Below are 115343 nucleotides of genomic sequence, written 5' to 3'. Positions count from 1 at the left end.
ATTTCCTGTTTCGTTGGTATCGATGTTTCGAAGGCGACCCTGGACGTGGGGTTCTGGCCTGAACTTTCCAAGCCATTCCAGCTGAGGAATGACCCTGAGGGGATTGCCCAGCTGATTGCCTGCTTGAACGAGCTTGAGGTCGAGCGGATCGTGCTCGAGGCTACGGGGGGCTATGAGAAAGCGGTTTTCAAGGCGTTACGCATCGCTGATTTGGATGTCGTTCGCGTCAACCCCAAACGCTCTCATGACTATGCCCAAGCAATTGGTCAACTGGCCAAAACCGACAGGATCGATGCCTTGATGCTGGCCAAGTTCGCCCAGCATCTTGCATCTCCCTCAAAGATCGAGCCCAGTCAGGCACGTGATGAGCTGAGCGAGCTGGTCAAGCTACGGGATCAGATCGTTGAGCATCGCGACGATGACAGGCGTCGAATCAAGCAAGCGACTTCCCCTGTAGCAATCACCTTCTTCACTGAGCACATTGCGTCTCTCAACGCTCAGATCAAGGCATTGGATAAACACCTTGCGCAGGCCTCAAAGGCGCTGAACAGCGAGAAAGCCAAGCACTTGGCATCAGTCAAAGGCGTAGGCCTGATTACGACTGCCAAGCTGATGGCCTATTTGCCCGAACTGGGCACGCTGAGCGGACGGAAGATCACCGCCCTGGTGGGGCTGGCGCCCTATAACAAGGACAGTGGGAGCAAGAGCGGCCCACGCAAGATCGAGGGCGGGCGCTACAAAGTTCGTGGCGTTATCTACATGGCGGCTTGGGTGATGATCAGGCACGTCCCTGAGTTCAAGACCCGGTATGACGCACTGGTAGCGCGTGGTAAGCGCCCCAAAGTAGCCGTGGTGGCTTGCATGCGCGTGTTGCTGGTGCGGCTGAATGCCATGCTGAGGGACGGTACGCCATGGAAGGACCATAAAACCCAGGCGCCCGCAGCCTGATCTCTCGGGGGTATTGCCGATAGCGGGGCTTCGCCAGCGACTCCATCTGCAGGGTGTCGCTGGCGAAGCTATGTCTGAAAGGATCGTTCTAAAAAAATCCCCTCAAGACAGTTGCTCCCACAAAGAAATGTGCAATTCCTGTGGGAGCCGGCTTGCCGGCGATGGGTCGCAGAGCGGCCCCATTCAATCTCGCCAGGCCTTGCGCAGGCGCATCAAAGCCTGCGCAATCTCCCCTTCTGGCACTGCCGCGAATCCCAGTACCAGCCCTGTCCTCGCATCCGCAGGCTCCGCGCTGTCCTCCAGCCAGTAGCTGCTCAGCGGAGTGACCTCCACCCCCACCGCCTCCGCCCGCGCAACCAGCTCCTGCTCCCGCGCCAAGTTATCCACAGCTACCTTCACATGCAGCCCTGCTGCGACGTCCGGCATTGCCCCCAGCCCCGGTACCTCCACCGGCCAACCGGCCTTCAGCACATTCCTGCGGGCCAACGCCGCCCGGCGCATACGGCGGATATGTCGCTGGAAATGCCCTTGGGCCATGAACTGCGCCATGACACATTGCGTGCCGACTTCCGAGTGACGCACCGCCAGCGCCTTGGCCTGGCTGAATGCCCGCACCAGGCGCCTGGGCAGCACCAGGTAACCCAGCCGCAAAGCCGGAAAGGCGATCTTGCCGAACGTTCCCACGTACAACACCCGGCCCTGCCGATCCAGTGCCGCCAGCGGCGCCAAAGGCGCACCGCTGTAGCGGTACTCGCCATCGTAATCGTCCTCGACGACCCAGCCGTCCTGGCGCTCGGCCCAGGCCAGCAACGCCAGGCGCCGGGCCAGGCTCATGGTCACACCGGTAGGGTACTGGTGAGCCGGGGTCACGTAAGCCAGCCTGCAATCCGGCAGCTCGGCCAGGCGCGCACAGTCCATGCCCTCTTCATCTACCGGCACGCCCCTGACCCTTGCCCCCGCCAGGGCGAAGGCGTGCCCGGCAGCGCGGTAGCCCGGGTTTTCCACAGCCACCCCGTCACCAGGCTGCAACAGCAACTGTGCACAAAGGCTGATCGCCTGCTGCGCACCACTGGTGATCACAATTTGTTCAGCACTGCAGGAAAGCCCTCGCGACCGACGCAGATAGGTGGCGATCAATTCACGCAACGGCAGCTCCCCTGCCGAGTCGCCATAACCGAGCTGCGCCGGATCGGGATTTCGCCAGAAACCCGCTTGCAGCTTGGCCCAGACCTCGAAAGGAAACAGGTCAAACGCTGGCAGACCAACCCTGAAAGCCCTCGGCGCGTCGCCTTTGGGCGGCGGCAAATGGTGCTTTTCCAGACGCAGCAATGGCTCACTACGCCCTGCGAAACTGGATAAATCCTCAGTATCAGGCGCTTCAAATGTGGATAAATCTGTTGATAACCCCCGGGATAACCCTGTGGACAGTTGTGTGGATAGTTTTCCCAGGCGGCTTACATAGGTGCCATCGCCTACCCGGCTTTCGATGAAGCCCTCGGCATACAACTGGTCATAGGCACGCACCACGCTGTTGCGCGACAACGCCAGCACCGCCGCGAGGTCACGGGTGGCAGGCAGCCGTGCTCCGCCTTCCAGGCGCCCATCCAGCACGCGCGCGCGCAAGGCCTGGTAGAGCTGCTGGCTGAGCCCGCGACGGCGATCCAGGACAATCCCGGCAGGATCGAAAGGCAACGCGTAGGTACGTTCGCTCATGGCATTGGACCTATGAAAACAGTCATGAATGGCTCTTACACCGAACCATTAGCCTGCCTAGGATGAAGCCACAGCACAAGGAACACCGGCATGTACAACAGCAAACCGCATCAGGAACATGACCTTGGCCGCCTGCACCAGCACATGCTGCACACCCGCCTGGCAACGCTGGTTAGCCACGGTGAACACGGGCTGCTGGCCACCCACCTGCCGGTGCTGGTCGCCACCGGCGAGGGCGAATTCGGCACGGTCTACGGCCACCTCGCCCGGGCCAACCAGCAATGGCAGGACCTGGCACAAGGCGCTGAAGCCTTGCTGGTATTCCCCGGCGCCGACGCTTATGTCAGCCCCGGCTACTACCCGAGCAAGGCCGACAACCCCAAGGTGGTGCCCACCTGGAACTATATGGCGGTGCATGCCTGGGGCCCGGTGGAGGTGATCCACGAGCCAACACAATTGCTGGACATCGTCAGCCGCCTGACCGACCGCCATGAGCAAGGCCGCGCAGCACCGTGGAACGTCGCCGATGCTCCGGCTGACTACCTTGACGGCATGCTCCGCGCCATCGTCGGTATCCGCCTGCCGATCACCCGCCTGCAGGGCGCACGCAAGCTCAGTCAGAACCGTTCGGCGCAAGATATCGCCGGGGTCCGCGAAGGCCTGGCTGCCAGCGCCGACCCTGTGGATAACCAACTCGCCGCGCACATGCGCGACTTCTGAAGGAAAGGCCCATGACCAGCATCACCCTGCGCCCGGTGGGCGCCAACGACCACGCTGCCTGGCTGCCCTTGTGGCAGGCCTATCTGCGCTTCTACCAGACCGAACTGCCCGGCGCCGTCAACTCCAGCACCTGGCAACGCCTGCTCGATGCAGACGAGCCGACCCACTCGACGTTGGCCTGGGTCGACGGCAAGGCAGTGGGGATGGTCAACTTCATCTACCATCGTTCCAACTGGAGCATCGAGAACTCCTGCTACTTGCAGGACCTCTACGTGGACAGTGAAGTGCGTGGCTTGGGCATCGGTCGGCAGCTCATCGAGCATGTCTACGCCACGGCCAAGGCCGCCGGCTGCATCAAGGTGCACTGGCTGACCCACGAGACCAACGCCACCGCCATCAGCTTGTACGAGCAGGTCGCCGAGCGCCCGGGCTTCATCCAATTCCGCAAAGCACTGTAGGCCGCACATGAACGACGCATTGAACTGGAAACCCGCCGGTACGCCCAAGGCCGAGCCCATCGAAGGCCGTTTCATCCGTTTGGAGAAGCTTGACCCAGCGCGCCATGGCAACGACCTTTGGGAAGTACTGCAAGGTCCGGGCTCGGACCCAGCGCTATGGGACTACCTGCCCTACGGCCCGTTTGCTGAGCGCGCCAGCTTCGACCGCTGGCTGGAAGGCAACGCCGCCAGCCGCGACCCGCTGTTCTACAGTGTGATCGACCGCGCCAACGGCCAGGTTCAGGGCATCCTCAGCTACATGTCGATCGTCCCCGAACAGGGCCGCTTCGAGATTGGCCACATCGCCTTCGGCGCCGCCATGCAACGCACACCCAAGGGCACCGAGGCGGTTTACCTTTTGAGCAAGCTGGGCTTCGAGCTGGGCAATCGCCGGCTGGAATGGAAGTGCAACGACGCCAATGCCCGCTCCAAGCGCGCGGCCGAGCGCTTCGGTTTTGTGTTCGAGGGCGTGTTCCGCAACCACATGGTGGTCAAGGACCGCAACCGGGATACGACCTGGTATTCGATTACCGACGCCGAATGGCCGGCGGTGGCGGCGGGGTTCGAGCGCTGGTTGAGCGTGGATAACCAACAACCTGAAGGTCAGATGAGGACGCTGGAGGCCTGTCGCCTGGGCTGATCTCATCGCGGGGCAGGCTCCCACGGTAATGCGTGGGAGCAGACTTGTCCCACAAGGCCATCATCTGATCTGACGTCGACGCGTGACCACGCCCATCTGCAGACCGAACGGCTTGAATACCGCATTCAGCGATTTGAGCGTAGGGTTGCCCTCCCCCTGCTCGATCTGGATCAATGTGCGGACCGAAATCTTGCACATCCGCGCAAACTGGGTCTGCTGCATCTTCGCCACTTCCGTACGCAGCCGCCTGACCGCTGCGCCAAGCTCCAGGCTGCCGTCGGCGATGCCTTCACGCACACCGTCGATCAACAACCCGCGAGCATCAATGGATACCGTCATGCCAACCCCCACTCGGCTATCCGCCGCTCAAGCTTGCCCAGCGCAATAGCCGGGTGATTCATGACCCGGCTTGCCAATCCCAGTTCGCTCAGGATATCGGGCAATGCCAGCAACTGGCGGGCATCCTCGCGCAAACGCTGGTACGCCTGCTCCGGGTCAATGAACGGAGCCAGGGCGTTGCACACCGACAACCAGTCGATTTCACCAGCCCGCTCGCTCGTCGCTGGCCATTTGGTTGTCCGTGTTACCCCCTCCTGATCCATCACCATCGGCGCAAGGTCATAGATTGGCGCCATACGCACCGCATCGCGGGTGCGGATGATGGCAGTATTGCGTCCATGGTTGTCGGCGTTGCCCAGGATCTTGTTGATCAGGTCTCGGCGCAGATAATCCGTAATCAGCCCAGGCACCTGTTCCGACTGCCCGGCCTCACGCCATAGCGCGACAAGGGTATCGATCACCTCCAGGTGGCCCATGCGGCTGCCGGGCTCGGTTATACCGCACAGCGAGTAGACCGACTCCACAGCAAGGCGCTGCACTCCCTCTGCGGACACCTGACGATCGAAGCGCTCCATCCAGAGGCTGGGCTTGCGGCCCTCCTCCAACGCCATGTGTTCACTGGCTACCGTATCAATACCTAAACGCTGCAAGGCTTTGTAGTAGAGGTGCTCGGCTCGCAGAATCTCCTGGTCATCGACCAGTGCCTGGTTTCTGGCGAACTTGATGAACCAGTGACGGCGGGCGTGCTCGTCGGCAAGCACGGCATCCGGGTACAACTGCCCGCTTTCGTCCTCTGTCATCAACAGCTTCGGCGCTTCACCGCCAGCACCGGTCGCACCGCCAATGGCCGCTCCCTGCTCATAGGCGTACTCGAGAAAGCGCTGATCCCGGGAAACGACATCCTCGCGGGTAAAACCGATGGGGTTTGCCAGATCCAGTTGCTCGAAGGACTCCTTGATACGCAGGTTACCAATCGGCGCAGGGGTGGAGCGCGCAAGCAGAAACAGGTCTTCTCCCATGCCAGCCGGCCTCTCGCGGCCAATATGCTTGAGCAGGAAGCGTTTGGCGGCACCGGCAGGGGCGATGTCGTAAAGGAATGCAGGGGCGTGGGGCAGGCGATGGCTGCCAAAATCCACCGGCAGCCTTGCACTCGCCGCTTGGCAGAATAGGCTGTCATAGCCATCTGGATTCGCCCTGACGTAGTCGGACAGGTAGCCAAACTCGCAAGGGCTGGCGAGGCTGTGCTCCGGCTGTGCGAAGGTCATTGCCAGGGCGTCCTGCCACTTGCCGTAGACATGGAGCTGGAGCGTAAGTCTGTGCATGGGCCGCCTGTGATTGACTGCATGTGAACGGGTCAACCATTCATTCGATATGCAGCTTAGTGCAGATTTTTACAGAAACTCAATAAATAATCTGCATTAAAATGCATAAACTATAAAGCCACACATCTCATTCTGCAAAATAGTGCAGATTGAATGACAAAAAAAGGGGAGCATCCGCTCCCCAGAGGTTAACCGCTTTTAGATGAAGGCTTGTGTCAGCCTTCAATCTCGATCAGGATTTCGCCCGGGGTCACCCGGTCGCCCTTGGCCACGTGGATGGCCACGACCTTGCCGGCGATCGCCGCCTGCACTTCGGTCTCCATCTTCATCGCCTCGGTGATCAGCACCGCCTGGCCGGCCTTGACCACGTCGCCTTCCTTGACCAGCACATCGACGATGTTGCCCGGCATGCTGGTGCTGACGTGGCCCGGCGCGCTGGCCTGCTTGCGCTTGCTGCCGCCACCGCCGACGAATTCGTTGAGCGGCTCGAACACCACTTCTTCCGGCATGCCGTCGATGGACAGGTAGAAGTGGCGCTTGCCTTCGGCCTTCACGCCGACACCGGTGATGTCGACGCGGTAGGTTTCACCGTGGACATCGATGACGAACTCGGTCGGCACGCCTTCACCGCCCACCGCCCCCACCGCGCCGGCTTCCGGAATCGGCAGCAAGGCTTCTGGCTTGAGGGTTCCGGCTTCACGCTCCTCGAGGAACTTGCGGCCGATGTCGGGGAACATGGCGAAGGTCAGCACGTCTTCCTCGGAGTGAGCGAGGCTGCCGATGTCGGCGCGCAGCTTGGCCATCTCCGGCTTGAGCAGGTCGGCCGGGCGCACGTCGATCACGTCCTCGCTGCCGATCGCCTGACGGCGCAATTGCTCGTTGACCACACCGGGGGCTTTGCCGTAGCCGCCTTGCAGGTACAGCTTCACTTCATTGGTGATGGTCTTGTAGCGCTCGCCGGCCAGCACGTTGAAGAAAGCCTGGGTGCCAACGATCTGCGAGGTCGGGGTCACCAGCGGCGGGAAGCCAAGGTCTTCGCGCACCCGCGGGATCTCCGCCAGCACCTCGTTCATGCGGTTGAGCGCGCCCTGCTCCTTGAGCTGGTTGGCCAGGTTGGAAATCATCCCGCCCGGTACCTGGTTGACCTGCACGCGAGTGTCCACGGCGGTGAACTCGCTTTCGAACTGGTGGTACTTCTTGCGCACGGCGTAGAAGTACAGGCCGATCTCCTGCAGCAGCTCGAGGTCGAGGCCGGTGTCGAACTCGCTGCCCTTGAGCGCGGCGACCATCGACTCGGTGCCCGGGTGGCTGGTGCCCCAGGCGAAGCTGGAGATCGCGGTGTCGATATGGTCGACGCCGTTCTCGACGGCCTTGAGCTGGCACATCGCGGCCAGGCCAGCGGTGTCGTGGGAGTGGATGAACACCGGCAATGACTGCTCGGCTTTAAGTGCCTTGACCAACTCGCCGGTGGCGAACGGGGTCAACAGGCCAGCCATGTCCTTGATCGCCACCGAGTCGCAACCCATGGCTTCCATCTGCTTGGCCTGCTGCACGAAGGCATCGACGGTATGCACCGGGCTGGTGGTGTAGGCGATGGTGCCCTGGGCGTGCTTGCCAGCGGCTTTCACCGCCTCGATGGCCACGCGCAAGTTACGCACGTCATTCATGGCGTCGAAGATGCGGAACACGTCGATGCCATTGACCGCAGCCTTGGCCACGAAGGCCTTGACCACGTCGTCACTGTAATGGCGGTAGCCCAGCAGGTTCTGCCCACGCAGGAGCATCTGCAGACGGGTGTTGGGCAGCGCGGCACGCAGCTTGCGCAGGCGCTCCCACGGGTCTTCCTTGAGGAAGCGCACGCAGGCGTCGAAGGTGGCGCCGCCCCAGACTTCCAGCGACCAGTAGCCGACCTTGTCGAGCTTGTCGCAGATCGGCAGCATGTCTTCGGTGCGCATGCGGGTGGCCAGCAGGGACTGGTGGGCGTCACGCAGGATCGTGTCGGTAACAAAGATTTTCTTGGACATTATTCGGTTCCTCACAGGCCTGCGTGGGCGGCGATGGCGGCGGCGATGGCCAGGGCCAGCTCTTCGGGTTTGCGCTTGATCGAGTAGTTGGTCAGTTCAGGGTGGCTTTCGACGAAGCTGGTGTTGAACTGGCCGCTACGGAATTCCGGGTTGCGCAGGATTTCCTGGTAGTACGCGGCAGTGGTCTTGACCCCCTGCAGGCGCATGTCGTCCAGGGCCCGCAGGCCGCGGTCCATGGCTTCTTCCCAGGTCAACGCCCAGACCACCAGTTTCAGGCACATGGAGTCGTAGAACGGGGGAATGGTGTAGCCGGTGTAGATCGCCGTGTCGGTACGCACACCCGGGCCGCCCGGGGCGTAGTAGCGGGTGATCTTGCCGAAGCTGGGCAGGAAGTTGTTCTTCGGGTCCTCGGCGTTGATGCGAAACTGCAAGGCAAAGCCGCGGTGCTGGATATCTTCCTGCTTGATAGACAGCGGCAGGCCGGAGGCGATGCGGATCTGCTCGCGAACGATGTCGATGCCGGTGATTTCCTCGGTGATGGTGTGTTCCACCTGCACCCGGGTGTTCATCTCCATGAAGTACACCTCGCCATCAGCGAGCAGGAACTCCACGGTACCGGCGTTCTCGTAGTCCACCGCCTTCGCCGCGCGCACGGCCAGATCGCCGATGTAGGCACGCTGCTCAGGGGTCAGTTGCGGGCTCGGGGCGATCTCGATGAGTTTCTGGTTGCGGCGCTGGATTGAGCAGTCGCGCTCGAACAGGTGCACCACGTTGCCGAAGCTGTCACCGAGAATCTGCGCCTCGATGTGCTTGGGGTTGACGATGCACTTTTCCAGGAACACTTCCGCCGAGCCGAAGGCCTTGGTGGCCTCGGAAATCACTCGGGGGAAGTTCTGTTCCAGTTCCTCGCGGCTGTTGCAGCGGCGAATCCCGCGCCCGCCGCCACCGGAGGTGGCCTTGAGCATCACCGGGTAACCGATGCGATCGCCTTCCTGCAAGGCTTCATGAATATCGGCGACGTTGCCTTCGGTGCCGGGGGTGACCGGCACGCCGGCCGCGATCATGGTGCGGCGCGCTTCGGTCTTGTCACCCATGCGGCGAATGACATCGGCGGCCGGGCCGATGAACTTGATCCCGCGTTCAGCGCAGATCTCCGCCAGTTCGGCGTTTTCCGACAGGAAACCGTAGCCGGGATGCAAGGCATCGCAGCCGGTCTCGACAGCAAGGTTCACCAGCTTGCGCGGGTTCAGGTAGCCGGCCAGGGGCTCGGCACCGATGCTGTAGGCCTCGTCGGCGCGCTTGACGTGCAAGGCGTGGCGGTCGGCGTCGGAGTAGATCGCCACGGAGCGAATGCCCATCTCGGCGCAGGCACGCACGATCCGTACTGCAATCTCACCCCGGTTGGCGATCAGGATTTTTGTTATCACTGGAGTCTTCCCAAAGCCGTAGGAACAGACGATCCGGTTCTACCGGTCGGCGCGTGACCAGACGTCGCTGGCCAGTCGCATATTCACCCTAGCGCTGACGGTCGATAAACAAAAATCAATATTTGTTAGAGGCAGCATAAGCAAAAGCTTATAGTTGGGTAACAAGTTTTTGCCGGAGCACCGCAAAAAATGCGCAAGTCATTGATGCGTATGACTTTACGTCAGTTGCAGATCTTCAACGAAGTGTGTGATTTGCGCTCCTACAGCCGGGCGGCCGAGGAGATGGCGCTGACGCAACCCGCCGTTAGTCTACAGATCCGCCAGCTCGAGGAGCTGGTTGGCCAGCCGCTGTTCGAGTATGTCGGCAAGAAGCTCTACCTGACCGAGGCCGCCGAAGCGCTGCAACGCGCCAGCCGGGATATCTTCGGGCGTCTGGAGAACCTCGACATGCAGCTGTCGGACATGCAGGGCTCACTGCAGGGCCAGCTGAAACTGGCGATCGAATCCAGCGCCAAGTACTTCGTGCCACACCTGTTCGCCGCCTTCAAGCAGCGCCACCCGGAGGTCAACCTCACCTTGACGGTGGTCAACCGTGCCCAGGCGATCAGGCGCCTGTCGGACAACCGCGACGACCTGGTCATCATGTCCATGGTGCCCCAGGACATGGGCCTCGAGTTCCTGCCGTTCCTGAACAACCCGATCGTCGCCGTGGCACCGCCGCAACACCCGTTGTGCAAGCCGGACAGCCTGCGCCTGCAGGATCTCGAGCCGCACACCTTGCTGGTCCGTGAACAGGGTTCGGGCACCCGCAAGGCCTGCGAGGAGTTTTTCAAGGACAAGCGCGTGCATTTCACCCAGACCCTCGAGGTGGCCTCCACCGATGCCCAGCGCGAATGTGTGGTGGCCGGGCTGGGCATTGCCCTGCTGACCCGCCATGCGGTCAACATGGAACTGGCCACCGGCGTGCTCAGGGAGTTACCAGTGGAAGAGCTGCCGTTGTACCGCAGCTGGTGCCTGGTGCAATCCCGGAGCAAGCGGCAATCGCCGGTGGCCCTGGCGTTCCAAGCATTCATTCGCAGCGAACGCGCAATGATCAGCGGGCTTGTTGAGCGTTTCTCGGGGAAGTTGCCGCCGATACCTGCCACACCGTGAGGTCCTGCAGGTCAGGGTAGTCGGCCAGTTCGCGCAGCAACTGGCGCTGGTCGCAATAGCATTCGATCGCGCGGCGGTACTCCATGCGGCGCTGATCCTTTTCCTGCTGCTTGCGAGCCTTGGCGTTGGGTTGGTACACACCGTCGTGATCACGTGCCATTGCCTGTCTCCCAGAAAGGATGCGGGGAGTTTCAGACTGGCTTCGGTGGTTTACGGTTTGGCGGTGGTTTGGTGACGAAATGATGAAATCTGCATGGGCGCGGGCCTGCCCGCCCCAATGAGAGCACTGCCTCGAATCAGTCGTCGGTCGCCTTGATCGACTTGGGCGACAGGCGCAGGCTGCGCAAGCTGCGTTTCACGCTCTTCAGGTGGTTGACCAGGCTCGGCCCGCGGGCCATGGCCACGCCCATGGCCAGCACGTCGATCACCACCAGGTGGGCGATGCGCGAGGTCAGCGGCGTGTAGATCTCGGTGTCCTCGTGCACGTCGATGGCCAGGTTGACCGTCGACAGCTCGGCCAGCGGTGTCTGGCTCGGGCACAGGGTGATCAGGTTGGCACCGCTCTCGCGCACCAGGTTGGCGGTGATCAGCAGGTCCTTCGAGCGCCCCGACTGGGAAATGCACACCGCCACATCGCCCGGCTTGAGCGTGACAGCCGACATTGCCTGCATGTGCGGATCGGAATAGGCCGCCGCGCTGAGCAGCAGGCGGAAGAACTTGTGCTGCGCATCCGCCGCGACCGCGCCCGAGGCACCAAAACCATAGAACTCCACGCGCTGGGCCTGGGCCATGGCCGTCACCGCCTGCTGCAAGGCTTGCGGGTCGAGGTGCTCGCGCACTTCCATCAAGGTATGCAGGGTGGTGTCGAAGATCTTCAGGCTGTAGTCGGCGACCGAGTCGTCTTCATGGATGGCGAACTGACCGAAGCTGGCGCCGGCAGCCAGGCTTTGCGCCAGCTTGAGCTTGAGATCCTGGAAGCCCGAGCAACCGATCGCCCGGCAGAAGCGCACGATGGTCGGTTCGCTGATCCCCACGCTGTGCGCCAGGTCGGCCATCGAGCTGTGCATGACGGCAGCCGGATCGAGCAGCACATGGTCGGCCACTTTGAGTTCCGATTTGCGCAGCAGGTGCCGCGATTGGTCGATATGTTGCAACAGATTCACGGGCTGGACTCGGTTATGATCGGCGTGCCGGGATGTAGCTTTCTTGTAGTTATACTACATGCTTGCCAACCCGCCCAGCTAATCGAACGTGGAGAGTGGTGGTTTGACGATTCCTTGCGACATCCTGGTCTTCGGCGGCACGGGCGACCTGGCCCTGCACAAACTGCTCCCGGCGCTCTACCACCTGTATCGCGAAGCCCGCCTGCACACGGCCGTGCGGATTATCGCCCTGGCCCGACGCAACCTGCCGCGCACCGACTACGTCAAGCTCGCCGAGCGCCATTGCCGGGCGCAGGTCGCCCGCCAGGACTTCGACGAAGACGTCTGGCAGCGCTTTTCGGCGCGGCTCGACTACTTCCCCATGGACGCGGCGCAGAGCGCCGACTTCGGCCGCCTGGCCCGCTACCTGGGTGAGCCCGGCGGCCTGACGCGGATCTTCTACCTGGCCACCGCGCCCAAGCTGTTCGTGCCGATTGCCACTCACCTGCGCATCGCCGGCCTGGCCGACAGCGAAGCGCGCATCGTGCTGGAAAAGCCCATCGGCCACTCGCTGGAGTCGGCCACCGCGATCAACGAAGCGATCGGCGCGGTGTTCGACGAATCCCAGGTCTTTCGCATCGACCACTACCTGGGCAAGGAAACCGTGCAGAACCTCATGGCCCTGCGCTTTGCCAACGCCTTGCTCGAGCCGGTATGGCGCAACGGCCAGGTCGACCATGTGCAGATCAGCGTCTGTGAAACCCTCGGTGTGGAAAACCGTGGCGCCTACTACGACCGTGCCGGCGCCACCCGCGACATGCTGCAGAACCACCTGCTGCAACTGCTCTGCCTGGTGGCCATGGAGCCCCCCTCGGAGTTCGAGGCCGAGGCGGTACGCGACGAGAAGGTGAAGATCCTCCGCGCCCTCAAGCCCATCACCGGCCAGGACGTACAGGACAAGACCGTGCGCGGTCAGTACGGCGCCGGCAAGATCGGCGGCCAGGAAGTGCCGGCCTACTATTTCGAGAAGGACGTGGACAACGACAGCGACACCGAAACCTTCGTCGCGGTCCAGGCGCACATCGACAACTGGCGCTGGGCCGGCGTGCCGTTCTACCTGCGTACCGGCAAGCGCATGGCGCGGCGCTCCTCGCAGATCGTCATCCAGTTCAAACCCGTGCCGCATGAGCTGTTCAGCGGCGGCCAGGTCAACCAGCTGCTGATCCAGCTACAACCGGACGAGCACATCAGCCTGCGCATGATGACCAAGAGCCCAGGCAAGGGCATGCGCCTGGCGCCGGTCGAGCTGGACCTCAACCTGGCCCAGGCCTTCGCCCAGACCCGCCGCTGGGAGGCCTACGAACGGCTGTTGCTGGATGTACTCGAAGGCGATTCGACGCTGTTCATGCGCCGCGACGAGGTCGAAGCCGCCTGGGCCTGGATCGACCCGATCCTGCAGGGCTGGGAGGAGCATTTCCAGGCGCCGCGCCCTTACCCCGCCGGCAGCAATGGCCCGGAACAGGCCAACAGCCTGCTGGCGCGCCTGGGCCAGGCCTGGCACGCCTAGCCCAGGTCGGCGGTCGAACGCCCCAGCAGCGCCTTGAACGACGCGGCATCGACCGGCCGGCTGATCAGGTAGCCCTGCACCTCGTCACAGCCGTGCTCGCGCAGGAACTGCAGCTGCTCACGGGTTTCCACCCCTTCGGCCACCACCTTCAATTGCAGGCTCTGGGCCATGGCAATGATCGCCCGGGTGATGGCCGCGTCCTGCGTGCCTTCGAGCAGGCCGCGGATAAACGCCTGGTCGATCTTCACGTAGTCGACCGGGAAACGCTTGAGGTAGCTCAGTGACGAATAACCGGTACCAAAATCGTCGATGGCCAGCTTCACCCCCAGCGCATGTAGCTGCTCGAAGGTGGCGATGATGTGCTCGACACTGTCCAGCAACTGGCTTTCGGTCAGTTCCAGCTCCAGTAGGTGCGGCGCCAGGCCGGATTCCTGCAGTACCTGACGCACCAGGCTGACCAGCTTGCCCTGGCGCAACTGGTACACCGACAGGTTGACCGAAACACGCACTTCCAGGCCCTGGCGCAGCCACTCGCAGGCTTGCCAGCAGGCCTGGCGCAGCACGAACTCGCCCATGGGCGCGATCAACCCGGTTTCCTCCGCCAGACCGATGAACTCGCTGGGTGGCACCATGCCCCATTGCGGGTGCTGCCAGCGTACCAGGGCCTCCGCGGCGTGCAGCTGGCCGGTGCGCAGGCACAGCTTGGGCTGGTAGTAGACCAGCAGTTGGCCTTCGTCGATGGCCTTGCGCAACTGGTTCTCCAGTTGCAGGCGCTCCAAGGTGCTGGCACGCAGGCTCTCGGTATAGAACTGGAAGCTGTCGCCGCCCAGATGCTTGGCATGCTGCTTGGCCATGTCGGCTTGGCTGACCAGGGCATTGAGATCCAGGCTGGCGTCGGACAGCAAGCTGATGCCCACCGAGGCGCTGATCACCACCTCGTGCCCGCCCACACGCTGGGGCACGCGCAGTTTGTCCAGCAGCCGGGTGGTGACACGCACCAGGCTGGATAAGTTGGTATAGCCGTCGAACAGCACCGCGAACTCGTCGCCAGACAGGCGCGCCACGGTGTCGGCCTCGGGCACCGCGTTGGCCAGGCGCTGGGCCATCTTCTTGAGCAACTGGTCGGCCAGTTCATGGCCCAGGCTCTCGTTGAGCAGCTTGAAGCGGTCCAGGTCGACGTGCAGCAGCGCCAGGCTGCGGCCATTCAGGCGCATGCGCTGCGCCGCCTCGTGCAGGCGCAGGCGGAACAACGCACGGTTGGCCAGGCCGGTGAGGTCGTCGTAGTGCGCCAGATAGCGCAGGCGCTCCTCCGATTCACGGCGCGCCGACAGGTCGGTGAAGAAGCCGACGATATTGACGATGCGCCCCCGCACATCGCTCACGCTGTTGAGCTGCAACCATTGGGGGTAGAGTTCGCCGCTCTTGCGCGCCTCGACCAACTCGCCCTGCCAACGGCCCTGCTGGTCCAGCGCCTGATCAATGGCCTGGCTGTGGCGCCGGGCGTCACGGCTGCAGGGCAGCTCCAGGGCGTTGCGGCCTATCAGCTCGGCGCGGCCGTAGCCGGTGACATCGCAGAAGGCCTGGTTGACCGCCAGCAGCTGGAAGTCGGCATCGAGAATGGCGATGCCCTCGCTGGCTGCCTCGAACACCGTCGCGGCCAGACGTTGCTGCTCCTCCTGCTCCTTCTGTACGGTGATATCACGACGGGTGCCCAGCATGCGCAGGACCTTGCCCTGGGCATCGGATTCCACCGCCCGCCCACGGTCCTCGATCCAGCACCAGTGGCCCTGGGCATGGCGCACCCGGTACTCGACCCGGTAGTCCTCGGTGCGCCCCTTGAGGTGTTCGACCAGCGTGCGCCGCAGCAGCGGCAGGTCATCGGGGTGCAGCCGCGGCTTGAGGTCGGCGCGCACCGAACGGACCTGCTCGGCGTCGAGGCCGAACAGGGCATGCAGTTGCGTGTGATGGACCTCGTCAGTCTCCAGGTTCCAATCCCACAGCCCCAGCTCGCTGGCCTGCAGGGCCAGGGCCAGGCGCTGCTCGCTCTTGCTCAGGGCCTGGTTGGCCAGGTCCAGTTCATGGCTGCGCTCGGCCACGCGCTGTTCAAGGCCGGCATGGGCCTGGCGCAGGTCGTCCTCGGCCTGGCGGCGCTGGGCGATTTCGGCGCTGAGCTTGCGGTTCAGCCCCTCGCTGTGGCGCTGGGCGCACTGCAGATGTTCGATCAGGGCCTGATTCTGGAAGCGACGCAGCAAGCCACGCTCAATCAGGCGATTGACCTGCCAGGCCACCACCATCAGCGCCACCAGCAGGATCAGCCCCAGGCCACCCCCAGCCACGCTGGTGCCCGGCGTCATAGACGAAGAGAAACGCGATGGGCGGCAGCAGGCACGGCACCGCGAAGCTGAGGAACGCCGGCAGGCTGACCGCGTAGGCGACACTGGCCGACAACGCCGCCGCCCCGAGCAAGCCGAACACCCAGGCCTGCTGCACGAAGTTGTCCGCCGGCGCCAGGGCTATCACCGCACTGGCCAAGGTCAGGCCGCTGAACGCAGAACCGAGCAGGAACATCCGCCGCCAGACTGGTTTGGCCTGACGAACCGGTGTCGCCGATTCGAAGGCCGCCACCTGGATCACCCTCAGCACCACCAGTGCCAGCAGCCAGGCCATCCACACGCCAACCAGCAGATAGCGCCCAGGGCCCCACAGCAGCCAGGCGCTGAGCAGGCCGTTGAGCAGCATGAACAACGTGGGCAGCAGAGAGCCCTGGTAAAGCAGGCGAGTACGCTCGATCGACAGTTGGGTGGCGAATTGCCTGCGAACGCTCCGTGTCGTCTCCGGCGATGCTCCGATCGCCATGCAATCCTGGGTCATATGGCTGGATTCTTTTGAGTTCTTGTTATGGCTGACCACAAATGTGCAGGGAGAATACACAAGCGTCGCGTCAGACCAAACTGCTCTACGTCATGATTTGGAAAATGTCTTGTCCGTCCAGGTCTGACCGCTCAACCACGGGGCGCTGCCAGCAGCGCCGATGAACGGTAGATGGCCTGTGCGGTGATTTGCAGCGCGGGCGTTTGCCCCTGCCTGCGCGCGGCCATAGAATGCCCGCATGCATAATGACGACCTCTCCCTCCTGCTGAACTCCCTCAACGACGCCCAGCGCCAGGCCGTGGCGGCCTCCGTCGGGCGCCAACTGGTGCTGGCCGGCGCCGGCTCGGGCAAGACCCGCGTGCTGGTGCACCGTATCGCCTGGCTGATCCAGGTCGAACAGGCTTCGCCGCACTCGATCCTGTCGGTGACGTTCACCAACAAGGCCGCGGCGGAAATGCGCCAGCGTATCGAGCAACTGCTGGGCATCAATCCGGCCGGCATGTGGGTCGGCACGTTCCACGGCCTGGCCCACCGGCTGTTGCGGGCGCACTGGCAGGAGGCAGGGCTGGCGCAGAACTTCCAGATCCTCGACAGCGACGACCAGCAGCGCCTGGTCAAGCGGGTGATCCGCGAAATGGGCCTGGACGAGCAGAAATGGCCCGCGCGCCAGGTGCAGTGGTTCATCAACGGCCAGAAGGACGAGGGCCTGCGCCCGCGGCATATCCAGGCCAGCGGCGACCTGTTCCTGGCCACCATGCGCGACATCTATGTCGCCTATGAACAGGCTTGCGACCGCGCCGGGGTCATCGATTTCTCCGAACTGCTGCTGCGCGCCCTCGACCTGTGGCGCGACCAACCGGACCTGCTCAAGCATTACCAGCGCCGCTTCCGCCACCTGCTGGTGGACGAGTTCCAGGACACCAACGCCGTGCAGTACGCCTGGCTGCGCCTGCTGGCCTCCGGTGGCGACAGCCTGATGGCGGTGGGTGACGACGATCAGTCGATCTACGGCTGGCGTGGCGCCAAGATCGAGAACATCCACCAATACACCGCCGACTTCCCCGACGCCGAGTTGATCCGCCTGGAGCAGAACTACCGTTCCACCGGCGGCATCCTCAAGGCGGCCAACGCCCTGATCGCCAACAATAGCGGACGCCTGGGCAAGGAACTGTGGACCGACATGGGCGAGGGCGAACCCCTAACGCTCTACGCTGCGTACAACGAGCACGACGAAGCGCGCTACGTGGTAGAGACCATCGAAAGTCTCATCAAGCAGGGCAACGCTCGCGACGAGATCGCCATCCTCTACCGTTCCAACGCCCAGTCGCGGGTGCTGGAAGAGGCCCTGCTGCGCGAACGCATCCCCTACCGCATCTATGGCGGCCAGCGCTTCTTCGAGCGCGCCGAGATCAAGAACGCCATGGCCTACCTGCGTCTGCTCGAGGGCCGCGGCAACGACGCGGCGCTGGAGCGGGTGATCAACGTGCCGCCACGCGGCATCGGCGAGAAGACCGTCGAGGCCATCCGCGAACACGCCCGCCACAGCCAGCTGTCGATGTGGGACGCCATGTGCCAGCTGCTGGCTGCCAAGGCCCTCAAGGGCCGCGCCGCCAGTGCGCTGGGTGCCTTCATCGAGCTGCTCGAGAACCTCGCCGCCAAGGTGCTGGACATGCCACTGCACCTGATGACCCAGACCGTCATCGAACAGTCCGGCCTGATCATCTACCACCAGGAAGAAAAGGGCGAGAAAGGCCAGGCCCGGGTGGAAAACCTTGAGGAACTGGTCAGCGCGGCGCGCAACTTCGAGACCAGCGACGACGACGCCGACCTGTCGCCACTGTCGGCGTTCCTCGGTCATGCCTCGCTGGAGGCCGGGGACACCCAGGCCGACGAGCACGAGGACAGCATCCAGCTGATGACCCTGCACAGCGCCAAAGGCCTGGAGTTCCCCTACGTGTTCCTGGTGGGCATGGAGGAAGGCCTGTTCCCGCACAAGATGAGCCTCGAAGAACCCGGCCGCCTCGAAGAAGAACGGCGCCTGGCCTATGTGGGCATCACCCGGGCCATGCGCCAGCTGTTCATGACCTACGCCGAAACCCGTCGCCTGTACGGCAGCGAAACCTACAACAAGGTGTCGCGTTTCGTCCGGGAGATTCCGGCCGGGCTGGTGCAGGAAGTGCGCCTGTCGAATACCGTCAGCCGCCCGTTCGGCGGCGCCAAGACGCCCGCGAGCAGCCTGTTCGCCAACGCCAGCATCCCGCAGACCGCCTTCAGCCTTGGCCAGCGGGTGCAGCATGCGGTGTTCGGCGAAGGCGTGATCCTCAACTTCGAGGGCTCCGGTGCCCAGGCGCGGGTGCAGGTGAACTTCTCCGAAGGCAGCAAATGGCTGATGCTTGGATACGCCAAGCTGGAAGCCATCTGAGCCCAATCGCGGGGCGTGCCCCGCGATGACCTTTCAGACAACGCCCGTCCGCATTCCCGACTATCAGGCAAAAGCTCGAAACATGTTGTCGCTGGCTATGTCTGCCGGTTCATGTGCACCATGACGCGCGTGCAATCCACACAAACGGGAATCCCCAACTTATGCAACGTTTTCTTAGCATCGCTCTGGCGCTCTGCGTCGGCCTGACGCTGAGCCTCGACGCCAACGCCAAGCGCTTCGGTGGCGGCAAGAGCTCGGGCTCCGCGCCTATCCACCAGACCCGCCAGGCAACCCCGACCACCCCTGCCGCCGCCCCAACCGCGCCAGGCCGCGCACCCGCTGCCGCCAGCGGCGCCTCGCGCTGGCTCGGTCCACTGGCCGGCCTCGCCGCCGGTGGCCTGCTGGCCTCCATGTTCATGGGCGACGGCTTCGATGGCATGCAGATCCTCGACTTCCTGATCATGGGCCTGATCGCCTTCCTGGTCTTCCGCTTCATCGCCGCGCGACGCCGCCAGCAGCAGCCGCAACACGCTGCCGCCGGCCATGCCCCGTACCAGCGTGAAGCCCAGCCGCAGGCCGCCCCGCAGTCGATCTTCGGCGGTGCCGCCGCACCGGTTGCCGCGCCTGCAATCAACGCCCCGGCCTGGTTCAACGAAGCCAGCTTCCTGGCCGCCGCCCGTTCGCACTTCCAGTCGCTGCAGCAGCACTGGGACGCCAACGAGATGGACAAGATCGCCGAGTTCGTCACCCCGCAGATGCTCGAGTTCCTCAAGCGTGAGCGCGCGGAACAAGGTGAAGGCTTCCAGTCCACCTACATCGACGACCTCGATGTGCAACTGGACGGCGTAGACGACCGCGCCGACCAGACCGACGCCACCCTTACCTTCCGTGGCGTGTCGAAGACTTCGCGCTTCGACCAGGGCGAAGCGTTCAGCGAAAGCTGGCACATGGTTCGCGCCCAGGGCGAAAACCAGCCTTGGCTGCTGGCCGGTATCCGCCAAAACGGTTAACCGTCGCACGTTGCAGAAAAAACCCCGGGCCTGTCCCGGGGTTTTTGCTTTTGCCAGAGCGGCCTACTAGGGTATAACGCGCAGCGTTGTCATAAGGTCAGAGGATGTGAACCGTGGAAGAAGTGATCGAACAACTCCGTGAAGCCAACGAGCCGGTACCGGTGCCGCTGGAACTGCCGGACGAGGATCAGCTGGTCGAAATCGAGGAAGAGCTGTTCATCAATATCCCCTTCGTGTTCAAGGAATACCTGCTGACCGTCAGTGACGTGGTGTACGGCAGCCTCGAGCCGGTGACCGTGACCGACCCGCAATCCCACACCTACCTGCCGGAGGTGGCGGCCAATGCCTGGGACGCCGGCGTGCCCCGCGACCTCATCCCGATCTGCCAGGACGGAGACGATTTCTACTGCGTTGAAGAGGACGGCACCGTGGTGCTGTGGTCCGGTGAAGAGGAAATCGTCACCGAGGAAAGCTGGGAATCGGTCTGGCACTGGGCGCGGGATGTCTGGCTGGAAAGCTGAATGAGAAATACCCGCACAAAGTGATGGCTTATAGCTACCAATCACTCGTAGAATCGCCAGGCTCTCTGCGCCTGGCGACACTGCTACCGCTCCATCCCCTCGGACGACGGTGAAATCTTGCGCAGAAAGCGTTAACCGGCTCCCTCAGTGCGAATGATCGCGGCTGTTCTCCAACGTCTCCAGCAACGCCACCTGCATTCGCGTATGCACACGGATCAGCCAGCGCCACAGCAGCGCCACCACCACCGCCGCCACTACCGCGATGATCAGCAGCAGTTCGCTGGTCGGCAGAATGCTCGCCGACAAGGCTGACAGCAGCAGGAAGATCACCAGCAGTGACAACAACGGTATCACCTCGGCAATTACCCGCCGTACACGCTGGGTATGCCGCCCCGCCATCTCGGGTTTGACCCCCATCTCCGCCAGCAGCATCGACAGCGCCTTGAGCTTGCGATAGGCGGCGATCAGGAACGGCAGCGACAGCAGCAACGCCGCGCCCCAGATCAGTGCCTTCTGCTGACCGGCATCCGAGACCCATTCGCTCAACCAGGCGCCGATACGCCCGGCAAAGTAGCCGCCACTGAAGAAGATCGCGATCACCAGCGCCAGGTTAACCCCCACCTGCAACAAGATGCGCCGGATCATCGCCGCCAGCATGGCCCCCTCGCCTTGGGGCTGGATACTGCGCAACCACTCGCCGTACAGTGAAAGCACCCGTGCCAGACGGCTTGGTATTACCTTGCCCAGCTTGATCGACAACGGGTCGGCAGCGCGAATCAGGTAGGGTGTGAGCAAGGTGGTGATGGCCGAGACGGCCACCGCGACCGGGTAGAGGAAGTCGCTGGTGACCTGCAGGGTCATGCCCAGGGCGGCGATGATGAAGGAGAATTCACCGATCTGCGAAAGCCCCATCCCCACACGCAGTGAAGTGCGCCCATCATTGCCGGCAATGAAGGCCCCCATGCCGCAGGAGAGCATCTTGCCCAGCACCACCGCCAGGGTGATGACCACGATCGGCCAGGCGTACTCGAGCAGGATCGATGGGTCGATCATCAGGCCGATGGCCACGAAGAAGATGGCACTGAACAAGTCGCGCACCGGCTCGATCAGGCGCTCGATCTTCAGCAGCTCACGGGACTCGGCCATGATCGCGCCGATCAGGAAGGCACCCAGCACCATGCTGTACTCGAGCTTGACCACCAGCAGGCAGAAGCCGAAACACAGGCCCAGCACGGTAATCAGCAGCATCTCGTTGCTTTCGAACTTCGCCACGTAGGCCAACAACCGCGGCACCAGCAGGATGCCGATGACCAGCGCGACGATCATGAACAGCGACAACTTGCCCACGGTCGAGAACACCTCGCCAGAGCTCACCGTGCCACTGACGGCTATGCCCGACAGCAGCGCGATGATACCGATGCCGAGAATGTCCTCGACGATCAGCACGCCGAAGATCAGTTGGGCAAAGCGCTCGTTCTTCATTTTCAGGTCGTTGAGCGCCTTGACGATGATGGTGGTCGAGGAAATCGCCAGGATCGCCCCGAGGAACAGCGAATCCATGGTGTTCCAGCCAAACCAGCGACCTATCTCGAAACCGATCCAGATCATCAGGACGATTTCCAGGAAGGCGGCGATGAACGCCGTGGCGCCGACCTTGAACAGCTTGCGCAGGCTGAACTCCAGGCCCAGGCAGAACATCAGGAAGATCACCCCCAGTTCGGCCAGGGTCTTGATCGTGTCTTCGTCGTGGATCAGCCCGAACGGCGGCGTGTGTGGACCGATGATGAAGCCGGCGACGATGTAGCCCAGCACCACAGGCTGCTTGAAGCGATGAAAGAGAATGGTGACCACCCCGGCAACCAGCATGATCACCGCCAGATCCTGGATGAAGCTGATGGCATGCATGGCGTGTTACTCCTTGTTTTCGATGCTGGGGCTAACCGCTCCTCTACCGGTAAGACCCTGGGCGCGGAGCGGGCACATACTGTTGTGATTGACGCAAAAGCCCACGTTGCATGGGCGTCGTCAGGTTAACATCGCGCCTTGCCGCAAATTGCCAATGCAATATGCAGAAACAGATCGGCAGATTCGACACCGCCGATGGCAATATTGGCGTGACGATGGAGCGTCAGCCGACGTCCCGTACCAGGATGGGAAACCTCAAAGAGGGGAAACAGAAGTGTCTGCAGATACCCGCCCCGATACCGTGCAAATTCACCGTGAGCTCTCTATGGAACCTGGAAACGCCCAGCTGACCATGACCGTCCTGATGACACCGGACATGGCCAATTTCTCTGGCAACGTACACGGCGGCACCCTGCTCAAGTACCTCGACGAAGTCGCCTATGCCTGCGCCAGCCGCTATGCCGGCACCTATGTGGTGACCCTGTCGGTGGACCAGGTGATCTTCCGCGAGCCGGTGCACGTCGGCGAGCTGGTGACCTTCCTGGCCTCGGTCAACTACACCGGCAACACCTCGATGGAGGTGGGCATCAAGGTTGTCACCGAGAATATCCGCGAGCGCTCGGTGCGCCACTCCAACAGTTGCTTCTTCACCATGGTCGCGGTGGACGACGACCGTCGTCCGGTGAAGGTGCCACCGCGCCAGCCGCAGAGCAGCGAGGAGAAGCGCCGCTTCCTGCAAGGCCAGCAGCGCCGCCAGATCCGCCAGGAGCTGGAGCAGCGCTACCAGAACCTCAAGACCGACGCGATCTAGTACATCAAGCGCTGCGCCTCGAAGCGCACCCGTGGATGGGCGATGCGATCCTGGGCCCGCACCAGTTGCAGTTCGTAGCTGGCGCAGGCCTGGGTTTCCAGCAGCACCTCATGCACGGCGGCGGCGGTGAACTCGAAGGCGTGCAGCCAGTTGTCGCCAAGCAGCACCCGGGCCAGGAACAAACCTGACGTCAGGTCGCCCACCCCTACCGGCTGACGCGGGAACGCCAGCAACGGCCGACGCAGGTGCCAGCTGGCTTCACGGGTCACCAGGAGCATCTCGAAGGCATCGTCCGCGCGCTGTGGATAATTCAGGTGCTTGACCAGCACAACCTGCGGCCCACGCTCCAGCAACCCGCGCGCCATGCCCACGCAATCCTCCAGCGACTGCGCGCGACGGCCACAGAAACTGTCCAGCTCGAGCTGGTTGGGGCACAGGATATCGGCCTTGGCCACGGCCTGCTCGAGCAGGAACTCACTGACCTCGGCCGGCACGATGCAACCTTTCTCGGCATGGCCCATGACCGGATCGCACAGGTACAAGGCCCTGGGATTGACCGCCTTGATCCGCTCGACGCCAGCCAGGATCGCCCGCCCCTGCTCGGCACTGCCCAGGTAACCCGACAGCACCGCATCGCAGTGGCCCAATTCGCCGATATTGGAAATGCCTTCCACCAACGCAGGAATTTGCGCTGGCGCAAGCACTTCCCCCGCCCACTGGCCATACTGAGTGTGGTTGGAGAACTGCACCGTGTTGAGTGGCCAGACGTTGACCCCGACCCGCTGCATGGGAAACACCGCGGCGCTGTTGCCGGCGTGTCCAAAGACCACGTGGGACTGAATGGCGAGCAGGTGCGGTGTACGTTTCATGCAGGACGATTCCGAAACTGTGTGAAGAAATGTGCGGCCCGCAGTATGAACCCGATTGCCATCTGTACGACAGGCCAGAGACGCAGTTAAGCTGGATCGACCTGTCTGGAGCTTACGCAAATGCTGACCCTGGAAAACCTTTTCGTCCTGATGCTGGTGGCGACCGCAGGCGCCTGGCTGTGGCACAACCACGGGCTGCGCGAGAAGGCCCTGGCGCGGGTCAAGCAGCATTGCGCCAAGCTCGACCTGGAACTGCTCGACGACGCCGTGGCACTCAAGCGCATCGCCTTCGTGCGCGACGCCAATGGCCGAAAGCGCCTGGCGCGCATCTACAACTTCGAGTTCACCGTTACCGGCGAACAACGCCACCCCGGCACCGTCACCCAGTTCGGTGCCCACACCATGCAGATCGAACTCGCCCCCTACCCGTTCGAGATAAATACCCCACCACGTACCGACAACGTCATCGAAATGCAGCAGTGGCGCCAGGAACATAACCGCTGGCGCAATTGATCACTCCGCCAGGTAACACTTGCCGATGGCCGCCTGGAGCATCTGCAAGGGTTGTGGCTGATCGAATATCAGCTCGATGCGCGAGTCCCTGCGCCATTCGCTGGGGCGCCATTCCAGCGCCCCACGTTCCAGGCCATTGAACGACTGCCACCCCGCCGCGCTGTGGATAACCCCCTTCGCCCGGCGCCATGGCCATTGCTCAAGAACGCCACATAGCGCCATTTCATCCACGACCTGCCCCGGATGCCAGCGCCAACCTACGCTCCAGCCCTCCTCCGCCAACCGGGACTGACAGATCGGTTGCCGCGGATCCACCCACAAGGAGGGCCGTGGGACGGGGCTGTTATCCACAGACAGGCTGGAAAGGTCGAGTGAACCCGCTGGCGCCGCGGACGATACAGGCAAACCGGCGAGCGCTAGCGCGCCATGATCCGTCCACAACGCCGGGACTTCAGGCAATGATGCAGTTATCAACAGGCGGGTGGCAGCATCCACGGCACTCGCCTTGTTGAACAGCAGCAACCCCGCCTTCGCCAATGCCATGCTCTGTGCCTCGGGCAAGTCAGCGCCCCGGGAAAGGGCGGCGGCATCCAGCACCATCAACAGTGGCTGGACCGACAGTACACCGGTCCAAGGCGCCCGCCCCAGCTGCTCCAGCAATTCGAGGGGGTGACCGAGGCCGGACGGCTCGATGAACAGGCGATCCGGGCGCGCCTTGCGCAGCAGGCGGCCGAGCCCCACCTGGAACGGTGCGCCATTGACGCAGCACAGGCAGCCTCCCGCCACCTCTCCGATGGCGATGCCCGCCTCATCACGGCTGAGCAAGGCGGCATCCAGGCCGATCTGGCCAAATTCGTTGACCAGCACGGCCCAACGCTCACCAATCGGTCGTTGGTCCAGCAAGTGACGGATCAGGCTGGTCTTGCCGGCACCTAGCGGGCCGGCGATCACATGGGTGGGGATGTTCTGCAACATGGCTCGGTATCGCAAGGGCTTGATGGCAGTCTATACCGGGGCGTCCGGCAATTCATGCCAACCAGTCCAGGCTCAACAGCAAGCGACGTTCCCCGGCGGGGGTCTGCGGGGACCGGTGGATCAAGCCCGCGCCCTCGTTACCAAGCCACTTTTCGCCCTTGAGCAGGGCTACCTCTCCCGCCACCAATCGCCGCACGTTATCCACAGGCGGTGGCGCCAGCTGCAACCGGGCACGGTCGATGGCACCCTCTGGCAGCCATTCGCTACCTGCGCCAGCGTAGGTACTGAGCAGGCGCAATGGCACATGGTCCACATGCATGCGCGGGCACATCGCCCCCTCAAGCACCCGCAGCCGCACCCCCAGGCGTCGAGCGCCCAGCAGGCAGGTATAGGCCGCCACCAGCCAGGCCACATCGGCGACGAAACCATCGTAGCCATGCAGATCGACGGTTTCTCTGAGCAGCCCGGGCAACGCTGGCGGCAGGCGTTCATCCACCTCGATCACGCGCTCATCGGCCAATGGCTGGCCCAGGCTCAGCACCAGGTTGGCGAAGTCTTCGACCTGGGCCGGCAGGCGGCGCTGCCAGACCGCGAGGTTGACCCCATCCTGGAGAATCTCCGTCATCACCTGGGGTGACTCAGCGAAAACCTGGCGGATATCCACAGTCATGCCGCGGCGTCCTCATGCCACTCACCAAACGGGTCCGGCAGGCGCAGCCAGCCCATCGGTCCCAACTCCATCTCCTCGTCATCGAGCAGGCAGGCTTCCAGCTCTGTGGATAACCGAGCAAAGTCGATGTTCTGCCCGATGAACACCAGTTCCTGGCGGCAGTCACCCGCTTGCGCGGACCACTGCTTGAGGATCGCCGCAGTATTCTCTTCATCCTGCGGCCATTGCTCGCGCGGCACGAAACGCCACCAGCGACCTGCCAGGCCATGGCGCATCATGCCGCCAGCCTGCGACCAGCTACCGGCCTCCTGGAACTTGCTGGCCAGCCAGAAGAACCCTTTGGAGCGCAGCAAGCGGCCGTTGCTCCAGGGCTTGTGGATAAAGTCGAAGAAACGCTGCGGATGGAATGGCCGGCGCGCCTGCCAGGTGGTCGCGGCGATACCATACTCCTCGGTTTCCGGCACATGTTCGCCGCGCAGCTCCTGCAGCCAGCCCGGCGCCTGCGCGGCCTGGTCGAAATCGAACAGGCCGGTATCGAGGATGCGCGCCAGCGGCACCTGGCCCATCACCATTGGCACGATCTGCGCCCGCGCATTGAGGCTGCGCAGGATGGCGGTCAATTCTTCGCGCTCATGCTGGCTGATCAGGTCGATCTTGCTCAGCAGCAACACGTCAGCGAATTCGACCTGCTCGATCAGCAAGTCACTGATCGAGCGTTCGTCACCTTCGCCCAAGGTCTCGCCCCGACTGGCCAAGCTGTCGGCTGCCTGATAATCGCTAAGGAAGTTCAGCCCATCGACAACAGTGACCATGGTGTCGAGGCGCGCCATGTCGGAGAGACTGCGGCCCTGCTCATCGCGAAAGGTGAACGTCTCGGCGACCGGCAGCGGCTCGGAAATACCCGTGGACTCGATCAGCAGGTAGTCGAAGCGACCCTCGCCCGCCAACCGGGCCACCTCCTCCAGCAGGTCTTCACGCAGTGTGCAGCAGATGCAGCCGTTGCTCATCTCAACCAGCTTTTCCTCAGCGCGGTTGAGGCTGACATTGCGTTGCACCTCACTGGCATCGATGTTGATTTCACTCATGTCGTTGACGATCACGGCCACGCGCAAGTTGTCACGGTTGCGCAGGACATGGTTGAGCAACGTGCTCTTGCCGGCACCCAGGAAGCCGGACAGCACGGTGACAGGAAGACGGTTGGGCATGACGAACCTCATCGGGCAGGCGCATTCGAAACGATGCATTGCATAATGTTATATTATAACAATACAATTTCGCCAAGCCGTATCGCCGAACGGTTGTCTGGAGAGCGTCATGAAACTACCTGGCGTCATCGCCCTGCTGCTGCTCGTCCATCCAGAGCAGCTCTTTGCCATGCCCACCACCGACCTTGCACGGTGCACCCGCAGCGCAACCCTGCTGGCCTGCCAGGACAGCAAGGGCAACTACTACAGCGTGCGAACCGAAGGCAGCACCTTTTACCTGCGTGGGTATGAAGTTGCGAGCAAGCGGCTGTGGGCACAGACCAACAGCCGCCATGGCGCATTGACGTTTTTCACCGGCCTGGCCAGCGACGGCGAGGCTTGGGTGGGTTACAGCCGGCGTATTGGGTGGACCACGCAGAATCGTGTTTCCAGCTCCAGCGGCCAACGCTTCAACCTGCATTGCAGCCTCATCGGCGGTTGCCGGTGACTATCAACCGTTCAGGATTTCTTCCATGACCAGCCTCTCCCTTCCCGATGTCGCCGCCCAGAGCAACCAACAGGCACTGCCGCTGGACTGGGTGGGCATGAGTGGCATCGCCGTCGCGCTGCAACTCGACGGGCGCACCGTCACCGCTTTCGCCGATGCCGGAGTGAGCCTCGACGATGGTGCCTCACGCGGCATCCACATGTCCCGACTGTACCTGGCATTGGAAGCGCTGGAGCAGCAAGCCCTGTCAACTCCACTACTACGCCAGATACTGCGGGCCTTTCTGCTAAGCCACACCGGCCTGTCCAACAACGCTTATCTACGGCTGACGTTTGATCATTTGCTCAAGCGGCCGGCATTGATCAGCCCGTTGGCTGGCTGGAAGCGCTACCCGGTGACCGTGGATGCCAAGCTGGAATATGAAATGTTCCACGTGGAACTATCAGTGAATGTGCCCTACTCGTCGACGTGCCCATGCTCGGCAGCACTTGCAAGGCAGCTGATCCAGGCGCAGTTCGACAGGGACTTTGCCCATCGGCCATTGGATAGGCGCGGCATTCGCCAATGGCTGGGCAGCAGTGACGGGATCGTCGCGACGCCCCATAGCCAACGGAGCCTGGCCAGGCTTCAGGTACGCCTTGCAGGGGAAGCGCTGAACCTGACAGGGCTGATCGACGCGGCGGAAGCTGCGCTGGGCACTGCAGTGCAGACCGCCGTGAAGCGCGCAGACGAACAGGCATTTGCCCTGGCCAATGGTCAGAACCTGATGTTCTGCGAAGATGCTGCCCGGCGCCTGCACCTGGCATTGGCGCAGATAGAGGAGGTGGCGGGGTTCAGCGTGCGCGTGGAACACGCAGAGAGCCTGCATGCCCACGACGCGGTCGCGGTTACTCAACATCGGTGGTAAGCGCTACTTCAACTGCGTGGCTTCACTGTTCCACAGTCGTTACCCAGCCAGACCGCCCGGGTATCCATGCTGCCCTGTTGCTGAACGCTGGACGCATTGAATGTGCCGTTGACCTTGGTAACAAACTCACGGTCGCTGAGGAAGGTGGCTTGGCCGTTGCCCTGGGCTTTCGGGCAGCTGAACTGGAACTTCCAGACATTGCCATTGCGCTCGGTGATCTTCTGCGTACAGCCCGATTGCGGGTCCTGCAGCGGAATGTCGTTGGTCTTGACCTGCTCGGGTGTCAGGCACGAACGCACACCCTTGCCGCCCACGGTGATGCCCTGCTTGGCCAGGGCACCTTCCATCATCGCCCGTTGCTCGGGCGGCAGGTTCTTCAACTGGCCGAGCATGAACTCCATGTCTGGCAACGGCTTGCCATCGACCTGCATGTTGCTGGTGGTCAACTCCCACAAGCCGGGTTGCAACATCTGCGCGTGAACCAGCGGGCTGCCCAACCCCAGTACCAGGGCGAGCAGTGGCAGACGAATCTTCATGGATGAAAGCTCCTCGAAATACCGGCTCTGGCCGGACTGAGCCTTTAGACGCCGAATTCGCCTGCGGGTTGCAGTGGCCCCCTCGAACGTGGTCTGTTAGCAGCAGTGCTCTCGGCAAGCAGGATGCGTATGGATTACCACAGCCCCTACTTTTTCGGTTACGTGCTCGGTCTGATTCACCTGCTCGGCCTGGCCGCCGCGCTCCATGCGGTGTTCACCGTACGCACCGCCCAAGGTGCGATTGCCTGGGCCATGTCGCTGCTGTTCATCCCCTACCTCACCCTCATCCCCTACCTGGTATTCGGCGCCCGCTCCTTCTATGCGTATATCCAGGCGCGGCGACAGGCCAACCAGGAAATGCATGTGGCCATGGCCAACCTGAACTGGCGCCCATGGGTGGAGGAAGCACTGACCGCCCGGGAGTCGGGCGGCTATGCCGCCCTGCGCGCCATGCCCAGGCTCGGGCGCATGCCATGCCTGGCCAACAACGAAGTGAAACTGCTGATTGATGGCGCGGCCACGTTCGAGGCGATCTTTTCCGCCATCCGCATGGCGCGGGACACCGTGCTGGTGCAGTTCTTCATCATCCACGACGATGCCCTGGGCAAGGAGCTGCAGCAGCTATTGCTGCGCAAGGCCGCCGAAGGTGTACGGGTGTTCGTGCTCTACGACCGCGTCGGCAGCCACGCGCTGCCGGGCAGCTATAGCCAGGTGCTGCGTGACGGTGGCGTGCAGATCGAAGCGTTCGCCACACGGCGCGGCTGGTTCAACCGTTTCCAGGTCAACTTTCGCAACCATCGCAAGATCGTGGTGGTCGATGGCCTGCAAGGTTTTCTCGGCGGCCACAACGTGGGCGACGAATACCTCGGAGCGCACCCCAAACTTTCGCCCTGGCGCGATACCCACGTGCAGATCAGCGGCCCGGTGCTGGCCTGCCTGCAGGAGTCCTTCGCCGAGGACTGGTACTGGGCCACGCGCCAGCTCCCGCCGCTGATCCTGCCTGATGCCTACCCCGAGGATGGCGTGCTGTGCCAGGCACTGGCCAGCGGCCCGGCCGACCCCCAGGAAACCTGCGCGCTGTTCTTCCTAGAGGCGATTCACTCGGCAAGCAGCCGGGTATGGATCACCAGCCCCTACTTCATTCCCGACGAAGCCATCTTCGCCGCCCTGCGCCTGGCGGTACTGAGGGGCGTCGATGTGCGCATCCTGATTCCCTCACGCCCCGACCACCGCATCGTCTACGCCGCCTCCAGCCTGTTCGCCTTCGAAGCGGTGCGCGCCGGGGTGCGCATGTTCCGCTATCAACCGGGCTTCCTGCACCAGAAGGTGGTGCTGGTGGACGATGAGGTCAGTGCCATCGGTAGCGCCAACCTCGACAACCGGTCGTTCCGGCTGAATTTCGAGATCACCTTGCTCACGGTGGATCGCGCCTTTGCCGATCAGGTCGAGCACATGCTGGTGAATGATTTCGAGCAGGCCAGGGAGATCACCGCTGAAGACAGCCGCGACACCCATCGTCTGCAGCAGTTGGGGATGCGCATCGCACGCCTGATTTCACCGATCCTGTAGCGCACAGCGGCGTGCCGGACAAGCACGCCGCTGTACAGGTCAGCGATACAGGTCCTCACGGGTCCATGGCAGATCGTGGTGACCGTCGGCGTACGGCTTCACCGCGAGAATCTGATGGAGGTTGATCCAGCCCTTGGTGAAGGCATAGGCACAACCGGCCAGGTACAGGCGCCAGATACGCAAGGTCTTCTCCGGCACCAGCGCGGCGGCGCGATGCAGCTGGTTCTCGAGGTTCTCGCTCCAGTGGTTGAGGGTCTTGGCGTAGTGCAGCCGCAGGCTCTCGATGTCGACCACCTCCAGGCCCGCTTCGCAAATCCGTGCAGTGATCATCGAGATATGCGGCAGCTCGCCATGGGGGAACACATAACGATCAATGAAGTCGCCCGCGCCGCGACCGACGGGGCGGCCATCGACATGCTTGGCCGTGATGCCATGGTTCATCACCAGGCCACCTTCGCGCACCGCACCGAACAGCCGCTTGCAGTACAGCTCGAGATTGGCGTGGCCGACATGCTCGAACATGCCGACGCTGACCACCTTGTCGAAGCGGCCATCCTGGGGCAGGTCGCGGTAGTCGAGGATCTGCAGGTCGACCTTGTCAGCCAGGCCCTCCTCCTTCACCCGCTGGCGGCCCAGCTTCAGCTGCTCCTTGCTCAGGGTGATGCCGAACACCTTGGCGCCGTACTCGCGAGCGGCGAATCGCGCCAGCCCGCCCCAGCCACAACCGACATCCAGCAGGTAATCGCCAGCCTGCAGGCGCAGCTTGCGGCACAAGTGGTCGAACTTGTCCTGCTGAGCCGGGGCCAGGGCATTGTCCGGCTCCTTGAAATAGGCACAGGAATAGACCATGTCCGGATCGAGCCACAATTGGTAGAACTCGTTGGACAGGTCGTAGTGATAGGAAATCGCTTCGGCATCGGTGGCCTTGTCATGAGCAGTGCGTGCCGGCACGGCCTCATCTTCATCCTGAAGCAAGGCATCGCTGAGTTCGTCGCAAACCCGGATGACTTCGCCTATATCGCCTTCCAGCTCCAGCTTGCCCTCGACGAAGGCCGATCCCAGCTCATTGAGGTTGGGATGGGTGAGCTGGGTAATGAGCTGGGGTTCCTTGACCACGATGGTGACTTGCGGGCTCGGCCCCAGATCGAACTGGTTGCCGTCCCACAGCTTGACGCGCAAAGGTAAGTGCAAGCTCTGCAACGCAGGTGGAAGTTGCGCAAGCATTCATGACCCTCCCTTTCGTTGATACGGGACGCCACGCCTTAATGTGTCGGACGTCACCGCATCAGGGTAGTTCATTCGTACGAAGTTTCCGGTAATCACGACCATAGTCTAGAACTATCTGGCGCAGCCTATTCAGCAGATTGTATACAATCCTGCCCGCTCAGATTAACCTTGTGCCCTCTTCGCTTCCTCACACTCTCGGAGTAACGAAACCCATGAAATCCTATGACGTGGTGATCATCGGCGGCGGCCCCGGCGGCTACAACGCAGCGATCCGCGCGGGCCAGCTGGGCCTGAGCGTGGCCTGTGTCGAGGGTCGCTCGACCTTGGGCGGCACCTGCCTGAACGTCGGTTGCATGCCTTCCAAGGCATTGCTGCACGCTTCCGAGTTGTATGAGGCAGCCAGTGGCGATGAGTTCGCCCATCTGGGGATCGAGGTCAAGCCGACCCTCAACCTGGGCCAGATGATGAAGCAGAAAGATGAAAGCGTGACGGGCCTGACCAAGGGCATCGAATACCTGTTCCGCAAGAACAAGGTTGACTGGATCAAGGGCTGGGGCCGCCTGGACGGGGTTGGCAAGGTGATCGTCAAGGCCGAGGACGGCAGCGAAACCACCCTGCAGGCCAAGGACATCGTCATCGCCACCGGCTCGGAACCCACGCCGCTGCCTGGCGTGACCATCGACAACCAGCGCATCATCGACTCCACCGGCGCCCTGTCGCTGCCCCAGGTGCCCAAGCACCTGATCGTCATCGGCGCCGGGGTGATCGGCCTGGAGCTGGGTTCGGTATGGCGTCGCCTGGGTGCCGAAGTGACGGTGATCGAATACCTGGACCGCATCTGCCCTGGCACCGACGAAGAAACCGCCAAGACCCTGCAGAAAGCCTTGGCCAAGCAAGGCATGGCCTTCAAGTTGGGCAGCAAGGTGACCCAGGCCACTGCCGCGGCCGACGGCGTCACACTGACCCTGGAACCCGCTGCCGGTGGTACCGCCGAAACCCTGCAGGCCGACTACGTGCTGGTAGCTATCGGCCGCCGTCCTTATACCCAAGGCCTGAATCTGGAAAGCGCCGGGCTGGAAACCGACAAGCGCGGCATGCTCGCCAACGACCATCACCGCAGCGCGGTGCCTGGCATCTGGGTGATCGGCGACGTCACCTCCGGACCGATGCTGGCACACAAGGCCGAGGACGAAGCGGTGTCGTGCATCGAGCGCATCGCTGGCAAGGCCCATGAGGTCAACTACAACCTCATCCCAGGTGTCATCTACACCCGCCCGGAACTGGCCAGCGTCGGCAAGACCGAAGAGCAGCTCAAAGCCGAAGGGCGGGCCTACAAGGTCGGCAAGTTCCCCTTCACCGCCAACAGCCGCGCCAAGATCAACCATGAGACCGAGGGCTTCGCCAAAGTCATCGCCGATGCCGAGACCGATGAGGTGCTGGGCGTACACCTGGTCGGCCCAAGCGTGAGCGAGATGATCGGCGAGTTCTGCGTGGCTATGGAGTTCTCGGCCTCGGCCGAGGACATCGCCCTCACCTGCCACCCGCACCCGACCCGCTCCGAGGCCCTGCGCCAGGCGGCGATGAATGTGGAAGGGATGGCGATGCAGATCTGACTTCTGGGGGCCGCTTTGCGGCCCCTGCACCCGTCAACCGTGCGCCAACTGTTTATCCACACCTGCGCGGAACCGCGAAGCCAGGAACGGTGTGATGTCCAACGGCAGCGGCTCATTGTGGACAACCTTGTCCAGCAACACGCCAGTAATCGCCGACGTCAGAATCCCGGTACGGAAATGTCCACAGGCGTTGAAATACCCTTGGACATTATCCACAGGCCCGAGAATCGGCAGCTCGTCCGGTGACCCAGGCCGCAAGCCAGCCCAGGTGCGCTTGAGGTTCACCTGCGCCAGCTGTGGCACACAGCGGATCGCTCCCTGCACCAACCCGTTGATCTCCGGGAAGGTATTGGTGACATCGAAGCCCTTCTCCTCGGTGGTACTGCCGATCAGGATCTCGCCGTTGTCCTTCTGCGCCATGTAGCAATCGCTGGTGGTGATGCAGCCATCGAGCAGCTTGGGTAGACGCTCGGTCAGTACGATCTGGCCTTTCACCGGTTTGACCGGAATACTCTCCCCAGTCGCCCACTCGCTCAATTCCGCCGCCCAGGCGCCAGCGGCATTGATCAATGTGCCGCAATGGAACTCGCCAGCCTCGGCGGTGCGCACGCCCTTGATCCGGGTGCCTTCATGCAGCACGCCGGTGATGTTCACGTTCGGGTACAGGTCGACGCCGTTCTGCCGCGCCGCCTCCATGAACGCATCACCCAGGCGGAACGGGCTGACCTGGTGATCGCAGAGAAACTCCAGCGCGCCATTGGCCTTGAGCGTTACCGCCGGCTCCGAAGCGCGCAGCGCGTCGCGGTCGAGCCAGCGAACCTGGTCGGCCAGGTGCGGGATCTGCTTGACGATATGTTCGGCGTACAGCTGGTCTTCTTCATCCTGGATGATGTACTTGAGCCCGGTGCGCTCGAACTTGAAGTCCATGCCGTGGCGTCCGATCAGCTCCTGGTGCAGCTGTGGATAAATAGCGTTGGACTGCAAGGCGAAGTCGAAGAAGCATTCCGGCAGGATGTGCGGCGTGCTCGAATCGACCACCACCGCCGCGCCGTTGGCCTCGCGCTTGCTGCGCGAGGACATCATGCGAAAGAAGATCACCCCGCAACCCAGCCCCACTGATTCGCCGATGGCCCACAGGCCGCCGGCCGAAGCGCGGGTAGCGTTGCCCGGGCGCTTGCAGTCGATCAAGGCGATCTTCAGGTTCTTGCGCTTGGACAGCTGGTAGGCGCAGGACGCGCCGATCACCCCGCCACCAGCGATGATGATGTCGTAGTGCTTGTTCATGCTCAGGCCTCCGTGCCGAGTTGTTCGAATGCGGAAAACGGGATCGGGTCCACCGGGAAGCGCGGGCGCAACCAACCCACGTCCTTGCGTCCGGTGGCGCTGCGCAGGCGGTCGCTGCAGTAACCGACGCACATGCGCCCCTGGCAGTCGCCCATGCTCACTCGTGTGCGCATCTTCAGGCTGGCCATGTCTTGCACGCCCTGCTCCAGGGCCAGATCGATCTGCTCGCGAGTCACGTGTTCGCAACGGCAGATCACCGTATCGGCCTGGGGCAGTTCGACTTGCGCTGCGCCGCGGGCGGTGTAGCGCTCCACCCCGGAACGGAAGCGCTTGATCGCCGCCAGCTTGCCCAGGTAGCGCTCACGGCACTCGATCGCCTGCTCGGCGTCGAGCTTGCCCATCTGCTGGAGCATCGAAACCGCGGCGATGCGCCCGGTCAACATGGCCGCCTCGCCGCCGCGGATCCCGGCCATGTCGCCCGCCAGGTGAATGTTCGGCTGGCTGCTTTGCTGCCACACGTTGCATTCGGCGCGCAGGTAGCCGTCCTCGCTGAAGCCATGGGCCAGGCCCAGTTGCTGGCTGAGCTGGGTACGTGGGATGAAGCCATAGCCCACAGCCAGGGTGCGCACCTGCTCGCGCTGGACACGGCTCATGTCCGGTTGCCAGTCCTGGGTATAGGGTGCGACCTCGACTTCCTGCAGCTCGCCCTCCCCCGTGGCGCCCACCACGCCCCAGCCGTAATGCATGGGGATGCCGTTGAGCTTCATGTAGGCGAGCATGCTCAAGCCGTCGAGGAACAGCTGCGGCTTGTTCATCAACGCCAGGCTTTCCTTGGCGATGCGGTTGAACGAGCAGGCCTCGTACACGCCCGCCACCTTGGCACCGGCAGCGTGCAGCTGGCACGCGACCAGCGGCAGCAAGGGCCCAGTACCGGCAATCAGGGTGCTGCCCAGCGGCTTGACCACACCGCTCTTGATCTGCAATTGCAAGCCACCGAGCAGGATCACGCCCGGCAAGGTCCAGCCGGGGAACGGCACGTTGCGCTCATGGCAACCGGCGGCCAGCAGCAGGTGGGAATAGTCGATCTCGTGCAGGCGCTCATCGCTATCGAGCACCATCAGCCGCTGGTCGTCACCGCCCACCACGCGATGGTTCAGGCGCAGGTCGATGCGCTCGGCGCAGGCGGCAAAATCTTCGTGCAGGCGGGTCAGGGCCTTGGTGTAGCGCGGGCCCAGGTAGCCCAGGTCGACGCCAGCGCGCAACGGGCCACGATAGACCACGCCACCGGGGCGCGAGGCCTCATCGAACAGCAGGCAATCCACGCCATGTTCGGCCAGCTCGATGGCCGCCCCCATGCCGGCCGAGCCGCCACCGACGATCACAGGACGAAGGCTCATGGGCGAACCTCCTCTTGCACTCGGTTGACTTCAGTCTCGATGCTCATCCCCGGCTTGACCACAGTCTGACAAGCCCGACGCTTGGGTCGGCCGTCGATCTGCACCAGACAGCAGTGGCAGACCCCCATGCCGCAATAGGCACCGCTGAGCTGGCCATGATCGTTGCGCGCAACCTGGCGCAGCCCGACGGCATTCAAGACGCTCAGTACGGTTTCACCGGGTGCGGCAACCACCGGGGTACCGTTTAGATGAATCGTCAGGTCGGCGCCCGACAGTGGCTGAATATCGAGTTTCCTTTCCAGCATCAGCGTTTACCTCGTCGTCCTTGTTTAGGCAGGATCGTGAAGGTAAGGCAGATTCCGTCCGGAAAAGATGACCTATGCCATGACAACCACACAGCCAGGCACACACTCGATGAAAGGCGAATCAAGCAAGTGGCCGATACGTTCCAGATTGGAACGTATCGGCCCTGCCGGGTCACTCGGCGGTCATTACCGCGCTGATCTTACCGCTTCTATAGGCATCGAAGATCTGGGCAAGGCTGGATCTGGCTTCGCCTTTGGCGGTGAAGATTCCGCCACAACCACGGTTCGCCTCTGCGTAGCTGGGATCGTCCATCAGTACCAGGTGCGCCTTCTTGAGGTTCCAGAAGGGCACGCCGGCAAAAAGGTGGTGCGTAAGGTGATAGTTGTCGCCATGCATGCCAATGAACACGCGCTCGATGAGGCTGGGGAAGCGATTGCGGGTCAACTTCACTTCATCCTTGTATACCCCGAACATACCGAAGTGCTCGGATATCTCGGAAAGCCAGCCGATCACCTGAAACGCGGTGAAGTACGGCACAAGCCAGAACAGCAGGTAACCCCAGGGCCCCACCGAGTACCAGAACAGGGCCAGGATCACCAGGTGCACGGCCAGCAGTTTGAGGCCCTGCATGGGCTTAGCCACGACATCACCAGCGCGGTTTTTCACCAGGTAGACGAAATAATGCGAGGTGTTGGTCAGCGTGATGCTCTTGAGCAGGTGGCGCAGGAGAAAGTCGAGCCGATCACTCGCGGCATACAGACCGGAGTCGATGTAGTACCTGTGGTCGGGATCGGCGTGCTGGTCCCCCAGGTGATGATGATGCAGTTGCACGTGGGAGCGGCGATACGCTTCGTAGTTCTGGAAGATCGGGTAGGCAAGCAAGTATTCGCCGATCAGCCGGCAGAGCACTTTGTGGCTCATCAAGGTCATGTGCGCCGCTTCGTGCAACAACGAAGCGAGCGCGCGCTGACGTGAGCCGATCATCAGTACGGTCAGCGGATAGAAATACGGGCTTTGCAGGCTCAGGTACACCGCGAGCGCGATGACGGCCACATCCAGAGAAAAGCCAAGCGCCCAGTGCCAGTTGTCCTTCTCGTATAAAGGACGCAAGCGCTCCTTGATTTCAGCGGACGGTTTGAATCGGTTCACATCGTTCATCGAAAGTCCCTGTTCGTTAAGTCGAGGCGATGGAAGGCCCTTGCTCCTGGCGCCAGCCGATGCCGAGGCGCAGATAGGGCCCAGTTGCAGGTGACAGCCATCGAGGGCGGTGTCACTCACGCCACAGTCGTTACTGGTGAATGTTTCGCAGCAAGTGCACGAACTGTTCGGCCTGTGAAACGGTGCTGGCGGATCCCAGCGAAACACGCACAAAACGCGGGCTCCCACGGTCACTCATGAAGTACGGCGTGTGAGCGGCATAACCTGCCCAACAGTTGATGCCATTGAAGCGAAGCCTGCTGACCACCTCAGGTGCAGGAACCCCTGCATGGAAAAACGACACGATCCCTCGCTGACGCGCCCCAGGAGCGATCAGGCGCAGCTGCGCATTGCCCTCGAGCGCCTGCACCAGGAACCGGTAAGCCGCGCAATCATCGACATAGCCCCCCGCCAGCCGCTCCAGCACAGCGATGTTCAACCCGATAAACGCGGCGCTGTTGCGTTCTGCATACTCGAAGCAGCGCGCATCGCGCTGATCCAGGCTTACACCATTGGCAACGCTGAAGGTCGCCCGATGCAGATCGGTGAACCTCGGCTTTGCAACGGCCCGAAACGCCTCGGACAAGTAAGCGAATCCGGTGCCTCTGGGGCCACAGAGAAACTTGCGCCCGGCAGCTGTCAGCACATCGCAGCCGATGGCCTGGACATCGATCGGCAACATCCCCAGCGACTGGCAGGCATCGACGAAAAAGACGCAAGGGTGGCCCCGCAGCAGCCTCCCGACCGCCTCCACATCATTGACGATGCCGCAGCAAGACGGCACGTGGACGATCGAGACGAGCTTGACGTCATCGCGCAGATGCTCGGCCAGCCAGGCCAGATCGAGGTCGCCGTTTTCCAGCAAGGGGATGACATCGACCGCCACCCCATGGCGCTGGCGCAAGTGCTCGAGAGCGATGAGATTGCCCGCATACTCGTAGGGCGTTACCAGGACACGGTCACCGACGTGCCAATCCAGTGCGTCGAGCGCCGTCACCCAGGCCTTCGTCGCGCTGTCGAACAGCGCGATGTCGCCGGGCTGCGCCCCGATGAGGCGGGCGATGTTGTGGTAGAGCTCATTGTCCAACACTTGCGCGCAGGCCAGCTCGGCCTCGTAACCACCTTGATCCCGTTCGCGTTGCAGAAACCCCTGCATTGCCTCCAACGCGTGCGCCGACAATAGCCCCGCGCCGGCGGTATTAAAGTGAATCATGCGCACCCTCCTTGGCCTTGCAACCCATGTAGTAGAAACCCGTCGCCAGTACCACACACAGGCACAGCACATAGAACATGACCTGTGGCTGGTACAGCGAAAGCGCCAGCCCGCAGAGCACCGGCCCCAGCGCAGCCCCCAGGTTCGACAGGTTTTGCGCGCCGTAGTAGATGCCGCGCAGATGCGCAGGAGCGATGTAGTCGATGAACAGGTATTCGGTGGGGATGATGATGATTTCGCCAACCGTGAACACGATCATCGCGATCACCCAAACCGGCACTTGCTCGGCGACGCTGAAGCCGACCAATCCCACCAGGAAAAACAGCATTCCCAGGCATAGCATGCGAAAAAGATTGCCCTGGTTGATCCGCGAGCCCACCAGGTACTGCAAGCCAATGACCACGCAGGCATTGGTGGTGACCAGGTAGTTGATGACCTGATAGGTGTGCTCCGGGCTGCTGGTGACCAGCAGGTATTGGGACAGGTAGGCGGAGAACTGGCCGAACACGATCACGCTGAGCAGGCCACCCAGGGTGAAGCACACCAGGCGATAGTCTTTGAAGAGATACCCGAGCACCTTGAAGAACCCCTGCTCGGCCGGGGCGCTGGCAACGGGTGTGGATAACTTTTCGCCCAGCAAGGCATACGCCAGCACGAACACCGCTCCCACCAGTCCGGCAGCCGCGAAAGGTATCCCAGGGCTTACCTTGGCAAGCATGACCCCAAGGAATGGCCCGGCGGCAAAGCCGATATTGGTGAGTGTGTACTTGACCGAGAACACCGCGCCTCTTCGCTGCGCGACCACCAGTGTGCCGATGCAGGCTTTGACAGCGATATCGATGACTGCATAGGCGAGGTTCACCACCACGATCGCCAGGAAGAACACGCCGAGCATGGCGGTATGAAAGGCAGCGCCAAACGCCAGGGCGAACAGACTTCCGGCCACCAGGAGAATCCGATAACTGGAAAACCGGTCGACCAGGAAACCACCGTACAGGCTGAGAAGGGAGCTCGCCATCAACGCCCCCCCCAGCGCCAACCCGACATCAGCCACCCCCAGGCCGAAGCGCTCCGCGCAATAGACCACCAGATAAGGCAGGGTCATTGCCCGCGCCAGGGTGAGGATGAAAGTGGCCGACAGCAGCAGCATCACAGGCGGGGTGTACAGCCTGCCCTCGGCCAGCGTCAGCTCGGCAGCGCCCTGCTTCATGCCAGCATGCCCTGATAGATGGCCGGTTCGGCCTCTCGCAACAGCTGGATGCTGTCCTGAATCGAAGAACGGTCCTTGTCCAGGATGAATACATGCCCTGGAGAGTTCTCCAGCGAATTCGTCTCGCTGAGCACGCCCTCATGCTGGATCTTGATGCTGTGCAACCCAGGGATGTGCTTCCACACCGAAATATCTGGGCGCTGCCTGATGGTTCCGCTGGCACGGGCAATGAGGAAGACACAGCTGGAGTGGAAGTACAGTTTCTTCCTGGGTTGGGCCCGGTACTCCAGGAAGCCTTGTGGATTGATCAGCGACTCCACCCAGAGATTGAGCTGGTTGTGCCCCAGGGCCCGGGTATAGGCCGACAGGTCGATCCCCCCTGGCATCCGGGCGGCAGTCTCGAGCAAAACCGGCTCGTCGTTGACGATCATCAGTTCGCTGTGCCCGACCCCTTGCTGGATACCCAAGGCATCCAGTACCGAGAAGACATACTCGGACAACCGGCGGTACACGTCCTGATTGTCGACCGGGCACATCAGTTGGTTGTAGTCATGCACGGGCGCGGCACCGATGCGGGTGCGGTACACGCGAATGATCTCACTGACGAAATGCTGGCCGTCCACGCTGACCGTGTTGACGCAGTATTCGATATCGACGTCCCTACCCTTGTCCGACTTCAGTTCGGAGAAAAAATCGGAGTTGTCCAGATACTGCTGCACCAAAACCTGTTCGTTTTGCGCCAGGAAAATGTTGCGACTGGACTTGATGGTCGCGAAGGCGTGAGCCACCTCGGCAGAATCGGTACAGATGTGGATGTTGTCGGAACCCGCACTGTTGATGGGTTTCAATACAACGGGGAAGAGATCCTGCTGTTCGATCCATGCCTGGATCTCGGCCAACTCCGCCGAACGGAAATGCTTGATGGAACGCACCCCCGCCCCCTTGAGGGCTTCGTGCATTTCATACTTGTTTCTCCAGCGGATCGCGTGCGCGGGATCGTTGTGCCGCGCGACATTGAAATGCGCCGCCAGATGAGCCGCCAGCTCGACGCCGAACTCGCACCCTGCGAGGACGAACTGCACCTTGTACTGGCTCAGCGCTTCATCGAGCGTGGCGTCGGTCTGGTAATGCAGATCGGCGATGAAGTCCGTTGCCCGGAACCACGACTCGTAGAACGCGTTGACGTTGTCGGTCGAACGCACATGAATGCACTCGTAGCCGCGTGAAATGAATGCCGGGGCGATCAGGCTGCCGATGGAATAGGCATCCACCACCAGCACCACGTTCTTCTTGTAGATCATTTCACGGCCTCCTTGGCATGGGCGAGTTCACCTACCTGGGTCTTGATCAGCTCTGCTGCCTTGATGATCTGTGCCCGATCGATATTGATGTGGGGAACCAGGCGTATTTCCTTGTCGTTGTAGGGGAGTGCCCCCACGCCACGATCCTTGAGCAGCTCGGCAAACCGCATCGGCGTGACCCCAAGGCGGGAAATGTCGAGGGTGACCATGTTGGTCCCTTTGTAACCCGAGCGCGCTTCTTCAACTTCGGCGAACTGGGCATGCAACAGCGCCGCGTGCTCGTGGTCCTCGGCCAGGCGCTCGATGTTGTTGCGCATGGCATAAAGGCCTGCCGCAGCCATCATTCCACTCTGGTGTTGGTCGCCGCCGAACCACTTGCGGTACTTCTTGGCTTGCTGGATAAGCTCACGCGACCCCATCATGATCGATCCGACTGGAGCACCGAGGCCTTTGGAAAGGCACATGGACAGCAGGTCGGCATTGTCGGTGTACGACGTCACATCGATACCGGTAGCAATTGACGCATGCAGGATGCGCGCGCCATCCAGGTAGCGGTACGCGCCGATACGCTGGGCATAGGCAAACACCTGGTTCATCTGCTCGAGCGGAAAGATGCCGCCGCCTTTGCAACCCAGGGTGTTTTCCACCACAACGACACGAGGCGTCGCATAGTTCTGGCTCCAACGGCATTTGGAGGCATGGAGTCGCTCCAGGTCCGCTACATCGAACAAGCCATCGTCATGCTGGGTCAGGGAAAAGTTCACCCCAGAGAAGGCCGAAGTCGAAGCGGATTCATAGAAGTTAATGTGATAGGACGCATCCAGGAAGATCTCGTCGCCCGGCCGCGTCATGGCCTTGATCGCCAATTGATTGCTCAACGTGCCACCGGTGGTAAACAGCGCGGCTTCCTTCTGGAAGTAGTCCGCACAATATCGTTCCAGCGCGCTGACACTGGGGTCTTCACCAAAGCAATCATCACCGACCTCGGCCTCGTAGATTGCCTTGCGCATACCCTCTGTGGGCTTTGTTACAGTATCGCTTCTGAGGTCAATGAACATGTCTACTCCCTGATATTGCCATGTGAAAGGCATGCCTTTTAGTTCACACGGAGCACCGCGTGAAACTTTCACGTTTATTGTCAAAACATTGCCGCTCAAGCGCGAAGCAACGAAGGGAAACCAACGTTAGCTGAAACTTAGGCAGGTCAACGGATATATAAATCGCTGGGCGGTTTAGTAATCGGCGCCAAATACAACGCGGGAAGGGTCGCTAAAATCGGCCAGCGCCCCCAGGATCTCGATTGGCGACTCCGCCAGGCGGTGCAAGAAGTGCAGGTACCAACTACCGCCGTACACCGCATAGATACGGCAAGGCACTCCGGTCTCCCTGGCCCGGCGTAGCACTGCCGGTTGCACACCATGCAGCATCTCCAGTTCCAGGTTCGCGGCATGCCGTGGCTCAGCCAGAATCCGCGGAATCAGCGCCGGATCCTGAGTGGCGCAACTGACGGGCACACCCGCGTCCAGCACCCTGCGCAGCAGGTGCAGGTAGCGTTCATCCAGCGCGTCGCCACGTGGCAGTGCCACTTCCAATGGTTCGTTGTAAACGCCCTTGACCAACCTGATCTTGCGTCCGTAACCAAGGACCTTCGGCAGGTCGTCGAGGGTGCGGTGCAAGTAGGCCTGCAGGGTCACGCCAACGTTTGCGTGGGCAGGCGCCAATTCGCCATACACCTCAAGGATGCTGTCCACCGCCGAGGCGTGTTCCATGCTGATCATGACCGGCAGATCATGTTCCGCCGCAGCGGCAATGATGGTGGAGGCATTCTTGTAGGCCATCTCCTGGGAGACCGCCAGGCCAACGGCACTGAGGTCGAAGCTCAGTTGGGGCTTGAGCCCCGCTTCGGCAAATGGCTGGATCGATGCAAGGTATTCATCGACGAAACGCTGTACCACCGCCGGGTCGGCATTCTCCTCGCCCACGTACTCGACGCTCAGCGCATAGCCCTTGCCGTTGAGCAGTTGCAATTTGGGCAGCAGGGCTTCCCGGTTCGCCGCAAGAAAATAGCGTTGCGCGGCAGGCTCGAACAACTTGAAGAACAAGGCGTCCTCACTGAACGCCTCCCTGCACGCTTTGTTCATGGCCAGTTTCTTCAGGGCGGCGGCAGCCAGGGTAGACATTTCCTGGGAAACCATCAGTCTCTCTCCTTGAGCAGGGCAACGGCGTACGTCTCTTGTACGGCCACTCGACAATAGGCAACAACGGCTGAATCGATCAGCTGCAAAATCCTAAGCAGCCACTGTTTACATTGTCCAGCATCGAAGCCGGGTGCAGTCGCCAGGTAGACCGTACAAACAGATGTTTACCGTTTTGCTACGGCGCACTGACCGACTATCAAATAACGACGTCACCCTGTGGCCAACTGAATGTGCATAAGGGAGAGCGTACTGGAAAAGGCCATCACATCGCCATCTACTAAAAATAAATAAAAACTCAACAGATCAGTTAGTTGAACAAAAACTTGCGTGCGGTAGCAGCGCTACCACTTAGTTCGGCAGGGGGCACCACAACGATAAATTTATCGAATGGAGGGTCGTTTTATAAGTGGTATTGATAACACCCAGTTGATGAGGGTGATGGATAACCATTCAAATGAGGGGTAGTTAACTGCTGGGTTTTGTCCAGAACGCCTTGTCTTTTATCGCGAGTGGCGATAAGACATCAAAGCAAAAAGACCACTTAGAAAAACTGAATCCAGTGTTATCAGGTTAATCGACCTGTTTGGTCCAATTGTAAAGGCCATGACGCAGCGCTTTTTGCTTCAGGTCACAAGGATTCTATTCAATAAAAAGCCCCTGCACATTAACGTCGCAGGGGCTGAGCAGCGTTGAACAGAGCATTTAACCTGTCGCGTTTCGCGCTCTGCAGTCTCTCCCAGGGCAAACGGGGCGTCAGAACGCCCAATCCAGGGTCAGGCCGACCCCGTGGCTCTTGTCGCGACTACCCAGCAGTCCGTTGTAGTCCAGGTTGACCCGGGCCTGGCGACTCAGGGCAATCCCTACCCGTGCACCGACCACTGCCGCATCACGATCCAGTGACAGAGCCTGAACCTTGTAAGTATCGCCCTGGCCCGCGAACGCCAGGTGCTGGTCGGCCCCGGTAGAACTCAGGTTGTGCTGCCAGCCCAGAGTGGCGGCAAGCTCAACCGCCTGGCCGCTGGACAACTGCAATTGCTTGCCGGCCCGCATGCCCAAGGTCGAGAGCCAGGCATCGCGGTTATCCTGCCCCCCCTTGAGCGCGGCAGCGCCGCCATGCTCCCTGAAGCTGTCGCTGGCGATATGCACGTAGGCCAGATTGGCGAACGGCTCCAGCGCCACGCTCGGCAGTTCGACCTTCCAGGCCGCCTCGCCGAACACCTGGGTGCTCTGGGCATCACGCTTGCTCTTCTGGCGATCGCTGACCTCGTTGTACTGCAGTTCGCGCTTGGTCTCGATACGGTGCCAGCTGTGGCTGGCGCCCACGCTCAGGCGCAGCTGCTCCAGTTCCTTGCCGGCATAGGCACCCAGGTGATAGCTGTCAACGCTGGCCGAGGAATGACGGCCATCGCCCATGCTCAGCGAGCTGTCGCTGTAGCCGGTGAAGACGCCGACACGGGTGTCCTCGCTCATCTGCCCGTCGATCCCCAGCAGCATGCCGCCAATCGAACTGCTATAGCGCGCATGTCCGGAATCACCGTCGGCCTTGCCCCAGGCGCCGAGGGCCTTGACCCACAGGCCGTTGTCCTGGCCTTCCACACCCTGTAGCCGGGTACGCTCGCCCATGGCGTCGCGCAACTGGCGACTGTCGTTGAGCAACAGGTTACCCACCGCCGGGTGGATTTCCCCGGACAGCTGATCGAATGCCTGCTGGGCACTGCCGGCATCGCCCGACAACAGCAGGCTCTCGTAGACCGGGTTGCCCGCGCCGAGCCGATCGGCCGCCGCGGCCACCGAACGCTGGTTGGCGGTCAGGCCGACACTGGCGAACGACGTGGCATTACGCTCTACCGCCAGCCGCACCCCAGTGCCGGTATACGCCAAGCCCCCACCGAGGAACAACGCGTTGGACTGCACCTGGGCGAAACTGCCTTGCACGCCGCCTGCGGCATCGAGGATGTCGAACTGCCGCCCCACCAGGCTGGTGGCCTGCTGGGACTGCAGCGAAACGCCTGGGTTCTGCAGGTCCAGGGCCAGGTTCGCGCCACCCACAGCTATCTGGCCATCGCTGACCAGGCGGTCGCTGCCGGTGCTGTCCACCTCCACCGCATAGGTCGAGCCCGGCTGGAAGGTCACGTCGGAAGCCACGCGCAAGGTACCGATGGAGTTACCGGGCGCCACCACGCCGCCGCGGTTGACCACCAGCGCACCGATCCTGCCATTGCCGCCCAGCACGCCGCCGTCGTTGACCGTCACGGTCGACTGCAGCGAACCATTGACCGCCAGCCGTCCCTGGTTGACCAGCGTCGGCCCGGCGTAGGTGTTGTTACCGCTGAGCACCAGGGTGCCGATGCCCTGCTTGGTCAGGCCGCCATGCCCGGAGATGTCGTTGCTCCACAGGTCCAGCACGCAACTCAGGTCGGTGCAGCGCCTTTCAGTAGGCCTGCCGGCATCCACCAGGGCGCCGACACCCGGCAAGTCAGCGACGAACTGGGTTGGGCCGTAGCCGCCAGCGATACGCAACTCCTCGGGAATGTCCTGCTCGGTAACCAGCATGCCGGGGCCGCGGATCCCCTTGTCCAGGTTGATCATGCCCCAGCCATACAAGGAATCGATACCGGGCGCGCCCATGTCGGTTGCGGTGGTGCGCAGCACGCTGGCGATCTGCGCGCCGCTCATATAGGGGAAACGCTCCATCAGTACCGCCGCTGCGCCAGCAGCATGGGGTGCGGCCATGGAGGTACCGTTCTTGTTGGCGTAACCCTGGGTCAGGTCCTCCAGGCTAGTACCGCCAATCACCGCGCTGTAGATCCGGGTGCCGGGGGCCGATACGCAGAAGCTTGCGGTATAGCCGCAGCGCGAAGAGAAGGTGCTGATCACGTATGGGTTGGCGCTGCTGGTGTCGGGGTTCTGCTGCAACGCCGCCACGGTCATCCAGTTGGGAGCGATCTCCGGTACGAAATAGCCCAACCCGGCAATCGCATCGGGATTGTTCAGGTTGTAGTCGTTGCCGGCGGCGAAGATGGTCAGCACCCCGCTACGGGCGGCGGCGATGGCGCCGTCATAGGCGCCGCCAGGCAAGGTGCCCAGAAGCGGCTGGATCTGCGCGAACTGCGCCCGGGCATCATCCACCGTGAAATGCGGGAAGTCCGGATTACGCCCGCCCTTGGCGAAGCGATCGGTGATGCCGATGCCCCAGCTGTTGTTGATGATCCGCGCGCCGCTGGCCACCAGGCTGTCCCAGCCGGCCTTGTACACCGCGCCATCGTTGCCCAGGACAATGCCATCCTCGGGGCCGGGGTCGCCGTTGTCGGCGCTGATGATCTGCGCATTGAAGGCCACGCCATGCATCTCCACGCCATCACGGTTGCCGGCGGCGATCCCGCCGACGTGGGTGCCATGGGAGCCGAGCTTGCCATCCGAACCTACCGACGGGCTGCCGTCGTAGCGGAAGGCATCACCGGCCTTTACCGGGATGTAGGGGTCGGTGTACTGGCGGATGCCGCTGGTGACCAGGGTCACGATCTTGTCCTTGCCGGCGAACTCGGGGTGCGGGGCATACACCGGCTGGTCGAAGATTCCCAGCTTCACCCCCTTACCGCTGTAGCCGGCGGCATAGGCGCTGTCGGCATGGATCGCCCCCAGCCCCCAGTCGGCCTTGAATTCGCTGCTGCGCCAGCTGCTGGCGTCGCCCAGCCGGCCACTCTCCACATAGGGCGCGGCCTGGGCCGTGCCCATCAATGCCGCCCAGCCCACCAATACCCGCCCCAGTGGTGCCAGGGCCCAGCCCTGCCCAAGTGCGCTGTCATCCTGTCTGACTCGCTTCACTACGACCTTCCTTAGTTGTATGGATTGAATACCGCGTTGGTCGAACTCCGTATTGCAACAACTGGCGCCACGACGCCTCAGAAACGCCATTGCAGGTTGAGCCCCGCGCCATGCTGTTGTTCACGACTGGCCAGGCGCCCCTGGTAGTCCAGGCTCAGGTCCAGGTCGCGGGTCAGTCCCACCCGTGCCTGGAGCCCGACCAGCGCGGCATCGCGCAAGGCCGGCGACGTCTCCACCCGGAACGGCAGGTCACTGCCGGCAAAGGCCAGGTGCTCGCGGTCCTGGGTTCCACTCAGCCGGTGCTGCCAGCCCAGGCTCGCCGCCAGCTGCAGGTCCTGCTGCGGGCCCACTTGCCATTGCTGGCGCCCACGCAGGCCCAAGGTGCTTAACCAGGCATCACGCTGCTCGTCGCCCGCCTGCAACGCTGCGGCATCGCCTTTCTCATGGAAGCCATCACGGTCCAGGTGCTGGTAGGTCAGGTTGGCGAACGGCTCCAGCTGCACCGCCGGCATCGCCAGGCGATAGGCCGCCTCGGCAAACAGCTGCTGGCTGCGGGCATCGATCCGCGCGCGCTGGCGGCCGGACACCTCGGCATAGGCCAGGTCGCGGCGAACCTCGGCACGGTGCCAGCTGTAGCTACCGCCTAGGCTCAAGCGCAGCTGGTCGACGTCGTGGCGGACATAGGCGCCCAAGTGGTAGCTGTCGACCGTGGCCCGGGAGTGGCTGCCGCCCATGCCCAGGGAGCTGTCGCTGTAGCCGGCGGCCAGCCCGGCGCGGGTCTGCTCGTCGAAGTCCCGGTCCAGGCCCAGCAGCATGCCGCCCAGGGAGCTGGTATAGGACTCGCTGCCCTGCACGCCCTCGATGCGCCCCCAACTGCCCAGGCCTTTGAGCCAGAGCTGGGTCGAGCCTGTCTCGCGCGCCGTCGTGCCAGGCGCATTGGCAGGCGGTGCGGCGCCTTGCACACGCTCGCCCAAGGCGTCACGCAACACCGAGCCCTGGCTGAGCAGCATCGAGTCCAGCGCCGGGTAGATCTCTCCGGCGAGCTGGCGCAGGCCGTCCCGGGCCTGGTCCGCCGAGGTCGAGAACAGCAGGCTTTCATACACCGGATGGCCCGGCCCCAGGCGCTCCACGGCGGCGCCACTGGCGAGCTGGTTGGGCGTGGCAGCGACGCTGTCGAACGTCGCGGCGCTGCGCGTCACGTCCAACTGCACGCCGTTGGCGGAATAGTCGAGCACGGTCCCAAGGAACAGGTAGCCGGGCTGGACCTGGGCAAAGCGTCCATCGACGCCGCCTGCTGCCTGCAGGATGTCGAACTGGCGCCCCACCAGGCTGGTGACCGGGCCACCGGCCAGCAGGTTCGGCCGAGCCTGGGGCACCAGATTGAGATTGGCGCCAGCGACGCTGGCCTGACCATCCACCACGAGTCGATCACTGGCCGTGGGCGACAGCTCCACCTGATAGGTCGAACCCGGCTGCAAGTCCAGGTTGCCGGCGACATTCAAGGTACCTATGGAGTTACCCGGGGCCACCACGCCCCCAGCGTTGGCAATCAGGGCACCGACCCGGCCATTGCCGCCCACTGTACCGCCAGCATTGACCGTCACCGCTGATTGCAGGCTGCCGTTAACCGCCAGCAACCCGCCATCGACGCGGGTCGGGCCGCGGTAGCTGCTGTCACCCGTGAGCACCAACCAGCCGGCCCCGGACTTGACCAGGCTGCCTTGGTAAACCCGCTGCGCAGCCGCTGCGTCACGGGCCATGCCCAGGGCATAGTCACTGCGGTCCTGCTGGCTGGCGCCCGCTGCCAGGCCATGCTCCCAGCCGCGATCCTTGAGGGTCTGCTGCCAGGCCTGACGTTCCGCGACGTCCTCGGCCTGACGCTGCACCAGCGCCTGGTCGGAGATGCCGTTGCTCCAGCTATCGCCCTGCCCACGCTCCAGGTTGACGTTGAACTCCCCCAACAACTGCCCTGGGCCGTGCAAGGCCCGCCCCAGGTCCGGGACGCCCCAGCCCACCCGCTCGCTGGGCGCCTGGGTCGGCGAGCCATCGAGCTGGCGCGAAGTGGTCAGCAGCACTTGCAGGGCCTGCTGGTTGTTCAGATAGGGATAACGCTCCATGACCACAGCCAAAGCCCCGGTAGCATGGGGCGCGGCCATCGAAGTACCGTTGTAGGTGGCATAGCCGCCACCGGGCACGGTACTGCTGATTGCCGCCCCCGGAGTCGCCAGGCACCAGTACTTCGCGATGCCGCACTGGTTGTATTTCTGCTGGTTGTTCTTGTCCAGGCCCGATACCGCCAGCCAGTGGCCTTCCAGTTCCGGCTGGAAGTACGGCAGCGCCGAGCGCACGCTGGCATTGGCATAGCCGCTGTTGCCGGCGCTGAACACATTGATCACACCCCGACGCGCCACATCGCCAGCGGCATCGAGCCAGGTGGCCTGCTGGAAATGCTGGGCGTAGGCCGCGCGCAGGTCGCCGAGGGTCTGGTAGCTGACATCCTTGGGCTGGCTGCCCCAGCTGTTGTTGATGGCCCGAGCCCCGGCATCCACCAGGGCGTCGTAGACCGCCTTGAAATACCGCGGATCGGGATCGGTGCCGAACAGGAACTTGTCATTCTTGTTGGTGTTGCCCACGTATACCTGGGCATTGAAGGCCACGCCGTGCATGCCCACGCCATCACGGGCCGCGCCCATGGTGCCGGTGACATGGGTACCATGGCTGTCGTTGGCGCCATTGAGCACCCCGGACACACTGAACGGGGTACCGTCCAGGTACTGACCGGTGGCAGTGACCGCGTGGAAACGCCCGGGGCTGGCTTCGGGATGGGCGGGATCGAATCCAGAGTCCAGGGCGCCGATGCTGACCCCGGCACCGGTGAACCCGGCGGCATAGGCCTGGCTCGCCTGCATGCGCTCCAGGCCCCAGTCCTGCAGGTATTCGACCGAGCGCCAGCTGGCGGGGTCGCCCAGGCGGCCAGTGTCCTGATAGGCCGCCGCAGCCGACAGTGGCAGGCCGCTGGCAAACGCCAGGCACAGCGTGCCCGTCAGCGTCTTGAGCTGATCACATCTCACATCCATGTCGATGACTTCTCTTGTTCTTGTTGTCGGATCGCCCATCCTGGGTCGACCAGTGTGTTACTGCATCGCTAGGCCGCAAGGCACGGCTTCATCGAGCAGCAGAAGGATATGACGTTTCTCGATTACGCGATGCGCCAGCACTGCATATCTAATATGCGTTTTTACCTTCTCGAACAGGTTGCCGGGGAGACTTTGAGAGGAAGGAAGACAGCATAAAGGGAAGGCGCCTGTGTGGCGCCCTCCCTTTGCAACAGCAGTAGCGTTACTCCACCGTCACCGACTTGGCCAGGTTGCGCGGCTGGTCTACGTCGGTGCCCTTGAGCACGGCGACGTAGTACGACAACAGTTGCAGCGGGATGGTGTAGAGGATCGGCGCCAGCGCATCGTTGATGTGCGGCACGTTGATCACGTGGGTGCCTTCGCCATTGCTCATGCCGGCGTTCTCGTCGGCAAATACCACCAGCTCACCGCCACGGGCGCGGACTTCCTGCAGGTTCGACTTGAGCTTTTCCAGCAGCTCGTTGTTAGGAGCCACGGTCACCACGGGCATATCGTTGTCCACCAACGCCAGAGGACCATGCTTGAGCTCACCAGCCGGATAGGCTTCGGCGTGGATATAGGAAATTTCCTTGAGCTTGAGCGCACCTTCCATGGCCACCGGGTACTGGGCACCGCGGCCAAGGAACAGGGTGTGGTGCTTGTCGGCGAACAGCTCGGCGATCTTCTCGACCACGCCATCCATCGCCAGCGCTTCGCTCAGGCGTGCCGGCAGGCGGCGCAGCTCGTCCACCAACTCGGCTTCGACACCGGCCTCGAGGGTACCGCGCACCTGGCCGAGGGCCAGGGTCAGCAGCATCAGCGAGACCAGCTGGGTGGTGAAGGCCTTGGTCGAGGCAACGCCGATCTCCGGCCCGGCCAGGGTCAGCAGGGTCAGGTCGGATTCACGCACCAGCGAGCTGATGCCCTTGTTGCAGATGGCCAGGCTGCCGAGGAAACCCAGCTCCTTGGCATAGCGTAAGGCAGCCAAAGTGTCGGCGGTCTCGCCGGATTGCGAGATGGAGACAAACAGCGTGTCCGGCTGCACCACCACCTTGCGATAGCGGAACTCACTGGCAACTTCCACCTGGCAAGGGATGCCGGCGAGGCTTTCGAGCCAGTAACGGGCGACCATGCCGGCGTGGTAGCTGGTACCGCAGGCGACGATCTGCACATTGCGCACTTTGCCGAACAGCTCGGCGGCCTGTGGACCGAAGGCCTGCACCATCACGTGGTCATTGCCCAGGCGACCTTCCAGCGTGCGCTGCACCACGCCGGGTTGCTCGTGAATCTCCTTGAGCATGAAATGGCGATAGTTGCCCTTCTCGGCGGCTTCCGCGCCTTCGTGGTACTGCACCGTCTCACGCTGGACCGGCTGACCGGCCAGATCCCAGATCTGCACCTGATTGCGGCGAATCTCGGCGATATCGCCCTCTTCCAGGTACATGAAACGGTCGGTGACCTGGCGCAGGGCCAGTTGATCCGAGGCCAGGAAGTTTTCACCGAGGCCCAGGCCGATCACCAGGGGGCTGCCGCTGCGGGCAGCCACCAGACGGTCTGGCTGGCTGGCGCTGATCACAGCCAGGCCATAGGCGCCATGCAGACGCTTGACCGCTGCCTTGAGCGCCTCGGTGAGGTCGGGGATGGTCTTGAGCAGGTGGTGGATGAGGTGCACGATCACCTCGGTGTCGGTCTGCGAAACAAAGGCGTAGCCCAGGCCCTTGAGCTCTTCACGCAGTTCCTCGTGATTTTCGATGATGCCGTTGTGCACCACCGCCACTTCATGGCCAGAGAAGTGCGGGTGGGCATTGTGCTCGGTCGGCGCGCCATGTGTGGCCCAACGGGTATGGGCGATGCCCAGCTGGCCGGCCAGCGGGTCGGCGGCAACCGCGCCTTCCAGTTCGCTGACCTTGCCGATGCGGCGGCGACGCTCGAGCGCGCCTTGCTGGGTCAGGACGGCCAGGCCGGCGCTGTCGTAACCACGGTACTCAAGACGCTTGAGGCCTTCGATGAGGATGGCTGTGATATTGCGCTCAGCAACGGCACCGACGATTCCACACATAAGATGTTGCTCCTAGCTGATAGCGGCGCAGATAAGGGTGATGCCGCGGGCTTGAATCCGGTCGCGTGCCTCGGTGGGCAGGCGATCATCAGTAATCAGGGTGTTCACGCTGCCCCAGGGCAGCTCGAGGTTGGGGATCTTGCGACCGACCTTATCCGACTCGACCATGACGATGACCTCGCGGGCCACTTCGGCCATGACCCGGCTCAATCCCAGCAGTTCGTTGAAGGTGGTTGTGCCACGTTCCAGGTCGATGCCGTCGGCACCGATGAACAGCTGGTCGAAGTCGTATGAGCGTAGTACCTGCTCGGCCACCTGGCCCTGGAAGGACTCCGAGTGCGGGTCCCAGGTACCACCAGTCATCAGCAGCACAGGTTCATGCTCTTGTTCGCTGATAGCCCGGGCCACATTGAGCGAGTTGGTCATCACCACCAGGCCTGGCTGGCGCCCGAGCTGCGGGATCATCGCCGCCGTGGTACTGCCGCTGTCGATGATGATGCGCGCATGTTCACGGATGCGTTCCACCGCCGCACGAGCGATGGCCTGCTTGTAGAGGGACACCGGCTGAACCGTGTCGCCCAGCAGCTCCTGAGGCATCGTCACCGCGCCGCCATAGCGGCGCAGCAGCAGGCCGTTGGCCTCCAAGGCGTGCAGATCCTTGCGGATGGTCACTTCGGAGGTTTCGAAACGCTTGGCCAAAGCGTCGACACTGACCTCGCCCTGCTCGTTGAGCAAGGCCAGGATGTTGTGGCGACGTTGGGGAGTATTTCGTTTCGACATTTCGGTTAAGTTTCGATTCGAAAGATAAGTGTTGCAATCAAAACCTAAGTCAAACGATTCGTCAAGTCAGCAGGACCGGAAAATAAAAAGGCCGACTTATTCACATAAGTCGGCCTGTGCAAAACGCGCTGTGGATAACTCAGCTCTTCCTGATTTTCTCCGGCCGCTTCCAGCCTTCGATATTGCGCTGGCGTGCACGTGCCACGCCCAACTGTCCGGCTTCAACCGTCTGGGTGATGGTCGAGCCCGCTGCGGTAGTGGCCCCGGCCTGGATTTCCACAGGGGCCACCAGCGAGTTGTTGGAGCCGATGAACACGTCCTCACCCATCACCGTGCGGAACTTGTTGGCACCGTCATAGTTGCAGGTGATGGTGCCAGCGCCGATGTTGGTGCGGGCGCCGATCTCGGCGTCGCCCAGGTAGGTCAGGTGGCCGGCCTTGGCGCCCTCGCCCAGGTGCGCATTCTTCAGCTCGACGAAGTTACCCACATGTGCCTTGGCCTCCAGCACGCTGCCTGGGCGCAAGCGGGCGAACGGGCCGGCATCGCTGCCCTCGCCCATCACCGCGCCTTCGATATGACTGTTGGCCTTGATGATCACGCCTTTGCGCAGTGTGCTGTCCTTGATCACGCAGTTCGGGCCGATCTGCACGTCGTCCTCGATGACTACCTTGCCTTCGAGAATGACGTTGATATCGATAAGTACATCCCGGCCGACGGTCACCTCACCGCGCACATCGAAGCGCGCCGGATCGCGCAGGGTGACGCCCTGGGCCATCAGGCGACGGCCTTCGCGCAGCTGGTAGTGACGCTCGAGTTCCGAAAGCTGGCGGCGGTCGTTGGCGCCTTGCACTTCCATCGGGTCGTGGGGCTGCTCGGTGGCGACCACCAAGCCATCGTCCACGGCCATGGCAATCACGTCGGTGAGGTAGTACTCGCCCTGGGCATTGTTGTTGGACAGGCGTCCCATCCAGTCGGCCAAGCGCGCGGCCGGCATGGCGAGGATACCGGTGTTGCCTTCCTTGATCGCCTTCTGCGCTTCGCTGGCGTCCTTGTGCTCGACGATCGCCGCCACCTTGCCCGCGGCGTCACGCACAATGCGGCCATAGCCGGTCGGGTCCTGCAGGGTCACCGTGAGCAGCCCGAGCTGTTGCTCGCTGACTTTGGCCAGCAGGCGCTGCAAGGTTTCCACCTCGATCAGCGGCACATCGCCGTAGAGCACCAGCACGGTGTCGGCAGTGATCGCCGGCAGCGCCTGGGCCACCGCATGGCCGGTGCCCAATTGCTTGTCCTGCAGGACGAAATTCAGATCGTCCGCTGCAAGGCGTTCGCGCACCAACTCCGCGCCATGGCCGATAACCACGTGAATACCCTTGGGCTGCAACTGGCGTGCGCTGTGGATAACGTGACCGAGCATGGAGTTGCCGGCGACCGGGTGCAGTACCTTGGGCAGCGCGGAGCGCATGCGGGTGCCTTGGCCTGCGGCGAGAATGACGATATCAAGGGACATTGACTGGCTACCAATCCTAAGCGGTCAGGGACGTGACCAAAGGGGAAATTCAGAAAAGAAAAAGGGTAGCCGAGGCTACCCTTTAACTCAATCGCATTGGAAGTGACCGGCCAAGGCCAGGTTACTTGCCCTTGCGCAATTGCTGGACAGTACGCAGCTGAGCTGCAGCTTCGGCCAGACGTGCGGCAGCAGCACCGTAGTCGAAGTCCGAGCTTTTCGCGTTCAGCGCGTTCTCAGCAGCCTTGAGGGCTTCCTGAGCCTGAGCTTCGTCCAGGTCGGCAGCGCGCTGCACGGTGTCGGCAAGAACCTTGACCATGTTCGGCTGCACTTCGAGGAAGCCACCGGAGATGTAGAACACCTCACGATCGCCACCTTGCTTGGTCAGCGTGATCGGACCAGGCTTGAGATTGGTGATCAGCGGCGCGTGGCCTGGAGCGATACCCAGATCGCCCAGGTTGCCGTGCGCTACTACCATCTCGACCAGGCCGGAGAAGATCTCTCCTTCCGCGCTGACGATATCGCAATGGACTGTCATAGCCATCTGCTTGCCTCAACCTGATTAGCGCCCCTTGCGGGGCGCCGGGATTACAGTTTCTTGGCTTTCTCGATCGCTTCGTCGATGCTGCCGACCATGTAGAACGCTTGTTCTGGCAGGTGGTCGTAGTCACCTTTGAGGATGCCGCTGAAGCCAGCGATGGTGTCCTTGAGCGAAACGTACTTGCCTGGCGAGCCGGTGAAGACTTCGGCCACGAAGAACGGCTGCGACAGGAAGCGCTGGATCTTACGAGCGCGGGCAACCAGTTGCTTGTCGGCTTCGGACAGTTCGTCCATACCCAGGATCGCGATGATGTCCTTCAGCTCTTTGTAGCGCTGCAGAACATACTGAACGCCACGAGCGGTGTCGTAGTGCTCGGTGCCGATCACGTTCGGGTCCAGCTGGCGCGAAGTCGAGTCCAGTGGGTCGACCGCTGGGTAGATACCCAGGGAAGCGATGTCACGGGACAGAACGACGGTGGCGTCCAAGTGGGCGAAGGTGGTCGCTGGCGACGGGTCGGTCAGGTCGTCCGCAGGTACGTATACGGCCTGGACGGAGGTGATCGAACCTTCCTTGGTCGAAGTGATACGCTCTTGCAGAACGCCCATCTCTTCGGCCAGGGTCGGCTGGTAACCTACTGCCGAAGGCATACGGCCCAGCAGTGCGGATACTTCGGTACCGGCCAGGGTGTAACGATAGATGTTGTCGACGAACAGCAGAACGTCGTTACCTTCGTCACGGAACTTCTCAGCCATGGTCAGGCCGGTCAGCGCTACGCGCAGACGGTTTCCTGGTGGCTCGTTCATCTGACCGTAGACCAGCGCTACCTTGTCGAGAACGTTGGAGTCCTTCATCTCGTGGTAGAAGTCGTTACCCTCACGAGTACGCTCACCCACACCAGCGAACACGGAGTAACCGCTGTGTTCCATGGCGATGTTACGGATCAGTTCCATCATGTTCACGGTCTTGCCGACGCCGGCACCACCGAACAGACCAACCTTACCACCCTTGGCGAACGGGCAGACCAGGTCGATAACCTTGATGCCGGTTTCCAGCAGGTCGTTGCCGCCTGCCTGGTCAGCGAACGAAGGCGCTGGCTGGTGGATACCGCGACGCTCTTCTTCGCCGATCGGGCCGGCTTCGTCGATCGGGTTGCCCAGGACGTCCATGATACGGCCCAGGGTTGCCTTGCCGACAGGTACCGAGATGGCAGCCTTGGTGTCGACGACATCCAGACCGCGCTTCAGACCTTCGGTCGAGCCCATCGCAATGGTACGAACCACGCCGTCGCCCAGCTGCTGCTGAACTTCCAGGGTGGTTTCCGCGCCTTGTACTTTCAGCGCGTTGTAAACACTCGGCACGGCATCACGTGGGAATTCCACGTCGATGACGGCGCCGATGATTTGCACGATACGTCCGCTACTCATAGCTGGATCCTCTGAATTTTTGAACCGTTAAACCGCGGCAGCGCCGCCGACGATTTCCGAGATCTCCTGGGTGATCGCAGCCTGACGCGCCTTGTTGTAGATCAACTGAAGCTCTTTGATCAAATCACCGGCGTTGTCTGTGGCGTTCTTCATGGCGATCATCCGGGCCGCTTGTTCAGCAGCGTTGTTCTCGACCACCGCCTGGTACACCTGCGACTCCACGTAACGCACCATCAAGCCGTCCAGCAGCTCTTTTGCGTCGGGTTCGTACAGGTAGTCCCAGTGGTGCTTGAGTTCCTGATCCGGGGTTGCCACCAACGGTACCAACTGCTCGACCGTCGGTTTTTGGGTCATGGTGTTGATGAACTTGTTCGAAACCACCGAGAGGCGATCGATACGGCCGTCGAGGTAGGCGTCCAGCATCACTTTGACGGAGCCGATCAGATCGTTGATCGATGGCTCTTCGCCCAGGTGGCTGATCGCGGCTACGACGTTGCCGCCAAAGATGCGGAAGAAAGTCGCACCCTTGCTGCCGATCACGCACAGGTCGATTTCAACGCCCTGTTCGCGGTTTTCGCTCATGTCCTTGACCAGGGCCTTGAACAGGTTGGTGTTCAAGCCACCGCACAGACCACGGTCACTGCTCACCACGATATAACCAGCGCGCTTTACAGGGCGCTCGATCATGAACGGGTGGCGGTATTCCGGGTTGGCGTTGGCCAGATGACCGATCACCTGGCGGATACGCTCCGCGTAAGGACGGCTAGCAGCCATGCGCATTTGTGCCTTGCGCATCTTGCTGACCGCCACTTTCTCCATGGCGCTGGTAATTTTTTGCGTGCTTTTGATGCTCGCAATCTTACTGCGAATCTCTTTTGCGCCTGCCATGTATCACCTATCAGGTTAGCAAGCGGGGGCCGGAGCCCCCGCTGCGGCTTACCAGGTCTGGGTGGCCTTGAACTTCTCGATACCGGCTTTCATGCCAGCGTCGATTTCGTCGTTGAAGTCACCCTTCACGTTGATCTTGGCCATCAGTTCGGCGTGATCACGGTTGAAGTAGGCAATCAGAGCTTGCTCGAAGCTGCCAACCTTGGAGACTTCTACGTCGGTCAGGAAACCACGCTCAGCGGCGTACAGCGACAGGGCCATGTCGGCGATCGACATTGGCGCGTACTGCTTCTGCTTCATCAGCTCGGTAACGCGCTGACCATGCTCCAGCTGCTTGCGGGTAGCCTCGTCCAGGTCCGAAGCGAACTGGGCGAACGCCGCCAGTTCACGGTACTGGGCCAGGGCGGTACGGATACCACCGGACAGCTTCTTGATGATCTTGGTCTGGGCGGCACCACCAACACGGGATACCGACACACCGGCGTTAACGGCAGGACGGATGCCTGCGTTGAACATGGCCGATTCCAGGAAGATCTGACCGTCGGTGATCGAGATCACGTTGGTCGGAACGAACGCGGAAACGTCGCCAGCCTGGGTTTCGATGATCGGCAGAGCGGTCAGCGAGCCAGTCTTGCCAGTGACGGCACCGTTGGTGAACTTCTCGACGTACTCTTCGGAAACGCGCGATGCACGCTCCAGCAGACGGGAGTGGAGATAGAACACGTCGCCTGGGTACGCTTCACGTCCTGGTGGACGGCGCAGCAGCAGGGAGATCTGACGGTAGGCAACGGCCTGCTTGGACAGGTCATCGTAAACGATCAGGGCGTCTTCACCGCGGTCACGGAAGAACTCGCCCATGGTGCAGCCGGCATAAGGCGCCAGGAACTGCAGTGCGGCGGATTCCGAAGCACTGGCAACGACCACGATGGTGTTGGCCAGGGCGCCGGCTTCTTCCAGCTTGCGAACGATGTTGGCAACGGTGGAACGCTTCTGGCCGACTGCAACATAAACGCAGAAAATACCGGAGTCTTTCTGGTTGATGATGGCGTCGATGGCCATGGCGGTCTTGCCGATCTGACGGTCACCGATGATCAGCTCACGCTGGCCACGGCCAACAGGGATCATGGCGTCGACGGACTTATAGCCAGTCTGTACAGGCTGGTCTACCGACTTACGCCAGATCACGCCTGGAGCTACTTTCTCGACCGCGTCGGTCTGGGTGTTGCCCAGAGGACCTTTGCCGTCGATCGGGTTACCCAGTGCGTCGACGACGCGACCCAGCAGTTCCTTACCAACCGGAACTTCCAGGATGCGGCCGGTGCACTTGGCGCTCATGCCTTCGGCGAGGGTGTCATAGGCACCCAGGATCACTGCACCTACGGAGTCTTGCTCCAGGTTCAGGGCCATGCCGAATACGCTGCCAGGGAACTCGATCATTTCGCCGTACATGACGTCGGCCAGACCGTGGATCCGCACGATGCCGTCGGAAACCGAAACGACGGTACCTTCGTTACGGGCTTGGGAGCCGACATCGAGGTTGTCGATGCGGCCCTTGATGATTTCACTAATTTCGGAAGGATTGAGTTGCTGCATTGCTCTGCTGCCCCTTCAAACTCAAGATTTCAAGGCTTCGGCCAGTTTCGCGATTTTCCCGCGAACCGAACCGTCGATTACCAGGTCGCCAGCGCGGATGACGACGCCGCCGATCAGGCTGGCATCCTCCGACGCGTGCAGGCGCACTTCCTGGCCTAACCGTGCACTGAGAACCTTGGCGAGTTTGTCTTGCTGTTCTTGGTTCAACGCAAAAGCACTGGTGACTTCCACGTCCACGGATTTCTCTTGCTCGGCCTTGTACAGGTCGAACAGAGTCGAAATCTCCGGCAGAAGCAGGAGACGTTCGTTTTCCGCGGCAACATGAATGAAATTCTGTGCCTTGGCGTCAAACTTGTCACCGCACACTTCAATGAATGCGGCGGCCTTTTCTGCGCTAGTCAGTTGCGGGGCCTTGAGCAGGCGCTGCATGGTGTCGTCTTGCGACACCGCAGCAGCCAGGCCGAGCATGGCTGACCAATTGGCCAGTTGCTGATGGGCCTGGGCATGCTCGAAGGCAGCCTTAGCGTAAGGTCGGGCCAACGTGGTCAGTTCTGCCATGATCGCCCTCGCTTAAATTTCAGCGGCCAGTTTGTTAACCAGCTCCGCATGCGCGTTTTGATCGATTGTGGCGCCAAGGATCTTTTCAGCACCGCCAACAGCCAGGGCACCCACTTGGGCACGCAGGGCGTCTTTGACGCTGTTCAGTTCCTGTTCGATCTCGGCTTGAGCCTGAGCCTTCACACGGTCAGCTTCGACGCGGGCCTGTTCACGGGCTTCCTCGACAAGCTGAGCAGCGCGTTTCTTGCTTTGCTCAATGATTTCGGCTGCCTGTGCCTTCGCTTCACGCAGTTGCTGACCCACTTTCTCTTGGGCCAGCTCCAGGTCGCGAGCAGCGCGATTGGCAGCGTCCAGGCCGTCAGCAATCTTCTTCTGGCGCTCTTGCAGAGCAGTGATGACCGGAGGCCATACGTACTTCATGCAGAAGAGCACAAAAATCAGGAAAGCAACGGATTGGCCAATCAGGGTTGCATTAATGTTCACGCCAACACCTCGCTCGGTCTTTGTTCATCACAGCCTTTCACTCGTTGGAAACGAGTGATTAGCCGGCGATCTGACCAACGAAGGGGTTTGCGAAGGTGAAGAACAGAGCGATACCAACACCGATCATGGTGACGGCGTCGAGCAGACCGGCAACGATGAACATCTTGACCTGCAGCATTGGAACCATTTCTGGCTGGCGAGCAGCGCCTTCCAGGAACTTGCCGCCCAGCAGGCCGAAACCAATGGCGGTACCCAGAGCACCCAGGCCGATCAGCAGAGCAACAGCGATAGCGGTCAGACCAACTACAGTTTCCATCTTTCCTCCCGACTTTTACGTCGTATTGGTTAGGTTTTTAGTTTGAAGCGGTAAAACAAATCGTTTGATACAGCATGCCCTTGCGGACTTTTTAAGCCCTCCCCCCAGACGGGCGGGGAAGGCTATCAGACACGCCAGGCGGTCTTAATGGTTATCTTCGTGAGCCATCGACAGGTAGACGATGGTCAGCATCATGAAGATGAAAGCTTGCAGGGTGATGATCAGGATGTGGAACACCGCCCACGCCCACTGCAGCACCACACCCAGGCCGCTGAGCCAGAGGATGCCGGCGCCGAACATCACCGCGATCAGGATGAACACCAGCTCGCCGGCGTACATGTTGCCGAACAGACGCAGTGCCAACGAAATCGGCTTGGCGATCAGGGTGACGAACTCGAGCAGGAAGTTCACCGGGATCAGCAGGATCTGCACGAAGATGTTCTTGCTACCGAACGGGTGCAGGGTGAGCTCGCCGATGAAGCCGCCGATGCCCTTGACCTTGATGCTGTAGAAGATGATCAGCGCGAACACGCTCAGGGCCATGCCCAGGGTGGCGTTCGGGTCGGTGGTCGACACCGCGCGGAACGGAATGTGCGGATCACCGGAGATCAGGATGGCCAGCTGAGGAATCCAGTCGACCGGTACCAGGTCGATGGCGTTCATCAGGAATACCCAGACGAAGATGGTCAGCGCCAGCGGGGCGATCACCGGGCTGCGGCCGTGGAAGGAATCCTTCACGCTGCCGTGGACGAAGTCCACCAGCACTTCGACGAAGTTCTGCAGGGCGCCAGGCTGGCCGGAAGTGGCCTTTTTAGCCGCCATGCGGAAGATGAACAGGAAGATCAGACCCAGCGCAACGGACCAACCCAGGGTGTCCAGGTGGAACGCCCAGAAGCCCATTGCCTTGGCTTCTGCAGCCGAATGGGCCAAGCCCCAGCTGCCGTCTGGTAGTTGACCGTAGGTCAGGTTCTGCAAGTGGTGCTGGATATAGCCCGAAGCGGTTTCTGCTGCCATGGTTGCCTCAAACGCCCTAAGGTCTCGAAAGTCTTTTATTCATCAGCAGGGGCGCGAACCAGCTGACCAAAAGGGTCAGCACGAAGACGCCGAATACTGCCAACGGCGCCAATGGCTTCACTCCTGCGAAGGTCAGTGCAAACAGCACTGCCGTCAAAATCATCTTGCCTGCCTCGCCCGCGTAAAACGACTTGACGATGGCCTGCGCCGCCCGGGCTCCGCTGAAGCGAAAAGCCTTCCAGGCGAAATACACATTGGGCAACCAGGCAATCAAACCTCCGCAAAGGCCTGAATATCCACTGACCGCCCCTTTCCACTGCCACAACACCAGCGTTGCCAGCAGCAGTACGACAAATTGAGCCAGCAGTACCGGAAAAACCGCCCAGCGATGGAAAGGCAGGCGGTTTGGCGTGCGGATTTCCATCACAACTGCTCCTCGAATGTCGACCGCCTCGTCAACAATGACTTGGCATAATTTGTGCCGACAAAATGCGCGCAGAGTATAGGGGTGGATTAACCCCTATTCAACTCTTGGGTAGTGATTTCCGACTGCGCGCTACAACAGGAATTGTTTCAGCGGATGTGAGCAAGCACGCCTTGCAACTCGTCAAGGGAGTTGTAGCGAATAACCAACTGGCCTTTGCCCTTGTTGCCATGGCGAATTTGTACCGCCGAGCCCAGGCGCTCTGCCAGACGCTGTTCAAGACGCGTGATATCCGGATCAGGTTTGCTCGCCTCGACCGGCTCAGGTTTGCCACTGAGCCACTGACGCACCAGTGCCTCGGTCTGGCGCACGGTGAGGCCGCGTGCGACAACATGACGCGCCCCTTCTTCCTGCCGATCTTCCTCGAGGCCGAGCAAGGCGCGGGCGTGGCCCATCTCCAGGTCGCCATGGGCGAGCATGGTCTTGATCGCCTCGGGCAACGAGATCAGACGCAACAGATTGGCCACGGTGACCCGCGACTTGCCGACGGCATCGGCCACCTGCTGCTGCGTCAGTTCGAATTCCTGCTGCAGGCGCTGCAGGGCGAGCGCCTCTTCCAGCGGGTTGAGGTCCTCGCGCTGGATGTTCTCGATCAGCGCCATGGCGATGGCGGCTTCGTCGGGTACCTCGCGGACCATGGCCGGCACGGTATCCAGGCCAGCCTGCTGGGTGGCGCGCCAGCGGCGCTCACCGGCGATGATCTCGTAGCGGTTGTCACCGATCGGGCGAACCACGATCGGTTGCATGACGCCATGGGTGCGGATCGAGTGCGCCAGTTCTTCCAGCGCCTCGGGATCCATGTCGCGACGCGGCTGGTACTTGCCGCGCTGGATCAGCTCGACCGGCAGGTGTTGCAGTTCCTTCTGGTCGATCTTGACAGCCTGCGCTTCGAGCGCGCTGACGGAAGGACCACTGAGCAGTGCATCCAACCCACGTCCGAGACCGCGTTTCTTGATGGCCATGCGGATTCCTTAAGTTGTTTGTGCAATGCGTGAGGGACGACGCTGCCGACGGACCAGTTCCCCGGCCAGCGCCAGATAGGCGAGCGCGCCACGGGATTGCTTGTCGTAGGCCAGTGCCGGCATGCCGAAGCTCGGCGCCTCCGCCAGGCGGATGTTGCGCGGGATCACCGTATCGTACAGCTGCTCGCCAAAATGCTCCTTGAGCTGCGCCGAAACATCGTTGTTCAGGCTCAGACGCGGGTCGTACATGGTCCGCAGCAGGCCTTCGATCTTCAGCTCCGGGTTCAACCGGGCGGCGATGCGCTTGATGTTATCCACAAGGTCGCTCAACCCTTCCAGCGCGTAATACTCGCACTGCATGGGGATGATCACGCCATCGGAGGCGACCAGCGCATTGAGCGTCAGCATCGACAGCGACGGCGGGCAGTCGATGAGGATGTAGTCGTAGTTCTCGCGGATCGGCGCCAACGCGTTGCGCAGACGGCTCTCCTTCATCTGCATTTCCAGCAGCACCACTTCGGCGGCGGTCAGGTCGCGGTTGGCCGGCAACAGCTGGTAACCACCGTGTTCGGAGTAGTGCATGGCCTGGGCCAGGTCGCATTCCCCGATCAGCAGGTCGTACACCGAATGCTCGAGCTCGTGCTTATCCACACCGCTGCCCATGGTGGCGTTGCCCTGTGGATCGAGGTCGATCAGCAGCACGCGACGCTTGGTCGCGGCCAGCGATGCGGCGAGATTGATGCAGGTGGTGGTCTTGCCCACACCACCCTTCTGGTTCGCGATTGCGAATACCTTAGCCATTGTTGCTCGTGTTCCCAGTCATGCCTTGCGGCGCAGTATCAGCAGATGGCGCTGGCCCTGGCAACCTGGAACGGTCAGGGCCTGCTCGCTTTCCACTGTGAAGTCTGCGGGCAATGCTACCAGTTCATCGGCAGGATGCAGCCCCTTCATTGCAAGCCATTGCGTGCGGCTGTCACCCAGGTGGCGGGTCCAGTTGGTGAAATTCTCCATGCTGCTGAAGGCCCGGGAGACGATCCCGCAGAACGGCTGCTCGGGCTGGACCTCTTCCACCCGGCTGTGGATAACCGTGAGGTTGTCCAGTTTCAGCTCCATCTTCACCTGGGTGAGGAAGCGCGTCTTCTTGCCGTTGCTGTCGAGCACCGTCACCTGCTTGTGCGGATGCAGGATGGCCAGCGGTATGCCCGGCATGCCGCCGCCGCTGCCGACATCCAGCCAACGCTGGGTGTCGTTGTGGATAAACGGCATGACGCTGAGGCTGTCGAGCAAGTGACGCGAGACCATCTCGTCGGGGTCGCGCACGGCCGTCAGGTTGTAGGCCTTGTTCCATTTGATCAACAGGGCCAGGTAGCCCAGCAGCAGTTCGTGCTGCTGCGCGGTCAGCTCGACACCAAGCTGACGCGCACCTGTGGACAACTCTTCGGCATGTTGCGGGGTGACCGGGGAACTCAAGCGCTTTGCTCCAATTCGCGGCCTGCGCCGCGTTTTTTCAAGTGAATCAACAACAGGGAAATCGCCGCCGGGGTGACGCCGGGAATACGCGAAGCCTGGCCCAGGGTCTCTGGCCGGGTGTCGCCGAGCTTGCCCTGGATCTCCTTGGACAGCCCGGAGATGGTCGTGTAGTCGATATCCACAGGCAGACGCGTGTCCTCACTGGCGCGCAGGCGGGCAATCTCTTCCTGCTGACGGTCGATGTAGCCGGCGTACTTGGTCCTGATCTCGACCTGCTCGGCGACCTGTGGATCGATGTTCTCGCCGCCGGTTGCCTCGATCAGGCCAGCGTAGTCGATTTCAGGGCGGGCAAGCAGGTTGAGCAGGCTGTACTCATGCGCCAATGGCGTGCCGAACTTATCCACAATGGCCTGGCCTTGCGGCGTGTTCGGGCGCACCCAGGTACTTTTCAGGCGTTGTTCTTCTCGCTCGATGCCTTCGCGTTTGGCGCTGAAGGCCGCCCAGCGCTCATCGTCGATCAAGCCGAGTTCACGGCCCTTCTCGGTCAGGCGCAGGTCGGCGTTGTCTTCGCGCAGGATCAGCCGGTATTCGGCTCGCGAAGTGAACATGCGGTACGGCTCTTGGGTGCCGAGGGTGATCAGGTCGTCGACCAGCACGCCGATGTACGCCTCGTCGCGACGCGGGCACCAGCTTTCACGGCCCTGGGCGCGCAGCGCGGCGTTGGTCCCGGCCAGCAGGCCTTGGGCACCGGCTTCTTCGTAGCCGGTGGTGCCGTTGATCTGGCCTGCGAAGAACAGGCCGCCGATGACCTTGGTCTCGAGGCTGTACTTCAGGTCGCGTGGATCGAAGTAGTCGTACTCGATGGCATAGCCCGGGCGCACGATGTGGGCGTTCTCCATGCCGCGGATCGAGCGGACGATCTCGAGCTGCACGTCGAACGGCAACGACGTGGAAATACCGTTGGGGTACAGCTCATGGGTGGTCAGGCCTTCCGGCTCGATGAACACCTGGTGGCTTTCCTTGTCGGCGAAGCGATGGATCTTGTCCTCGATCGACGGGCAATAACGCGGGCCGATACCTTCGATCACCCCCGAGTACATCGGCGAACGGTCGAGGTTCGAGGCAATGATCTCGTGGGTGCGGGCGTTGGTGTGGGTAATCCAGCAGCTCACCTGACGCGGATGCATGTCGGCGTTGCCCATGAACGACATTACCGGGATCGGCGTATCGCCCGGTTGCTCGGTCATCACCGAGAAGTCCACCGAACGGCCATCGATGCGCGGCGGTGTACCGGTTTTCAGCCGGCCGACACGCAGCGGCAATTCACGCATGCGGTTGGCCAGGGCATTGGCGGGCGGATCGCCTGCGCGGCCACCGGAATAGTTCTGCAAACCGATGTGGATAAGTCCGCCGAGGAAAGTCCCGCTGGTCAGTACCACGGAGTCGGCGAAGAACCGCAGGCCCATTTGCGTGACCACGCCCTTGACCTGGTCCTGCTCGACGATCAGGTCATCGCACGACTGCTGGAATATCCACAGGTTCGGCTGGTTTTCCAGAATTTCACGTACCACGGCCTTGTAAATGGCGCGGTCCGCCTGTGCGCGGGTGGCGCGTACCGCCGGGCCCTTGCGGTTGTTCAGAACGCGGAACTGGATGCCGCTCTTGTCGGTGGCCAGCGCCATCGCGCCGCCGAGCGCATCGATTTCCTTGACCAGGTGGCTCTTGCCAATGCCACCGATGGCCGGGTTGCAGCTCATGTGACCGAGGGTTTCCACGTTATGGGTCAGCAGCAGGGTTTTCACACCCATGCGTGCGGACGCAAGCGCAGCCTCGGTACCGGCATGGCCGCCGCCGATGACGATCACTTCAAAACGGGAAGGGAAATCCACCACGCACCTCGTGCCTGTTTTTGCGAATAGAGAAGGTAAGCCGACAAGTATAGGGACTTCCCGCCCTTCAAAGAAACCTTCTGAGCAAAATTTGACCAGGCTGTGGATGAGTGGCACGTAAAAGAAAACAAAGAGGAAAAATTTAAAAAAGCTTTGTTTTTATGTTTATGTTTAGGCACCAACCTATCTGTGCATAAGTCTCTGCAGCCCATACATATCAATGTGTACAGAGAATCAAAACCCTGTGTCGAAGTGGCCCTGGGGGCTCTGGATACCGCTGTTTAACCTGTGGATGAATCATGCTGTTACCCACAGGCAGGTTTGTCCTCAGAAAAAAAGCCTGGTTATCAACGGAGCTGAGGTCGAGTTTTCCACAGAGCTTATCCAGGTTGCGGGGCGCTGTTGATGAAATTTTTTCCGCGGCGCGTGTCGTCCTTGGTTGCTGGTCTGCTTGCAATGACCCGACCAACACGAATCGCGGGCAAAAAAAAAGGTTCTTCACGGATTGCCGGGAAAGTCATACTTGATCTTCATGAAAAAGAATTCGCTGTCCCGGTAGCCGTAAGCCATCCGCTTGATCACCTTGATCCGGTTGTTTATGCCTTCCAACTGCCCGGTGTGCATGGGCCATCGCACCCTGCTCAGGATGCCGCGCCAGTATCCCTTCAGCCGTCTAGCAAACTGCTTCAGCGCCGGTATTTCGCTTTCAGCAGCCAAGCGCAGCCACTGTTTCCAGGCTGATCGCCACCCCCAAGCGGTGGTAGGCGACCACAGGGCTTTGAGCTCTGCCTTCATCAAGTAAACTGTCATCAGCGATTGGTTGGCCGCCAGCAGATCCTGCAGATGTACCTGCTGATCTTCTCGCTTGAGGTTCTCTGGATTGCGCAGCAGCAGCCACCGCGCTTGCTTGATCACCTTGCGCGCGGGTTTGTCCTGGCGCAGGCGGTTGGCCTCATCGACCCGTACCCGGTCAATCACCTCTCGCCCATACTTGGCGACCACATGAAACAGGTCATAGACAACGCGTGCCCTAGGGCAATGTTGGCGCACCTCCAAGTCAAATGCGGTGTTCATGTCCATTGCCACTGCTTCGATCCGTGCACAGCCCTCCGGCCCCAGCTCCTCGAAAAAGGGCCTGACAGCGGCTCGGCTACGCCCTTCGCCAATCCACAGCACCCGGCGAGTGTCGGCATCCAACACCACGCTGGCGTAGCGATGCCCTTTGAACAGAGCGAACTCATCCATCACCAAGCGTCTGGGCTGGGCCCTCGGCAGCTTCTCCAGTGCGGCCTGTAGCGCCCGCCGCTCCAGCAAACGCACGCTGTCCCAATGCAAACCAAACAGCTCCGCGACGTGCAAGGTGGGCAGTCTTTGGCAAGCCTGGATCACGGCTTCGGACAAACGCCTGGTCATCCGCGAATAGCGGTCAAGCCAGCGGACTGACTCCATTCGCTTGCCACATGCGCTACACCCAACGCGTCGCAGCTCGACATTCAATCGCACCGCCCGGCCAAGAATGGGCAGGTCACGGATTGAGCGCTGACAGTATTCGTGGATGGCGGTGCTGGGCTGATGACAGCCGCTGCAGGTGGGGAATCTGGTGGGCTGCGGAATCAGGTCGATCAACAGGTCGTTGCCGTCATGCCGGATCGCGGTGACAGAAAAGCCCTCCCAAAAGGGCAGAAACGTATTAATATCGTGCACAAGAACGCCGGTTTGTAGATGTGTTTGCTCGCACGAACATCATCCATCAAACCGGCGTTCTTGTTTCTGTCTTTCCCGGGATTCCGTGAAGAACCAAAAAAAAGCCGCTCCAGAGAGCGGCTTTGTTGCGAATCGAACCCTATGGGATCACTTGCCAATGCAGAAGCTGGAGAAAATCCGGCCCAGCAGGTCATCCGAGCTGAATGCTCCGGTAATTTCACCCAGCACTTGCTGTGCCTGGCGCAGATCCTCTGCCAGCAGCTCACCGGCACCGGCGAGGGTCAGCTGCGCACGGCCATGCTCGAGGTGCGCACTGGCCTGGCGTAGCGCCTCCAGGTGCCGGCGACGAGCGCTGAAGCTGCTTTCGGCGGTTTGTTCATAGCCCATGCAAGCCTTGAGATGCTCACGCAGCAGGTCCAGGCCCATGTCGTTGTCCCGGGCGCTGAGGGTGATGGTGACGTGCCCATCGTCGCTTTGCTCCAGGCCCACGACTTCACCACTGAGATCCGCCTTGTTGCGAATGAGAGTGACCTTGGCCACGTCGGGGCGCTGATCGAGAAACTCTGGCCACAAGGCAAACGGATCAGTGGCTTCCGGTGCCGTCGAATCGACTACCAGGAGCACACGGTCGGCCTCGGCGATGGCCTTGAGCGCCCGTTCCACACCGATCTTTTCCACATGGTCATCGGTGTCGCGCAGGCCCGCGGTGTCGACCACATGCAGCGGCATGCCATCGATGTGGATATGTTCGCGGAGGATATCCCGGGTAGTGCCGGCGATATCGGTGACAATTGCCGCTTCACGCCCGGCCAACTGGTTGAGCAGGCTCGACTTGCCGGCGTTCGGCCGGCCTGCGATGACCACGGTCATGCCATCGCGAAGCAATGCGCCTTGCCCCGCTTCGCGCTGAACTGTGGATAACGTGTCACGCACCTCATCGAGCATGCGCAGCACATGGCCATCGGCAAGAAAGTCGATCTCTTCCTCTGGGAAGTCGATGGCGGCTTCGACATAGATGCGCAGGGCGATCAGAGCTTCGGTGAGGCCATGCACACGCTTGGAGAATGCCCCCTGCAGGGAACGCAAGGCATTGCGCGCAGCCTGCGTGGAGCTGGCTTCGATCAGGTCGGCGATTGCCTCGGCCTGGGCCAGGTCGAGCTTGTCGTTGAGGAACGCTCGCTCGCTGAATTCCCCTGGACGTGCCAGCCGGCAACCGAGCTGCAGGCAACGTTGCAGCAGCATGTCCATGACTACCGGGCCGCCGTGGCCTTGCAGCTCCAGCACATCTTCGCCGGTGAACGAGTTCGGCCCGGGGAAGAACAGCGCGATCCCTTCATCCAGCACCAGGCCATCGTCATCGCGGAACGGGCCGTAATGGGCATGCCGCGGGTTCAGCGTATTGCGTCCGGTAATGACTTGCCCGGCCTGGCGGGCCAGCGGGCCGGACAATCTGACGATGCCTACCCCGCCACGGCCCTGGGCGGTGGCGATGGCGGCAATGGTTTCACGCACTGTGTTCATGCTCGAACCTCTACAACGAATACGACAGATAGCAAAAACGCCCCAGGGGGGCGTTTTTGTTCACAGGCTAGCGTAGCAGCCCGTCAAGCGGCTGCGTTCTTGGTCGCAGCCTCGATACGACGAGTGATGTACCACTGCTGTCCGATCGACAGGCAGTTGTTCACAACCCAGTACAGCACCAGACCAGCCGGGAACCACAGGAAGAAGAAGGTGAAGATGATCGGCATCATTTTCATTACCTTCGCCTGCATAGGATCGGGCGGGGTCGGGTTCAGGCGCTGCTGGATGAACATGGTGGCACCCATGATGATCGGCAGGATGAAGAACGGATCCTTGATCGACAGGTCGGTGATCCACAGCATCCACGGGGCTTGGCGCATCTCGACGCTTTCCAGCAGCACCCAGTACAGGGCCAGGAACACCGGCATCTGCACCAGGATCGGCAGGCAGCCGCCCAGCGGGTTGATCTTCTCTTTCTTGTACAGCTCCATCATCGCCTGGGACATCTTCTGGCGATCATCACCGAAGCGTTCCTTGAGCTGGGCCAGTTTTGGCGCCACGGCACGCATGCGCGCCATCGAGCGGTAGCTGGCGGCCGACAGCGGGAAGAACAGGCCCTTGATCAACATGGTCAGGACGATGATCGACCAGCCCCAGTTGCCCAGCAGGCTGTGGATATGTTGCAGCAGCCAGAAGATCGGCTGTGCGATGAACCACAGGAAGCCGTAGTCGACGGTCAGTTCCAGGCCTGGGGACAACTCCTTGAGCTTGGACTGGATCTTCGGGCCGGCATACAGCATGGCGCTGGTTTCGACCTTGCCGCCGGCAGGGACGTTAAGCGCCGGGCCGGTATAGCCGATGATGTAGTTGCCTTGACTGTCCTTGCGGGTCTGGACGGCGTTGTTGTCCGAGTGGGTCGGGATCCAGGCTGTCACGAAGTAGTGCTGCAGCCAGGCTACCCAGCCGCCAGTCACATTTTCTTTCAAACTACCCTTGTCGATGTCTTTCATCGACACTTTCTTGTACGGCTCGGAAGCTGTCCACAGGGCCGCGCCGAGGTAGGTGGCGGTACCGGTGGCGGTGCTCGACGACGGATCGGAGCTGGCGTCACGCTTGAGCTGGGCAAACATGTTGCCGGTCCAGGCCTGAGCACTCTGGTTGTCGATCAGGTAGCTGACGGTCAGGTCATACTCACCGCGCTTGAAGCTGAAGCGCTTGATGTAGTTGACGCCGTTCTCGCTGAACTTCAGATCGACCGACAGTTGGTCCTGGCCGTCGGCCAGCTGGAAGCTCTTCTGCTCTGCGGCGTACAGCGGTCGACCAGTGGCGCGGGCGTCCGGACCGTTGGCGCCGGTCAGGCCACTCTGGGCCAGATACACACGTTCGCCACCGTTGTCGAACAGCTGGAACGGAATATCTGGATGATCCTGGCGACGTGGGTACTTAGGCAGGGTCAGTTGGACGATGTCACCACCGACCGGGTCGATAGCCAGGTCCAGGACGTCGGTCTTGATCCGGATCAGGTCCTTGCTGAGCGCCACTGGCGCCAGTTCGGCTGGGCTGGATTCAGCATTGGCGCTCGGCACATCGGCGCTTGCACCGGAGTTGCCGGCCGGCACGGTGTCCGGCAGGGCCGGGGCAGCATTGCTGGCAGCAGCATTCTGAGTCGGCAGGGCAGCCTGGCCGTAGTCCTGGTTCCATTTGAGGACCATGACATAGGACACGATTGCCAGGGCGACGATCAGGATCGTGCGTTTAATATCCATGATTACTCGGCTATCGAAGAAGTTCGGGAGGAAGGAGCTGGTGGAACGGGATCGAAACCGCCGTCGTTCCACGGATGACAACGCCCCAGGCGACGAACGGCCAGCCACCCACCACGCAAGAGGCCATGGTTTTCAATGGCTTCATAGGCGTAACAGGAACAGCTGGGATAGAAACGACAGTGACTGGCCATCAGTGGACTGATGGCGTAACGGTAAAACTGGATCGGAACGAGGGCCAGTTTACGCATCGTGACTGTCTACCCCTGCGGAATTGGCGACCGCTGGAGAGGGCCGACTGCGGACCAGTCGCTTCCAGAGCTTGCCAAAGTGTTGGTGCAATTCTGGGTTTTCCACTTCGCCCAACCCCTTGCGCGCGACGATCACGATGTCCAGGCCAGCCAACAGCTGCTGGTTCAGGCGAAACGAATCGCGCATCAGGCGTTTCAGGCGATTGCGTTGAACGGCGAGCTTGACGCTCTTCTTGCCGATCACCAGGCCTAGGCGCGGATGATCGAGGCCGTTCTCGCGGGCAAGGATAAGCAGGTTTTTCCCTGGAACCTTGCCGGTTGGGGAGTCGAAGACCGCTTTGAAATGCCGGGGTGTAAGCAGTCGCTTTTCCCGACTGAAGTCCTGACTCACCACCTGTGCCGAAAAATCAAATTGCCAGACGCTTACGGCCTTTGGCACGGCGACGCGACAGAACGGCACGGCCGTTCTTGGTAGCCATACGGGCACGGAAACCGTGGGTGCGGGCGCGCTTGATGGTGCTTGGTTGGAAAGTACGTTTCATGGCGTGTTACCTGGGTTGGTCGACAACGGGCCGGAAGGGCCCCCTTTTTAAGAGATCGGCGATTCTAGAGAAAGCAAGGCAATAGGTCAATTTCCAACCAGCCATTCCTTATGGAAGGTCGAATCAGGGTAGATCGAATCTCCCTCGAACGATGGCCGTTTGCCCGCGTGGACAAAACGCAGGCAAACAGAAAAAACAAAGAGGCATATAAAAAGCTTTTTTGAAGAACTTATAGATCTTAGCTGGGCAATCTTCTGTGGATAAGTGCCTCAAGGTCACGTTTTACGAGCTGTACAGAGATCCACAACCTTGTCGGTAAAGGGTGCTCTGGCTGTGCGGGCCATGAGGACAACCTGTGGAGTGAATGGGTGTTTATCCACAGAGGTTTTATCCACAGACCTCAACCCTGGGTTGTGCATAGCCCACAGGTGCGCTTATCCACAGGGCTTATCAACACTGCTTGCGTGATGTAAGCGTCAGTTTTTGGCGGTTTTACCGTGATCGCGATCGCCACCACGTGTGGATAACTGGTCGCCTGCCCGGTACAATGGCGGTTTGTTTTGCCTCATCCGGCTTTCAACTCAGGGGATATCCGTGTCAGTGGAACTTTGGCAGCAGTGCGTGGAGCTTCTGCGCGATGAACTGCCTGCCCAGCAATTCAACACCTGGATCCGTCCGCTACAGGTCGAAGCCGAAGGCGACGAGTTGCGCGTCTATGCGCCCAACCGCTTCGTGCTTGATTGGGTCAACGAGAAGTACCTTGGCCGCCTGCTCGAACTGCTGGGTGAACAGGGCAGCGGCATTGCTCCCGCGCTTTCCTTGTTGATAGGCAGCCGTCGCAGTTCCGCAGCGCGTGCTGCCCCCAACGCACCTGTCAGCGCCGCCGTTGCCGCAACCCTTGCGCAGCAGACGCAGGTGCAGCCTTCGGTGGCTGCGGTTCAGCATGCGAACACTCCAGCGGTCGAGCCAACTCAGGCCGCCGAGGTCGAAGAGCCCTTGAGCCGCGACAGCTTCGACAGCATGAGCGACACCAGCACGGCCCCGAAGGCCAACGGGCGTACCGAGCAGCGCACGGTGCAGGTCGAAGGTGCCTTGAAGCACACCAGCTACCTGAACCGTACCTTCACCTTCGAGACCTTCGTCGAGGGTAAATCCAACCAGCTGGCCCGCGCCGCGGCCTGGCAGGTCGCCGACAACCCCAAGCATGGTTACAACCCGCTCTTCCTTTATGGGGGCGTGGGCCTGGGTAAGACCCACTTGATGCACGCTGTGGGTAACCACCTGCTCAAAAAGAATCCGAATGCCAAGGTGGTCTACCTGCATTCCGAGCGCTTCGTGGCCGACATGGTCAAGGCGCTGCAACTGAACGCGATCAATGAGTTCAAGCGTTTCTACCGCTCGGTCGATGCGCTGTTGATCGATGACATTCAGTTCTTCGCCCGCAAGGAGCGCTCGCAGGAAGAGTTTTTCCACACCTTCAACGCCCTGCTCGAAGGTGGCCAGCAGGTGATCCTCACCAGTGACCGCTACCCGAAGGAAATCGAAGGCCTGGAAGAGCGCCTGAAGTCGCGTTTCGGCTGGGGGCTGACGGTCGCCGTCGAGCCACCGGAGCTGGAAACCCGTGTGGCCATCCTTATGAAGAAGGCCGACCAAGCCAAGGTCGAGTTGCCGCACGATGCCGCCTTCTTCATCGCCCAGCGTATCCGCTCCAATGTGCGTGAACTGGAAGGCGCCCTGAAACGGGTGATTGCCCACTCGCACTTCATGGGCCGCGACATCACCATCGAGCTGATCCGCGAGTCGCTCAAGGACTTGTTGGCGCTGCAGGACAAGCTGGTCAGTGTGGATAACATCCAGCGCACGGTGGCCGAGTACTACAAGATCAAGATCTCCGATCTGTTGTCCAAGCGTCGCTCGCGCTCGGTGGCGCGGCCACGGCAGGTAGCGATGGCGTTGTCGAAAGAGTTGACCAACCACAGTCTGCCGGAGATCGGCGACATGTTCGGCGGTCGTGACCACACCACCGTGTTGCACGCTTGCCGCAAGATCAATGAATTGAAGGAATCCGACGCGGACATCCGCGAGGACTACAAGAACCTGCTGCGTACGCTGACGACCTGATGACCGTCTGCGCAGCTATTTGAAGGCAAGGGACTAGACCATGCATTTCACCATTCAACGCGAAGCCCTGTTGAAACCCCTGCAACTGGTCGCAGGCGTCGTCGAGCGCCGCCAGACCTTGCCGGTTCTGTCCAACGTCCTGCTGGTCGTGCAAGGCCAGCAGCTGTCGTTGACCGGTACCGACCTGGAAGTCGAACTGGTTGGCCGCGTACAGCTGGAAGAACCGGCTGAACCGGGCGAGATCACCGTCCCGGCGCGCAAGCTGATGGACATCTGCAAGAGCCTGCCCAGTGATGTGCTGATCGACATCAAGGTCGACGAGCAGAAGTTGCTGGTCAAGGCCGGTCGCAGCCGTTTCACACTTTCCACTTTGCCGGCCAATGACTTCCCGACCGTGGAAGAAGGTCCAGGCTCGCTGACCTGCCAGCTTGAGCAGAGCAAACTGCGCCGCCTGATCGAACGCACCAGCTTCGCCATGGCCCAGCAGGACGTGCGCTACTACCTCAACGGCATGCTGCTGGAAGTATCCCCCGGCACCTTGCGTGCCGTGGCCACCGATGGCCATCGCCTGGCGCTGTGCGCCATGCAGGCACCGATCGACCAAGCTGATCGTCATCAGGTCATCGTGCCGCGCAAAGGTATCCTGGAGCTGGCGCGCCTGCTGACAGACCCGGAAGGCATGGTCAGCATCGTTCTGGGCCAGCATCACATTCGTGCCACCACCGGTGAATTCACTTTCACCTCCAAGCTGGTGGACGGCAAGTTCCCGGACTACGAGCGCGTTCTGCCTAAAGGTGGCGACAAGCTGGTGATCGGCGACCGTCAGGCACTGCGCGAAGCGTTCAGCCGCACCGCGATCCTGTCCAACGAGAAGTACCGCGGCATTCGCCTGCAACTGGCCGCTGGCCAACTGAAAATCCAGGCCAACAACCCGGAACAGGAAGAAGCGGAAGAAGAGATCAGCGTCGACTACAACGGCAGCTCGTTGGAGATCGGTTTCAACGTCAGCTACCTGCTGGACGTGCTGGGTGTGATGACTACAGAGCAGGTGCGCCTGATTCTGTCGGACTCCAACAGCAGCGCCTTGTTGCAGGAAGCCGGCAATGACGACTCGTCCTACGTTGTCATGCCGATGCGTCTGTAACCCGTAGCAGGCGACATGTCCCTTCGACGTCTCTCGGTCACCGCGGTGCGCAACCTGCACCCGGTGACCCTCTCACCCTCCCCTCGCATCAACATCCTTTACGGCGCCAACGGCAGCGGCAAGACCAGCGTGCTCGAAGCTGTGCACCTGCTCGGTCTTGCGCGCTCGTTCCGCAGCACCCGGTTAAACCCGGTGATCCAGTACGATCAGCCGACCTGCACGGTGTTCGGCCAGGTCGAATTGGCTGAGGGCGGTATGAGCAACCTTGGTGTGTCGCGGGAGCGCCAGGGGGATTTCACCATTCGCATCGATGGACAGAACGCGCGCAGCGCCGCGCAACTGGCAGAGATGCTGCCATTACAGTTGATCAACCCGGACAGTTTCCGGCTGCTCGAAGGTGCGCCCAAAGTGCGCCGGCAGTTCCTCGATTGGGGCGTGTTCCACGTGGAACCCCGCTTCATGGCTACCTGGCAGCGCCTGCAGAAGGCCCTGCGGCAGCGGAACTCATGGCTCCGGCATGGTACACTGGACGCCGTTTCGCAAGCCGCCTGGGATCGAGAGTTATGTCTCGCCAGTGCGGAGATAGATGAATACCGTCGCAACTATATCAAGGCCTTGAAGCCTGTCTTCGAGCAGACCCTGAGCGAACTGGTCGAACTGGACGGGCTGGCCCTGAGCTACTACCGAGGCTGGGACAAGGACCGGGAACTCAATGAAGTTCTCGCGGCCTCCCTGCTTCGCGATCAGCAGATGGGCCACACCCAGGCCGGGCCACAGCGTGCTGATCTGCGCCTTCGATTGGGCGCGAACAATGCGGCCGACATTCTTTCGCGTGGGCAGCAGAAGTTGGTGGTCTGCGCCCTGCGCATTGCACAGGGGCACCTGGTCAGCCAGGTTCGTCGCGGTCAGTGTATTTATCTGGTGGATGACTTGCCGTCCGAGCTGGACGAGCAGCACCGCCGCGCCCTGTGCCGCTTGCTTGAAGAATTGAACTGCCAGGTGTTCATCACCTGTGTAGACCACGAATTTCTGAGGGAAGGCTGGCAGACGGAAACGCCAGTTGCCTTGTTCCACGTGGAACAAGGCCGTATCACCCAGACCCACGACCATCGGGAGTGAAGGCATGAGCGAAAATCAAACGTACGACTCCTCCAGCATTAAAGTGCTGAAAGGGCTGGATGCCGTACGCAAACGTCCCGGCATGTACATTGGCGACACCGATGACGGCAGCGGCCTGCACCACATGGTGTTCGAGGTGGTCGACAACTCGATCGACGAAGCCCTGGCCGGGCATTGCGATGACATTACCGTCATCATTCATCCGGACGAATCCATCAGCGTTCGTGACAACGGCCGTGGTATTCCGGTCGATGTGCATAAAGAAGAAGGCGTTTCGGCAGCAGAGGTCATCATGACCGTGCTGCACGCCGGCGGTAAGTTCGATGATAACTCCTACAAGGTGTCCGGCGGTCTGCACGGTGTAGGTGTCTCGGTAGTGAATGCTTTGTCGGAGCAGCTGGTGCTCACCGTTCGTCGTAGCGGTAAGATCTGGGAACAGACCTACGTCCATGGCGTGCCCCAAGCGCCTATGGCGGTGGTGGGTGACAGCGAAACCACCGGTACCCACATTCACTTCAAACCTTCGGCTGAAACTTTCAAGAACATCCACTTCAGCTGGGACATCCTCGCCAAGCGTATCCGAGAGCTGTCGTTCCTGAACTCCGGCGTCGGTATCCTGTTGAAGGATGAGCGCAGCGGCAAGGAGGAGTTCTTCAAGTACGAGGGTGGCCTGCGTGCTTTCGTTGAGTACCTGAATACCAACAAGACTCCGGTCAACTCCCAGGTCTTCCACTTCAACGTCCAGCGTGAAGATGGCGTGGGTGTTGAAATTGCCCTGCAGTGGAACGACAGCTTCAACGAAAACCTGCTGTGCTTCACCAACAACATTCCCCAGCGCGATGGTGGTACCCACCTGGTCGGCTTCCGCTCCTCGCTTACCCGTAGCCTGAACAGCTATATCGAGCAGGAAGGCCTGGCGAAAAAGAACAAGGTTGCCACCACCGGTGACGACGCTCGCGAAGGCTTGACCGCGATCATTTCGGTCAAGGTGCCGGATCCGAAGTTCAGCTCGCAGACCAAGGACAAGCTGGTTTCCTCGGAGGTGAAGACCGCCGTGGAACAGGAGATGAACAAGTACTTCGCCGACTTCCTGTTGGAAAACCCCAACGAGGCCAAGGCCGTGGTCGGCAAGATGATCGATGCCGCACGTGCCCGTGAAGCGGCGCGTAAAGCACGCGAGATGACTCGTCGTAAAGGTGCATTGGATATCGCTGGTCTGCCGGGCAAACTGGCCGACTGCCAGGAGAAAGACCCTGCCCTTTCCGAACTGTACCTGGTGGAGGGTGACTCCGCGGGTGGTTCGGCCAAGCAAGGCCGCAACCGTCGCACCCAGGCGATCCTGCCGCTGAAGGGTAAGATCCTCAACGTCGAGAAGGCACGCTTCGACAAGATGATCTCCTCGCAGGAGGTTGGCACGCTGATCACCGCACTGGGCTGTGGCATCGGGCGCGAAGAGTACAACATCGACAAGCTGCGCTATCACAACATCATCATCATGACCGATGCTGACGTCGACGGTTCGCACATCCGTACCCTGCTGCTGACCTTCTTCTTCCGTCAACTGCCGGAGCTGGTCGAGCGTGGCTACATCTACATCGCTCAGCCACCGCTGTACAAGGTGAAGAAAGGCAAGCAGGAGCAGTACATCAAGGACGATGAGGCCATGGAAGAATACATGACCCAATCGGCCCTGGAAGATGCCAGCCTGCACCTGGATGAAGCAGCGCCTGCGGTCTCTGGTGTTCAGCTACAAGGACTGGTCAACGAGTTCCGCGGTGTGATGAAAACGCTGAAGCGTCTGTCGCGCCTGTATCCGGAAGAGCTGACCGAGAACTTCATCTACCTGCCAAAAGTTACCGTCGAGCAATTGGCTGACAAGGCGCAGATGGATGATTGGCTCAAGGCGTTCCAGCAGCGCCTGGACAACAGCCAGCGTTCTGGTTTGGCCTACAAGGCTGACTTGCACGAGGACAAGGAACGTAATATCTGGCTGCCAGTGGTTGAAACCACCTCCCATGGCTTGGCCAGCTACGTCACTTTCAACCGTGATTTCTTCGGCAGCAATGACTACCGCAGCGTCGTCGCCCTCGGCGAAAAACTCGGTACGTTGTTGGGTGAAGGTGCATACGTTCAGCGCGGTGAGCGCCGCAAGGCGGTCACCGAGTTCAAGGAAGCCCTCGACTGGCTGATGAACGAGAGCACCAAGCGCCACACCATCCAGCGATACAAAGGGCTGGGTGAGATGAACCCGGACCAGCTGTGGGAAACCACCATGGACCCGACTGTGCGCCGCATGCTCAAGGTAACTATCGAGGACGCCATCGCCGCCGACCAACTGTTCAACACCTTGATGGGTGATGCAGTCGAGCCGCGTCGCGACTTCATCGAAAGTAACGCGCTGTCGGTGTCGAACCTGGACTTCTGATAAGCGGGCAGTAACAGAAAGCCAATCCCCAGGGATTGGTTTTTTTTTTGCCTTCACGAATGTTCCACGTGGAACTACGAAATCCCCAAGGCCTTTAGTCGACGGTACAACGTACGCTCACTCATCCCAAGATGTTCAGCCAACTCACTTCGAGAACCGTTAAAGGTTTCCAAGGCATGGGCCAGATCCGCCATCTTGTTCCTTCCGCGTCTCCGGTTAACAGACTGCGTTGTAGTCGAATGGATCTCCTCCGGGAGATGCTCCGGGCGAATAAGTCCATCATCAGCAAACAATCGCGCCCGCTCTAGTATGTTTCTGAGCTCGCGAATGTTGCCTGGGAAGGTATGAAGAACGAGGCGTTCGAGTGCCTCGGGGCTAACCTTGGGCGCGTGCTTGCCGGCCATACGTTGCAATAGGCTCTCACAGAGCAACGGCAAATCCTCGACTCTTTCGCGTAGCGATGGCAGGCGAATCGGGAAACCGCTGATGCGGTAGTAGAGGTCTTCGCGGAAGGTCCCTTCAACGGCCATCTCTTTCAATGGCTTGTGGGTGGCTGAGACCAGACGGAAGTCTGAATGGACCGTGCGCGTGCTGCCGACCGGACGGAAGCTTCCGGATTCGATCAGACGTAGCAACTTCACTTGCATGGCCAGCGGCACCTCACCGATCTCATCGAGGAACAGTGTTCCACCGTGAGCCGCTTCGGCCAGGCCGATCTTGCGCTGGGTCGCGCCGGTGAAAGCCCCCTTCTCATAGCCGAACAACTCACTCTCGAACAGTGATTCGGTCAGCCCGGTGCAGTCCACCACCACCAAGGGGCCATTGGCCCGGGGACTGCCCAGGTGCAATGCCCGTGCGAAAAGCTCCTTCCCCGTCCCGGATTCACCCTGGAGCAGGACCGGGATCTGCGCGGGGGCGGCACGTTGCAGACTGGAAACGGCGCTCTTGAAGGACGGAGCCCGGCCGACCAAGCCCTGTTGTTGAGGTTGTGCCGATGCCAGGGTGACGCTGGTCAGCCGCTCGACGAACGCTACCACCCTGCCCTCGCCGTCGAGGATCGGACGCAGTTCCACATCTACATGTTCCGGCCCGCGTGGTGTGTGATGGATGTGCAGGACGCGCTCGGGCACCTTGCTGTCCAGCGATTTTCGCAGCGGGCAGTGCTCACCCGCCTGGTCGCAGGGAACGGCGTAGTGATGGGACACCCGATGACACTTATCGCCGATTGGCGCGTGTTCCTCGTTGCCGAACTGGCGACGGTAGGCGGCGTTGGCGGCGAGGATGTTGTAGTCGGTGTCCAGCACGATGCTGGGCAGCACATCGTGTTCAAGGTAGGACACCAGCGCGATGATCGCGGGATGGGAAGCGGCTAGCATGACAGCACCAGATGGAGGACCTGGCGAGCGTAGCAAGGACTGCCAATCACTGCCATCGGCTGACAGTCGACTGCCAGGAACTGTCACCTGTGGGTTGCTGGAATGAGGGCTGCTGCTCGCCCTTCACCGCACGAGACCGCTCCTACAGGGGGAAGGCGTCTATCTGAAAGGCTGGCATGCATCTTGATAAAGGACCTTCAACTGCCTATGCCTTCAAGGAGGCTTGGGATAACTGGAGAGTGCAATGATCATCGGCAACAACCTTCACGTTGAAGAGTTCTTCGACAAGGCGACCTGGACCATCAGCTACCTGGTCATGGATGGCGAGACGCGGCAATGCGCGCTGATCGACAGCGTGCTGGATTACGACCCCAAGTCCGGGCGTACCTGCACAAGCTCGGCGGACAAGCTGATCGCCCGCGTCGAGGCGCTGGATGCCAAGGTTCAATGGATTCTGGATACCCATGTGCACGCCGACCATCTGTCCGCGGCGGCCTACCTCAAGGCGCGGCTGGGCGGCAGCATCGCGATCGGTGCGCAGATCACCCAGGTTCAGAAAGTCTTTGGCACCCTGTTCAACGCCGAGCCGGGTTTTGCTCGTGACGGCAGCCAGTTCGACGTCCTGTTCGAAGATGAAGAAGGATTTCGCATCGGTAACCTGCATGCCCGCGCCCTGCACACCCCTGGACATACCCCGGCATGCATGAGCTACATGGTCGAGGATGCGGGCGAGACTGCCGTGTTCGTCGGCGACACCTTGTTCACTCCTGACTATGGCACCGCCCGTTGCGACTTCCCGGGCGCTAGCGCAAGAACCCTGTACAAGTCGATCCGTCGCCTGCTCGCCTTCCCGGACCAGACCCGGCTGTTCATGTGCCACGACTACCTGCCTGGTGGCCGTGAGCTGTGCTTCGTCACCACCGTGGCCGAGCAACGCGCCGACAACATCCATATTCATCAAGGAGTCAGCGAAGACAGCTTCGTGCAGATGCGCGAAGCCCGTGACAAGACCCTCGACATGCCCGTGCTGATCTTGCCGTCGGTGCAGATCAACATGCGCAGCGGGCAATTCCCCGAACCTGAAGAAAACGGTGTGAGCTACCTGAAGATCCCGCTGAACAAGCTGTAAGCCACGCCGTACCCATAACGAGATTTCCAAGGAACACCGCCATGCCTGCCCTGCCCCCTGCCGATTCCTCCCGTGCCGACCACCACAAGGTGGTGATCGTTGGCGCCGGTGCCGCCGGTATTGCCACCGCCTCCAGCCTGATCGCCCGTGATCCTTCGCTGGATATTGCCCTGATCGACCCCGCCGATGTGCACTACTACCAGCCAGGCTGGACCATGGTCGGTGCTGGTGTGTTCAAGGCGTCGAGTACCGCCCACACCATGGCCGCCACCCTGCCCCGCGATGTGCGCTGGATCAAGGCGCGGGTGGACGGCTTCGATCCCCAGGGCCAACTGGTGCTGCTCGAGGGTGGTCGCGCTGTCAGCTATGAACAGCTGGTGGTCTGCCCGGGTTTGAAGCTCGATTGGAATGCCATCGAAGGCTTGAGTGAGACCCTTGGGCGCAACGGTGTCACCTCCAACTACCGCTATGACCTGGCACCCTATACCTGGCAACTGGTGCAGGACCTCAAGCAGGGGCGCGCCCTTTTCACCCAGCCGCCGATGCCGATCAAGTGCGCCGGGGCGCCGCAGAAGGCGCTGTACCTGTCGTGTGACCACTGGCTGCGCAGCGGCCACCTGGGCAACGTGAGGGCCAGCTTCTTCAATGCCGGCGCGGTGCTGTTCGGTGTGCCGGACTATGTGCCGGCGCTGATGAGCTATATCGACAAGTACGGCGTCGACCTGAACTATCAGCATCGCCTGACGGCGGTGGATGGCGCGAACAAGCGTGCCACGTTCATGCGCACCCTCCCCGACGGCAGTACCGAGACCCGCGTCGAAGCCTTCGACATGCTGCATGTGGTTCCACCTCAGGTGGCGCCTGATTTCATCCGCCAGAGCCCACTGGCTGACGCGGCGGGTTGGGTGGATGTCGATCCGCATACCTTGCGCCATCGCCAGTTTGGCAATATCCATGCTCTGGGCGACGTGGCCAACACCACCAATGCCAAGACCGCCGCTGCCGCCCGCAAGCAGGCGCCGGTGGTGGCCAACAATGTGCTGGTGGCGCTTGGCCGGCTCGCGACCCTCGCGCAATACGATGGCTACGGCTCCTGCCCGCTGACAGTGGAGCGTGGCAAGATCGTCCTGGCCGAGTTCACCTACGGCGGCAAGCTGGCACCGAGCTTCCCGCGTTGGCTGCTCGATGGCCGCAGGCCAACCCGCCTGGCTTGGCTGCTCAAGGCGCAGATCCTGCCGCCGCTGTACTGGAAAGCCATGCTCAAGGGCCGCGAGTGGCTGGCCCGGCCGCAACCCTTGGTGGTCGAGGCGCAACAGTGATCGAGCAACAACTGCTGGGCGCCGGGCTTGGCGCGATCATTGGCGCGTTGTTGGCGTTGACCGGCGCCGGTGGCGGTATCCTCGCGGTACCGCTGCTGGTGTTTGGCCTGGGGCTGAGCATGGTCGAGGCGGCCCCGATCGGCCTGCTGGCCGTGGGGTTGGCGGCGGCAGTCGGTGCAGTGCTCGGCCTGCGCCAGGGGCTGGTGCGCTACCGGGCGGCCCTGTTCATCGCGCTGATCGGGATTGCCTGCGCGCCGTTCGGCCTGATACTCGCTCACCGTGTGCCCAACCTACCTTTGGCCTTGGTTTTCGCCGGGGTGTTGGTGTACGCCTGTTTGCGAATCTGGCGCAAGGCAGCACGGGAGCTGCGCGGCGAGTCACCTTGCGGCGAACGGGAGATCATGCCTTGCGTGCTCAACCCGTTGCAGGGGCGCTTGCGCTGGACTCTCCCCTGCGCCCGCGCGCTGGCGTTTACCGGAATGTTGTCGGGGTTGCTGTCTGGCCTGCTGGGCGTCGGTGGCGGCTTCGTGATCATTCCGGCCTTGAACCGCTACACCAACCTGAACATGAAAAGCATCGTCGCCACTTCGCTGGCGGTGATCGCCCTGGTGTCCACTGGCAGTGTGGTCAGCGCCAGCGTGGCGGGCGTGATGCATTGGAGGGTCGGTGCACCGTTCGCCGCAGGGGCGGTGCTGGGTTTGCTGCTGGCGCGGCCATTGGCGAGCAAGCTGGCCGGTCCGCGCCTGCAGCAGCTGTTCGCCATGGTGGGCTGCGGCGCCGCCGTGCTGCTCGCCGGCAAGGCACTACTCGGCTAGCAATTCTTCCTGCTGGGCGGCGCACAGCGCCAGCAGGTAATCCCACACCACCCGCAAGCGCACCGACTTGTGCAGCTCGCGGCGGGTACAGATCCAGTAGCTGCGCTGGATGGTCTCGCTGGGCAGTACGCGTACCAGCTTCGGATCGTGTCGGGCCATGTAGTTGGGCAGCACGGCGATACCCAGCCCGGCCTGGGCGGCGTGCTGCTGGGCGATCACGCTGGTGCTTCTGAACACCACGTTGGGCGCGCGGCAGAAGCTGTTGAGGAACAGCAGTTCCTGACTGAACAGCAGGTCGTCGACGTAGCCGATCCAGTTGTGCCGGGCCAGATCTTCGCGGGTGTTGAGCGACGGCGCCTGATTCAGGTAGTCCTGGCTGGCGTACAGGGCCAGACGGTAGTCGGTGAGCTTGCGGGTGATCAGCAGGTCGGCGTTGGGCCGTTCCAGGTGAATGCTGATCTCGGCTTCGCGGTTGAGGATACTGACGAACCGCGGCACCGCCACCAGTTCCACCTCCAGCCCTGGGTAACGCTGGAACAGTGCCTTCATGCGCGGAGTGAAGAACATGATGCCTATGCCTTCGGTCACGCCAAGGCGGATCTTGCCCAGCGGCGTGATGGCCTGGGTGATTTCTTCCTGCGCAAGCAGGGCAACGTTCTCCATGGCTTCGGCGTGCTTGAGCAGGGCCTGGCCGGAGGGTGTGAGTTCATAGCCCTGGGCGTGCTGCACGAATAGCGCGGTGCCCAGGTGCTTCTCGATGCTCTCGATATGCCGGGCGACGGTGCTGTGGGTAGTGTTGAGGCGCTTGGCGGCGCTGAGCAGGCGGCCGCTACGCTGCAACTCGAGGAAAAACCGCAGATCGTTCCAGTCGAACATGCTGATCCCTTGGCTGTTCATTGGCGTCGATTCACTGTAGGAGCGGCTTTAGCCGCGATCATCCGCGCAGCGGATGCCAAGCACCGCGGAGGCTGCATCGCGGCTGAAGCCGCTCCTACAGGATTTGCGCCGATCATTACTCCGGCGCTGTGCTAAAACGCACAACGGCTGCGCGAAATCTCGTGTTTCCTCCGCGAAATTAATCAATAAGATGGATCGGGACAAGAATAATAATCAGGCGCGAGGTTGCACATGCCATCAGCCGATTCTGTCTACGACTATGTGGTCGTGGGGGCCGGTCCCGCCGGTTGCCTGCTGGCCAATCGTTTGTCCGCCGACCCATCCTGCCGGGTGTTGCTGCTCGAGGCGGGCGGGCGTGACAACTATCCCTGGATTCATATCCCCGTCGGTTACCTTTACTGCATCGGCAATCCACGCACCGACTGGTGCATGAAGACCGAGGCCCAGCCTGGGCTGAACGGGCGTTCCCTGGGCTATCCGCGGGGCAAGGTGCTGGGTGGCTGTTCGTCCATCAACGGCATGATCTACATGCGCGGCCAGGCTGCCGACTACGACCTTTGGGCCGAGCAAGGCAACGAGGGCTGGGCATGGAAGGATGTGCTGCCGCTGTTCAAGGCCAGCGAGAGCCACTATGCCGGTGCCAGCGACAGCCATGGTGCCGACGGTGAATGGCGGGTCGAGCAGCAGCGCTACAGCTGGCCGATCCTCGATGCCTTTCGCGACGCGGCCGAACAAAGCGGCATCGCCAGGATCGACGACTTCAATACGGGCGACAACGCCGGCTGTGGATACTTTCAGGTCAACCAGCGCAATGGTGTGCGCTGGAACTCGGCCAAGGCGTTTCTCAGGCCCATCCTCAAGCGAGCAAACCTGACTGTGCTGACCGGCGTGCAGGTCGACCAGGTTGTGCTCGGCAACACACGCGCCCGCGCTGTAAGGGTACTGTGGCAAGGTGCATGGCATGAGTTCGCGGCACGCCGCGAGATTATTCTCTGCGCAGGTTCGGTCGGTTCGCCCGGCATCCTGCAGCGCTCGGGGATCGGGCCACGCAAACTGCTCGAAGGGTTGGGCATCGCCGTGCGCCACGACATGCCTGGCGTCGGCGGCAACCTGCAGGACCACCTGCAATTGCGCCTGATCTACCAGATCCAGAACACACGCACCCTTAACCAGATGGCCAACAGCTTGTGGGGTAAGCTGGGCATGGGCCTGCGCTATGCCTACGACCGCAGTGGCCCGCTGGCCATGGCGCCAAGCCAGCTGGGAGCCTTTGCCCGCTCGAGCCCCGAGCAGGCGACCGCCAATCTTCAGTACCACGTCCAGCCGCTGTCACTGGAGCGCTTCGGCGAGCCGCTGCATCGGTTCCCGGCCTTTACCGCGTCGGTATGCAACCTGCGCCCGGCCAGCCGGGGGCGGATCGATATACGCTCGGCGGACATGAATGCCGCGCCGTTGATCGACCCCAACTACCTCAGCGCCCCCGAGGACCTGCGCGTGGCCGCCGATGCCATCCGCCTTACCCGGCGCATCGTCCAGGCCCCTGCCCTGGCTGCCTTCGAACCCCGCGAGTACCTGCCAGGCCCTGCCCTGCAGAGCGAAGAAGACCTGCACCAGGCCGCCGGCCAGATCGGCACCACCATCTTCCACCCGGTGGGTACCTGCCGCATGGGCAGTGGTGCGCTCGATGTTGTGGATAACCAGCTGCGCGTGCACGGTATTCCGGGCCTGCGTGTGGCGGATGCCTCGATCATGCCGCAGATAGTCTCCGGCAATACCTGTTCACCCACGTTGATGATTGCCGAAAAGGCGGCACAACTGATTCTCAAGGGAGCCAACACCCAGACCAACCTCAGCGACAGCAACGCGATACCGACGCCCTGACCCGGGTGTGTGCAACAGCGGCAGCGCGCGGTCAGCAGCTGCCGGCAGTGGAACAACAAGAATAATCACTGTGGCCCCAGGGCCGAGGACAGCAACGATGTCGGATTACATCCAGGAACAGGGCGCGGCGGCGAGCAGCCCCAGCCACCGTGAGGAACGCAAGATCATTTTCGCGTCATCCCTCGGGACAGTGTTCGAGTGGTATGACTTCTTTCTTTATGGCGCCCTGGCGGCGGTGATCAGCAAGCAGTTCTTTGCAGGGGTCAACGACACCACGGCGTTCATCTTCGCCTTGATGGCCTTTGCTGCAGGCTTCCTGGTGCGCCCGTTCGGTGCCCTGGTGTTCGGGCGGCTCGGCGACATGATTGGGCGCAAATACACTTTCCTGGTCACCATCGTGCTGATGGGCCTGTCGACCTTCGCGGTGGGCCTGCTGCCCACGTACGCCAGCATTGGCATTGCCGCACCGATCATCCTGGTGGTGCTGCGCATGCTCCAGGGCCTGGCGCTGGGCGGCGAGTACGGCGGCGCGGCCACTTACGTGGCCGAACACGCGCCGCCCGGCAAGCGCGGTTTCCACACCGGCTTCATCCAGTCCACCGCCACACTCGGCCTGCTGTTGTCGCTGATCGTGGTCCTGGCCTGCCGCTACATCAGTGGTGATCAGTTCGAGACCTGGGGCTGGCGCCTGCCGTTCCTGCTGTCGATCGTGTTGCTGGCGATCTCCACCTGGATCCGCATGAGCATGCACGAGTCGCCAGCATTCGTGAAAATGAAAGCCCAGGGCAAGATAAGCAAGTCGCCGATCCGCGAATCGTTCACCTCCTGGCCGAACCTCAAGGTGGTCCTGACCGCGCTGTTCAGCATCAACGCCGGGCAAGCGGTGACCTTCTACACCGCACAGTTCTATGTGCTGTTCTTCATGACGCAGATGCTCAAGATGGACCCGGCCCAGGCCAACACCCTGTTGATCATCAGCGTGGTGATCGGCGCGCCGTTCTTCGTGTTCTTCGGCTGGCTGTCGGACCGCATCGGGCGCAAGCCAATCCTCATGGTCGGGCTGTTGCTGGCCACCGTGTGCTACTTCCCGATGTTCAAGGCGCTGAGCCATTACGCCAACCCGCAGATCGACGCCGCCAGCCGGGAAGCGCCCATCGTTGTCAGCGCCAACCCGCAAGGTTGCACCTTCCAGTTCGACCCGGTGGGCAAGGCCCGTTTCGACAGCCCCTGCGACAAGGTAAAGACCTTCCTGGTCAAACAGGGCCTGCCCTACAGCTCGGTCGAGGCTGCCGGCAGCGAAGTGCAGGTGAGTATCGGCGACAAGACCATCAACGGCTTCGACGAGGCGGCCATGCGCAGCGCCATCGAAGCGGCTGGCTATCCGGCCAAGGCGGACCCGGCGCATGTGAATCAGGTGATGGTGGTGGTGTTGATCGTTGCCATGATCCTGATCGCCACCATGACCTACGGGCCACTGGCGGCGGTAATGGTCGAACTGTTCCCGACGCGAATCCGCTATACCTCGATGTCCCTGCCCTACCACATCGGCAACGGCTGGTTCGGTGGCTTCCTGCCAACGGTATCGTTCGCGTTGGTGGTGTACACCGGGGATATTTTCTATGGACTGTGGTATCCGGTGCTGATCACCGGGGTGAGCCTGGTGGTGGGGATCTTCTGCCTGAAAGAGACCCGGGATGTGGATATCGACAAGGTCTAGGCAGTACAGATGACACTGCGTGGGAGCGGGCTTGTCCCGCGATACCGGCACAGCCGGTGCCATCCATCGCGGGGCAAGCCCGCTCCCACGTACTCGCTAAGCCACCATCAAACGAGCACAAAAAAACCGGCGTAAAAGCCGGTTTTTTTATAGCGCGAAAAAACTTATGCACGATTTTCGCAAAAACGTCATACATGGAAATAAACAGCTAATTCAACCACTTAGCATATCTTGACGATCATCCATGCAAAACTTGCTAACAAGTTATCCACAGATCGTCAGGCTGGCTGCTGCTCCGGGTTTTCCGCCAGCGGCGGCAGCGAACCCATGGCACGCTGGGTCGCTTCGTTCCAGGCCTGGGCGCGGTCGTTCAGCTCGGCGATGGCACGTGGGCCAGTGCCCACTGCATACATCGGTTCACCGATCACCACCTCGATGGTGCCCGGGCGCTTGCCCCAGCCTTCACGCGGCCAGAACTTGCCGGCGTTGTGGGCAATCGGCAGTACCGGCAGCCCGGCGTTGACCGCCAGGGCGGTACCGCCGCGGGAAAACTTGCCGATCTGGCCATGGGGCACACGGGTGCCTTCGGGGAAGATCAGTACCCAGGTGCCCTGCTTGAGCAGCTCGTCGCCCTGGCTGGCGACCTGGCGCAGTGCCTCTTTGGGGTTCTTGCGATCGATGGCGATCGGCCGCAGCATGGCCATGGCCCAGCCGAAGAAGGGCACATACAGCAGTTCGCGCTTGAGCACCTGGCTCAGCGGCGAGAAATATGCGGAGAGCAGGAAGGTTTCCCAGGTGCTCTGGTGGTTCGACAGGATCACGCAAGGTACTTTCGGCACGTTCTCGGCACCGGTGATCTTGTAGTCGATGCCCAGGACCGTGCGCACCAAAAACAATGCGCAGCGGCACCAGTACACGTTGATGAACTTGTAGCGCTTGGGGAACGGCAGGAAGGGCGCGACGAAGAAGCTCAGCGAGCACCACAGTAGCGAACTGGTGCCCAACAGCAGGTAAAAAAGAAAGATTCTGATCGCCTGCAGGATCGACATAGTGGCATGTACCGTTGCGGGGCGTGCCCGCCTAATGAAAAGTGCGCCACTCCAGGCGCACTCATTTAAATAAGTTCTCTGGCGATAGCCGCCAGATCGTCGAAAATCAGTGTAGTTTGCGCGACGCCTTTTTCCAGGGTCCTCTCGCCCTTGCCGGTTTTAACCAGCACGGGTTGTGCATCGACGGCCAGGGCCGCCTCCAGGTCACCTTTGCTGTCACCGACGAACCATACGCCAGCCAATGGCACCTGGTAGTGCTCGGCAATCGCCAGCAGCATGCCGGGCTTGGGCTTGCGGCAATCGCAGCCTGCGTCCGGGCCGTGCGGGCAATGCACGATCAGGCCGACCTCGCCACCCTGCTCGGCCACCAGGGCGCGCAGGCGCGCATGCATGGCCTCGAGGGTTTCCGGCGAATAGTAGCCGCGGGCAATGCCGGACTGGTTGGTGGCCACGGCCACCGTCCAGCCCGCCTTGCTCAACTGCGCGATAGCCTCGATCGAGCCGGGAATGGGGACCCACTCCTCCAGCGACTTGATATAGGCGTCGGAGTCGTGGTTGATCACTCCGTCTCGATCAAGAATCAGCAGTTTCAACGACTTACCCCAGCAGCGAGATATCGGCCACGCCCAGGAACAGGCCGCGCAGGCGGCTGAGCAGGGCATAACGGTTGGCGCGTACCTTGGCGTCCTCGGCGTTGACCATCACCGCCTCGAAGAAGGCGTCGACCGGGTCGCGCAGGGCGGCCAGGCGGGCCAGGGCTTCGCTGTACTGGCGCGCGGATGCCATCGGTTGCACGGCCTGGTCGGCCTGCTGGATGGCCGAGTACAGGGAGAACTCGTTGGCGTTGTCGAAGTACTTCGGCTCGACCTGGTCGGCGATGGCACCTTCGGCTTTACCCAGCAGGTTCGACACGCGCTTGTTCGCTGCCGCCAGGGCTTCGGCTTCCGGCAGTTTGCGGAAGGCCTGCACGGCCTGCACGCGCTGGTCGAAGTCCAGCGCCGAGCCCGGCTTCAGGGCACGCACCGACAGGTAGGTGGAGACGTCGATGCCTTCGTCCTCGTAGCGGGCGCGCAGGCGGTCGAAGACGAACTCCAGTACCTGTTCGGACAGGCCGGCGGCCTTGACCTTGCCACCGAACTGCTTGACCGCGAACTCGACCGCGACATTCAGGTCCAGGTCGAGCTGCTTCTCGATCAGGATACGCAGCACGCCCAGGGCGGCACGGCGCAGGGCGTATGGGTCCTTGCTGCCGGTGGGCAGCATGCCGATGCCGAAGATGCCGACCAGGGTGTCGAGCTTGTCGGCGATGGCCACGGCGGCACCGGTGAGGGTCTGCGGCAGCTCGGCGCCAGCGCCGCGCGGCATGTACTGCTCGTTCAGCGCCAGGGCGACGTCTTCCGGCTCGCCATCGTTGAGGGCGTAGTAGTAGCCGGCGATGCCTTGCATCTCCGGGAACTCACCGACCATTTCCGAGGCCAGGTCGCACTTGGACAGCAGGCCGGCACGACCAGCGTTGGCGGCGCTGCCACCGATGTACGGAGCAATGAAGGCGGCCAGCTTGGAGACGCGCTCGGCTTTTTCGAACACGGTACCCAGCTGAGCCTGGAACACCACGTTCTTCAGGCGCTCGTTGAAGCTTTCCAGGGGCTGCTTCTTGTCTTGCTTGAAGAAGAACTCGGCGTCGGTCAGGCGCGGGCGCACGACCTTCTCGTTGCCCTGCACGATCTGCTTGGGGTCGCGGCTCTCGACGTTGGCCACGGTGATGAAGCGCGGCAGCAGCTTGCCTTCGCTGTCCAGCAGGCAGAAGTACTTCTGGTTGTCCTGCATGGTGGTGATCAGCGCTTCCTGCGGCACCTCGAGGAAACGCTCCTCGAACGAGCACACCAGCGGCACCGGCCACTCGACCAGGGCGGTCACTTCGTCCAGCAGCGCCGACGGCACGATGGCCGTGCCTTCCTGCTGCATGGCCAGCTCTGCGGTGCGCTTGCTGATCAGCTCCCGACGCTCGGCAAAGTCAGCCAGCACGTGGGCCTTGCGCAGGTCCTCGACGTAGTTGGCCGGGGTAGTGATGAGTACGTTTTCCGGGTGGTGGAAGCGGTGGCCACGGGATTCACGGCCGGCTTTCTGGGCCAGGATGGTGCAGTCGACGACCTGATCGCCCAGCAGCATCACCAGCCACTGGGTTGGGCGCACGAACTCTTCACGGCTGGCGCCCCAGTGCATGCGCTTGGGGATCGGCAGGTCGTTGAGCGAATCCTCGACGATGGTTGGCAGCAGGCTGGCAGTGGCCTTGCCCGGAATGTGCTGGGAGAAGCGCAGCTTCGGGCCGCTCTGGTCGATGTCCGACAGTTCGACGCCACACTTCTTGGCAAAGCCCAGGGCGGCCTGGGTTGGCTGGCCTTCGGCATTGAACGCGGCCTGCAGGGGCGGGCCGTCGATGTTGATGCTGCGGTCCGGCTGCTGCACGTCCAGCTGGCTGATCAGCACGGCCAGGCGGCGCGGCGCGGCGTAGACATGCTTGCCGGTGTAGTTCAGGCCGGCGGCCTGCAGGCCTTTCTCGATACCGGCGAGGAAGGCGTCGCCCAGCGACGCCAGGGCCTTGGGTGGCAGCTCTTCGGTGCCCAGTTCAACCAGGAAATCTTGAGCACTCATTGAGCAGCCTCCAGCTTAGCCAACACTTCGTCACGCAGTTCAGGGGTGGCCATCGGGAAGCCCAGGCGTGCGCGAGCTTGCAGATAGCTTTGCGCCACGTCCCGGGCCAGGGTACGTACGCGCAGGATGTAGCGCTGACGCTCGGTCACCGAGATGGCGCGGCGGGCGTCCAGCAGGTTGAAGGTGTGCGAGGCCTTCAGGACCATTTCGTAGGTCGGCAGCGGCAGGTCCAGCTTGATCAGGCGGTTCGCTTCGCTTTCGTAGAAATCGAACAGTTCGAACAGCTTCTCGACGTTGGCGTGCTCGAAGTTGTAGGTCGACTGCTCCACTTCGTTCTGGTGGAACACGTCGCCATAGGTGACCTTGCCGAACGGGCCATCGGCCCACACCAGGTCGTAGACCGAGTCCACGCCCTGGATGTACATGGCCAGGCGCTCCAGGCCGTAGGTGATTTCACCCGTGACCGGGTAGCACTCGATACCGCCGACTTGCTGGAAGTAGGTGAACTGAGTCACCTCCATGCCGTTCAGCCAGATTTCCCAGCCCAGGCCCCAGGCGCCGAGGGTTGGCGATTCCCAGTTGTCTTCGACGAAGCGAATATCGTGAACCAGCGGGTCGATGCCGATGGCCTTCAGCGAGCCGAGGTACAGCTCCTGGAAGTTCGCCGGGTTTGGCTTGAGCACCACCTGGAACTGGTAGTAGTGCTGCAGGCGGTTGGGGTTTTCGCCATACCGCCCGTCGGCGGGGCGACGGCTGGGCTGCACGTAGGCGGCGTTCCAGGTCTCCGGTCCCACGGCGCGCAGGAAGGTAGCGGTGTGGAAAGTGCCGGCGCCTACTTCCATATCGTAGGGCTGAAGCACCACACAACCTTGAGCTGCCCAGTAGTTCTGCAGGGCGAGGATCAGGTCTTGGAAGGTACGCACGGCTGGCGTAGGCTGGCTCACGAAATTCACCTGTATCTGGGGATGCGGATGTAAAGAGCGGGAGTATACCCGATTCGCCTCGCCCTCTACGTTATTGGAGCCTTATGCCACGCTGCTTTTGGTGTTCCGACGATCCGTTGTACCAGGCCTATCACGACCACGAGTGGGGAACGCCGCAGCGCGACCCGGCGTTGCTCTTCGAGATGCTTTTGCTCGAAGGGTTCCAGGCGGGGTTGTCGTGGATCACGGTATTGAAGAAGCGCGAGCGCTATCGCCAGGTGCTGGAAGGTTTCGACCCGGTGAAACTGGCGCGTATGAGCGACGAACGCATCGAAGAGTTGATGCAGGATGTTGGCATCATCCGCAACCGCCTCAAGCTCAAGGCTGTGCGCCGCAACGCCCAGGCCTGGCTGGCTGTGGATAACCCCGCCGAGTGGCTATGGTCGTTCGTCGGCGGTGCGCCGAAGATCAACCATTTCCAGGGTCGTGGCGACGTGCCGGCGGTCACCGACGAAGCCAAGGCCATGAGCAAGGCCCTGCAGAAGGCCGGCTTCACTTTTGTCGGGCCGACCATCTGCTACGCCTTCATGCAGGCCACCGGCATGGTCATGGACCACACCACCGATTGCGATCGCTACGCCGCCTTGTTGCGCTGAGGGGTTACAATGCGCGCCTTGCTGAAATAAGGAATTCGCCTGTGGAAAAGTTCAAGGGCGCCCTGATGGTCGGGGTGCTGCGTCTGTTTGCCAAGCTGCCCTGGAGCGCTGTGCAGCGCGTCGGCGCCGGTATCGGCTGGCTGATGTGGAAAATCCCCAACGGCTCGCGCAATGTCGTGCGCATCAACCTGGCCAAGTGCTTCCCGGAAATGGACCCGGTCGAGCGTGAGCATCTGGTCGGCCGCGCGCTCAAGGACATCGGCAAGTCGTTCGTCGAGAGCGCCTGCGCCTGGATCTGGCCGCCGCAGCGCTCGCTCGACCTGGTCAAGGAAGTGCACGGCCTGGAAGTGTTGGAGCAGGCCCTGGCCTCGGGCAAGGGCGTGGTCGGCATCACCAGCCACCTGGGCAACTGGGAAGTGCTCAACCACTTCTATTGCAACCAGTGCAAACCGATCATCTTCTACCGGCCGCCCAAGCTCAAAGCGGTGGATGACCTGCTGCGTGAACAGCGCGTGCAGATGGGCAACCGCGTGGCGCCTTCGACCAAGGAAGGCATCCTCAGCGTGATCAAGGAAGTGCGCCGAGGTGGCCAGGTGGGCATTCCCGCCGACCCGGAGCCGGCCGAGTCTGCCGGGGTGTTCGTGCCGTTCCTGGGGACCCAGGCGCTGACCAGCAAGTTCGTGCCGAACATGCTGGCGGGTGGCAAGGCGGTGGGGGTATTCCTGCATGCGCTGCGGCTGCCGGATGGTTCGGGCTTTCGGGTGATTCTGGAAGCAGCGCCCGAAGCGATGTACAGCACCGATGTGACCGAGTCGGCGGCGGCGATGAGCAAGGTGGTCGAGCGCTATGTGCGGGAGTACCCGAGCCAGTACATGTGGAGCATGAAGCGCTTCAAGAAGCGCCCGGCTGGCGAGCCGCGCTGGTACTGAGATTTCAGGGGGGCGCTTTGCGCCCCTTTCGCCGGCAAGCCAGCTCCCACCTTGACCGTGCCGGCCCGAGCTCATGCTTTCGGCTTAGACAAGCTCTGGCTTGTACAAGGCCCATGGGCTTGCTCGGCCCCGTGGGAGCTGGCTTGCCGGCGATGGGCTGCAAAGCAGCCCCGGCAATCTCAGACCTTGTTCAGCTTCTTCAAGAACACCGTCATCTCTTTTTCGGCCTGCTTGTCCCCATGGGCCTGCGCTGCCTCGATCCCCTCCTCCCAGGCCTTGCGAGCGCCAGCCAGATCTCCGCTGAGCTGATACGCCTTGCCCAGCAGCTTCCACGCCGCCGAATACTTGGGGTCCTGCTTCACGCAGCTGGCCAGGTGCACCGCCGCCTCAGCGCCATTGCCCTCGTCCAGCCAGGCCTTGCCCAAGCCAAAGCGCAGCAGCGGGTTATCCACACCCTTGGCCAGCATCTTCTCCAGCGATTCACGCATGCCCTTCCCTCCTAGAAGAAACTCAAGCCCACGTGGAACAGCTTCTCCACGTCCCGAATATGCTTTTTATCCACAACGAACAGGATCACATGGTCGCCCGACTCGATCACCGTGTCGTCGTGGGCGATCATCACTTCGTCCTCGCGGATGATTGCGCCGATGGTGGTACCCGGCGGCAGGTTGATGTCCTCGATGGCCTTGCCCACTACCTTGCTCGACTTCGAATCGCCATGGGCCACGGCTTCGATGGCCTCGGCCGCGCCGCGGCGCAGCGAGTGCACGCTGACGATATCGCCACGGCGCACGTGGGCCAGCAGGGTACCGATGGTGGCCAGCTGCGGGCTGATGGCGATGTCGATGTCGCCGCCCTGCACCAGGTCGACATAGGCTGGGTTGTTGATGATGGTCATTACCTTGCGTGCACCCAGGCGCTTGGCCAGCAGCGACGCCATGATGTTGGCCTCGTCGTCGTTGGTCAGGGCCAGGAAGATGTCGGCGTCGGCGATGTTCTCTTCGAGCATCAGGTCCTTGTCCGAGGCGCTGCCTTGCAGCACCACGGTGCTCTCCAGGGTGTCGGAGAGCTGGCGACAGCGGGCCGGGTTCATCTCGATGATCTTCACCTGGTAGCGGCTCTCGATGGCCTCGGCCAGGCGTTCGCCGATCTGCCCGCCACCGGCGATGACCACGCGCTTGTTGCTCTCGTCGATGCGCCGCAACTCACCCATCACCGCGCGAATGTCCTTTTTCGCGGCGATGAAGAACACTTCGTCGTCGGCTTCGATCACCGTGTCGCCCTGTGGGGTGATCGGCCGGTCGCGGCGGAAGATCGCCGCCACGCGGGTGTCGACGTTGGGCATGTGGGCGCGGATCTGGCGCAGTTGCTGACCCACCAGCGGCCCGCCGTAGTAAGCCCGGACTGCCACTAGCTGGGCCTTGCCCTCGGCGAAGTCGATCACCTGCAGGGAGCCGGGGTGTTCGATCAGGCGCTTGATGTAGTTGGTCACCACCTGCTCGGGGCTGATCAGCACATCCACCGGAATATGGTCGTTGTCGAACAGTTCTTCGCGGGTCAGGTAGGCCGACTCCCGCACCCGGGCGATCTTGGTCGGGGTGTGGAACAACGAGTACGCCACCTGGCAGGCGACCATGTTGGTCTCGTCGCTGTTGGTCACCGCCACCAGCATGTCGGCATCGTCGGCGCCGGCCTGGCGCAGCACCGTCGGCAGCGAGGCGCGGCCTTGCACGGTGCGGATGTCGAGGCGGTCGCCGAGGTCGCGCAGGCGCTCGCCATCGGTATCGACCACGGTGATGTCATTGGCTTCGCTGGCCAGGTGTTCCGCCAGCGTGCCGCCTACTTGCCCTGCGCCGAGGATGATGATCTTCATCCACTACTCCCTACATTCTTGTGCTTACCGCGAGGCGGCGATCTTGATCAGCTTGGCATAGTAGAAGCCGTCGTGGCCGCCCTCCTGGGCCAGCAGCTGGCGCCCGTGGGGCTGGCGCAGGCCGGCTTCGGTGGCCAGGTCCAGCTCGCGGGCACCGGGGGTGCGGGCGAGGAAGGCGTCGATCACTTCGGTGTTCTCGGTCGGCAGGCTCGAGCAGGTGGCGTACAGCAGCATGCCGCCCACTTCCAGGGTCGGCCACAGGGCGTCGAGCAGCTCGCCTTGCAGCGTGGCCAGGGCCGGGATGTCGTCGGCCTGGCGGGTCAGCTTGATATCCGGGTGGCGGCGGATCACGCCAGTGGCCGAGCAGGGGGCGTCGAGCAGGATGCGCTGGAAGGGTTTGCCGTCCCACCAGCTGGCGGTGTCGCGGGCGTCGCAGGCGATCAACTCGGCGTCGAGCTTGAGGCGGTCGAGGTTCTCGCGCACGCGGGTCAGGCGCTTGGCCTCGAGGTCGATGGCGACCATGTGCGCCAAGCCCGGTTCGGCTTCAAGCAGGTGGCAGGTCTTGCCGCCAGGGGCGCAACACGCATCGAGCACACGCTGGCCGGGGGCCAGTTCCAGCAGGTCGGCGGACAACTGTGCGGCTTCGTCCTGCACGCTGACCCAACCCTCGGCGAAGCCCGGCAGGCCGCGCACGTCGCAGGCTTCGGCCAGCACGATGCCGTCACGGCTGTACTGGCAGGCGCTGGCGCTGATGCCGGCCTCGTCCAGCAGCGCGAGGTAAGCGTCGCGGCTGTGATGGCGGCGGTTGATGCGCAGGATCATCGGCGGGTGGGCGTTGTTGGCGGCGCAGATGGCTTCCCACTGCTCAGGCCAGAAGGCCTTGAGTGACTTCTGCAGCCAGCGCGGGTGGGCAGTGCGCACCACCGGGTCGCGCTCCATGTCGGCCAACAATGCCTCCCCTTCACGCTGGGCGCGGCGCAGCACGGCGTTGAGCAGGCCCTTGGCCCAAGGCTTCTTCAGCTTGTCGGCACACCCGACGGTTTCGCCGATGGCGGCGTGGGCCGGAATGCGGCTGTAGAACAGCTGGTACAGGCCGACCAGCAGCAGCGCCTGCACATCGGCGTCGGCGGCCTTGAAGGGTTTCTGCAACAGTTGCGCGGCCAGCAGGTCCAGGCGCGGCTGCCAGCGGGCGGTGCCGAAGGCCAGGTCCTGGGTCAGGCCACGGTCGCGTTCTTCGACCTTGTCCAGTTGCGCCGGCAGCGAGCTGTTCAGCGAAGCCTTGCCGCTGAGCACAGCGGCCAAGGCACGGGCGGCAGCCAGGCGTGGGTTCATTGGCCGAGCACCTTGCCACTGGCGAACTTCTCGCGGCGGCTGTTGAACAGGTCGGCGAAGTTGAGTGCCTTGCCACCCGGCAGTTGCAGGCGGGTCAGGCTCAGGGCCTGGTCACCGCAGGCGACCACCAGGCCATCTTTGCTAGCTGACAGGATTTCGCCGGGGGCGCCCTGGGCTGTGGACAAGTTGGCGGCCAGTACCTTCACGCTTTCGCCATCCAGGGTGCTGTGGCACACCGGCCAGGGGTTGAAGGCACGGATCAGGCGCTCAAGCTCAACGGCCGGACGGTTCCAGTCGATGCGCGCCTCGTCCTTGTTCAGCTTGTGGGCGTAAGTGGCCAGGGCGTCGTCCTGTACTTCACCTTGCAGGCTGCCATCGGCCAGGCCGGCGATGGCCTGCACCACGGCGCCCGGGCCCATGGTGGCGAGGCGGTCGTGCAGGGTACCGCCGGTGTCCTCGGCACTGATCGGGGTGACCACCTTGAGCAGCATCGGGCCGGTATCCAGGCCTGCCTCCATGCGCATCACGGTCACGCCGCTCTCGGTATCACCGGCCTCCACGGCGCGCTGGATCGGCGCGGCGCCGCGCCAGCGCGGCAGCAGCGAGGCGTGGCTGTTGATGCAGCCCAGGCGTGGGATATCCAGCACAGCTTGCGGCAGGATCAGGCCGTAGGCGACCACCACCATCAGGTCCGGCTTGAGTGCGGCGAGTTCGGCCTGGGCGTCGGCGTTGCGCAGGGTCTGCGGCTGGTACACCGGGATATCGTGGGCCACGGCCAGCGCCTTGACCGCGCTCGGCATCAGCTTCTGGCCACGCCCGGCCGGGCGGTCGGGCTGGGTGTAGACGGCCACGATCTCGTACGGGCTGTCGAGCAAAGCCTTGAGGTGTTCGGCGGCAAACTCTGGAGTGCCTGCGAAGACGATGCGCATGGAGTTCTCGCTTCTTGAAAAAGAAAAAGGCTTGCCGGAGCAAGCCTTCTGGAAGGTGGGGATCAGGCTTGCTGGCGGTGCTGCTTTTCCAGCTTCTTCTTGATCCGGTCACGTTTGAGCTGCGACAGGTAGTCGACGAACAGCTTGCCGTTGAGGTGATCGAACTCGTGCTGCACGCACACTGCCAACAGGCCCTCGCATTCCAGCTCGTACGGCTTGCCGTCGCGGTCCTGGGCCTTGACCCGGACGCGCAGCGGGCGGTCGACGTTCTCGTAGAAGCCCGGCACCGACAGGCAGCCTTCCTGGTATTGGCCCATGTCGTGGGTCAGCTCTTCGACGCTGGGGTTGATGAAGACCCGCGGTTCGCTGCGGTCTTCGCTCAGGTCCATCACCACGACTTGCTGGTGCACGTTGACCTGGGTCGCCGCCAGGCCGATGCCCGGGGCTTCGTACATGGTTTCGAACATGTCGTCGATCAGCTGGCGCAAGGCGTCGTCAAACACCGTTACCGGTTTGGCAATGGTACGCAGGCGCGGATCGGGGAATTCGAGAATGTTCAAAATGGCCATGGCGGTCAGGCAGTCACTGTGCGGTCGGTTGAAAACTGAGCACACATAATAAAGGGAAAAGGTGGACAAGGCACCTGTGAAAGCTCGGCTAGGGTCTTTATGGGCATGATAGCTGCCATTTAATGGACAGCTTTTCAAAGTATTACCCACAAAGTTATCCACAGGTTGTGCCACGCCGATGGCCCCCTGTCGATCAAGGAGGATCACCCATGAACACTCTCCGTTCGTCGCCTTGCTCGCCTGCCGAACTGGAGGCGCGGCTGCGTCTGCATCGCCTCCCCGACATCGGCCTGCGCCGCTTTCTTACCCTGATCGAAGCCTTTGGCAATGCCTCATCGGCACTCAGTGCGCCGGCCAGTGCCTGGCGTGCGCTGGGGTTGCCAGCCGCCAGTATCGACGCCCGTCGCAGCCCTGAGGTGCGCGACGGCGCGTTGGCTGCGATGGCCTGGTTAGAGCGTCCGGGCCAGCATTTGCTGATGTGGGACGGGCCTGGCTACCCCGCATTGCTGAGTGAAATCGACGACCCGCCACCCCTGCTGTTCGTCGCCGGTGACCCCGCTTTGCTGGAGCACCCGCAGCTGGCGATTGTGGGTAGCAGGCGTGCTTCACCACCGGCGCTGGATACCGCGGCTGCGTTCTCGCGTTGCCTGGCGCAAGCCGGATTCACCATCACCAGCGGGCTGGCGCTGGGCGTTGACGGTGCCGCTCATCGGGCCGCGCTGAAAGCCGGAGGGCAGACCATTGGAGTGCTCGGCACGGGGTTGCAAAAACTTTATCCACAGCGCCACCGTGACCTTGCCCGGGCGATGCTCGACAGCGGCAGCGCGCTGGTTTCCGAGTACCCGCTGGATGCCGGGCCGCTGGCCGGTAACTTCCCCAGGCGCAACCGCATCATCAGCGGACTGTCGCTCGGCGTGCTGGTGGTCGAGGCGAGTATCGCCAGCGGCTCATTGATCACCGCGCGCCTTGCCGCAGAGCAAGGGCGCGAGGTGTATGCCATTCCGGGTTCGATCCACCACCCCGGCGCCAAGGGCTGCCACCAGCTGATTCGCGACGGCGCGCTGTTGGTGGAAAGCGTGGAGCAGATCCTCGACAGCCTGCGCGGTTGGCAGAACTTGCCGGGCGCGCCTGTGGGCAAAGCCGACCATCCCCTGCTCGCCTTGCTCCACGCGGCACCCCACACCAGCGAGGGCCTGGCGCACAGCAGCGGCCAGCCATTGGCCCAGGTGCTGGCCAGCCTGACCGAGTTGGAGCTCGAGGGCCGGGTCAGCAATGAAGCCGGGCGTTGGTTCGCCCGGAAAAGCACGACTGATGAGTAGCCCGCTGTGCACAAATATCCAGTTAGAGAGGGCTGTGTTGGAACCCTCCATAAGGCTCAGGCCTTTTTGTTCAAGCTGGCGAGCCAGGCTGTTACAAGTGCAGCGCCACCAACTACTGCTGCGGAGCTAAATTTTTCGACTGCGTTTTTTCCGAATTTCGCAATGTCGTCTGAGCAGCTCAGGCAGAATTCATCGTCATACAAATCCCCACCCCTTGCATAGTTTCTGCAACCAGGGGCTCGGCATACATACATGTGCTTTTCGCAATGTGGGCATGCACATTTGTCACGACGGACAGTATTTTTTTCCAGAACAGTGGGCGTCATGTCCTTCTTACAGAAGGGGCACTGACCTTCGTCTTTGAAGCTCATGTTTTTCCTCTCGGAGTAAGTGCTGGATGTACATCTGATCGGATCCAATTATTGGATTGTGGCGTAATGCCATTTCCTTTTCTAGCTTGGTGGCGGATTGGTTTGCTTGGGCTGGCTAAGTACACTGCGCACAAGGCGTTTATGCGGAGAGACGGAAATGGTGAGCAGTTGGCGTGTGCAACAAGCCGCGCGTGAGGTGAAGGCGGGTGCGGTGATCGCCTATCCGACGGAAGCGGTCTGGGGCCTGGGCTGCGACCCGTGGAACGAGGACGCGGTGTATCGCCTGCTGGCGCTCAAGTCGCGGCCTGTGGATAAAGGCCTGATCCTGGTCGCCGACAGCATCCACCAGTTCGACTTCCTGTTCGAAGACTTCCCCCAAGACTGGATCGACCGCATGGCCGCCACCTGGCCGGGGCCGAACACTTGGCTGGTGCCGCACCAGGACCTGCTGCCCGAGTGGGTGACCGGGCAGCATGACAGCGTGGCATTGCGGGTCAGCGATCACCCACAGGTGCGTGAGCTGTGCGCGTTGGTCGGGCCGTTGATTTCCACGTCCTGCAACCCGGCCGGGCGTCCGGCGGCCAAGAGCCGGTTGCGGGTGGAGCAGTATTTCCACAAGCAGCTGGACATGGTGCTGGGTGGGGCGTTGGGGGGGCGGAAGAATCCGAGTGTGATTCGGGATTTGGCGACCGGTGAGGTTGTGCGTCCGGGCTGATATCGCCAGTGAGGGTTTCGTGTCTAACGGGGTAGAAACAAGCCCAAAAAATAATGGCCGCGTAAGCGGCCAAACGGTAAGGATGCACTCGCCCGGATAGCTTGAAACTCAACCGGCGCACCAGCACAACCTCAGGGGAAAACTACGCCTCAGAGCCAGTACGGTCAAGCGAGGCCCTTTCTATTGCGTGTCGCAGCGCCTCATTTAAGGTTTTGGCGGAATTCAGGTTTTTCTGATTTTGTCGAACAGACTGTCCAGTTTGCAAATAGAGAAATATCCTACGATCCGCGTCCTTTGCCATCACCTTCTCAGTGGGAATACCTGCCTCTAGGCTTCATAGCGTCGCCGAATAGTTTGGTGATCGGGTGTGGTAACCCGGCTGCAGGAAGGTATCAGAGTCGTCTATGGCGGCTGTGCACGGGAGGCTTTCAAGCCTGCCGGGTCTGGTACCTCCCCGGTTTACCACCCCGTGTACAGCTGCCACCCATTCGTGTGGTAACGGACGAGGTGTCAGCCCTACCCTGGTAGAGGTTGCCATGACCAAGAAGATTGTCCCCGATCCACCACTCCCCAACACCACAGCTCACCCCTTCGGCCGCTGCGACGCCGGCCATCTTCCACTCTTCACCGTAAACCCTAACATTGAAGCCCATGACGCTTTGGTGCATGTCGCACTCTACCTACGCTGCGCCTACGACACTGGCATCAAGGCACTCGACCACCTGCGCGACGAGGGGCGTGGCATGTACTGGTCGAGCCTGCATTCGCTGGAAATGGCGGAGGGGTTGGTGGAGGCGATGCTTGAGGGCATTGAGTCAGCGTCTGTAGCCGAAAGGCCCGCTGGCTGAACTGACGCCATCGCCGGCAAGCCGGCTCCCACAGGTACAGCGTCATCCAGGAGGTTTGCGCGGTCCCTGTGGGAGCTGGCTTGCCAGCGAATGGGCCGCAGAGCGGCCCCAGGATTTCAAGGCAGCAGAACAGTCGAACCCACCGTCCGCCGCGCCGACAACTCACTCTGCGCCTTGGCCGCCTCACTCAACGGATACCGCTGCTGGATATCCACCACCAACTTGCCACTGGCGATCATCGCGAACAGGTCATCCGCCATGGCCTGGGTGTTCTCGGCGTTGTTGGCATAGCTCGCCAGCGTCGGCCGAGTGACATACAGCGACCCCTTCTGCGACAAAATCCCCAGGTTCACCCCGGTCACCGCGCCGGACGCATTGCCGAAGCTGACCATCAACCCACGCGGCTTCAGGCAATCCAGTGAAGTCAGCCAGGTATCCGCCCCCACGCCGTCATACACCACCGCGCACTTTTGACCGTCGGTCAGCTCCAGCACGCGTTTAGCCACATCTTCGTGGCTGTAGTCGATGGTCGCCCAGGCCCCGAGTGCCTTGGCCCGCTCGGCTTTCTGGGGAGAGCTGACAGTACCAATCAGCTTCGCCCCCAGTGCCTTGGCCCACTGACAAGCCAGCGATCCGACGCCACCGGCAGCAGCATGGAACAGCACGAAATCCCCCGGCTGCACGGCATAGGTCTGCTTGAGCAGGTACTGCGTGGTCAGCCCCTTGAGCATCACCGCCGCCGCCTGCTCGAAGCTGATCGCATCCGGCAGCTTGACCAGGTTGGCCTCCGGCAGTGTATGCACCTCGCTGTAGGCTCCTAGCGGCCCACCGGCATAGGCCACGCGGTCGCCGACCTTGATCCGGCTGACGCCCTCGCCCACCGCCTCGACTACCCCGGCGCCTTCGGTACCCAGTCCGGAAGGCAGCGACGGCGGCGCATACAGCCCGCCTCGGAAATAGGTGTCGATGAAGTTCAGGCCGATCGCATGGTTGCGCACGCGCACTTGCTTCGGGCCGGGCGGGGCCGGGTCGAACTCTACCAACTGCAAAACTTCCGGGCCGCCATGCTGGCTGAACTGGATACGCTTGGCCATCACACACTCCTGTCATTGGGGCTGCAAAGGCCTTCTATCGGACGCCTTTGCTTGATCGCCGTCAACTGCGGCGCGGGGTTTGCCGGTGGTATGCTACGCGGCGAATTTTCCCCGCTCCCTCCAGGTGACCCGATGACCAGCCGCACCGAGGCCGTGAAAGCCTACCTGCTCGACCTGCAAGACCGCATCTGCACTGCCCTCGAGAATGAAGACGGCGGCGCCCGCTTCGTCGAGGATGCCTGGGTGCGTGATGCCGGCGGCGGCGGTCGCACGCGGGTGATCGGCGACGGCAAGGTGATCGAGAAAGGCGGCGTGAACTTCTCCCACGTGTTCGGCAGCGGCTTGCCGCCGTCGGCCAGTGCCCACCGCCCGGAGCTGGCGGGCCGTGGCTTCGAGGCGCTGGGCGTGTCGCTGGTGATCCATCCGCACAACCCGCATGTGCCGACTTCCCACGCCAACGTGCGGTTCTTCATCGCCGAAAAAGAGGGCGAAGAGGCGGTGTGGTGGTTCGGCGGCGGCTTCGACCTGACCCCCTACTACGGCAATGAAGAAGACTGCGTGCACTGGCACCGCGTGGCCGAGCAGGCCTGCGCGCCGTTCGGCGCCGACGTGTACCCGCGTTACAAGGCCTGGTGCGACCGCTACTTCCACCTCAAGCACCGTGGCGAGCCACGGGGTATCGGCGGCCTGTTCTTCGATGACCTGAACGAGTGGGACTTCGACACCTGCTTCGCCTTCATCCGCGCCATTGGTGACGCCTATGTCGAGGCCTACCTGCCGATCGTCCAGCGCCGCAAGGGCACCCCGTATACCCTCGCCCAGCGCGAATTCCAGGAATACCGTCGTGGCCGTTACGTGGAGTTCAACCTGGTCTACGACCGTGGCACCCTGTTCGGCCTGCAGTCCGGTGGCCGCACCGAATCGATCCTGATGTCGCTGCCACCGCAAGTGCGCTGGGGCTACGATTGGAAAGCCGAACCAGGCAGCGAAGAAGCGCGCCTGACCGAGTACTTCCTGAAAGACCGCGACTGGCTCGCCCAGTAAGCCTGTGGATAACCGAGGATTCCCCCATGGACCAGTACGTTGTTTTCGGTAACCCCATCGGCCACAGCAAATCGCCGTTGATCCACCGCCTGTTCGCCGACCAGACAGGCGAGGACCTGGAGTACGCCACCCTGCTGGCGCCGCTGGACGAATTCAGCGACTGCGCCCGTGGCTTCTTCAAGCAAGGCAGCGGCGCCAACGTTACCGTACCGTTCAAGGAGGAGGCCTACCGCCTGTGCGACAGTCTCACCCCACGCGCCAAGCGTGCCGGCGCGGTGAACACCTTGAGCAAGCTGGCCGACGGCACCTTGCAAGGCGACAACACCGACGGTGCTGGGCTGGTGCGTGACCTCACCGTCAACGCCGGGGTCGAGCTGGCCGGCAAGCGCATCCTCATCCTCGGTGCCGGTGGCGCGGTGCGCGGCGTGCTGGAGCCGATCCTGGCGCACAAGCCGCAATCGCTGGTGATTGCCAACCGCACGGTGGAGAAAGCCGAGCAACTGGCCCGTGAGTTCGATGAGCTGGGGCCGGTGGTGGCCAGCGGTTTTGCCTGGTTGCAGGAGCCGGTGGACGTGATCATCAACGCCACTTCGGCGAGCTTGTCCGGCGAGCTGCCGCCGATTGCCGACAGCCTGGTCGAGGCGGGGCGTACCGTTTGCTACGACATGATGTATGGTAAGGAGCCGACGCCGTTCTGCCAGTGGGCCAGCAAGCTGGGTGCGGCCAAGGTACTGGATGGGCTGGGGATGCTGGCGGAGCAGGCCGCCGAGGCGTTCTTCATCTGGCGTGGGGTTCGGCCTGAGACCGGGCCAGTGCTGGATGAGCTGCGCCGGCAGTTGGCCCGCGGCTGAATTCGAGATTTTGGGGCCGCAAAGCGGCCCCAGGATTTTAAAGCTCATTCCTCAAATCGAATGGGACACAGTTCAACCCCCTCCAGCTTCTGCAACTCCTCCATCACCTGCGGCCTTGCCCGCTGCAACGTCAGGCTCCCGCCACTGCGCATCAACCGCCGCGCCTCGCGGTGCAACATATCCACACCCGAATAATCGATGAAGTTCACCTGTCGCGCATCGATCACCACGTGTGGCCCTTGGCAGCGCTGAAGGCGCACCTGCAGGTAATGCGCCGCGCCGAAGAAGATCGACCCGCCCACCCGCAACACATCCGCCTCTCCTTCCCGGCTCTGCTGCACCCGTGGCCGCGACGTGCGCTTGAGGTAGAAGAACAATGAGGCCAGCACCCCGGCATAAATCGCCGTCTGCAGCTCCAGCAGCAATGTCGCAGCAGCGGTCAGCGCCATCACCAGGAACTCCGAGCGGCTGACCCGGAACAGCGCGCGAATGCCGCGATGGTCCACCAGCCCCCAGCAGATCAGCAGGATGCTCCCCGCCATCGCCGGGATCGGCAGGTGGGCGATCAGTCCGGCACCGGTCACGGCGAACAGCGCCACCCACAGCGCCGAGAACACCCCGGCCAGTGGCGACCGCGCACCTGCGTCGTAACTGAGGCCCGAGCGAGTGAAGGAACCTGCAGACAGATAACCGGAGAAAAATGCGCCGCCGATATTCGACAGGCCCTGTGCGCGGATTTCCTGGTCAGGGTCGATCAGTTGCTCCGAACGTGCCGACAACGAGCGAGCAATCGACAGGCTGGTGACCAGCCCCAGCATGCCCACCGCCACGGCGCTAGGCAGCAGGCGCAGCATCAGCTCCACATCCAGCAGAGGCAGCGGGCTAAAGGGCGGGAGCTGCCCGGTGAACGCAGCCACCCTGGGCACATGGCCGAAAACGCCGGGTAATAGCCAGGCCACCAGGCTGACCAGCAGCAGGCTTATCAACAGGCTTGGCCAGCGCGGGCGCCAAAGTTTCAACGCGATACCGAACACCAGTGTGGCCAGGCCCAGGGCCAGAGACGGCAGGTCCACTTCGCCGACATGGCCGGCCAGATCCTGCACGGTCTTCAACGCCGTGGCCTGGCTCGGCAGATCCATCCCCAGCAGGTTCGGTAACTGCCCAAGGGCGATGACGATGGCGGCGCCGAGGGTGAAGCCCAGCACCACCGAGTGGGAAACGAAATTGACCAGCGCACCGAAGCGCAACAGCCCCAGCAGCAACTGGAAGATGCCGCCGAGGAAGGTCAGCAGCAGTACCAGGGTCACATAGTCGGCGCTGCCGGCCACGGCCAGGGGGCTGATGCTGGCGTAGAGGACGATGGAGATGGCGGCCGTGGGCCCGCAGATCAGGTGCCAGGACGAGCCCCACAGGCAGGCGATCAGTACTGGGACGATGGCGGCGTACAGTCCGTACTCGGCGGGCAGGCCGGCGATCAGGGCGTAGGCGATGGACTGCGGCAGGGCGAGGATGGCGCCGCTCAGGCCCACCAGCAGGTCCTGGCGCAGGCTGCGGCCCGATTGACGGGGCAGCCAGGTGAGGAAGGGCAGCAGGTGAGTCAGGCGGGGCATGGGGCAAACTCGCTTAGGATCCGATCTTGTGTTGGCCTTGCTGGCCTCATCGCCGGCAAGCCGGCTCCCACAGTGATACCACAAGCCTCAAGACTGTCGCTGGGAGCTGGCTTGCCAGCGATGAGGCCGGAACTGGCTGCAAGGCTCTAGAGTCTGCCTGTTACGGCCTCTTGGGCGCTGCCACCGGCTTTGGTGGTCACTCCAGCCAACCACCCTTCCAGCACCTGCGGATGGGCCTTCACCCAGCCCCTGGCCGCCTCATCGAAGCTCACCTTCTTGTCCACAACCTCGGCCATGATGCTGTTCTCCATCTCCAGCGAGAACTTCAAGTTCCCCAGCAGCTTCGCCGCATTCGGGCAGGCTTGTGGATAACCTTTGCGGGTCAGGGTGTAGACATCGCCCTTGCTGCCGAACCATTTCTCCCCGCCCGTGAGGTAATGCATCTTAAGCTTCACGTTCATCGGATGCGGAGTCCAGCCAAGGAAGGTGATGAACTGCTGCTTCTTCACTGCCCGGTCCACTTGAGCGAGCATCGCCTGCTCGCTGGACTCGACCAGTTTCCACTGATCCAGGTCGAACTCATTCTTGTCGATGATCTCTTTCAGCGACAAGTTGGCCGGCGCGCCGGAGCCGATGCCGTAGAGCTTCTTGTCGAACTGCGCAGCGTGCTTTTGCAGGTCGGCGAAGTCCTTCACGCCCGCGTTCCATACGTAATCGGGCACCGCCAGGGTGAACTCGGTGCCTTCCAGGTTCTTCGCCAGCTGCTGCACATCGCCATTGGCGATGAACTTGTCATGGAAGCCCTGTTGCGCCGGCATCCAGTTGCCGAGGAAGGCATCCACCCGGCCATCCTTCAGGCCGCCGTAGATGATCGGCACGGCCAGGCTGTCGATCTTCACCTGGTAGCCCAGGCTTTCCAGGAGTAGGCGGGCGATGGCGTTGGTGCTGGCGATATCGCTCCAGCCGGGGTCGGCCATCTTCACGGTGCTGCATTGCGCGTCGCTGTCGGCGGCATGTGCCGTGCCCAGGCTCAGGGCCAGGGTGAGCACGGCGGTGGAGAACTTCTGCATGGCGGCCTCTCTTCTCAATCCAGGGGTGCGGGCTGTGGATAACGTGCCTTGCGCTCGAGGTCGTCGAGATCGATATGGTTGCGCATGTACTGTTGGCTGGCGTCCACCAACGGTTGGTGGTCCCAGCTTTCCAGCTTGCCGATGGCCAGTGCCTCGGCCACCAGGCGGCGGCGCCGTTGGCTGGCCAGCACCTGCTGGCGCAGGGCCGGGATATCCCAGCGCTGCCTGGCTTCATCGGCAAATGCCTGCAGCAGCGCCTGGTGGTCCGGGCTGCCGGTGAGGTTCTCCCGCTCGTGCGGGTCGCGGCTCAGGTCGTAGAGTAGCCATGGGTCGTCTTCGCTGTACACGAACTTGTAGGGGCCGCGGCGGATCATCATCAGCGGGCCGACCGTGCCTTCGGCCATGTACTCGCCGATCACTTCGTCATGCCCGCCCTGCCCTTGCAGGTGGCCGAGCAGCGAGCGGCCATCCAGGTGCAGGTGGTTATCCACAGCGCCGCCCGCCAGTTCGACCAGGGTTGGCAGCAGATCGCAGGTGGACACACTGGCGCCGATTCGCGCCGGTGCGAAGTGCTTGGGCGCATGGATCAACAGCGGCACCCGCGCCGCCATCTCGAACCAGTGCATCTTGTACCAGAGCCCGCGCTCGCCAAGCATGTCGCCGTGATCGCCCGAGAACACGATCAGGGTGTCGTCGGCCAGGCCGCACTCCTCGAGGGTCCGCAGCAGCTTGCCGATGTTGTCGTCGATGTAGCTGCAGGCGCCGAAGTAGGCGCGGCGGGCGTCGCGGATCTTGTCCACGGGCAGCGGCTTGTTCCACAGGTCGTAGACCTTGAGCAGGCGTTGCGAGTGTGGGTCCTGCTGATCCTGTGCGATTTCGTCGCGCGGCAGCGGGATATCCACAGCCTCGTACATATCCCAGTAGTGTCTGGGGATCGTGTAGGGGTCGTGCGGATGGGTCATGGAAACGGTCAGGCAGAACGGCCGGCCATCATCCTCGCGTACATGGTCGTAAAGGTACTGACGCGCCTTGAACACCACCTCCTCGTCGAAATCCAGCTGGTTGGTACGCACGCACGGCCCGGCTTGCAACACCGAGGACATGTTGTGGTACCAGCTCGGGCGGCCGTCAGGGGCGTCCCAGTTCACCGCCCAACCATAGTCGGCCGGGTAGATATCGCTGGTCAGGCGTTCTTCATAACCATGCAACTGGTCCGGCCCGCAGAAGTGCATCTTGCCTGACAGCGCGGTGCGGTAGCCAAGGCGGCGCAGGTAGTGAGCGTAGGTCGGGATGTCGGCAGGAAAGTCGGCGGCGTTGTCGTACGCGCCGATGCGGCTGGGCAACTGGCCGCTGACCAAGGTGAAGCGCGACGGCGCGCAAAGCGGGCTGTTGCAGTAGGCACTGTCGAACACCACGGCCTGCTCGGCGAGGCGGGCCAGGTGGGGCATCTTGATCGGCGATGGGTTGTAGATGGGCAGCAAAGGCGCGGCCATCTGATCGGCCATGATGAACAGGATGTTGGGTCGCTTCATGGGTGCCTTCCATCGTCGAGGGTTATGGGTACCACTTGCAATCCAGCATGCGGCTGTGGATAACAGGGGTAAAGCCCATGCCGGGCAATGACTGGGATTAGCCAAGCTTATGTTCGAGCACCTTGCCGACCTGCCCCTCGACACCTTGCGAGTGTTCGAGGCCGCCGCCCGCCTGCGCAGCTTTACCGCTGCCGCCGTGGAGCTGGGCACCACCCAGCCGGCGGTGAGCCAGCAGATGAAGCGCCTGGAGGCGCAGCTGGGCACGCGGTTGTTCGACCGGATCTACCGGGGCATCGAGCTGACCGAGGCGGGGTTGCTGTTGTTCGAGCAGGTGCACCAGGGCTTGCAGGCGATGGACGATGGCGTTGCCCAAGCCAGTGGGCGCGGTCAGCGCGAGGTGCTGCAGGTGGCGACCGACTTCGCCTTTGCGGCGTTCTGGCTGATGCCACGCTTGCAGCGTTTCCACGAGGCTTATCCACAGGTGGACGTGAGCCTGGTGACCGGCGAGCGCAGCCAGGCGATGCTGCGCCCGGACATCGATGTGGCGGTGCTGTTTGGTAATGGACGCTTCCATCAGGGCGAGAGCCGCTGGCTGTTCGATGAGGAAGTTTTCCCGGTGTGCAGCCCTCGGCTGATTCATGGCAAACCCTTGTCAGCCGTGGCTTTGCAGCGATTGCCATTGCTGCATCTGAAGGGTGAGCAGGCCAGTCGCTGGTTCGATTGGGCCGGGGTTTTCCGCGGTCTTGGTGTGGACAGCCCTCCTCCGTCCGGTCAGCTGCGGTTCGACAACTACACCCTGCTGATTCAGGCCGCAATTGCCGGCCAGGGCGTGGCGATCGGCTGGGCGCACCTGGTGGACGGGCTGGTCGAGCAGGGGCTGCTGTGTCGGCCGCTGGAAGGCAGCTTGCGCTCGAAGCGGGGGTATTACGTGGTACTGCCGCCACGCAAGCGGCGTGGGGCGTTGATCGAGCGGTTTGTGGATTGGCTGGAGCAGGAGCGCCTGTAATGAGATGGCGTAGACTCCAAGATATTCGCATTACTGCAATCAGGAGCCACCGTGCAAAGGATCAAGGGCTATCACGCCCACGTGTACTACGACGCATCGACCATGGAACAGGCCCGTGAACTATGCGAGGAGGCGACGCGGCTGTTCCCCGTGACCATGGGCCGCATGCACCAGAAACCGGTCGGGCCGCACCCGGACTGGAGCTGCCAGCTGGCGTTCGGGCCGGAGGTGGTGGGGGTGGTACTGCCGTGGCTGGCGCTGTATCGCAAGGGGCTGGTGGTGTTCCTGCACCCGGAAACCGGGGATGAACTGGCGGATCACCGCGATCATGCGATCTGGATGGGGGCGATCAGGCCGCTGGACCTGTCGATTTTCGAAGGCTAGTTGCTTGGGCCGGCAAGCTCCCACGAGTCGTGTGGGAGCCGGCTTGCCGGCGATCGAGGGCGAAGCCCTCGCGCTTAGTTGCGTGCCGCGCGCACACCTTCAGCCAGCGCCGAGCACAGGCTCAGCACATCATTCACAGCCTGGTCGGCACCCTTGGCCTGGGCGATCTTGTCGACCAGCGCCGAGCCTACCACCACGCCATCGGCCAGGCGGGCGATAGCCGCAGCCTGCTCCGGTGTACGAATGCCGAAACCAACGCTGATCGGCAGGTCGGTATGCCGACGCAGGCGCGCAATGGCCTCGGTCACATGCTCGGTGGTCGCCGAGCCCGCACCGGTCACGCCGGCCACCGACACGTAGTAGACGAACCCGGAGCTGCGCTCCAGCACGCGCGGCAGGCGCGCGTCGTCGGTGGTCGGGGTGGTCAGGCGGATGAAGTCGATGCCGGCGGCCTGGGCCGGGGTAGCCAGCTCGGCGTCGTGCTCCGGCGGCAGGTCGACGATGATCAGGCCATCGACACCAGCTTCCTTGGCTTCGGCGACGAACTGCTCCACGCCGAAGCGATGGATGGGGTTGTAGTAACCCATCAGCACGATCGGGGTGGTTTGGTTCTCCATACGGAATTCACGCACCATTTTCAGGGTCTTGGCCAGGGTCTGGCCAGCTTCCAGGGCGCGCAGGGTGGCGAGCTGGATGGCCACGCCGTCGGCCATCGGGTCGGTGAACGGCATGCCCAGCTCGATCACGTCGGCACCGGCGGCCGGCAGGCCCTTGAGGATTTGCAGCGAGGCATCGTAGCCGGGGTCGCCAGCGGTAACGAAGGTGACCAGTGCCGAGCGGCCTTCGGCCTTGAGATCGGCGAAGCGTTGTTCGAGACGGCTCATGCCTGTTTCTCCTGGGCGGCCATGTGGTTCATCACGGTTTGCATGTCCTTGTCGCCGCGACCGGACAGGCAGATCACCATCAGGTGGTCCTTGGGCAGCGTCGGCGCGCGCTTGATCGCCTCGGCCAGGGCGTGGGAGCTTTCCAGCGCCGGGATGATGCCTTCCAGGCGGCAGGTGGCGTGGAAGGCGTCCAGGGCTTCCTCGTCGGTGATGCTGACGTACTCCACGCGCTTCACTTCGTGCAGGTAAGCATGCTCCGGTCCGATGCCGGGGTAGTCCAAGCCTGCAGAGATCGAGTGGGCGTCGGTGATCTGACCGTCGTCGTCCTGCAGCAGGTAGGTGCGGTTGCCATGCAGCACACCCGGCACGCCGCCGTTGAGGCTGGCCGCGTGCTTGTCGGTGTGCACGCCGTGGCCGCCGGCTTCGACGCCGATGATCTTGACGCTCGGCTCTTCGAGGAACTCGTGGAACAGGCCCATGGCGTTGGAGCCGCCGCCGACGCAGGCGATCAGGCTGTCGGGCAGGCGTCCTTCCTTCTCTTGCAACTGCGCGCGGGTCTCTTTGCCGATGATCGACTGGAAGTCGCGGACCATCGCCGGGTACGGGTGGGGACCTGCCACGGTACCGATCAGGTAGAAGGTGTCTTCGACGTTGGTGACCCAGTCGCGCAGCGCCTCGTTCATCGCGTCCTTGAGCGTGCCGGTGCCGGCGGTGACCGGGACGATCTCGGCGCCCAGCAGCTTCATGCGGAACACGTTGGCCTGCTGGCGCTCGATGTCGGTGGCGCCCATGTAGATCACGCAGGGCAGGCCGAAGCGCGCGGCGACGGTGGCGGTGGCCACGCCGTGCATGCCGGCGCCGGTTTCGGCGATCAGGCGTTTCTTGCCCATGCGCTTGGCCAGCAGCACCTGGCCGATGCAGTTGTTCACCTTGTGCGCGCCGGTGTGGTTGAGTTCTTCACGCTTGAAGAAGATCTTGGCGCCGCCGCAGTGCTCGGTCAGGCGCTCGGCGAAGTACAGCGGGTTGGGCCGGCCGATGTAGTCGCGTTGGAAGTAGGCCAGCTCTTCAAGGAACTTGGGATCGGCCTTGGCGGCTTCGTATTCGCGGGCAAGGTCGAGCACCAGCGGCATCAGGGTTTCGGCCACGTAGCGGCCGCCGAACGAGCCGAACAGGCCGTTGGCGTCGGGGCCGGGGCGGTATTGGGTCTGGGTCATGGGGCGCTCCGTAGGCGAAGTAGAGATTCGATGGGCTTTACTCTAACCACGACGTGGCCGGCTGAAAACCGATAAGATTGCGCAAACCTGTCAGGAAAACTCACAAGTAAGATGGCTCAGGACCTTCCTCCCCTCAATGCGTTGCGGGCCTTCGAGGCGACAGCCCGGCTGAACAGTGTCAGCCAGGCAGCAGAAGCGCTTCATGTAACCCATGGCGCGGTCAGCCGGCAGATCAAGGTGCTTGAGGAGCATCTGGGGGTAGCCTTGTTCGTCAAGGACGGGCGTGGCGTCAAACTCACAGATGCCGGTGTGCGTCTGCGCGATGCCAGCTTCGAGGCCTTCGACCGGCTGCGCGGTGTCTGCGCCGAGCTTTCCCGCGCTGCCGACGAAGCGCCGTTCGTGCTCGGTTGCTCCGGCAGCTTGCTGGCGCGTTGGTTCATCCCGCGCCTGGGGCGCCTGAAAGCCGACCTGCCGGAGCTGCGCCTGCACCTGTCAGCGGGCGAAGGTGACCTTGATCCGCGACGCCCGGGGTTGGACGCACTGCTGGTTTACGCAGAGCCACCGTGGCCGGCGGACATGCAGGTGCATGTGCTCGCCGAAGAGCGCATCGGCCCGGTGATGAGCCCGCGCTTTGACGCTTTCGATCGTTTGAAAGCCTTGCCAGCCGTGGCTTTGCAGCATGTTGCCGTACTCCATACGACCTCGCGGCCGCAGGCTTGGCCTACCTGGGCGCGACAGCATGGGCTGGCGCCCGAGGCGCTGAGTTACGGGCAAGCCTTCGAGCATCTCTACTACTTGCTGGAAGCAGCGGTAGCCGGGCTGGGTGTGGCCATCGCCCCGCAACCGCTGGTGGCCGACGACTTGAAGGCTGGGCGGTTGGCCGCGCCATGGGGCTTTTCCCCCACCAATGCGGCACTGGCCTTGTGGGTACCCCGGCGCGCTGCGGACGGGCGCGCCGAGCAACTGGCGCAATGGCTGCGCCAGGAGCTGCAGCGACAGACGGGTTAGTTGCGGCGGCACATCAGGTAGGCGGCCAGCAGGCCCAGGGCGCCCACCGCGACACCTGCGGTGGTCCAGGGGTGTTCCTGGGCGTAGTCACGGGTGGCTACACCGGTTTCGCGGGTGCGGGTCTTTACTTCCTCATAGGCATCGCTGAGTAGGCTGCGTGAGTGCTTGAGGGCGCTTTCGGCGTTGCCGCGCAGCGTCTTCATGGTCTTCTGCGTTTCTTCCGACGCATCGTGCTTGAGGCCTTCCAGAGTCTTGAGGAGGCTTTCGATCTCGGCTTCCATGCTTTCCAGTGAGGTTTTGCGCAACGCATTGCGTGCCATGTCGACTCTCCTTGCTGAGTGGGGATGTACAGGTTGCGACTGCGCAGCTGGGTGAAAGTGCGATCGAACTTTCCCCTGCGGCGATCGCTCGCAGGTAAACCGGGCCTGTGCTGCTAGGCTCAAGCCACTACCCACTCAAGGAGAGCGCTCATGTCGGATCATCACACCTACAAGAAGATCGAGCTGGTCGGGTCCTCGCCCACCAGCATCGAAGAAGCGATCAACAATGCCCTGGCCGAGGCCGGCAAGAGCATCAAGCACCTGGAATGGTTCGAAGTGATCGATACCCGCGGGCATATCCGTGACAACCAGGCCGCGCATTTCCAGGTGACGCTGAAGGTTGGGTTCCGCATCGCCAACAGCTGAAACCAAGCTGGGCTAGGCTTGCCCGGCGTGTTGGGGTATCACGGTTAAGGTTGCAGGGCGCGTGCTTCGCGCCCTTTTTGTCTTTGATCTGTACAAGGAAAGCGATCGATGAAGAAATTGATTCTGGCCGTGGGGCTGATGGTGTTGGCTGGCGGCGCGATGGCGGCGGGCAAGCCGTGCGAGGAACTCAAGGCTGAGATTGCGGCGAAGCTGGATGCCAAGGGTGTGAAGGGCTACAAGCTTACGATCGCACCCAAAGGTGATCCTGCCGACAAGGTGGTGGGTACCTGCGAGGGCGGTACCAAGGTCATCGCCTACAGCCGTGATTAGTAGCTGTACCGCGGGACAAGGCCGCTACCCACAAAGGCTCTGCTAGTCCTGTGGGAGTGGGCTTGCCCCGCGATTGATTTCACTCGTCCTTGAGCGCCTGCGCCATCAGCTCATAGGACTTGATACG

Annotated in this window: 103 protein-coding genes and 1 pseudogene (2 of these 104 cut by a window edge); 36 read left to right on the top strand and 68 right to left on the bottom strand. The window is 62.2% G+C overall.

From position 1 onward, the window contains the following. Positions 1-948, top strand: the 3' portion of a protein-coding gene (locus ACZ9C1_RS19020; RefSeq protein WP_111533460.1) for an IS110 family transposase. 3 nt of this gene lie to the left of the window's left edge; 948 of the gene's 951 nt are visible here — the last part of the coding sequence; the start codon falls outside the window, past its left edge; it ends in the stop codon at positions 946-948. Positions 949-1131: 183 nt separating this feature from the next. Here the strand turns inward: ACZ9C1_RS19020 and pdxR are convergent, their stop codons facing one another. Next, positions 1132-2661, bottom strand: coding sequence for a MocR-like pyridoxine biosynthesis transcription factor PdxR (gene pdxR / locus ACZ9C1_RS19015; protein WP_457378924.1), 1530 nt, complete (start codon positions 2659-2661; stop codon positions 1132-1134). A 90-nt stretch (positions 2662-2751) separates the two neighbouring features. Between pdxR and ACZ9C1_RS19010 the strand changes: the two genes are divergently transcribed. From ACZ9C1_RS19010 to ACZ9C1_RS19000, 3 genes are read left to right on the top strand one after another with little or no spacing between them, the layout of a single operon-like run. After that, positions 2752-3381, top strand: a complete 630-nt coding sequence (locus tag ACZ9C1_RS19010; protein WP_476254276.1) for an FMN-binding negative transcriptional regulator — start codon at positions 2752-2754, stop codon at positions 3379-3381. 11 nt (positions 3382-3392) lie between these two features. Continuing rightward, entirely contained in the window at positions 3393-3839 is a 447-nt protein-coding gene (locus tag ACZ9C1_RS19005) for an N-acetyltransferase family protein (RefSeq protein WP_476254275.1), read from the top strand. 7 nt (positions 3840-3846) lie between these two features. After that, positions 3847-4518 (top strand): GNAT family N-acetyltransferase, encoded by a 672-nt coding sequence (locus tag ACZ9C1_RS19000; protein WP_476254274.1) that lies wholly within the window; start codon positions 3847-3849, stop codon positions 4516-4518. A 60-nt stretch (positions 4519-4578) separates the two neighbouring features. Here ACZ9C1_RS19000 and ACZ9C1_RS18995 read toward each other — a convergent pair whose 3' ends face one another. From ACZ9C1_RS18995 to ACZ9C1_RS18980, 4 genes are all read right to left on the bottom strand, one after another. Further along, positions 4579-4857, bottom strand: coding sequence for a helix-turn-helix domain-containing protein (locus ACZ9C1_RS18995; protein ID WP_102685425.1), 279 nt, complete (start codon positions 4855-4857; stop codon positions 4579-4581). Next, positions 4854-6179 carry a type II toxin-antitoxin system HipA family toxin gene (locus tag ACZ9C1_RS18990; protein ID WP_476254273.1) on the bottom strand — a complete coding sequence of 442 codons (1326 nt, stop codon included), beginning with the start codon at positions 6177-6179 and terminating at the stop codon, positions 4854-4856. The genes ACZ9C1_RS18995 and ACZ9C1_RS18990 overlap by 4 nt, the downstream gene beginning before the upstream one ends. A gap of 215 nt (positions 6180-6394) precedes the next feature. Further along, the gene (oadA, locus tag ACZ9C1_RS18985) at positions 6395-8203 is read right to left on the bottom strand and encodes a sodium-extruding oxaloacetate decarboxylase subunit alpha (protein ID WP_102685427.1); all 1809 of its coding nucleotides are present in this window, start codon (positions 8201-8203) and stop codon (positions 6395-6397) included. An 11-nt stretch (positions 8204-8214) separates the two neighbouring features. Next, entirely contained in the window at positions 8215-9630 is a 1416-nt protein-coding gene (locus tag ACZ9C1_RS18980) for an acetyl-CoA carboxylase biotin carboxylase subunit (protein WP_023630199.1), read from the bottom strand. A 189-nt stretch (positions 9631-9819) separates the two neighbouring features. Between ACZ9C1_RS18980 and ACZ9C1_RS18975 the strand changes: the two genes are divergently transcribed. After that, positions 9820-10782 (top strand): LysR family transcriptional regulator, encoded by a 963-nt coding sequence (locus tag ACZ9C1_RS18975; protein ID WP_277502417.1) that lies wholly within the window; start codon positions 9820-9822, stop codon positions 10780-10782. Here the strand turns inward: ACZ9C1_RS18975 and ACZ9C1_RS18970 are convergent. After that, entirely contained in the window at positions 10724-10942 is a 219-nt protein-coding gene (locus tag ACZ9C1_RS18970) for a PA3496 family putative envelope integrity protein (protein ID WP_081941302.1), read from the bottom strand. The genes ACZ9C1_RS18975 and ACZ9C1_RS18970 overlap by 59 nt on opposite strands. Positions 10943-11078: 136 nt before the next feature. After that, entirely contained in the window at positions 11079-11945 is an 867-nt protein-coding gene (gene hexR, locus ACZ9C1_RS18965; RefSeq protein WP_023630201.1) for a transcriptional regulator HexR, read from the bottom strand. Positions 11946-12048: 103 nt separating this feature from the next. On the opposite strand from hexR, the gene zwf reads away from it, so the two are divergent. Continuing rightward, positions 12049-13491: a glucose-6-phosphate dehydrogenase gene (gene zwf, locus ACZ9C1_RS18960; RefSeq protein WP_102683416.1), complete on the top strand. Its 1443-nt coding sequence runs from the start codon at positions 12049-12051 to the stop codon at positions 13489-13491. Here the strand turns inward: zwf and ACZ9C1_RS18955 are convergent. Beyond that, a pseudogene (locus tag ACZ9C1_RS18955) lies at positions 13488-16347 on the bottom strand (putative bifunctional diguanylate cyclase/phosphodiesterase). The gene zwf and the pseudogene ACZ9C1_RS18955 sit on opposite strands and share 4 nt — an antisense overlap. A 253-nt stretch (positions 16348-16600) precedes the next feature. Here ACZ9C1_RS18955 and uvrD point away from each other — a divergent pair. From uvrD to ACZ9C1_RS18940, 3 genes are all read left to right on the top strand, one after another. Continuing rightward, positions 16601-18784, top strand: coding sequence for a DNA helicase II (uvrD, locus tag ACZ9C1_RS18950; RefSeq protein WP_102683415.1), 2184 nt, complete (start codon positions 16601-16603; stop codon positions 18782-18784). Between the two features lie 161 nt (positions 18785-18945). After that, a complete protein-coding gene (locus ACZ9C1_RS18945; protein ID WP_102683414.1) occupies positions 18946-19794 on the top strand; it encodes a Tim44 domain-containing protein in 849 nt (282 codons plus the stop codon). 113 nt (positions 19795-19907) lie between these two features. Then, positions 19908-20315 (top strand): SMI1/KNR4 family protein, encoded by a 408-nt coding sequence (locus tag ACZ9C1_RS18940; RefSeq protein WP_023629684.1) that lies wholly within the window; start codon positions 19908-19910, stop codon positions 20313-20315. 144 nt (positions 20316-20459) lie between these two features. Here the strand turns inward: ACZ9C1_RS18940 and ACZ9C1_RS18935 are convergent, their stop codons facing one another. Next, a complete protein-coding gene (locus ACZ9C1_RS18935) occupies positions 20460-22220 on the bottom strand; it encodes a cation:proton antiporter (protein WP_476254272.1) in 1761 nt (586 codons plus the stop codon). Between the two features lie 325 nt (positions 22221-22545). Between ACZ9C1_RS18935 and ACZ9C1_RS18930 the strand changes: the two genes are divergently transcribed. Beyond that, positions 22546-23031 (top strand): acyl-CoA thioesterase, encoded by a 486-nt coding sequence (locus ACZ9C1_RS18930; protein ID WP_102683412.1) that lies wholly within the window; start codon positions 22546-22548, stop codon positions 23029-23031. On the opposite strand, the gene pdxY is transcribed toward ACZ9C1_RS18930, so the two are convergent. Beyond that, positions 23028-23900 (bottom strand): pyridoxal kinase PdxY, encoded by an 873-nt coding sequence (gene pdxY / locus ACZ9C1_RS18925; RefSeq protein ID WP_102683411.1) that lies wholly within the window; start codon positions 23898-23900, stop codon positions 23028-23030. The genes ACZ9C1_RS18930 and pdxY overlap by 4 nt on opposite strands. Positions 23901-24020: 120 nt before the next feature. On the opposite strand from pdxY, the gene ACZ9C1_RS18920 reads away from it, so the two are divergent. Then, positions 24021-24413 carry a DUF3301 domain-containing protein gene (locus ACZ9C1_RS18920; RefSeq protein WP_102683410.1) on the top strand — a complete coding sequence of 131 codons (393 nt, stop codon included), beginning with the start codon at positions 24021-24023 and terminating at the stop codon, positions 24411-24413. Here ACZ9C1_RS18920 and ACZ9C1_RS18915 read toward each other — a convergent pair whose 3' ends face one another. From ACZ9C1_RS18915 to zigA, 3 genes are read right to left on the bottom strand one after another with little or no spacing between them, the layout of a single operon-like run. Beyond that, complete coding sequence (locus tag ACZ9C1_RS18915; RefSeq protein WP_457377777.1) at positions 24414-25388, bottom strand: CobW family GTP-binding protein; 975 nt, start codon at positions 25386-25388, stop codon at positions 24414-24416. 52 nt (positions 25389-25440) lie between these two features. Continuing rightward, positions 25441-26058, bottom strand: coding sequence for a DUF1826 domain-containing protein (locus ACZ9C1_RS18910; RefSeq protein ID WP_476254271.1), 618 nt, complete (start codon positions 26056-26058; stop codon positions 25441-25443). Continuing rightward, entirely contained in the window at positions 26055-27263 is a 1209-nt protein-coding gene (gene zigA / locus ACZ9C1_RS18905; protein ID WP_476254270.1) for a zinc metallochaperone GTPase ZigA, read from the bottom strand. Before zigA ends, ACZ9C1_RS18910 begins: the two co-directional genes overlap by 4 nt. Positions 27264-27372: 109 nt before the next feature. Here zigA and ACZ9C1_RS18900 point away from each other — a divergent pair, with 109 nt between their 5' ends. Together ACZ9C1_RS18900 and folE2 are read left to right on the top strand one after the other, a co-directional pair. After that, complete coding sequence (locus tag ACZ9C1_RS18900) at positions 27373-27750, top strand: glutamine synthetase (RefSeq protein WP_110696835.1); 378 nt, start codon at positions 27373-27375, stop codon at positions 27748-27750. Between the two features lie 25 nt (positions 27751-27775). Then, the gene (gene folE2, locus ACZ9C1_RS18895; protein WP_476254269.1) at positions 27776-28657 is read left to right on the top strand and encodes a GTP cyclohydrolase FolE2; all 882 of its coding nucleotides are present in this window, start codon (positions 27776-27778) and stop codon (positions 28655-28657) included. An 8-nt stretch (positions 28658-28665) separates the two neighbouring features. Here folE2 and ACZ9C1_RS18890 read toward each other — a convergent pair whose 3' ends face one another. Beyond that, positions 28666-29193, bottom strand: coding sequence for a DUF3617 domain-containing protein (locus tag ACZ9C1_RS18890; protein ID WP_476254268.1), 528 nt, complete (start codon positions 29191-29193; stop codon positions 28666-28668). Positions 29194-29322: 129 nt separating this feature from the next. Here ACZ9C1_RS18890 and cls point away from each other — a divergent pair, with 129 nt between their 5' ends. Beyond that, positions 29323-30762, top strand: coding sequence for a cardiolipin synthase (gene cls / locus ACZ9C1_RS18885; protein ID WP_476254267.1), 1440 nt, complete (start codon positions 29323-29325; stop codon positions 30760-30762). A gap of 39 nt (positions 30763-30801) precedes the next feature. Here cls and cfaB read toward each other — a convergent pair whose 3' ends face one another. After that, on the bottom strand, positions 30802-31986 hold the full coding sequence (gene cfaB / locus ACZ9C1_RS18880) for a C17 cyclopropane fatty acid synthase CfaB (protein ID WP_102683403.1): 1185 nt from the start codon (positions 31984-31986) through the stop codon (positions 30802-30804). 215 nt (positions 31987-32201) lie between these two features. Here cfaB and lpdA point away from each other — a divergent pair, with 215 nt between their 5' ends. After that, complete coding sequence (gene lpdA, locus ACZ9C1_RS18875) at positions 32202-33602, top strand: dihydrolipoyl dehydrogenase (protein WP_139674764.1); 1401 nt, start codon at positions 32202-32204, stop codon at positions 33600-33602. Positions 33603-33635: 33 nt separating this feature from the next. Here lpdA and hcnC read toward each other — a convergent pair whose 3' ends face one another. From hcnC to rpmH, 33 genes are all read right to left on the bottom strand, one after another. Continuing rightward, complete coding sequence (hcnC, locus tag ACZ9C1_RS18870) at positions 33636-34886, bottom strand: cyanide-forming glycine dehydrogenase subunit HcnC (protein ID WP_139674761.1); 1251 nt, start codon at positions 34884-34886, stop codon at positions 33636-33638. A gap of 2 nt (positions 34887-34888) precedes the next feature. Beyond that, positions 34889-36283, bottom strand: a complete 1395-nt coding sequence (gene hcnB, locus ACZ9C1_RS18865) for a cyanide-forming glycine dehydrogenase subunit HcnB (protein WP_277502409.1) — start codon at positions 36281-36283, stop codon at positions 34889-34891. After that, entirely contained in the window at positions 36280-36588 is a 309-nt protein-coding gene (hcnA, locus tag ACZ9C1_RS18860) for a cyanide-forming glycine dehydrogenase subunit HcnA (RefSeq protein ID WP_102683399.1), read from the bottom strand. The genes hcnB and hcnA overlap by 4 nt, the downstream gene beginning before the upstream one ends. Positions 36589-36760: 172 nt before the next feature. Continuing rightward, positions 36761-37747, bottom strand: coding sequence for a guanitoxin biosynthesis L-arginine gamma (S) hydroxylase (gntB, locus tag ACZ9C1_RS18855; protein WP_277502407.1), 987 nt, complete (start codon positions 37745-37747; stop codon positions 36761-36763). Positions 37748-37877: 130 nt separating this feature from the next. Beyond that, positions 37878-38999, bottom strand: a complete 1122-nt coding sequence (locus tag ACZ9C1_RS18850) for an aminotransferase class V-fold PLP-dependent enzyme (RefSeq protein WP_457377772.1) — start codon at positions 38997-38999, stop codon at positions 37878-37880. Next, positions 38986-40209 carry an MFS transporter gene (locus ACZ9C1_RS18845; protein WP_476254266.1) on the bottom strand — a complete coding sequence of 408 codons (1224 nt, stop codon included), beginning with the start codon at positions 40207-40209 and terminating at the stop codon, positions 38986-38988. The genes ACZ9C1_RS18850 and ACZ9C1_RS18845 overlap by 14 nt, the downstream gene beginning before the upstream one ends. Further along, a complete protein-coding gene (locus ACZ9C1_RS18840; protein WP_102683396.1) occupies positions 40206-41510 on the bottom strand; it encodes an ATP-grasp domain-containing protein in 1305 nt (434 codons plus the stop codon). Before ACZ9C1_RS18840 ends, ACZ9C1_RS18845 begins: the two co-directional genes overlap by 4 nt. Continuing rightward, entirely contained in the window at positions 41507-42568 is a 1062-nt protein-coding gene (locus ACZ9C1_RS18835; RefSeq protein WP_102683395.1) for a threonine aldolase family protein, read from the bottom strand. Before ACZ9C1_RS18835 ends, ACZ9C1_RS18840 begins: the two co-directional genes overlap by 4 nt. 174 nt (positions 42569-42742) lie before the next feature. Next, positions 42743-43705: a proline dehydrogenase family protein gene (locus ACZ9C1_RS18830; protein WP_457377771.1), complete on the bottom strand. Its 963-nt coding sequence runs from the start codon at positions 43703-43705 to the stop codon at positions 42743-42745. A gap of 756 nt (positions 43706-44461) precedes the next feature. Next, positions 44462-47443, bottom strand: coding sequence for an autotransporter domain-containing protein (locus ACZ9C1_RS18825; RefSeq protein ID WP_457377781.1), 2982 nt, complete (start codon positions 47441-47443; stop codon positions 44462-44464). 167 nt (positions 47444-47610) lie between these two features. Beyond that, positions 47611-50610 carry an autotransporter serine peptidase EprS gene (gene eprS / locus ACZ9C1_RS18820; RefSeq protein ID WP_457377770.1) on the bottom strand — a complete coding sequence of 1000 codons (3000 nt, stop codon included), beginning with the start codon at positions 50608-50610 and terminating at the stop codon, positions 47611-47613. A 262-nt stretch (positions 50611-50872) separates the two neighbouring features. Continuing rightward, complete coding sequence (gene glmS / locus ACZ9C1_RS18815) at positions 50873-52708, bottom strand: glutamine--fructose-6-phosphate transaminase (isomerizing) (RefSeq protein WP_198754103.1); 1836 nt, start codon at positions 52706-52708, stop codon at positions 50873-50875. 12 nt (positions 52709-52720) lie between these two features. Then, positions 52721-53488 (bottom strand): DeoR/GlpR family DNA-binding transcription regulator, encoded by a 768-nt coding sequence (locus ACZ9C1_RS18810; RefSeq protein ID WP_111531919.1) that lies wholly within the window; start codon positions 53486-53488, stop codon positions 52721-52723. 139 nt (positions 53489-53627) lie between these two features. Further along, positions 53628-54995 (bottom strand): bifunctional UDP-N-acetylglucosamine diphosphorylase/glucosamine-1-phosphate N-acetyltransferase GlmU, encoded by a 1368-nt coding sequence (gene glmU / locus ACZ9C1_RS18805; protein ID WP_214500786.1) that lies wholly within the window; start codon positions 54993-54995, stop codon positions 53628-53630. A gap of 121 nt (positions 54996-55116) precedes the next feature. Further along, positions 55117-55536, bottom strand: a complete 420-nt coding sequence (locus ACZ9C1_RS18800) for a F0F1 ATP synthase subunit epsilon (RefSeq protein WP_011536500.1) — start codon at positions 55534-55536, stop codon at positions 55117-55119. 44 nt (positions 55537-55580) lie between these two features. Further along, positions 55581-56957 (bottom strand): F0F1 ATP synthase subunit beta, encoded by a 1377-nt coding sequence (atpD, locus tag ACZ9C1_RS18795; RefSeq protein ID WP_023628563.1) that lies wholly within the window; start codon positions 56955-56957, stop codon positions 55581-55583. Positions 56958-56984: 27 nt separating this feature from the next. After that, positions 56985-57845, bottom strand: coding sequence for a F0F1 ATP synthase subunit gamma (gene atpG, locus ACZ9C1_RS18790; RefSeq protein WP_102683389.1), 861 nt, complete (start codon positions 57843-57845; stop codon positions 56985-56987). Positions 57846-57893: 48 nt separating this feature from the next. Continuing rightward, positions 57894-59438: a F0F1 ATP synthase subunit alpha gene (gene atpA / locus ACZ9C1_RS18785; protein ID WP_038707082.1), complete on the bottom strand. Its 1545-nt coding sequence runs from the start codon at positions 59436-59438 to the stop codon at positions 57894-57896. A 21-nt stretch (positions 59439-59459) separates the two neighbouring features. After that, positions 59460-59996: a F0F1 ATP synthase subunit delta gene (locus ACZ9C1_RS18780; protein ID WP_023628561.1), complete on the bottom strand. Its 537-nt coding sequence runs from the start codon at positions 59994-59996 to the stop codon at positions 59460-59462. Positions 59997-60008: 12 nt separating this feature from the next. Next, on the bottom strand, positions 60009-60479 hold the full coding sequence (locus ACZ9C1_RS18775) for a F0F1 ATP synthase subunit B (protein ID WP_102683388.1): 471 nt from the start codon (positions 60477-60479) through the stop codon (positions 60009-60011). Positions 60480-60537: 58 nt separating this feature from the next. Beyond that, positions 60538-60795, bottom strand: coding sequence for a F0F1 ATP synthase subunit C (atpE, locus tag ACZ9C1_RS18770; RefSeq protein WP_003097235.1), 258 nt, complete (start codon positions 60793-60795; stop codon positions 60538-60540). Positions 60796-60939: 144 nt separating this feature from the next. Beyond that, positions 60940-61809 (bottom strand): F0F1 ATP synthase subunit A, encoded by an 870-nt coding sequence (atpB, locus tag ACZ9C1_RS18765; RefSeq protein WP_023628560.1) that lies wholly within the window; start codon positions 61807-61809, stop codon positions 60940-60942. A gap of 16 nt (positions 61810-61825) precedes the next feature. Next, on the bottom strand, positions 61826-62233 hold the full coding sequence (locus ACZ9C1_RS18760; RefSeq protein ID WP_008092225.1) for a F0F1 ATP synthase subunit I: 408 nt from the start codon (positions 62231-62233) through the stop codon (positions 61826-61828). A gap of 149 nt (positions 62234-62382) precedes the next feature. Then, positions 62383-63255: a ParB/RepB/Spo0J family partition protein gene (locus ACZ9C1_RS18755; RefSeq protein WP_023628559.1), complete on the bottom strand. Its 873-nt coding sequence runs from the start codon at positions 63253-63255 to the stop codon at positions 62383-62385. A 9-nt stretch (positions 63256-63264) separates the two neighbouring features. After that, entirely contained in the window at positions 63265-64056 is a 792-nt protein-coding gene (locus tag ACZ9C1_RS18750; protein WP_023628558.1) for a ParA family protein, read from the bottom strand. 18 nt (positions 64057-64074) lie between these two features. After that, positions 64075-64725 carry a 16S rRNA (guanine(527)-N(7))-methyltransferase RsmG gene (rsmG, locus tag ACZ9C1_RS18745; RefSeq protein ID WP_102683387.1) on the bottom strand — a complete coding sequence of 217 codons (651 nt, stop codon included), beginning with the start codon at positions 64723-64725 and terminating at the stop codon, positions 64075-64077. Next, positions 64722-66614 carry a tRNA uridine-5-carboxymethylaminomethyl(34) synthesis enzyme MnmG gene (mnmG, locus tag ACZ9C1_RS18740; RefSeq protein WP_102683386.1) on the bottom strand — a complete coding sequence of 631 codons (1893 nt, stop codon included), beginning with the start codon at positions 66612-66614 and terminating at the stop codon, positions 64722-64724. The genes rsmG and mnmG overlap by 4 nt, the downstream gene beginning before the upstream one ends. A gap of 498 nt (positions 66615-67112) precedes the next feature. Continuing rightward, positions 67113-68318, bottom strand: coding sequence for an ISL3 family transposase (locus tag ACZ9C1_RS18735; protein ID WP_457378950.1), 1206 nt, complete (start codon positions 68316-68318; stop codon positions 67113-67115). 147 nt (positions 68319-68465) lie between these two features. Then, positions 68466-69839 carry a tRNA uridine-5-carboxymethylaminomethyl(34) synthesis GTPase MnmE gene (mnmE, locus tag ACZ9C1_RS18730; RefSeq protein WP_476254265.1) on the bottom strand — a complete coding sequence of 458 codons (1374 nt, stop codon included), beginning with the start codon at positions 69837-69839 and terminating at the stop codon, positions 68466-68468. 83 nt (positions 69840-69922) lie between these two features. After that, on the bottom strand, positions 69923-71605 hold the full coding sequence (yidC, locus tag ACZ9C1_RS18725; protein WP_277502400.1) for a membrane protein insertase YidC: 1683 nt from the start codon (positions 71603-71605) through the stop codon (positions 69923-69925). Between the two features lie 2 nt (positions 71606-71607). Continuing rightward, positions 71608-71853 (bottom strand): membrane protein insertion efficiency factor YidD, encoded by a 246-nt coding sequence (gene yidD / locus ACZ9C1_RS18720; protein WP_011536514.1) that lies wholly within the window; start codon positions 71851-71853, stop codon positions 71608-71610. Further along, positions 71846-72247, bottom strand: a complete 402-nt coding sequence (gene rnpA, locus ACZ9C1_RS18715) for a ribonuclease P protein component (protein WP_102683383.1) — start codon at positions 72245-72247, stop codon at positions 71846-71848. Before rnpA ends, yidD begins: the two co-directional genes overlap by 8 nt. A gap of 13 nt (positions 72248-72260) precedes the next feature. Continuing rightward, entirely contained in the window at positions 72261-72395 is a 135-nt protein-coding gene (rpmH, locus tag ACZ9C1_RS18710; protein ID WP_003253163.1) for a 50S ribosomal protein L34, read from the bottom strand. 594 nt (positions 72396-72989) lie between these two features. Between rpmH and dnaA the strand changes: the two genes are divergently transcribed. The 4 genes from dnaA to gyrB are packed head-to-tail and all read left to right on the top strand — an operon-like array spanning position 72990 to position 79204. Continuing rightward, positions 72990-74516 (top strand): chromosomal replication initiator protein DnaA, encoded by a 1527-nt coding sequence (gene dnaA / locus ACZ9C1_RS18705; protein WP_277502399.1) that lies wholly within the window; start codon positions 72990-72992, stop codon positions 74514-74516. 40 nt (positions 74517-74556) lie between these two features. Then, positions 74557-75660 carry a DNA polymerase III subunit beta gene (gene dnaN, locus ACZ9C1_RS18700; protein WP_102683381.1) on the top strand — a complete coding sequence of 368 codons (1104 nt, stop codon included), beginning with the start codon at positions 74557-74559 and terminating at the stop codon, positions 75658-75660. A 15-nt stretch (positions 75661-75675) separates the two neighbouring features. Beyond that, positions 75676-76779, top strand: coding sequence for a DNA replication/repair protein RecF (recF, locus tag ACZ9C1_RS18695; protein ID WP_277502398.1), 1104 nt, complete (start codon positions 75676-75678; stop codon positions 76777-76779). Positions 76780-76783: 4 nt separating this feature from the next. Then, a complete protein-coding gene (gene gyrB / locus ACZ9C1_RS18690) occupies positions 76784-79204 on the top strand; it encodes a DNA topoisomerase (ATP-hydrolyzing) subunit B (RefSeq protein WP_102683380.1) in 2421 nt (806 codons plus the stop codon). Between the two features lie 74 nt (positions 79205-79278). Here the strand turns inward: gyrB and ACZ9C1_RS18685 are convergent, their stop codons facing one another. Next, the gene (locus tag ACZ9C1_RS18685) at positions 79279-80580 is read right to left on the bottom strand and encodes a sigma-54 interaction domain-containing protein (RefSeq protein WP_476254264.1); all 1302 of its coding nucleotides are present in this window, start codon (positions 80578-80580) and stop codon (positions 79279-79281) included. Positions 80581-80824: 244 nt separating this feature from the next. Here ACZ9C1_RS18685 and ACZ9C1_RS18680 point away from each other — a divergent pair, with 244 nt between their 5' ends. From ACZ9C1_RS18680 to ACZ9C1_RS18670, 3 genes are read left to right on the top strand one after another with little or no spacing between them, the layout of a single operon-like run. Further along, on the top strand, positions 80825-81709 hold the full coding sequence (locus tag ACZ9C1_RS18680; protein ID WP_476254263.1) for an MBL fold metallo-hydrolase: 885 nt from the start codon (positions 80825-80827) through the stop codon (positions 81707-81709). Positions 81710-81750: 41 nt separating this feature from the next. After that, positions 81751-83028 carry an NAD(P)/FAD-dependent oxidoreductase gene (locus ACZ9C1_RS18675; RefSeq protein ID WP_476254262.1) on the top strand — a complete coding sequence of 426 codons (1278 nt, stop codon included), beginning with the start codon at positions 81751-81753 and terminating at the stop codon, positions 83026-83028. Next, positions 83025-83843, top strand: a complete 819-nt coding sequence (locus tag ACZ9C1_RS18670; RefSeq protein ID WP_476254261.1) for a sulfite exporter TauE/SafE family protein — start codon at positions 83025-83027, stop codon at positions 83841-83843. Before ACZ9C1_RS18675 ends, ACZ9C1_RS18670 begins: the two co-directional genes overlap by 4 nt. Here the strand turns inward: ACZ9C1_RS18670 and ACZ9C1_RS18665 are convergent. Further along, a complete protein-coding gene (locus ACZ9C1_RS18665; protein ID WP_102683375.1) occupies positions 83832-84719 on the bottom strand; it encodes a LysR family transcriptional regulator in 888 nt (295 codons plus the stop codon). The two genes, ACZ9C1_RS18670 and ACZ9C1_RS18665, sit on opposite strands and share 12 nt — an antisense overlap. Positions 84720-84971: 252 nt before the next feature. On the opposite strand from ACZ9C1_RS18665, the gene ACZ9C1_RS18660 reads away from it, so the two are divergent. Further along, complete coding sequence (locus tag ACZ9C1_RS18660) at positions 84972-86621, top strand: GMC family oxidoreductase (protein WP_476254260.1); 1650 nt, start codon at positions 84972-84974, stop codon at positions 86619-86621. 97 nt (positions 86622-86718) lie between these two features. Continuing rightward, positions 86719-88338 (top strand): MFS transporter, encoded by a 1620-nt coding sequence (locus tag ACZ9C1_RS18655; protein ID WP_476254259.1) that lies wholly within the window; start codon positions 86719-86721, stop codon positions 88336-88338. Positions 88339-88616: 278 nt separating this feature from the next. On the opposite strand, the gene ACZ9C1_RS18650 is transcribed toward ACZ9C1_RS18655, so the two are convergent. From ACZ9C1_RS18650 to glyQ, 4 genes are all read right to left on the bottom strand, one after another. After that, positions 88617-89387 carry a lysophospholipid acyltransferase family protein gene (locus ACZ9C1_RS18650; protein WP_102683373.1) on the bottom strand — a complete coding sequence of 257 codons (771 nt, stop codon included), beginning with the start codon at positions 89385-89387 and terminating at the stop codon, positions 88617-88619. 65 nt (positions 89388-89452) lie between these two features. Beyond that, positions 89453-89980 (bottom strand): D-glycero-beta-D-manno-heptose 1,7-bisphosphate 7-phosphatase, encoded by a 528-nt coding sequence (gene gmhB, locus ACZ9C1_RS18645; protein ID WP_277502394.1) that lies wholly within the window; start codon positions 89978-89980, stop codon positions 89453-89455. A gap of 4 nt (positions 89981-89984) precedes the next feature. Beyond that, on the bottom strand, positions 89985-92039 hold the full coding sequence (gene glyS, locus ACZ9C1_RS18640; RefSeq protein ID WP_457377755.1) for a glycine--tRNA ligase subunit beta: 2055 nt from the start codon (positions 92037-92039) through the stop codon (positions 89985-89987). Further along, entirely contained in the window at positions 92036-92983 is a 948-nt protein-coding gene (glyQ, locus tag ACZ9C1_RS18635) for a glycine--tRNA ligase subunit alpha (RefSeq protein WP_023629852.1), read from the bottom strand. The genes glyS and glyQ overlap by 4 nt, the downstream gene beginning before the upstream one ends. A gap of 83 nt (positions 92984-93066) precedes the next feature. Here glyQ and ACZ9C1_RS18630 point away from each other — a divergent pair, with 83 nt between their 5' ends. Beyond that, on the top strand, positions 93067-93618 hold the full coding sequence (locus ACZ9C1_RS18630) for a DNA-3-methyladenine glycosylase I (protein WP_277502392.1): 552 nt from the start codon (positions 93067-93069) through the stop codon (positions 93616-93618). Positions 93619-93659: 41 nt separating this feature from the next. Then, complete coding sequence (locus ACZ9C1_RS18625; RefSeq protein ID WP_277502391.1) at positions 93660-94547, top strand: lysophospholipid acyltransferase; 888 nt, start codon at positions 93660-93662, stop codon at positions 94545-94547. Positions 94548-94726: 179 nt separating this feature from the next. Here ACZ9C1_RS18625 and ACZ9C1_RS18620 read toward each other — a convergent pair whose 3' ends face one another. The 5 genes from ACZ9C1_RS18620 to def all read right to left on the bottom strand — a co-directional run bounded on the left by ACZ9C1_RS18620 (position 94727) and on the right by def (position 99250). Further along, positions 94727-95035 (bottom strand): tetratricopeptide repeat protein, encoded by a 309-nt coding sequence (locus ACZ9C1_RS18620; RefSeq protein ID WP_023629850.1) that lies wholly within the window; start codon positions 95033-95035, stop codon positions 94727-94729. An 11-nt stretch (positions 95036-95046) separates the two neighbouring features. Further along, positions 95047-96420: a Trk system potassium transporter TrkA gene (gene trkA, locus ACZ9C1_RS18615; RefSeq protein WP_023629849.1), complete on the bottom strand. Its 1374-nt coding sequence runs from the start codon at positions 96418-96420 to the stop codon at positions 95047-95049. A gap of 24 nt (positions 96421-96444) precedes the next feature. Beyond that, the gene (gene rsmB / locus ACZ9C1_RS18610) at positions 96445-97752 is read right to left on the bottom strand and encodes a 16S rRNA (cytosine(967)-C(5))-methyltransferase RsmB (protein ID WP_110696907.1); all 1308 of its coding nucleotides are present in this window, start codon (positions 97750-97752) and stop codon (positions 96445-96447) included. Continuing rightward, positions 97749-98681: a methionyl-tRNA formyltransferase gene (gene fmt, locus ACZ9C1_RS18605; protein WP_102683368.1), complete on the bottom strand. Its 933-nt coding sequence runs from the start codon at positions 98679-98681 to the stop codon at positions 97749-97751. Before fmt ends, rsmB begins: the two co-directional genes overlap by 4 nt. A 62-nt stretch (positions 98682-98743) precedes the next feature. After that, positions 98744-99250, bottom strand: coding sequence for a peptide deformylase (gene def, locus ACZ9C1_RS18600; RefSeq protein WP_038707094.1), 507 nt, complete (start codon positions 99248-99250; stop codon positions 98744-98746). A gap of 209 nt (positions 99251-99459) precedes the next feature. Between def and dprA the strand changes: the two genes are divergently transcribed. Further along, the gene (gene dprA, locus ACZ9C1_RS18595; RefSeq protein ID WP_277502390.1) at positions 99460-100569 is read left to right on the top strand and encodes a DNA-processing protein DprA; all 1110 of its coding nucleotides are present in this window, start codon (positions 99460-99462) and stop codon (positions 100567-100569) included. A 56-nt stretch (positions 100570-100625) separates the two neighbouring features. Here the strand turns inward: dprA and ACZ9C1_RS18590 are convergent, their stop codons facing one another. Then, positions 100626-100940 carry a hypothetical protein gene (locus ACZ9C1_RS18590; protein ID WP_277502389.1) on the bottom strand — a complete coding sequence of 105 codons (315 nt, stop codon included), beginning with the start codon at positions 100938-100940 and terminating at the stop codon, positions 100626-100628. 157 nt (positions 100941-101097) lie between these two features. On the opposite strand from ACZ9C1_RS18590, the gene tsaC reads away from it, so the two are divergent. Continuing rightward, positions 101098-101655 carry an L-threonylcarbamoyladenylate synthase type 1 TsaC gene (tsaC, locus tag ACZ9C1_RS18585; protein ID WP_094010815.1) on the top strand — a complete coding sequence of 186 codons (558 nt, stop codon included), beginning with the start codon at positions 101098-101100 and terminating at the stop codon, positions 101653-101655. Between the two features lie 536 nt (positions 101656-102191). Further along, positions 102192-102503 (top strand): hypothetical protein, encoded by a 312-nt coding sequence (locus ACZ9C1_RS18580; protein ID WP_198754078.1) that lies wholly within the window; start codon positions 102192-102194, stop codon positions 102501-102503. Positions 102504-102619: 116 nt separating this feature from the next. Here ACZ9C1_RS18580 and ACZ9C1_RS18575 read toward each other — a convergent pair whose 3' ends face one another. Next, complete coding sequence (locus ACZ9C1_RS18575; protein WP_476254258.1) at positions 102620-103597, bottom strand: NADPH:quinone reductase; 978 nt, start codon at positions 103595-103597, stop codon at positions 102620-102622. A 132-nt stretch (positions 103598-103729) separates the two neighbouring features. Between ACZ9C1_RS18575 and hemF the strand changes: the two genes are divergently transcribed. Then, complete coding sequence (gene hemF, locus ACZ9C1_RS18570; RefSeq protein ID WP_476254257.1) at positions 103730-104641, top strand: oxygen-dependent coproporphyrinogen oxidase; 912 nt, start codon at positions 103730-103732, stop codon at positions 104639-104641. 26 nt (positions 104642-104667) lie between these two features. Next, positions 104668-105492, top strand: coding sequence for a shikimate dehydrogenase (gene aroE / locus ACZ9C1_RS18565; protein WP_139674672.1), 825 nt, complete (start codon positions 104668-104670; stop codon positions 105490-105492). Positions 105493-105536: 44 nt separating this feature from the next. Here the strand turns inward: aroE and ACZ9C1_RS18560 are convergent, their stop codons facing one another. The 3 genes from ACZ9C1_RS18560 to betC all read right to left on the bottom strand — a co-directional run bounded on the left by ACZ9C1_RS18560 (position 105537) and on the right by betC (position 109704). Next, the gene (locus tag ACZ9C1_RS18560) at positions 105537-107102 is read right to left on the bottom strand and encodes a SulP family inorganic anion transporter (RefSeq protein ID WP_102682980.1); all 1566 of its coding nucleotides are present in this window, start codon (positions 107100-107102) and stop codon (positions 105537-105539) included. A gap of 146 nt (positions 107103-107248) precedes the next feature. Beyond that, complete coding sequence (gene choX, locus ACZ9C1_RS18555; RefSeq protein WP_277502384.1) at positions 107249-108172, bottom strand: choline ABC transporter substrate-binding protein; 924 nt, start codon at positions 108170-108172, stop codon at positions 107249-107251. A 14-nt stretch (positions 108173-108186) separates the two neighbouring features. Next, positions 108187-109704 carry a choline-sulfatase gene (betC, locus tag ACZ9C1_RS18550; protein WP_198754073.1) on the bottom strand — a complete coding sequence of 506 codons (1518 nt, stop codon included), beginning with the start codon at positions 109702-109704 and terminating at the stop codon, positions 108187-108189. 109 nt (positions 109705-109813) lie between these two features. Between betC and ACZ9C1_RS18545 the strand changes: the two genes are divergently transcribed. Further along, a complete protein-coding gene (locus tag ACZ9C1_RS18545) occupies positions 109814-110710 on the top strand; it encodes a choline sulfate utilization transcriptional regulator (protein WP_277502383.1) in 897 nt (298 codons plus the stop codon). A gap of 51 nt (positions 110711-110761) precedes the next feature. Continuing rightward, complete coding sequence (locus ACZ9C1_RS18540) at positions 110762-111094, top strand: DOPA 4,5-dioxygenase family protein (RefSeq protein WP_011531491.1); 333 nt, start codon at positions 110762-110764, stop codon at positions 111092-111094. A gap of 74 nt (positions 111095-111168) precedes the next feature. On the opposite strand, the gene trpA is transcribed toward ACZ9C1_RS18540, so the two are convergent. Continuing rightward, positions 111169-111978 carry a tryptophan synthase subunit alpha gene (gene trpA / locus ACZ9C1_RS18535; protein ID WP_476254256.1) on the bottom strand — a complete coding sequence of 270 codons (810 nt, stop codon included), beginning with the start codon at positions 111976-111978 and terminating at the stop codon, positions 111169-111171. Further along, positions 111975-113192 carry a tryptophan synthase subunit beta gene (gene trpB, locus ACZ9C1_RS18530; protein ID WP_139674661.1) on the bottom strand — a complete coding sequence of 406 codons (1218 nt, stop codon included), beginning with the start codon at positions 113190-113192 and terminating at the stop codon, positions 111975-111977. Before trpB ends, trpA begins: the two co-directional genes overlap by 4 nt. Positions 113193-113303: 111 nt before the next feature. Here trpB and ACZ9C1_RS18525 point away from each other — a divergent pair, with 111 nt between their 5' ends. Next, positions 113304-114200, top strand: coding sequence for a LysR family transcriptional regulator (locus ACZ9C1_RS18525; RefSeq protein ID WP_102682986.1), 897 nt, complete (start codon positions 113304-113306; stop codon positions 114198-114200). Here the strand turns inward: ACZ9C1_RS18525 and ACZ9C1_RS18520 are convergent. Then, positions 114197-114520 (bottom strand): ElaB/YgaM/YqjD family protein, encoded by a 324-nt coding sequence (locus ACZ9C1_RS18520; RefSeq protein WP_023632598.1) that lies wholly within the window; start codon positions 114518-114520, stop codon positions 114197-114199. The genes ACZ9C1_RS18525 and ACZ9C1_RS18520 overlap by 4 nt on opposite strands. A 150-nt stretch (positions 114521-114670) precedes the next feature. On the opposite strand from ACZ9C1_RS18520, the gene ACZ9C1_RS18515 reads away from it, so the two are divergent. Next, positions 114671-114886, top strand: coding sequence for a dodecin (locus ACZ9C1_RS18515; protein WP_102682987.1), 216 nt, complete (start codon positions 114671-114673; stop codon positions 114884-114886). A 108-nt stretch (positions 114887-114994) separates the two neighbouring features. Continuing rightward, positions 114995-115216, top strand: coding sequence for a DUF1161 domain-containing protein (locus ACZ9C1_RS18510; protein ID WP_102682988.1), 222 nt, complete (start codon positions 114995-114997; stop codon positions 115214-115216). A gap of 79 nt (positions 115217-115295) precedes the next feature. Here the strand turns inward: ACZ9C1_RS18510 and ACZ9C1_RS18505 are convergent, their stop codons facing one another. Then, positions 115296-115343: the final stretch of an LLM class flavin-dependent oxidoreductase gene (locus tag ACZ9C1_RS18505; protein WP_102682989.1), read on the bottom strand. Its footprint extends 957 nt past the window's final position; only the last 48 of its 1005 coding nucleotides appear in the window; its start codon lies beyond the right edge, outside the window — the gene reads right to left on this strand; it ends in the stop codon at positions 115296-115298.

Source organism: Pseudomonas sp. TE21435, assembly GCF_056279265.1.
This window is presented reverse-complemented; position numbering and strand designations above follow the sequence as displayed.

Coding starts and splice junctions, on each gene's coding strand:
- pdxR (WP_457378924.1), bottom strand. CDS start 2,661: ATGAGCGAACGTACCTACGCGTTGCCTTTCGATCCTGCCGGGATTGTC.
- ACZ9C1_RS19010 (WP_476254276.1), top strand. CDS start 2,752: ATGTACAACAGCAAACCGCATCAGGAACATGACCTTGGCCGCCTGCAC.
- ACZ9C1_RS19005 (WP_476254275.1), top strand. CDS start 3,393: ATGACCAGCATCACCCTGCGCCCGGTGGGCGCCAACGACCACGCTGCC.
- ACZ9C1_RS19000 (WP_476254274.1), top strand. CDS start 3,847: ATGAACGACGCATTGAACTGGAAACCCGCCGGTACGCCCAAGGCCGAG.
- ACZ9C1_RS18995 (WP_102685425.1), bottom strand. CDS start 4,857: ATGACGGTATCCATTGATGCTCGCGGGTTGTTGATCGACGGTGTGCGT.
- ACZ9C1_RS18990 (WP_476254273.1), bottom strand. CDS start 6,179: ATGCACAGACTTACGCTCCAGCTCCATGTCTACGGCAAGTGGCAGGAC.
- oadA (WP_102685427.1), bottom strand. CDS start 8,203: ATGTCCAAGAAAATCTTTGTTACCGACACGATCCTGCGTGACGCCCAC.
- ACZ9C1_RS18975 (WP_277502417.1), top strand. CDS start 9,820: ATGCGCAAGTCATTGATGCGTATGACTTTACGTCAGTTGCAGATCTTC.
- ACZ9C1_RS18970 (WP_081941302.1), bottom strand. CDS start 10,942: ATGGCACGTGATCACGACGGTGTGTACCAACCCAACGCCAAGGCTCGC.
- uvrD (WP_102683415.1), top strand. CDS start 16,601: ATGCATAATGACGACCTCTCCCTCCTGCTGAACTCCCTCAACGACGCC.
- ACZ9C1_RS18945 (WP_102683414.1), top strand. CDS start 18,946: ATGCAACGTTTTCTTAGCATCGCTCTGGCGCTCTGCGTCGGCCTGACG.
- ACZ9C1_RS18935 (WP_476254272.1), bottom strand. CDS start 22,220: ATGCATGCCATCAGCTTCATCCAGGATCTGGCGGTGATCATGCTGGTT.
- ACZ9C1_RS18930 (WP_102683412.1), top strand. CDS start 22,546: ATGGAACCTGGAAACGCCCAGCTGACCATGACCGTCCTGATGACACCG.
- pdxY (WP_102683411.1), bottom strand. CDS start 23,900: ATGAAACGTACACCGCACCTGCTCGCCATTCAGTCCCACGTGGTCTTT.
- ACZ9C1_RS18920 (WP_102683410.1), top strand. CDS start 24,021: ATGCTGACCCTGGAAAACCTTTTCGTCCTGATGCTGGTGGCGACCGCA.
- ACZ9C1_RS18915 (WP_457377777.1), bottom strand. CDS start 25,388: ATGTTGCAGAACATCCCCACCCATGTGATCGCCGGCCCGCTAGGTGCC.
- ACZ9C1_RS18910 (WP_476254271.1), bottom strand. CDS start 26,058: ATGACTGTGGATATCCGCCAGGTTTTCGCTGAGTCACCCCAGGTGATG.
- zigA (WP_476254270.1), bottom strand. CDS start 27,263: ATGCCCAACCGTCTTCCTGTCACCGTGCTGTCCGGCTTCCTGGGTGCC.
- ACZ9C1_RS18900 (WP_110696835.1), top strand. CDS start 27,373: ATGAAACTACCTGGCGTCATCGCCCTGCTGCTGCTCGTCCATCCAGAG.
- folE2 (WP_476254269.1), top strand. CDS start 27,776: ATGACCAGCCTCTCCCTTCCCGATGTCGCCGCCCAGAGCAACCAACAG.
- ACZ9C1_RS18890 (WP_476254268.1), bottom strand. CDS start 29,193: ATGAAGATTCGTCTGCCACTGCTCGCCCTGGTACTGGGGTTGGGCAGC.
- cls (WP_476254267.1), top strand. CDS start 29,323: ATGGATTACCACAGCCCCTACTTTTTCGGTTACGTGCTCGGTCTGATT.
- cfaB (WP_102683403.1), bottom strand. CDS start 31,986: ATGCTTGCGCAACTTCCACCTGCGTTGCAGAGCTTGCACTTACCTTTG.
- lpdA (WP_139674764.1), top strand. CDS start 32,202: ATGAAATCCTATGACGTGGTGATCATCGGCGGCGGCCCCGGCGGCTAC.
- hcnC (WP_139674761.1), bottom strand. CDS start 34,886: ATGAACAAGCACTACGACATCATCATCGCTGGTGGCGGGGTGATCGGC.
- hcnB (WP_277502409.1), bottom strand. CDS start 36,283: ATGAGCCTTCGTCCTGTGATCGTCGGTGGCGGCTCGGCCGGCATGGGG.
- hcnA (WP_102683399.1), bottom strand. CDS start 36,588: ATGCTGGAAAGGAAACTCGATATTCAGCCACTGTCGGGCGCCGACCTG.
- gntB (WP_277502407.1), bottom strand. CDS start 37,747: ATGAACGATGTGAACCGATTCAAACCGTCCGCTGAAATCAAGGAGCGC.
- ACZ9C1_RS18850 (WP_457377772.1), bottom strand. CDS start 38,999: ATGATTCACTTTAATACCGCCGGCGCGGGGCTATTGTCGGCGCACGCG.
- ACZ9C1_RS18845 (WP_476254266.1), bottom strand. CDS start 40,209: ATGAAGCAGGGCGCTGCCGAGCTGACGCTGGCCGAGGGCAGGCTGTAC.
- ACZ9C1_RS18840 (WP_102683396.1), bottom strand. CDS start 41,510: ATGATCTACAAGAAGAACGTGGTGCTGGTGGTGGATGCCTATTCCATC.
- ACZ9C1_RS18835 (WP_102683395.1), bottom strand. CDS start 42,568: ATGTTCATTGACCTCAGAAGCGATACTGTAACAAAGCCCACAGAGGGT.
- ACZ9C1_RS18830 (WP_457377771.1), bottom strand. CDS start 43,705: ATGGTTTCCCAGGAAATGTCTACCCTGGCTGCCGCCGCCCTGAAGAAA.
- ACZ9C1_RS18825 (WP_457377781.1), bottom strand. CDS start 47,443: ATGGGCACGGCCCAGGCCGCGCCCTATGTGGAGAGTGGCCGGCTGGGC.
- eprS (WP_457377770.1), bottom strand. CDS start 50,610: ATGGATGTGAGATGTGATCAGCTCAAGACGCTGACGGGCACGCTGTGC.
- glmS (WP_198754103.1), bottom strand. CDS start 52,708: ATGTGTGGAATCGTCGGTGCCGTTGCTGAGCGCAATATCACAGCCATC.
- ACZ9C1_RS18810 (WP_111531919.1), bottom strand. CDS start 53,488: ATGTCGAAACGAAATACTCCCCAACGTCGCCACAACATCCTGGCCTTG.
- glmU (WP_214500786.1), bottom strand. CDS start 54,995: ATGTCCCTTGATATCGTCATTCTCGCCGCAGGCCAAGGCACCCGCATG.
- ACZ9C1_RS18800 (WP_011536500.1), bottom strand. CDS start 55,536: ATGGCTATGACAGTCCATTGCGATATCGTCAGCGCGGAAGGAGAGATC.
- atpD (WP_023628563.1), bottom strand. CDS start 56,957: ATGAGTAGCGGACGTATCGTGCAAATCATCGGCGCCGTCATCGACGTG.
- atpG (WP_102683389.1), bottom strand. CDS start 57,845: ATGGCAGGCGCAAAAGAGATTCGCAGTAAGATTGCGAGCATCAAAAGC.
- atpA (WP_038707082.1), bottom strand. CDS start 59,438: ATGCAGCAACTCAATCCTTCCGAAATTAGTGAAATCATCAAGGGCCGC.
- ACZ9C1_RS18780 (WP_023628561.1), bottom strand. CDS start 59,996: ATGGCAGAACTGACCACGTTGGCCCGACCTTACGCTAAGGCTGCCTTC.
- atpE (WP_003097235.1), bottom strand. CDS start 60,795: ATGGAAACTGTAGTTGGTCTGACCGCTATCGCTGTTGCTCTGCTGATC.
- atpB (WP_023628560.1), bottom strand. CDS start 61,809: ATGGCAGCAGAAACCGCTTCGGGCTATATCCAGCACCACTTGCAGAAC.
- ACZ9C1_RS18760 (WP_008092225.1), bottom strand. CDS start 62,233: ATGGAAATCCGCACGCCAAACCGCCTGCCTTTCCATCGCTGGGCGGTT.
- ACZ9C1_RS18755 (WP_023628559.1), bottom strand. CDS start 63,255: ATGGCCATCAAGAAACGCGGTCTCGGACGTGGGTTGGATGCACTGCTC.
- ACZ9C1_RS18750 (WP_023628558.1), bottom strand. CDS start 64,056: ATGGCTAAGGTATTCGCAATCGCGAACCAGAAGGGTGGTGTGGGCAAG.
- mnmE (WP_476254265.1), bottom strand. CDS start 69,839: ATGAACACAGTGCGTGAAACCATTGCCGCCATCGCCACCGCCCAGGGC.
- yidC (WP_277502400.1), bottom strand. CDS start 71,605: ATGGATATTAAACGCACGATCCTGATCGTCGCCCTGGCAATCGTGTCC.
- yidD (WP_011536514.1), bottom strand. CDS start 71,853: ATGCGTAAACTGGCCCTCGTTCCGATCCAGTTTTACCGTTACGCCATC.
- rpmH (WP_003253163.1), bottom strand. CDS start 72,395: ATGAAACGTACTTTCCAACCAAGCACCATCAAGCGCGCCCGCACCCAC.
- dnaN (WP_102683381.1), top strand. CDS start 74,557: ATGCATTTCACCATTCAACGCGAAGCCCTGTTGAAACCCCTGCAACTG.
- recF (WP_277502398.1), top strand. CDS start 75,676: ATGTCCCTTCGACGTCTCTCGGTCACCGCGGTGCGCAACCTGCACCCG.
- gyrB (WP_102683380.1), top strand. CDS start 76,784: ATGAGCGAAAATCAAACGTACGACTCCTCCAGCATTAAAGTGCTGAAA.
- ACZ9C1_RS18685 (WP_476254264.1), bottom strand. CDS start 80,580: ATGCTAGCCGCTTCCCATCCCGCGATCATCGCGCTGGTGTCCTACCTT.
- ACZ9C1_RS18680 (WP_476254263.1), top strand. CDS start 80,825: ATGATCATCGGCAACAACCTTCACGTTGAAGAGTTCTTCGACAAGGCG.
- ACZ9C1_RS18675 (WP_476254262.1), top strand. CDS start 81,751: ATGCCTGCCCTGCCCCCTGCCGATTCCTCCCGTGCCGACCACCACAAG.
- ACZ9C1_RS18665 (WP_102683375.1), bottom strand. CDS start 84,719: ATGTTCGACTGGAACGATCTGCGGTTTTTCCTCGAGTTGCAGCGTAGC.
- ACZ9C1_RS18660 (WP_476254260.1), top strand. CDS start 84,972: ATGCCATCAGCCGATTCTGTCTACGACTATGTGGTCGTGGGGGCCGGT.
- ACZ9C1_RS18655 (WP_476254259.1), top strand. CDS start 86,719: ATGTCGGATTACATCCAGGAACAGGGCGCGGCGGCGAGCAGCCCCAGC.
- ACZ9C1_RS18650 (WP_102683373.1), bottom strand. CDS start 89,387: ATGTCGATCCTGCAGGCGATCAGAATCTTTCTTTTTTACCTGCTGTTG.
- glyS (WP_457377755.1), bottom strand. CDS start 92,039: ATGAGTGCTCAAGATTTCCTGGTTGAACTGGGCACCGAAGAGCTGCCA.
- ACZ9C1_RS18630 (WP_277502392.1), top strand. CDS start 93,067: ATGCCACGCTGCTTTTGGTGTTCCGACGATCCGTTGTACCAGGCCTAT.
- ACZ9C1_RS18620 (WP_023629850.1), bottom strand. CDS start 95,035: ATGCGTGAATCGCTGGAGAAGATGCTGGCCAAGGGTGTGGATAACCCG.
- trkA (WP_023629849.1), bottom strand. CDS start 96,420: ATGAAGATCATCATCCTCGGCGCAGGGCAAGTAGGCGGCACGCTGGCG.
- rsmB (WP_110696907.1), bottom strand. CDS start 97,752: ATGAACCCACGCCTGGCTGCCGCCCGTGCCTTGGCCGCTGTGCTCAGC.
- fmt (WP_102683368.1), bottom strand. CDS start 98,681: ATGCGCATCGTCTTCGCAGGCACTCCAGAGTTTGCCGCCGAACACCTC.
- def (WP_038707094.1), bottom strand. CDS start 99,250: ATGGCCATTTTGAACATTCTCGAATTCCCCGATCCGCGCCTGCGTACC.
- dprA (WP_277502390.1), top strand. CDS start 99,460: ATGAACACTCTCCGTTCGTCGCCTTGCTCGCCTGCCGAACTGGAGGCG.
- ACZ9C1_RS18590 (WP_277502389.1), bottom strand. CDS start 100,940: ATGAGCTTCAAAGACGAAGGTCAGTGCCCCTTCTGTAAGAAGGACATG.
- tsaC (WP_094010815.1), top strand. CDS start 101,098: ATGGTGAGCAGTTGGCGTGTGCAACAAGCCGCGCGTGAGGTGAAGGCG.
- ACZ9C1_RS18580 (WP_198754078.1), top strand. CDS start 102,192: ATGACCAAGAAGATTGTCCCCGATCCACCACTCCCCAACACCACAGCT.
- ACZ9C1_RS18575 (WP_476254258.1), bottom strand. CDS start 103,597: ATGGCCAAGCGTATCCAGTTCAGCCAGCATGGCGGCCCGGAAGTTTTG.
- hemF (WP_476254257.1), top strand. CDS start 103,730: ATGACCAGCCGCACCGAGGCCGTGAAAGCCTACCTGCTCGACCTGCAA.
- aroE (WP_139674672.1), top strand. CDS start 104,668: ATGGACCAGTACGTTGTTTTCGGTAACCCCATCGGCCACAGCAAATCG.
- ACZ9C1_RS18560 (WP_102682980.1), bottom strand. CDS start 107,102: ATGCCCCGCCTGACTCACCTGCTGCCCTTCCTCACCTGGCTGCCCCGT.
- choX (WP_277502384.1), bottom strand. CDS start 108,172: ATGCAGAAGTTCTCCACCGCCGTGCTCACCCTGGCCCTGAGCCTGGGC.
- betC (WP_198754073.1), bottom strand. CDS start 109,704: ATGAAGCGACCCAACATCCTGTTCATCATGGCCGATCAGATGGCCGCG.
- ACZ9C1_RS18545 (WP_277502383.1), top strand. CDS start 109,814: ATGTTCGAGCACCTTGCCGACCTGCCCCTCGACACCTTGCGAGTGTTC.
- trpA (WP_476254256.1), bottom strand. CDS start 111,978: ATGAGCCGTCTCGAACAACGCTTCGCCGATCTCAAGGCCGAAGGCCGC.
- trpB (WP_139674661.1), bottom strand. CDS start 113,192: ATGACCCAGACCCAATACCGCCCCGGCCCCGACGCCAACGGCCTGTTC.
- ACZ9C1_RS18525 (WP_102682986.1), top strand. CDS start 113,304: ATGGCTCAGGACCTTCCTCCCCTCAATGCGTTGCGGGCCTTCGAGGCG.
- ACZ9C1_RS18520 (WP_023632598.1), bottom strand. CDS start 114,520: ATGGCACGCAATGCGTTGCGCAAAACCTCACTGGAAAGCATGGAAGCC.
- ACZ9C1_RS18515 (WP_102682987.1), top strand. CDS start 114,671: ATGTCGGATCATCACACCTACAAGAAGATCGAGCTGGTCGGGTCCTCG.
- ACZ9C1_RS18510 (WP_102682988.1), top strand. CDS start 114,995: ATGAAGAAATTGATTCTGGCCGTGGGGCTGATGGTGTTGGCTGGCGGC.